112 protein-coding genes, 1 other RNA gene, 1 CRISPR repeat array, 1 riboswitch and 1 other annotated feature (1 of these 116 running past the window's edge) are annotated in these 115,343 nt (G+C 33.4%); of the genes, 15 read left to right on the forward strand and 98 right to left on the reverse strand.

Going from position 1 to position 115,343, the window contains the following annotated elements; all coding sequences use genetic code 11:
• Positions 1–152: 152 nt before the first annotated feature.
• The gene (locus RD055328_RS00005) at positions 153–521 is read right to left on the reverse strand and encodes a CvfD/Ygs/GSP13 family RNA-binding post-transcriptional regulator (protein ID WP_244086783.1); all 369 of its coding nucleotides are present in this window, start codon (positions 519–521) and stop codon (positions 153–155) included.
• A gap of 99 nt (positions 522–620) precedes the next feature.
• On the opposite strand from RD055328_RS00005, the gene RD055328_RS00010 reads away from it, so the two are divergent.
• Positions 621–1,604 (forward strand): NAD(P)/FAD-dependent oxidoreductase, encoded by a 984-nt coding sequence (locus RD055328_RS00010; RefSeq protein WP_244086784.1) that lies wholly within the window; start codon positions 621–623, stop codon positions 1,602–1,604.
• Between the two features lie 92 nt (positions 1,605–1,696).
• Positions 1,697–2,335, forward strand: a complete 639-nt coding sequence (locus RD055328_RS00015) for a DedA family protein (RefSeq protein ID WP_244086785.1) — start codon at positions 1,697–1,699, stop codon at positions 2,333–2,335.
• Position 2,336: 1 nt separating this feature from the next.
• Here RD055328_RS00015 and RD055328_RS00020 read toward each other — a convergent pair whose 3' ends face one another.
• From RD055328_RS00020 to RD055328_RS00035, 4 genes are all read right to left on the reverse strand, one after another.
• The gene (locus tag RD055328_RS00020) at positions 2,337–2,948 is read right to left on the reverse strand and encodes a TIGR01906 family membrane protein (protein WP_244086786.1); all 612 of its coding nucleotides are present in this window, start codon (positions 2,946–2,948) and stop codon (positions 2,337–2,339) included.
• Positions 2,948–3,733, reverse strand: coding sequence for a TIGR01457 family HAD-type hydrolase (locus RD055328_RS00025; protein ID WP_279593855.1), 786 nt, complete (start codon positions 3,731–3,733; stop codon positions 2,948–2,950). Before RD055328_RS00025 ends, RD055328_RS00020 begins: the two co-directional genes overlap by 1 nt.
• Before the next feature lie 9 nt (positions 3,734–3,742).
• Entirely contained in the window at positions 3,743–4,345 is a 603-nt protein-coding gene (locus RD055328_RS00030) for a YutD family protein (RefSeq protein ID WP_244086787.1), read from the reverse strand.
• Positions 4,346–4,440: 95 nt separating this feature from the next.
• On the reverse strand, positions 4,441–4,764 hold the full coding sequence (locus RD055328_RS00035) for a hypothetical protein (RefSeq protein ID WP_244086788.1): 324 nt from the start codon (positions 4,762–4,764) through the stop codon (positions 4,441–4,443).
• A 63-nt stretch (positions 4,765–4,827) separates the two neighbouring features.
• Between RD055328_RS00035 and RD055328_RS00040 the strand changes: the two genes are divergently transcribed.
• The 3 genes from RD055328_RS00040 to RD055328_RS00050 all read left to right on the forward strand — a co-directional run bounded on the left by RD055328_RS00040 (position 4,828) and on the right by RD055328_RS00050 (position 10,666).
• A complete protein-coding gene (locus RD055328_RS00040; RefSeq protein WP_244086789.1) occupies positions 4,828–6,198 on the forward strand; it encodes a glycerophosphodiester phosphodiesterase in 1,371 nt (456 codons plus the stop codon).
• 124 nt (positions 6,199–6,322) lie between these two features.
• Complete coding sequence (gene pepV, locus RD055328_RS00045; RefSeq protein WP_244086790.1) at positions 6,323–7,729, forward strand: dipeptidase PepV; 1,407 nt, start codon at positions 6,323–6,325, stop codon at positions 7,727–7,729.
• 123 nt (positions 7,730–7,852) lie between these two features.
• Positions 7,853–10,666 (forward strand): transglycosylase domain-containing protein, encoded by a 2,814-nt coding sequence (locus RD055328_RS00050; protein ID WP_244086791.1) that lies wholly within the window; start codon positions 7,853–7,855, stop codon positions 10,664–10,666.
• Between the two features lie 44 nt (positions 10,667–10,710).
• Here the strand turns inward: RD055328_RS00050 and ccpA are convergent, their stop codons facing one another.
• The gene (gene ccpA / locus RD055328_RS00055) at positions 10,711–11,709 is read right to left on the reverse strand and encodes a catabolite control protein A (RefSeq protein WP_244086792.1); all 999 of its coding nucleotides are present in this window, start codon (positions 11,707–11,709) and stop codon (positions 10,711–10,713) included.
• 165 nt (positions 11,710–11,874) lie between these two features.
• Here ccpA and RD055328_RS00060 point away from each other — a divergent pair, with 165 nt between their 5' ends.
• On the forward strand, positions 11,875–12,975 hold the full coding sequence (locus RD055328_RS00060; protein ID WP_244086793.1) for a Xaa-Pro peptidase family protein: 1,101 nt from the start codon (positions 11,875–11,877) through the stop codon (positions 12,973–12,975).
• Positions 12,976–13,006: 31 nt separating this feature from the next.
• Here the strand turns inward: RD055328_RS00060 and RD055328_RS00065 are convergent, their stop codons facing one another.
• From RD055328_RS00065 to murI, 4 genes are read right to left on the reverse strand one after another with little or no spacing between them, the layout of a single operon-like run.
• On the reverse strand, positions 13,007–13,306 hold the full coding sequence (locus tag RD055328_RS00065) for a hypothetical protein (protein ID WP_244086794.1): 300 nt from the start codon (positions 13,304–13,306) through the stop codon (positions 13,007–13,009).
• The gene (locus tag RD055328_RS00070) at positions 13,299–13,682 is read right to left on the reverse strand and encodes a DUF948 domain-containing protein (protein WP_244086795.1); all 384 of its coding nucleotides are present in this window, start codon (positions 13,680–13,682) and stop codon (positions 13,299–13,301) included. The genes RD055328_RS00065 and RD055328_RS00070 overlap by 8 nt, the downstream gene beginning before the upstream one ends.
• A gap of 44 nt (positions 13,683–13,726) precedes the next feature.
• A complete protein-coding gene (locus tag RD055328_RS00075) occupies positions 13,727–14,326 on the reverse strand; it encodes an XTP/dITP diphosphatase (RefSeq protein WP_244086796.1) in 600 nt (199 codons plus the stop codon).
• A complete protein-coding gene (murI, locus tag RD055328_RS00080; protein WP_244086797.1) occupies positions 14,319–15,107 on the reverse strand; it encodes a glutamate racemase in 789 nt (262 codons plus the stop codon). Before murI ends, RD055328_RS00075 begins: the two co-directional genes overlap by 8 nt.
• Before the next feature lie 124 nt (positions 15,108–15,231).
• Here murI and RD055328_RS00085 point away from each other — a divergent pair, with 124 nt between their 5' ends.
• Positions 15,232–15,636 (forward strand): DUF2507 domain-containing protein, encoded by a 405-nt coding sequence (locus tag RD055328_RS00085; RefSeq protein ID WP_244086798.1) that lies wholly within the window; start codon positions 15,232–15,234, stop codon positions 15,634–15,636.
• Between the two features lie 28 nt (positions 15,637–15,664).
• Here RD055328_RS00085 and trxA read toward each other — a convergent pair whose 3' ends face one another.
• From trxA to RD055328_RS00175, 18 genes are all read right to left on the reverse strand, one after another.
• Positions 15,665–15,973, reverse strand: a complete 309-nt coding sequence (gene trxA / locus RD055328_RS00090) for a thioredoxin (protein ID WP_244086799.1) — start codon at positions 15,971–15,973, stop codon at positions 15,665–15,667.
• Positions 15,974–16,034: 61 nt separating this feature from the next.
• The gene (locus RD055328_RS00095) at positions 16,035–18,398 is read right to left on the reverse strand and encodes an endonuclease MutS2 (protein ID WP_244086800.1); all 2,364 of its coding nucleotides are present in this window, start codon (positions 18,396–18,398) and stop codon (positions 16,035–16,037) included.
• A 40-nt stretch (positions 18,399–18,438) separates the two neighbouring features.
• Positions 18,439–18,981: a CvpA family protein gene (locus RD055328_RS00100; protein WP_244086801.1), complete on the reverse strand. Its 543-nt coding sequence runs from the start codon at positions 18,979–18,981 to the stop codon at positions 18,439–18,441.
• Between the two features lie 48 nt (positions 18,982–19,029).
• A complete protein-coding gene (locus RD055328_RS00105) occupies positions 19,030–19,305 on the reverse strand; it encodes a DUF1292 domain-containing protein (RefSeq protein ID WP_244086802.1) in 276 nt (91 codons plus the stop codon).
• A 9-nt stretch (positions 19,306–19,314) separates the two neighbouring features.
• Positions 19,315–19,746: a Holliday junction resolvase RuvX gene (gene ruvX / locus RD055328_RS00110; protein ID WP_244086803.1), complete on the reverse strand. Its 432-nt coding sequence runs from the start codon at positions 19,744–19,746 to the stop codon at positions 19,315–19,317.
• The gene (locus RD055328_RS00115) at positions 19,746–20,006 is read right to left on the reverse strand and encodes an IreB family regulatory phosphoprotein (RefSeq protein ID WP_244086804.1); all 261 of its coding nucleotides are present in this window, start codon (positions 20,004–20,006) and stop codon (positions 19,746–19,748) included. The genes ruvX and RD055328_RS00115 overlap by 1 nt, the downstream gene beginning before the upstream one ends.
• Positions 20,007–20,067: 61 nt before the next feature.
• Positions 20,068–22,704, reverse strand: a complete 2,637-nt coding sequence (gene alaS / locus RD055328_RS00120) for an alanine--tRNA ligase (RefSeq protein WP_244086805.1) — start codon at positions 22,702–22,704, stop codon at positions 20,068–20,070.
• 275 nt (positions 22,705–22,979) lie between these two features.
• The gene (locus RD055328_RS00125; protein ID WP_244087139.1) at positions 22,980–24,308 is read right to left on the reverse strand and encodes a DEAD/DEAH box helicase; all 1,329 of its coding nucleotides are present in this window, start codon (positions 24,306–24,308) and stop codon (positions 22,980–22,982) included.
• A gap of 46 nt (positions 24,309–24,354) precedes the next feature.
• On the reverse strand, positions 24,355–25,305 hold the full coding sequence (locus tag RD055328_RS00130) for a bifunctional oligoribonuclease/PAP phosphatase NrnA (RefSeq protein ID WP_244086806.1): 951 nt from the start codon (positions 25,303–25,305) through the stop codon (positions 24,355–24,357).
• A gap of 1 nt (position 25,306) precedes the next feature.
• A complete protein-coding gene (dinB, locus tag RD055328_RS00135) occupies positions 25,307–26,422 on the reverse strand; it encodes a DNA polymerase IV (protein ID WP_279593861.1) in 1,116 nt (371 codons plus the stop codon).
• A gap of 20 nt (positions 26,423–26,442) precedes the next feature.
• Positions 26,443–27,909, reverse strand: coding sequence for a glucose-6-phosphate dehydrogenase (gene zwf / locus RD055328_RS00140; protein ID WP_244086807.1), 1,467 nt, complete (start codon positions 27,907–27,909; stop codon positions 26,443–26,445).
• A 108-nt stretch (positions 27,910–28,017) separates the two neighbouring features.
• Positions 28,018–28,383, reverse strand: a complete 366-nt coding sequence (yajC, locus tag RD055328_RS00145) for a preprotein translocase subunit YajC (protein ID WP_244086808.1) — start codon at positions 28,381–28,383, stop codon at positions 28,018–28,020.
• Between the two features lie 56 nt (positions 28,384–28,439).
• The gene (gene tgt, locus RD055328_RS00150) at positions 28,440–29,585 is read right to left on the reverse strand and encodes a tRNA guanosine(34) transglycosylase Tgt (RefSeq protein WP_244086809.1); all 1,146 of its coding nucleotides are present in this window, start codon (positions 29,583–29,585) and stop codon (positions 28,440–28,442) included.
• Between the two features lie 92 nt (positions 29,586–29,677).
• A complete protein-coding gene (locus RD055328_RS00155) occupies positions 29,678–30,646 on the reverse strand; it encodes an ABC transporter ATP-binding protein (RefSeq protein WP_244086810.1) in 969 nt (322 codons plus the stop codon).
• Complete coding sequence (locus RD055328_RS00160) at positions 30,646–32,181, reverse strand: ABC transporter permease/substrate-binding protein (protein WP_244086811.1); 1,536 nt, start codon at positions 32,179–32,181, stop codon at positions 30,646–30,648. Before RD055328_RS00160 ends, RD055328_RS00155 begins: the two co-directional genes overlap by 1 nt.
• A gap of 147 nt (positions 32,182–32,328) precedes the next feature.
• Positions 32,329–32,907, reverse strand: coding sequence for a hypothetical protein (locus RD055328_RS00165; RefSeq protein WP_244086812.1), 579 nt, complete (start codon positions 32,905–32,907; stop codon positions 32,329–32,331).
• 43 nt (positions 32,908–32,950) lie between these two features.
• A complete protein-coding gene (locus tag RD055328_RS00170; RefSeq protein ID WP_244086813.1) occupies positions 32,951–33,406 on the reverse strand; it encodes a hypothetical protein in 456 nt (151 codons plus the stop codon).
• A 12-nt stretch (positions 33,407–33,418) separates the two neighbouring features.
• Positions 33,419–34,192, reverse strand: a complete 774-nt coding sequence (locus RD055328_RS00175) for a hypothetical protein (protein ID WP_244086814.1) — start codon at positions 34,190–34,192, stop codon at positions 33,419–33,421.
• Positions 34,193–34,406: 214 nt separating this feature from the next.
• Here RD055328_RS00175 and RD055328_RS00180 point away from each other — a divergent pair, with 214 nt between their 5' ends.
• Entirely contained in the window at positions 34,407–34,727 is a 321-nt protein-coding gene (locus tag RD055328_RS00180) for a helix-turn-helix domain-containing protein (RefSeq protein WP_244086815.1), read from the forward strand.
• A 52-nt stretch (positions 34,728–34,779) separates the two neighbouring features.
• Here the strand turns inward: RD055328_RS00180 and RD055328_RS00185 are convergent, their stop codons facing one another.
• The 14 genes from RD055328_RS00185 to RD055328_RS00250 all read right to left on the reverse strand — a co-directional run bounded on the left by RD055328_RS00185 (position 34,780) and on the right by RD055328_RS00250 (position 52,331).
• Positions 34,780–35,463, reverse strand: coding sequence for a Crp/Fnr family transcriptional regulator (locus tag RD055328_RS00185; RefSeq protein ID WP_244086816.1), 684 nt, complete (start codon positions 35,461–35,463; stop codon positions 34,780–34,782).
• Positions 35,464–35,497: 34 nt separating this feature from the next.
• Positions 35,498–36,931: an arginine-ornithine antiporter gene (gene arcD, locus RD055328_RS00190; RefSeq protein WP_244086817.1), complete on the reverse strand. Its 1,434-nt coding sequence runs from the start codon at positions 36,929–36,931 to the stop codon at positions 35,498–35,500.
• A gap of 20 nt (positions 36,932–36,951) precedes the next feature.
• Positions 36,952–37,899 carry a carbamate kinase gene (gene arcC, locus RD055328_RS00195; protein ID WP_244086818.1) on the reverse strand — a complete coding sequence of 316 codons (948 nt, stop codon included), beginning with the start codon at positions 37,897–37,899 and terminating at the stop codon, positions 36,952–36,954.
• 90 nt (positions 37,900–37,989) lie between these two features.
• Positions 37,990–39,003, reverse strand: a complete 1,014-nt coding sequence (argF, locus tag RD055328_RS00200) for an ornithine carbamoyltransferase (RefSeq protein ID WP_244086819.1) — start codon at positions 39,001–39,003, stop codon at positions 37,990–37,992.
• A gap of 15 nt (positions 39,004–39,018) precedes the next feature.
• Positions 39,019–40,254: an arginine deiminase gene (gene arcA / locus RD055328_RS00205; RefSeq protein WP_244086820.1), complete on the reverse strand. Its 1,236-nt coding sequence runs from the start codon at positions 40,252–40,254 to the stop codon at positions 39,019–39,021.
• Positions 40,255–40,526: 272 nt separating this feature from the next.
• Complete coding sequence (gene queA / locus RD055328_RS00210; RefSeq protein ID WP_244086821.1) at positions 40,527–41,558, reverse strand: tRNA preQ1(34) S-adenosylmethionine ribosyltransferase-isomerase QueA; 1,032 nt, start codon at positions 41,556–41,558, stop codon at positions 40,527–40,529.
• An 8-nt stretch (positions 41,559–41,566) separates the two neighbouring features.
• Positions 41,567–42,583: a Holliday junction branch migration DNA helicase RuvB gene (gene ruvB / locus RD055328_RS00215; RefSeq protein ID WP_244086822.1), complete on the reverse strand. Its 1,017-nt coding sequence runs from the start codon at positions 42,581–42,583 to the stop codon at positions 41,567–41,569.
• A 15-nt stretch (positions 42,584–42,598) separates the two neighbouring features.
• The gene (ruvA, locus tag RD055328_RS00220; protein ID WP_244086823.1) at positions 42,599–43,192 is read right to left on the reverse strand and encodes a Holliday junction branch migration protein RuvA; all 594 of its coding nucleotides are present in this window, start codon (positions 43,190–43,192) and stop codon (positions 42,599–42,601) included.
• On the reverse strand, positions 43,192–45,054 hold the full coding sequence (gene mutL, locus RD055328_RS00225) for a DNA mismatch repair endonuclease MutL (RefSeq protein WP_244086824.1): 1,863 nt from the start codon (positions 45,052–45,054) through the stop codon (positions 43,192–43,194). Before mutL ends, ruvA begins: the two co-directional genes overlap by 1 nt.
• A gap of 19 nt (positions 45,055–45,073) precedes the next feature.
• Entirely contained in the window at positions 45,074–47,641 is a 2,568-nt protein-coding gene (gene mutS / locus RD055328_RS00230) for a DNA mismatch repair protein MutS (protein WP_244086825.1), read from the reverse strand.
• Between the two features lie 9 nt (positions 47,642–47,650).
• Positions 47,651–48,415 (reverse strand): TIGR00282 family metallophosphoesterase, encoded by a 765-nt coding sequence (locus tag RD055328_RS00235; RefSeq protein ID WP_244086826.1) that lies wholly within the window; start codon positions 48,413–48,415, stop codon positions 47,651–47,653.
• A 188-nt stretch (positions 48,416–48,603) separates the two neighbouring features.
• On the reverse strand, positions 48,604–50,232 hold the full coding sequence (gene groL / locus RD055328_RS00240) for a chaperonin GroEL (protein ID WP_244086827.1): 1,629 nt from the start codon (positions 50,230–50,232) through the stop codon (positions 48,604–48,606).
• Between the two features lie 197 nt (positions 50,233–50,429).
• Complete coding sequence (gene groES, locus RD055328_RS00245; protein ID WP_244086828.1) at positions 50,430–50,714, reverse strand: co-chaperone GroES; 285 nt, start codon at positions 50,712–50,714, stop codon at positions 50,430–50,432.
• Positions 50,715–50,858: 144 nt separating this feature from the next.
• Positions 50,859–52,331 (reverse strand): MutH/Sau3AI family endonuclease, encoded by a 1,473-nt coding sequence (locus RD055328_RS00250; protein WP_244086829.1) that lies wholly within the window; start codon positions 52,329–52,331, stop codon positions 50,859–50,861.
• A 134-nt stretch (positions 52,332–52,465) separates the two neighbouring features.
• Here RD055328_RS00250 and dcm point away from each other — a divergent pair, with 134 nt between their 5' ends.
• Positions 52,466–53,725: a DNA (cytosine-5-)-methyltransferase gene (gene dcm / locus RD055328_RS00255; RefSeq protein ID WP_244087141.1), complete on the forward strand. Its 1,260-nt coding sequence runs from the start codon at positions 52,466–52,468 to the stop codon at positions 53,723–53,725.
• A gap of 53 nt (positions 53,726–53,778) precedes the next feature.
• On the opposite strand, the gene RD055328_RS00260 is transcribed toward dcm, so the two are convergent.
• From RD055328_RS00260 to RD055328_RS00280, 5 genes are read right to left on the reverse strand one after another with little or no spacing between them, the layout of a single operon-like run.
• Positions 53,779–54,972, reverse strand: a complete 1,194-nt coding sequence (locus tag RD055328_RS00260) for a NupC/NupG family nucleoside CNT transporter (RefSeq protein WP_244086830.1) — start codon at positions 54,970–54,972, stop codon at positions 53,779–53,781.
• A gap of 11 nt (positions 54,973–54,983) precedes the next feature.
• Positions 54,984–56,135: an iron-containing alcohol dehydrogenase gene (locus RD055328_RS00265; protein WP_244086831.1), complete on the reverse strand. Its 1,152-nt coding sequence runs from the start codon at positions 56,133–56,135 to the stop codon at positions 54,984–54,986.
• Positions 56,136–56,147: 12 nt separating this feature from the next.
• The gene (locus RD055328_RS00270) at positions 56,148–56,783 is read right to left on the reverse strand and encodes a YitT family protein (protein WP_244086832.1); all 636 of its coding nucleotides are present in this window, start codon (positions 56,781–56,783) and stop codon (positions 56,148–56,150) included.
• 1 nt (position 56,784) lies between these two features.
• Positions 56,785–57,480, reverse strand: coding sequence for a phosphoribosylanthranilate isomerase (locus RD055328_RS00275; RefSeq protein WP_244086833.1), 696 nt, complete (start codon positions 57,478–57,480; stop codon positions 56,785–56,787).
• Between the two features lie 4 nt (positions 57,481–57,484).
• A complete protein-coding gene (locus tag RD055328_RS00280) occupies positions 57,485–58,426 on the reverse strand; it encodes a PfkB family carbohydrate kinase (RefSeq protein ID WP_244086834.1) in 942 nt (313 codons plus the stop codon).
• A gap of 175 nt (positions 58,427–58,601) precedes the next feature.
• Between RD055328_RS00280 and RD055328_RS00285 the strand changes: the two genes are divergently transcribed.
• On the forward strand, positions 58,602–59,690 hold the full coding sequence (locus RD055328_RS00285; RefSeq protein ID WP_244086835.1) for a PfkB family carbohydrate kinase: 1,089 nt from the start codon (positions 58,602–58,604) through the stop codon (positions 59,688–59,690).
• Between the two features lie 29 nt (positions 59,691–59,719).
• Here the strand turns inward: RD055328_RS00285 and ubiE are convergent, their stop codons facing one another.
• The 10 genes from ubiE to RD055328_RS00335 all read right to left on the reverse strand — a co-directional run bounded on the left by ubiE (position 59,720) and on the right by RD055328_RS00335 (position 77,368).
• Complete coding sequence (gene ubiE, locus RD055328_RS00290) at positions 59,720–60,433, reverse strand: bifunctional demethylmenaquinone methyltransferase/2-methoxy-6-polyprenyl-1,4-benzoquinol methylase UbiE (RefSeq protein ID WP_244086836.1); 714 nt, start codon at positions 60,431–60,433, stop codon at positions 59,720–59,722.
• 664 nt (positions 60,434–61,097) lie between these two features.
• A CRISPR array of direct repeats spans positions 61,098–65,225; the repeat unit is 36 nt; unit sequence GTTTTGGAAGTATTCAAAACAACATAGTACTAAAAC.
• A 69-nt stretch (positions 65,226–65,294) separates the two neighbouring features.
• Positions 65,295–65,951 carry a type II-A CRISPR-associated protein Csn2 gene (csn2, locus tag RD055328_RS00295; protein WP_244086837.1) on the reverse strand — a complete coding sequence of 219 codons (657 nt, stop codon included), beginning with the start codon at positions 65,949–65,951 and terminating at the stop codon, positions 65,295–65,297.
• The gene (gene cas2 / locus RD055328_RS00300; RefSeq protein ID WP_244086838.1) at positions 65,938–66,279 is read right to left on the reverse strand and encodes a CRISPR-associated endonuclease Cas2; all 342 of its coding nucleotides are present in this window, start codon (positions 66,277–66,279) and stop codon (positions 65,938–65,940) included. The genes csn2 and cas2 overlap by 14 nt, the downstream gene beginning before the upstream one ends.
• Positions 66,276–67,145: a type II CRISPR-associated endonuclease Cas1 gene (gene cas1 / locus RD055328_RS00305; RefSeq protein ID WP_244087142.1), complete on the reverse strand. Its 870-nt coding sequence runs from the start codon at positions 67,143–67,145 to the stop codon at positions 66,276–66,278. The genes cas2 and cas1 overlap by 4 nt, the downstream gene beginning before the upstream one ends.
• Positions 67,145–71,245, reverse strand: a complete 4,101-nt coding sequence (gene cas9, locus RD055328_RS00310; protein ID WP_244086839.1) for a type II CRISPR RNA-guided endonuclease Cas9 — start codon at positions 71,243–71,245, stop codon at positions 67,145–67,147. Before cas9 ends, cas1 begins: the two co-directional genes overlap by 1 nt.
• Positions 71,246–71,691: 446 nt before the next feature.
• Positions 71,692–72,663 carry a mannose-6-phosphate isomerase, class I gene (gene manA, locus RD055328_RS00315; RefSeq protein WP_244086840.1) on the reverse strand — a complete coding sequence of 324 codons (972 nt, stop codon included), beginning with the start codon at positions 72,661–72,663 and terminating at the stop codon, positions 71,692–71,694.
• A 117-nt stretch (positions 72,664–72,780) separates the two neighbouring features.
• A complete protein-coding gene (locus RD055328_RS00320; protein ID WP_244086841.1) occupies positions 72,781–74,208 on the reverse strand; it encodes a PTS fructose transporter subunit IIC in 1,428 nt (475 codons plus the stop codon).
• A gap of 11 nt (positions 74,209–74,219) precedes the next feature.
• Entirely contained in the window at positions 74,220–74,684 is a 465-nt protein-coding gene (locus RD055328_RS00325) for a PTS sugar transporter subunit IIA (RefSeq protein WP_244086842.1), read from the reverse strand.
• Positions 74,684–76,570: a transcription antiterminator gene (locus RD055328_RS00330; RefSeq protein WP_244086843.1), complete on the reverse strand. Its 1,887-nt coding sequence runs from the start codon at positions 76,568–76,570 to the stop codon at positions 74,684–74,686. Before RD055328_RS00330 ends, RD055328_RS00325 begins: the two co-directional genes overlap by 1 nt.
• 168 nt (positions 76,571–76,738) lie before the next feature.
• A complete protein-coding gene (locus RD055328_RS00335) occupies positions 76,739–77,368 on the reverse strand; it encodes a redox-sensing transcriptional repressor Rex (protein WP_244086844.1) in 630 nt (209 codons plus the stop codon).
• Between the two features lie 138 nt (positions 77,369–77,506).
• Between RD055328_RS00335 and RD055328_RS00340 the strand changes: the two genes are divergently transcribed.
• Positions 77,507–79,423: an ABC-F family ATP-binding cassette domain-containing protein gene (locus RD055328_RS00340; protein WP_244086845.1), complete on the forward strand. Its 1,917-nt coding sequence runs from the start codon at positions 77,507–77,509 to the stop codon at positions 79,421–79,423.
• Between the two features lie 29 nt (positions 79,424–79,452).
• On the opposite strand, the gene tsaD is transcribed toward RD055328_RS00340, so the two are convergent.
• The 34 genes from tsaD to RD055328_RS00510 form a co-directional block, all read right to left on the reverse strand.
• On the reverse strand, positions 79,453–80,466 hold the full coding sequence (gene tsaD, locus RD055328_RS00345) for a tRNA (adenosine(37)-N6)-threonylcarbamoyltransferase complex transferase subunit TsaD (RefSeq protein WP_244086846.1): 1,014 nt from the start codon (positions 80,464–80,466) through the stop codon (positions 79,453–79,455).
• A 9-nt stretch (positions 80,467–80,475) separates the two neighbouring features.
• On the reverse strand, positions 80,476–81,000 hold the full coding sequence (rimI, locus tag RD055328_RS00350; RefSeq protein ID WP_244086847.1) for a ribosomal protein S18-alanine N-acetyltransferase: 525 nt from the start codon (positions 80,998–81,000) through the stop codon (positions 80,476–80,478).
• Positions 80,984–81,691: a tRNA (adenosine(37)-N6)-threonylcarbamoyltransferase complex dimerization subunit type 1 TsaB gene (tsaB, locus tag RD055328_RS00355; protein ID WP_244086848.1), complete on the reverse strand. Its 708-nt coding sequence runs from the start codon at positions 81,689–81,691 to the stop codon at positions 80,984–80,986. The genes rimI and tsaB overlap by 17 nt, the downstream gene beginning before the upstream one ends.
• 62 nt (positions 81,692–81,753) lie before the next feature.
• Positions 81,754–82,749 (reverse strand): YhdH/YhfP family quinone oxidoreductase, encoded by a 996-nt coding sequence (locus RD055328_RS00360; protein ID WP_244086849.1) that lies wholly within the window; start codon positions 82,747–82,749, stop codon positions 81,754–81,756.
• 110 nt (positions 82,750–82,859) lie between these two features.
• Positions 82,860–83,387: a folate family ECF transporter S component gene (locus tag RD055328_RS00365; protein WP_244086850.1), complete on the reverse strand. Its 528-nt coding sequence runs from the start codon at positions 83,385–83,387 to the stop codon at positions 82,860–82,862.
• Between the two features lie 35 nt (positions 83,388–83,422).
• A riboswitch (THF riboswitch) is annotated at positions 83,423–83,517 on the reverse strand.
• Between the two features lie 99 nt (positions 83,518–83,616).
• The gene (locus RD055328_RS00370; protein ID WP_244086851.1) at positions 83,617–84,342 is read right to left on the reverse strand and encodes an acyl-[acyl-carrier-protein] thioesterase; all 726 of its coding nucleotides are present in this window, start codon (positions 84,340–84,342) and stop codon (positions 83,617–83,619) included.
• A 15-nt stretch (positions 84,343–84,357) separates the two neighbouring features.
• Complete coding sequence (gene rsmI, locus RD055328_RS00375) at positions 84,358–85,218, reverse strand: 16S rRNA (cytidine(1402)-2'-O)-methyltransferase (RefSeq protein WP_244086852.1); 861 nt, start codon at positions 85,216–85,218, stop codon at positions 84,358–84,360.
• 10 nt (positions 85,219–85,228) lie between these two features.
• Complete coding sequence (locus tag RD055328_RS00380) at positions 85,229–85,570, reverse strand: DNA replication initiation control protein YabA (protein WP_244086853.1); 342 nt, start codon at positions 85,568–85,570, stop codon at positions 85,229–85,231.
• Positions 85,571–85,573: 3 nt separating this feature from the next.
• Positions 85,574–86,530 carry an AAA family ATPase gene (locus RD055328_RS00385; RefSeq protein WP_244086854.1) on the reverse strand — a complete coding sequence of 319 codons (957 nt, stop codon included), beginning with the start codon at positions 86,528–86,530 and terminating at the stop codon, positions 85,574–85,576.
• 14 nt (positions 86,531–86,544) lie between these two features.
• Positions 86,545–86,868, reverse strand: coding sequence for a cyclic-di-AMP receptor (locus RD055328_RS00390; RefSeq protein ID WP_244086855.1), 324 nt, complete (start codon positions 86,866–86,868; stop codon positions 86,545–86,547).
• A 13-nt stretch (positions 86,869–86,881) separates the two neighbouring features.
• Complete coding sequence (gene tmk / locus RD055328_RS00395) at positions 86,882–87,529, reverse strand: dTMP kinase (RefSeq protein WP_244086856.1); 648 nt, start codon at positions 87,527–87,529, stop codon at positions 86,882–86,884.
• Between the two features lie 72 nt (positions 87,530–87,601).
• On the reverse strand, positions 87,602–87,814 hold the full coding sequence (locus RD055328_RS00400) for a YaaL family protein (RefSeq protein ID WP_244086857.1): 213 nt from the start codon (positions 87,812–87,814) through the stop codon (positions 87,602–87,604).
• Between the two features lie 2 nt (positions 87,815–87,816).
• Complete coding sequence (gene recR / locus RD055328_RS00405; RefSeq protein WP_244086858.1) at positions 87,817–88,416, reverse strand: recombination mediator RecR; 600 nt, start codon at positions 88,414–88,416, stop codon at positions 87,817–87,819.
• Position 88,417: 1 nt separating this feature from the next.
• Positions 88,418–88,723 (reverse strand): YbaB/EbfC family nucleoid-associated protein, encoded by a 306-nt coding sequence (locus RD055328_RS00410; protein WP_244087143.1) that lies wholly within the window; start codon positions 88,721–88,723, stop codon positions 88,418–88,420.
• A gap of 18 nt (positions 88,724–88,741) precedes the next feature.
• Complete coding sequence (dnaX, locus tag RD055328_RS00415) at positions 88,742–90,457, reverse strand: DNA polymerase III subunit gamma/tau (protein WP_244086859.1); 1,716 nt, start codon at positions 90,455–90,457, stop codon at positions 88,742–88,744.
• Between the two features lie 91 nt (positions 90,458–90,548).
• An RNA gene (gene ffs / locus RD055328_RS00420) (signal recognition particle sRNA small type) lies at positions 90,549–90,636 on the reverse strand.
• Between the two features lie 45 nt (positions 90,637–90,681).
• A complete protein-coding gene (locus RD055328_RS00425; RefSeq protein WP_244086860.1) occupies positions 90,682–91,176 on the reverse strand; it encodes a nucleoside deaminase in 495 nt (164 codons plus the stop codon).
• Positions 91,166–91,771 carry a class I SAM-dependent methyltransferase gene (locus RD055328_RS00430; RefSeq protein ID WP_244086861.1) on the reverse strand — a complete coding sequence of 202 codons (606 nt, stop codon included), beginning with the start codon at positions 91,769–91,771 and terminating at the stop codon, positions 91,166–91,168. Before RD055328_RS00430 ends, RD055328_RS00425 begins: the two co-directional genes overlap by 11 nt.
• An 87-nt stretch (positions 91,772–91,858) precedes the next feature.
• Positions 91,859–92,227, reverse strand: a complete 369-nt coding sequence (gene rplL / locus RD055328_RS00435; protein WP_244086862.1) for a 50S ribosomal protein L7/L12 — start codon at positions 92,225–92,227, stop codon at positions 91,859–91,861.
• Positions 92,228–92,279: 52 nt separating this feature from the next.
• Entirely contained in the window at positions 92,280–92,783 is a 504-nt protein-coding gene (gene rplJ, locus RD055328_RS00440) for a 50S ribosomal protein L10 (RefSeq protein WP_244086863.1), read from the reverse strand.
• Positions 92,784–92,868: 85 nt separating this feature from the next.
• Positions 92,869–92,987: a sequence feature (ribosomal protein L10 leader region), on the reverse strand.
• A 38-nt stretch (positions 92,988–93,025) separates the two neighbouring features.
• Complete coding sequence (gene rplA, locus RD055328_RS00445; RefSeq protein ID WP_244086864.1) at positions 93,026–93,715, reverse strand: 50S ribosomal protein L1; 690 nt, start codon at positions 93,713–93,715, stop codon at positions 93,026–93,028.
• Between the two features lie 103 nt (positions 93,716–93,818).
• The gene (gene rplK, locus RD055328_RS00450; protein WP_244086865.1) at positions 93,819–94,244 is read right to left on the reverse strand and encodes a 50S ribosomal protein L11; all 426 of its coding nucleotides are present in this window, start codon (positions 94,242–94,244) and stop codon (positions 93,819–93,821) included.
• A 123-nt stretch (positions 94,245–94,367) separates the two neighbouring features.
• On the reverse strand, positions 94,368–94,910 hold the full coding sequence (gene nusG / locus RD055328_RS00455; protein WP_244086866.1) for a transcription termination/antitermination protein NusG: 543 nt from the start codon (positions 94,908–94,910) through the stop codon (positions 94,368–94,370).
• Positions 94,911–95,005: 95 nt separating this feature from the next.
• Entirely contained in the window at positions 95,006–95,188 is a 183-nt protein-coding gene (secE, locus tag RD055328_RS00460; protein ID WP_244086867.1) for a preprotein translocase subunit SecE, read from the reverse strand.
• A 10-nt stretch (positions 95,189–95,198) separates the two neighbouring features.
• Positions 95,199–95,348 (reverse strand): 50S ribosomal protein L33, encoded by a 150-nt coding sequence (rpmG, locus tag RD055328_RS00465; RefSeq protein ID WP_244086868.1) that lies wholly within the window; start codon positions 95,346–95,348, stop codon positions 95,199–95,201.
• A gap of 77 nt (positions 95,349–95,425) precedes the next feature.
• Positions 95,426–96,019 (reverse strand): sigma-70 family RNA polymerase sigma factor, encoded by a 594-nt coding sequence (locus RD055328_RS00470; protein WP_244086869.1) that lies wholly within the window; start codon positions 96,017–96,019, stop codon positions 95,426–95,428.
• Positions 96,020–96,123: 104 nt separating this feature from the next.
• Positions 96,124–96,651 (reverse strand): NYN domain-containing protein, encoded by a 528-nt coding sequence (locus RD055328_RS00475; RefSeq protein WP_244086870.1) that lies wholly within the window; start codon positions 96,649–96,651, stop codon positions 96,124–96,126.
• Between the two features lie 2 nt (positions 96,652–96,653).
• Positions 96,654–97,424, reverse strand: coding sequence for a 23S rRNA (guanosine(2251)-2'-O)-methyltransferase RlmB (gene rlmB, locus RD055328_RS00480; RefSeq protein ID WP_244086871.1), 771 nt, complete (start codon positions 97,422–97,424; stop codon positions 96,654–96,656).
• A complete protein-coding gene (locus RD055328_RS00485; RefSeq protein WP_244086872.1) occupies positions 97,405–97,818 on the reverse strand; it encodes a Mini-ribonuclease 3 in 414 nt (137 codons plus the stop codon). The genes rlmB and RD055328_RS00485 overlap by 20 nt, the downstream gene beginning before the upstream one ends.
• A complete protein-coding gene (gene cysS / locus RD055328_RS00490) occupies positions 97,818–99,215 on the reverse strand; it encodes a cysteine--tRNA ligase (protein WP_244087144.1) in 1,398 nt (465 codons plus the stop codon). The genes RD055328_RS00485 and cysS overlap by 1 nt, the downstream gene beginning before the upstream one ends.
• A gap of 99 nt (positions 99,216–99,314) precedes the next feature.
• A complete protein-coding gene (gene gltX / locus RD055328_RS00495) occupies positions 99,315–100,796 on the reverse strand; it encodes a glutamate--tRNA ligase (RefSeq protein ID WP_244086873.1) in 1,482 nt (493 codons plus the stop codon).
• Positions 100,797–100,808: 12 nt separating this feature from the next.
• Complete coding sequence (locus tag RD055328_RS00500) at positions 100,809–101,954, reverse strand: PIN/TRAM domain-containing protein (RefSeq protein ID WP_244086874.1); 1,146 nt, start codon at positions 101,952–101,954, stop codon at positions 100,809–100,811.
• A 21-nt stretch (positions 101,955–101,975) separates the two neighbouring features.
• Complete coding sequence (gene radA, locus RD055328_RS00505; RefSeq protein ID WP_244086875.1) at positions 101,976–103,352, reverse strand: DNA repair protein RadA; 1,377 nt, start codon at positions 103,350–103,352, stop codon at positions 101,976–101,978.
• 10 nt (positions 103,353–103,362) lie between these two features.
• A complete protein-coding gene (locus RD055328_RS00510; protein ID WP_244086876.1) occupies positions 103,363–103,902 on the reverse strand; it encodes a dUTP diphosphatase in 540 nt (179 codons plus the stop codon).
• A 138-nt stretch (positions 103,903–104,040) separates the two neighbouring features.
• Here RD055328_RS00510 and RD055328_RS00515 point away from each other — a divergent pair, with 138 nt between their 5' ends.
• The 4 genes from RD055328_RS00515 to RD055328_RS00530 all read left to right on the forward strand — a co-directional run bounded on the left by RD055328_RS00515 (position 104,041) and on the right by RD055328_RS00530 (position 108,634).
• Positions 104,041–104,364, forward strand: a complete 324-nt coding sequence (locus tag RD055328_RS00515) for a GNAT family N-acetyltransferase (RefSeq protein WP_244086877.1) — start codon at positions 104,041–104,043, stop codon at positions 104,362–104,364.
• Complete coding sequence (gene rpiA, locus RD055328_RS00520; RefSeq protein WP_244086878.1) at positions 104,351–105,037, forward strand: ribose-5-phosphate isomerase RpiA; 687 nt, start codon at positions 104,351–104,353, stop codon at positions 105,035–105,037. Before RD055328_RS00515 ends, rpiA begins: the two co-directional genes overlap by 14 nt.
• Before the next feature lie 52 nt (positions 105,038–105,089).
• Entirely contained in the window at positions 105,090–106,430 is a 1,341-nt protein-coding gene (locus RD055328_RS00525) for a C1 family peptidase (RefSeq protein WP_244086879.1), read from the forward strand.
• Between the two features lie 137 nt (positions 106,431–106,567).
• Entirely contained in the window at positions 106,568–108,634 is a 2,067-nt protein-coding gene (locus RD055328_RS00530) for a KUP/HAK/KT family potassium transporter (protein WP_244087145.1), read from the forward strand.
• Between the two features lie 18 nt (positions 108,635–108,652).
• On the opposite strand, the gene RD055328_RS00535 is transcribed toward RD055328_RS00530, so the two are convergent.
• The 7 genes from RD055328_RS00535 to RD055328_RS00565 all read right to left on the reverse strand — a co-directional run.
• Positions 108,653–109,327 carry a 2,3-diphosphoglycerate-dependent phosphoglycerate mutase gene (locus tag RD055328_RS00535; protein WP_244086880.1) on the reverse strand — a complete coding sequence of 225 codons (675 nt, stop codon included), beginning with the start codon at positions 109,325–109,327 and terminating at the stop codon, positions 108,653–108,655.
• A gap of 98 nt (positions 109,328–109,425) precedes the next feature.
• Complete coding sequence (locus RD055328_RS00540) at positions 109,426–110,307, reverse strand: cation diffusion facilitator family transporter (protein ID WP_244086881.1); 882 nt, start codon at positions 110,305–110,307, stop codon at positions 109,426–109,428.
• Positions 110,308–110,377: 70 nt separating this feature from the next.
• On the reverse strand, positions 110,378–110,584 hold the full coding sequence (locus tag RD055328_RS00545) for a hypothetical protein (protein WP_244086882.1): 207 nt from the start codon (positions 110,582–110,584) through the stop codon (positions 110,378–110,380).
• Positions 110,585–110,703: 119 nt separating this feature from the next.
• Complete coding sequence (locus RD055328_RS00550; protein WP_244086883.1) at positions 110,704–111,081, reverse strand: DUF956 family protein; 378 nt, start codon at positions 111,079–111,081, stop codon at positions 110,704–110,706.
• A gap of 84 nt (positions 111,082–111,165) precedes the next feature.
• Positions 111,166–112,596, reverse strand: coding sequence for a 6-phospho-beta-glucosidase (locus tag RD055328_RS00555; RefSeq protein ID WP_244086884.1), 1,431 nt, complete (start codon positions 112,594–112,596; stop codon positions 111,166–111,168).
• 21 nt (positions 112,597–112,617) lie between these two features.
• The gene (locus RD055328_RS00560) at positions 112,618–114,573 is read right to left on the reverse strand and encodes a beta-glucoside-specific PTS transporter subunit IIABC (protein ID WP_244086885.1); all 1,956 of its coding nucleotides are present in this window, start codon (positions 114,571–114,573) and stop codon (positions 112,618–112,620) included.
• A gap of 100 nt (positions 114,574–114,673) precedes the next feature.
• Positions 114,674–115,343, reverse strand: the 3' portion of a protein-coding gene (locus RD055328_RS00565; RefSeq protein WP_244086886.1) for a PRD domain-containing protein. The gene runs 170 nt beyond the window's last position; 670 of the gene's 840 nt are visible here — the last part of the coding sequence; its start codon lies beyond the right edge, outside the window; its stop codon occupies positions 114,674–114,676.

The raw sequence follows: 115,343 nt of genomic DNA on the forward strand, positions 1-115,343 counted from the left end.
TGAAATAATTCATTACTTCTTTTTGGTGTTTTTTAACTCGTTTTTTTAACAACTGTCTTAACGACAAGAACTATATTACCAAGCCCTACGCCTACCGTCAAGTCTTTTTCTTCTCTTTTACGTATTTTTTTTTAACGAGTGAAAATGAGCAATTATTCCAACCCTTCTAAGGCTTCTTTTACCCATCCTGGTTTTGCATCAGCAATCGACTTATATCCTATTTTATTACCTTTATTAGTCCAGAAACGTTTGCGATGTGTTTTGTTATTAGCGTTAACTGCTTGCGACTGTAATGCTCTTATTGATAAAGATATCTTCTTACTATATTCATCAATGTCTAAAACTTTAACCGTTACTTCTTCACCTACATTCAATATGTCTTTTACTGAAGTTACATAACCATTAGTACATTCTGAAATATGGATTAATCCTTGAGTTTGATCGTCTAGTTTTACAAACGCTCCATATGGCTGTACTCCGGCAACTTTACCTGTAATGATGTCACCTATTCTATATTCCATGTATTTGCCTCCTTTCTATTATTCTTTGGATGCTTTATCCTATACTTATATTATGCACTATAAATCGAAAAATATTAAACAAAAAGTTAGGAAGTTATTATGACTACTATTTACGACATTGCAATTATCGGAGGGGGACCGGCAGGTCTATTTGCTGGATACTACGCTAAGCTTCGCAACTTAAACACATGTATTATAGAAAGTTTACCAACATTAGGTGGCCAACCCAATACATTATATGCACAGAAGAAAATCTATGATGTTGCTGGTTTGATTGGTGTTTCTGGAGAAGATTTATCTAGCAAATTAATTGAACAATTGAACATGTTTGATTGTGATATTTTTACAAAAACTACTATTAATAGTATTAATTCAAATCCCAATTATATATCTCTTGATAGTACTAATGGAGAAATAAAAACAAAAGCAGTCATCATTGCTGTTGGTAATGGTGCATTCAACCCCAGAAAGCTAGCGGTAGAATTTGATTCTAAACTTAACAATCATGTCGACTATTTTGTAAATGATATTAATAAGTATAAAGATAAAGATGTTTTAGTAGCCGGTGGTGGAGATTCTGCTGTCGATTGGGCTTTCGAAATTAATAAGGTTGCTAAATCTACCAGCATTGTTCATCGTCGTGATACTTTCCGTGCATTGGAATCTAGTGTTATTCGTATGAATAATTCTTCAATCAAACAAGTAACTCCATACTTAATAGAAGATTTGCAATCTATTGATAATAAATTAAAAGTTATTCTAAGTAAGGCTCGCGATAAAAATACAAAAGAAGAATTAGTGGTTGATAATTTACTTGTAAACTACGGTTATACTTCAGATTCGAAATTACTACGTAGCTGGGGCTTAGATTTAACGGGACCTTACATTAAGGTGAATCAAAAAATGGAAACAAACCTTAATAATATATACGCAATTGGTGACGTTGCCGAATACGATGGTAAATTAAAATTAATTGCAAACGCATTTTCTGAAGGTACTATTGCAATCGCCCAAGCTCAATCAAAAATCTATCCTGACAAAAGTTACTTCGAACATAGCACCAATCTATTCGATAATAAATAAAAATTTATTAATTTAATCTAAAATATCTTTGTCATCTGAGAATATATCCGTATAATCGTTACTAATATATTAAAAAAATAGAGGTAGAAAACTTGCAATTAATTGATTTTATTCTTCACGTAGATGAACACCTAGCATCAATGGTCGGAGATTTTGGGGTTTGGACTTACGTTATCCTATTCGCAATTGTCTTCGTTGAGACAGGTTTAGTTATATTCCCGTTTCTTCCAGGTGATTCTTTAATCTTTGCTGCTGCTGCTTTAGCGGCAAATGAACACGCTAAATTGAATGTCTGGCTATTGTTATTGACTTTCTTTACAGCAGCCGTAATTGGAGACTCTGTAAACTATGAAATTGGTGAACACTTGAGTGAATATGCAACTAAGCAATCCTTCTTGAAAAAGTTCATTAATCAAGAACATTTAGACGCTGCCCATAAGTTCTTTGAAAAACACGGTGGTAAAACAATCGCTATTGGTCGTTTCATCCCATTCATTCGTACTTTTGTTCCTTTCGTTGCTGGAAGTGGTTCAATGCATTATCGTCGTTTCCTTATATATAATGTCTTTGGTGCAACACTTTGGGTAGGAATCTTCACAGTGTGTGGATATTGGTTCGGTAATATCCCAACTGTGCAAGAACATTTCTCTTTAATCGTAATCGGTATTATCATAGTTTCAGTACTTCCTGCTGCTATTGCTGCTTTAAACAGCCGTAAAAAAAAGAGCTAAATCAATCATGATTTAGCTCTTTTTTATTTAGATATCCAATAAAAATCAATATTTCAAAGACTATTAAAAACATAATAATTAGCTGTTCAAAGAAAAAATCCGGCAATACATTAATAATTGGATCAGTTACTGGATTGAATAACCAATTGTTGTTATTAAAAAGAATCTGATGGAAAATTACAAAAAAATCATTAAAATCCATCGAAACTATTAATCCTATTATTATTGGAATAGAACTTATTATCATAGCATCATTTTTATAAAACTGTAGTTTTATTCTATAAATCAGTTTTAACGCAAAACTTACCATTAATAGACTGATGTCTAGTAGAACTAATAATTTCACATCAGCAAAATGCTGCAGTCCCGATGGTGATGCAGCAAAATACGTTAGTCGTAAACTTCCACTAAATGGATTAATTAAGTAACTTATTAAATTTAAATACTCATGTCCCAAGCTAGACTTAGAAAAACCTACATTAAATTGATCAAACATTAAATTCAAATTAATCTGATAAACAAAAATACTAATGATTAGTACAGCAAAAACAGCCGCCGTTAAACTGAAAAGCACATTAACAAAATTGTTTCTAACTCTAATCCAATCCGTCATTAGAATTCCCATTCAGATAAGTCATCAATTTCAAAAGTTGGTTTATGCGTTTGATTAAGTATATCTTCTTTTGTAGATACACCTGTATAAACTAAGAGTGAGTCTACTCCGTTATCTAATCCACAACGGATATCAGTATTGTAATTATCACCCACCATGATTGTTTCAGATTTATTTAACCCAAATTTTGATATCGCAAAGTCTAAAATTGGTTGATCTGGTTTCCCAATATACATTGCTTTTTGTTGAGTAGAAGTTTCTACTAATGAAATAACAGACCCAGCACCAGGAACCATACCTCGTTCATTAGGTAAATTAGTATCAGCATTAGTTCCAATAAACTTAGCCCCTCTTTTAATTGCCAGAGTTGCCAGTTCAAATTTATGATACGTTACATCTGTATCAAGTCCCACAATGACAAAATCAGGATCGAATTCATTCAGTTGAATTCCTGTAGCAAAAACAGCTTTTTTAAGACCGACTTCACCGATAACATAAGCTGATTTTTGTGATAAATCATCACTTTGTTGTCTTAAATAAAAAGCAGTCGCCAATGAAGGAGTAATAATTTGGTCCACCGAAGCCGGTATATCGTGATTATTAGTTAAGTTATCAGCCACTTGTTGTGGAGTTTTAGTTGTATTGTTAGTTAAAAAGAAGTAGTTAACTTCTGAATCGTCAATAGCACGCTTTATAAAATCGTGTGCCTCAGTTATTTTCTCAGTTCCTCTATACATTGTTCCATCTAAATCAATCAAATAATTCTTATATTTCTTCGTTGCCAAAATAAAATCCTACTTTTCTTCATTAATCTTGCGAATATTAAACTTACGTTTTTGATTACTTTTTGGTTTTGCTTCTGTTTTTTCAGAAGCGGGCTTATTATTTTTAGCCGGACGTTTCTTATTGTTATTTTTCTTGGTAGTGTTTTTTTGATTGTTCTCATTTTTAACACTATTCTTGTTGTTTTGTTTAGGAGTATTTTTTTGTTTTGGTTGTCCTTTTTTATTACTATTATTTACTTTTTTAAGTTTAGACTTAGGCATTTTCTTTAGATTCTCAAGAACAAAGTATGCACAGCCAAAGTTACAGTACTCTAATAAGTAATCCTCAACATTCTCAATTCGTTGATCCATCTTTGCTTGCGAATAATTTTTATTGAAAAAACCTTTCAAGCGAAGTTGATCATAACCCCAGTCTCCAACTATATAGTCATATTTTTTCAGAACATCACTATATCTTTCAGCTAGCTTCTCACGATCAAATCCATCACGATAGTTCTCGATCAATTTATACGGATGTTTACTAATTCGAATATTTTCTTCATCAAGTTGAACAACATCAACTTGAACTCGTGGTTCTTTCACTTCTTCATCTATTTTTATATTTTTTTTCATATACTATAAAACCCTACCTAAATACTTTTCTCTTCTATACTATCAATTAACTGAATCTAAGCCAATTTGTGTAATTAAAAAAACTAATTTTGAATTTATTCATCAATTTTTATATTATTAGCTTTAAGTGTATCAGTAATTACTTGTTGAACCTTTGGATCAGAATGATCAAACACTGTCCATTCTGTCATATCTAAACTAGGCATTTCATAGTTATTGTTGATATAGTCTTCATAAAAAGACACCGCAGTTGAATGTGGAATATTCATTTTTAAGATTCTAACTTCTTTGATTAATTTTTTTTCGGCAGCTAATTCCGCACGCCCATTTAAAAAAATATTACCTATTTCATAATATTTAGTTCCATCGTTTAATGTTATTTGTTCAATCAAATTAAGTTCTTGCTTCTCTGCGTTCAAAATAGACACTCCTTATATGTATATTTTTTATTTTACCAGTATTCTTCTATCGAAAGGCACAATATGTTTAAAAAAATTCTCTTTATGACATTTATTAGTTTTATATTCTTAACAAGTAGTGGTTTCACTGTAATTGGGCATCGTGGTGATCCTATTAAAGCTCCGGAAGAAACTTTTCAAAGTTTTGATGTAGCATTTGCTGAAGGTGCAGAATACGTTGAGTTAGATGTTCATCTTTCTAAAGATAATGTATTAGTAGTATCACACGATAGCGATTTAAGTCGCGTTACTGGTCAATCATTAGTTATATCAGAAAATGATTTCTCTGCATTATCAAGTTTAAAGGTAGCTAATGGTGAAAATATCCATAGTTTAGACCAAGTATTTGAACACTATCAAAATAATCCTCAAACTAAATTTTTAATTGAAACAAAAAGAGATAAAAATGATAAGTCAAAGACTATGGAGGAACAACTAGCAAAGGTTATCTCTAAATACCATATGGAAGATCGCGTTATATTTCATAGTTTCTCAACTAGAAGTATTAGTAATCTAAAAGAGCTATTCCCGGACATCCCCAGAATTTTCATTTCAGGTTCTCTTAAACGTATTAATTTTTCTGTCTTAGAAAATAGTACTGCCGTTAACGTTTCTTCAAAGATAATAACTCCACAACTTGTAAGTCAATTACATGATTTAGGTCAAAAAGTTTATGTATGGGATGAAATGAATGAAGATCCAAAAAAATGGAATTGGCTTATAAATATTCCTATTGATGGTGTTGTTACTAATTATCCCGAAACGGCTGTTAAGTATAATGACTTAAAGTCTGAAGCTTCTAGCAAGTCTGTTAATAAAACAATGACTTATTTAAATAATGAACCTACACCCATTTATGAAAATCCTTATACAAAAAACAAGATTAAAGGTTATGTATATAATCTTCAAGAATATAACGTAAATAAGACTATAAAAATCGATAATGAAACTTATTATCAAATAGGAACTAATAAATTTGCCAACAGCGATTCATTTTCAGACAGCAAAGTTGCTGATCGACTAACTCCTTATCTGCATTCATCAATTAGATCCATTCAAAACACTAAGAATATTTTATACACTTCTCCTAAATTAGACTCTATTACAAAAAAGACAATTTCTAATGAATTTTCATATGATGTTGAAGGAATCAAAAAAGATGGCTCTAAAAATTGGATTAAAATAAATCAAGGCTGGCTTTTGGCTGACAATTTATTATTTAGCTTGCACGGTAAAGATGAATTGCAAAAGTATTTTAACCTACCTATTAACTATCGCCTTACAAATATTGATCTCTCATTTATTCCAGTTAAATCTGCAAAAAAAGATAGTTCGTTACCTGATTTCGATTTTAAATCTGTCATATCCCCTAAAGATTCAACCAACCAAATATAAAAATAACTTCTTAAAAAATCGCTTAAAGGCGATTTTTTTTTTACTATCTGCTAATATTATTTTATATATTTATATTGAGGAATATTACTTCAAGCTTTTATTCCTACACTCGGAGGATTTATCTATGGAAATTGATTTCAAAAAAGAAGCCGAAAAACTTGGTGATGATTTAATAAAAGATTTAACCACTTTAATTAATATTGATAGTGTGCGTGATGATGAACACAAAACAACTGACTTTCCGTTAGGACCTGGACCTGCAAAAGCACTTAATCAAGTACTTGCATTTGGTGCCCGCGACGGTTTTATCACTAAAAACGTGGAAAATATGGCTGGTCATATTGAATATGGATCTGGTGATGAAATTCTTGGTATCCTTGGACACGTTGATGTCGTTCCTGCCGGAGAAGGATGGAATACTGATCCATTTAACGCCACAATCAAAGACGGTAAGATATATGGTCGTGGATCTTCTGATGACAAAGGCCCTTCTTTAGCTGCTTATTATGGCTTAAAACTAATCAAAGACTTGAAATTGCCAGTTTCTAAAAAAGTTCGTTTTATATTTGGTACTGATGAAGAAAGTAACTGGGAAGGAATCAACAAGTATTTAGAAGTTGAACAAACTCCCGATTACGGATTCTCACCTGATGCCGAATTCCCATTAATTAATGGTGAAAAAGGAATCGTTACTTTTAAAATAACTTTTAATCAATCTAATGAGCAAAAAGTAATTATTAAATCATTCAAGAGCGGTATTAGAGTTAACATGGTTCCTCAAACTGCTAGTGTAATATTAGATGTTAACAATATTGATGCAAATAAAGTTCGCGAAGAATTTTCAACTTTCGTGTCAAAGAACCAATTGTCTGGTGATATTATTGCTAAAAATGATGATTTAACTCTTGTTCTAAATGGTAAAGGTTCTCATGCTATGGATCCTTCAAAAGGTATTAATGCCGCTACTTATTTAGCCTCATTTATTAATACACTTGAATTAAACGAAAAAGAATCAAACTATTTCTCATTTATTAATAACAAGCTTCACTTAGACTTCATCGGAGAAAAACTAGGCATTAATTTCTCACATGATATTATGGGACCTTTATCTTCTAGTCCTGATATCTATGACTATGATGCAAATAAAGATGCATCAACTATATTAGTTAACGTACGTTATCCAGAAGGCAAATCTGATCAAGACCTAGTTAGTCTTATTCAAAATACTCTTCCATCAATGGCTACTGTTCAAGTTGATGGTCACGCGCAACCACCTCATTTCGTAAGTGCTGATGACAAGTTGGTTAAAACTTTAGTTGAAACTTATCGTGACTATTATGATGATAATTCTGAACCAATTACCATTGGTGGTGGAACTTATGGTCGTATCTTAGATCGTGGTGTTGCTTTTGGGGGAATGTTCCCTGGACGTGAAAACGTCATGCATCAACCAAATGAATATATTATTATCGAAGATTTACTCTTATTGATTGCCATTTATGCTGATGCAATCTATCGTTTAATTAAATAATTAAAAACAATCACTTCTAAATTATTAAGAAGTGATTGTTTTTTTATTAAATAAGTATGTATACAAAGTATTTATTATATAATATTAATATCTATTACCTATTTATAAAGGACGGACTAAGTCTTGAATCGTATTAAAACACTAATAATCAATCTGTATCATAAATTAAAAGCCAAAGCTATTACTGCTTTTAACACTTTTAAAGAAAAAAACATTGAAGAGCCTAGTACTCCACATAAGGGCTTTATTGAAAGTATCAAACAACGTGATCGTCATGATATTATTTTTAATATTAATGTATTTATTACCGCTATACGTGGTGTATTTGGTTACTTAGTTGCAACTTTAATTGTTCTTATTGGTCTTGGTCTTGGAATTGGAATTGGGTATGTCGTTTCTGTTACAAATCAACAAGAAATACCAACTTACGAACAAATGCGTAAGCAATTATATGATAGTGGATCTACTTCACTTTACTTTGATAACGACGTTAAACTCGGCAATGTTCAAAGTAATCTTATTAGAAAGCGTGTCACTTCTGATGAGATGTCTCCTTATCTAAAAGAAGCCATTGTTGCAACTGAAGATTCATACTTCTATAAACATAATGGAGTGGTCCCTAAGTCTATACTTAGAGCTATTTTCTCTGACGTTGGTGGACTAGGCTCAACTAGTGGTGGTTCTACCTTGACTCAACAAACCGTCAAAATGCAACTACTATCTTCTGAAACAACTTGGCGTCGTAAAGCTACAGAAATCCTACTTTCTCTTCGCGTTGATAAATATTTCTCCAAAAAAGTTATCTTAGAATCGTATCTAAATTCAGCTACATTCGGTCATAATAATAAAGGCGAAAACATTGGTGGTGTCGAAATGGCAGCACAAGGATTATTTGGTGTATCTGCTAAAGACTTATCCTTAGCTCAGGCTGCTTATATTGCTGGACTTCCTCAAAGCCCTTCCATTTATACACCATATGATGAAAAAGGAAAATTAAAAAAAGATAGTTATCTTGTTTCTGGAATGAAACGAAAAGATACCGTTTTATTCAGAATGTATCGAACTAATAAAATCACTAAATCTCAATACAATGCTGCTAAAAAAGAAGATTTAAAATCTCAATTCATATCTACAGAAAAAAGAAAAACTAAAGATATTCCTTATGGCTATATCTACAATTTGTTATCAGACAAAGTCCGCACTGCCATAATTAAAGAACAGGCAAAAAAAGATGGTCTTAAGTATAAAGATATTATAAAAAATTCTGATACTTACAGTAGATACTATCAACAAGCCGATACAGAAATGAAACAAAAGAATTATCGCGTTGACAGTACAATCAATAAAGATATGTATGACAATATTCAAGAGGCAACCAAGTATGCAAATGATAATTTAGGTACGAAGCATGTAACTTATACTGCAGATCCAAACACTGGAAAGACCATTAAAGTTAATGAACCAGTGCAAAACGGATCAATTGTTCTTGATAATAAAACAGGCGCTATCCTGGCATTTGTTGGTGGTGTTGATTTTGATGAATCTCAATTAAACCATGCATTTAGTACGAAACGTTCACCTGGTTCATCTATCAAACCATTGTTAGTATATGGACCAGCAATTGAAACTGGTTTGATTGGGTCTAAGAGTATGCTTGCAGATTTCCCTACAAGTTTTGGCAGTTATAAACCAACTGATTATGATAATACTATTCAAAATCGTTTTATTTCTGCCGAAGAATCTTTAAAAAATTCCTATAATATTCCTGTCATACATCTATTTGATACGATGATGGACAAAAAAATCAATGCCAATAGTTATATGAAAAAAATGGGGGTTGGTTTGAACAAAAAAGAAACACAACAATTAGGAACATCTCTTGGTGGTTTGGATACTGGCTTTACAGTCCAACAACAAGCTAGTGCCTTTTCTACTTTTGCAAATAAAGGGAATCATGTTGACTCATATGTGATTAATAAAATTACTGACCCTTCTGGTAAAACCATTTATCAACATCATAAAAAGAAAACAAAAGTATTTTCTAAAGCGACTTCATATATCATGCAAGATATGATGAAAGGTGTTGTACAAAAAGGAACCGCATCTACATTAGGTTATCAACTAGACTTTTCTGATAAGAACTTATTTGGTAAGACCGGTACTTCAAACGACCATCGTGATAGCTGGTTTGTTGGTTCGACTGCGGGTATTACAATTTCTTCTTGGATTGGTTATGATAATTTTTACGGTAATAACTACACTCTGAATTCGAATTCAACAAGTACTAATCTTAACTACTGGGCTAAGATTGCTAATGCTGTTAATGAAACCGATCCATCTATTTTAGATAGTGATGTTAAATTCAAGAAACCAGACTCAGTTAAGTCGTATAAGGTAAACAAATCTACAGGTACAAAAGCTGGCACTATAAATTATTCTGGATCTTATGATTCAAAAGTTTCAAGTAATACAACTAGTCTTTATAACAAAAAAGGACCTAAGAAACTTACTAAAAATAACTTTGCTATTGGCGGTACTAAGAAAAACTATAATCTATTCTGGGATCATTACTTTGGTCGCTATAATAGCTATGGCAATGTTACAGGTGATGAAACAGAAGATGATGATAATTACTCATCTAATAGTTATCGTTCATATCAAGCGCCAAGTAATTCTACAAGCACATCAAACAGTGTAACTACAAATAATAACACCAATAATAACAACAACACCAATGGTAACAATATCGCTGACGATACAGAAACTGGCTCAGGGACCGGTTCAGGTTCCGGTGGTACTCCTGGCGGCGGTGACAACACTGGTGATAATGGAGGCGACACTGGCTCTGGATCTAATGGTGGAAATAACGCAGGTAATGGTAGTGATCCTGGAACAGGTACCGGAAATGGTGGTACTCCTAGCACTCCTAATACTTAAGCCAAATAAAAAAGACGCAAATTGCGTCTTTTTTATTTGGCTTTTTATTTTGTTGTCTCTCTTCTTACAATGCTGTAAGGAAGTGTTACTCGATTATCATCGATCATTTCTTGATTCATTAGCTTAGTCAATAATCTCATTGATACAGCTCCAATATCATATAGCGGTTGAGAAATTGAACTCATCTTTGGTCGAGTTACCTGACATAACATGGTGTTATTACTTGTAATTAACTCAAAGTCTTCAGGAATCTTAACTCCTGAATCTTGCGCAGCATTTAAAATACCAACAGCTAATACATCATCGTTAACAACAGCCGCAGTAGCTCCTGTCGCTGAGATTGTATCCCAAATAGCTGCTCCAGCAGTCAATGTATATTCAGCTTCAAAAACTAAACTTGAAGAATAGCTTATTCCAGCTTTTTCTAAAGCTTGTTTATAACCTTCTAGCTTGAACATTCCATCCATTGGCGTTTGTAAATCACCACCAACAAACGCGATCTGTTCATGTCCATTTTGAATAAGACGAGTTGTAACTTCCTTCATTGAATCAGTATAGTCAATATTAACACTTGCAATTTCATTGCTATCATCCAAAATACCAGCAAATGCAACTGGTGTTTTAGAATTAATCAATAATCTCTTAAGCTTCTTATCAATAGAATGTCCCATATATATTAATCCATCAACTTGTTTTGATAACAGATTATCAATGACTTGTTCTTCATCAGTTGCTGGATCAATTGTTGAACTGATAATGTGATATTTATACATTGCCGCCACGTCATTAATACCTTTAGCAAGTGATGCAAAGTATAGATTTGTCATATCAGGAATAATTAAACCGATAGTTGTACTCTTCTTACTTGCTAGTCCACGAGCTACGGCATTAGGACGGTAGTTCAATCGATCTATAACTTCCATAACTTTTTTACGTGTATCTTCTTTTACATTTGGGTTACCATTAACAACACGAGAAACAGTTGCCATGGAAACTTTTGCTTCATTAGCAACATCGTATATAGTAATTACTTGTTTTTCCATATTTATCCTCATTTATAATTTTTTATAAAAATCGCTTACAATTTAATTTAACAAAGCTAAAACGCTTTTACAAGACTTATAGACTAAGTTTTCATTCCGTTTTCAGTTTTTCTTTCATTTTTTTTGAATTTGAAGGTGATATACTATTAAAAAAGGAGATTGCATATGAATAAAATTGAACGTATACAACAATGGTTACAAGACAATAATTATGATATTGCTTACCTCAACGATCCAATAAGTGTTAATTATTTCACTGGATATCAAACTGACCCTATCGAAAGAGTTCTGGGACTCTTTGTATTTCCAAATGCCGATCCATTCTTATTTGTCCCTCAATTAGAAGTTGAAGCTTCAAAAAAAGCAGGATGGAATAAAGAGGTCTATGGTTACTTAGATCATGAAGATCCTTTTAAGATTATTTCTAAGCACATCATGGAAAGACTTGATCTTGCTCCTAAAAACTGGGCAATTGAAAAATTCAGTTTACCAGTTTCACGAATGGAATCTATCTTAGTACATTTCCCCGACTCACAATTCGTTGGTGATGTTTCTAAATACATGGAAAAAACTAAACTTATTAAAACTCCTGAAGAAATTGCTTTACTTCAAGCAGCTGGTAAAGAAGCTGACTATGCTTTTTCACTTGGTTTTCAAGCTATTAAAGAAGGAAAAACCGAACAGGAAGTTGTAGCCGAAATTGAGTATGGTCTTATGAAAAAAGGAGTTATGCATACTTCATTTGATACTATTGTTCAAGGTGGTGCCAATGCAGCAAATCCTCACGGAGGACCAGAAAAAACACCTCTTAAACGTGATGAACTTATTCTTTTTGACTTAGGGACAGTTCATCAAGGTTATATGAGTGATGCCAGTCGAACTGTAGCCTTTGGTAAACCTTCTGCTAAGTCACTTGAAATTTACAAGGTTTGTCTAGAAGCCCAATTAACTGCACAAGCTGCCGTGAAACCTGGCATTACAGCTGCAGAAATCGATAAAATCGCTCGTGATATCATTAAAAAAGCTGGTTATGGTGAATACTTCATTCATAGAACTGGTCATGGTATTGGAACATCAGATCACGAATTCCCATCAATTATGGAAGGAAATGATTTAGTACTTCAACCAGGTATGTGCTTCTCAATTGAGCCTGGTATTTATATCCCAGGTGTTGCTGGTGTTAGAATTGAAGATTGTGTTGCTGTTACTGAAACAAGCAGCTTATCTTTCACTTCTACTTCAAAAGAATTAACGTATATAGATTAAATAAAAAAGCCCTCAATGAGGGCTTTTTTATTTAATCTTCTTCAAGTATTTCTTCATCAATCACAATATTTTCAAAATTGTTTGAAGATGCGAGATGCTTATTAACTTGACTATCAATATTTGTCTTTAAATCAGCTGTTTTTTCATTGAAATTACTAATCATCTGTTCTTTATCAAAATTTTCAACAGATCCTGTAACTTGATCTTTAACTTCGTTAAGCTTTTCGATAATATCTTCTTTTGAAGACATTGGCATAACGTATTTAGTTATCCCATAAGCACTTGCAGTACCTAATACTAAGCCGAAAAGAAATCCACTCTTCTTACTCATTATCATTCACCTTGCTTTTTTTGTGTCCGGGCATAAATGACTTCACTGTTTGAAATGCAGTGGCCGCCTTTATAGCATTCCCCATTATTGCAGAAGTCTTAGATGATTTCTCATTCGAAGTTGCTTGTTCAGCCTTCACTCCAAGATTTTCAACAGTCATGAATAATGGATTTAATGTTTCCATTTTAAAAGACACATCATCAACTAAAACATTAGTTTTTTCGAGCAGTTGATCTGCTTCTTGCGTAACCACTTCCACTGTTTTTACAAGCTCTTTCATAACTTTTGTTGCTTGTATTAAAAGTACAATTAAATATATAACTAATGCCGCAAAGGCTAGTGCTGCAATAAGAGCAGCTATTTGTCCTAAATTCATAAGAATTCCCTCCTACTTAACAGGTAAATATTATCATAAACAAATTAATTTAACCAATCGGGCATGTTTTTTTCTAAATTATCAAGTGCTCTAGCACGATGGCTTAACTGATTTTTATCTTCCATACTCAATTGCGCCATAGTTTTTTCTAATTCAGGAACATAAAATAACGGATCATATCCAAATCCATTATCTCCCTCCGGATGAAGTGCAATAAGTCCTTTTACAGTGCCCTTAACAATCACATCTTTAGTTTCGTCTTCAGGGTGAGCAAGAACTAAGGTACTAACAAACTGTGCTGTACGATCTTCTAGCTTGATACCACCCAATTCCGATAATAGTTTTGCATTATTAGCTGCATCATTATGGTCTTGGGCATAACGAGCCGAAAATATCCCTGGTTGTCCATGTAACGCATCTACTTGTAATCCTGAATCATCAGCTAGAACTGGCACTTTAAGCTCTCTAGCGACCGTATGTGCTTTAATTTTCGCATTTTCTTCAAATGTGCTTCCTGTTTCTGGAATATCATGAAACTCTGGATAATTTTTTAATGTTTCAATTTCAATATTGAACTTATTAAACATATCCGCAAATTCTTGAGCTTTGTTTTGATTATTTGTAGCAATAATAATTTTAGTCACTTAAATTAACCTCCAGTGATTGAGGATTATTAATCCCTAGAATTCTTGTAATTGCTTGATCAAAGCTATTACTGTCTGCAGTAGTATAAAAATCTACACTTTGTCGCTGATTACCTAACATATTATTCTCAGTGAGCACTTCAATTAATTTCTCGGCAGTATTATAGCTAGGATCTATGATTTTAACTTTATCGTCAAAAAAACCTGAAATTTCTTCACGAATTATCGGATAATGCGTACATCCTAATACAATCGATTCAATATTCTTATCTTTAAAATATTGCAATTCTCGACTAATAATTGATTCATCAATAATTCCGGATTCAATCATCGGTACTAAAGTAGGTGTAGCCTTATCATAAATAACCATATCCGAATTCAATTTCCAAATTTCTTGTTTGTAGCTTTGTGATTTAATAGTACCCTCAGTCGCAATAATTCCCAATCTTTTTTTTGTATTAGCAACTGCCGCACTGCTTCCTGGCTTAATTACACCTAACAATGGAATTTGAACTTCACGTTGTATCTCTTCCATTGCTTCAGCTGTTGCTGTATTACAAGCAAAAACAATAGCTTTCACATTCTTAGATATCAAAAATTGAACTAACTTACGAGTTAAGTTAGTCACATCTTCTTTTGTTCTTGGTCCATAAGGCATGTTTTCTTGATCACCTATAAAAACGAATTTTTCGTTAGGCATTTGGGATAACGTCTGTTTAAGCACAGTTAAACCACCAATACCTGAATCAAGAACCCCAATTGCTTGATTTTTATTCAACATTATTTACCTCGATTCATCGAGCCTTATTGAGAACATATTTTAACACATAGATTTGATTGTTTTCTTATTTCTAAAACATTTTTAATGATATAATTATCATTAACTACTATAGGGTTGGTAAATTATGAACGAAGATAACTTTAGCTATTATTTATTAAGAAATATTGTACTTCCAAATATTTTAGAAGAAGATACTTCTGAAATTCTATATTGGAGTGGAAAAAAACTATTCACTGATTTTAAAGATCAAATTACTTCTGAAGAAGATTTAATTCACTTTTTTGAAAAAGCTCAATTTGGAAACTTAAACATAAAAAAATCTTCCAAAACTAAGTATGAATTTGTTTTATCCGGTGATTGGATTATTCAACGAATAAAAACAAAGAACAATGAGTTTTCATTAGAAACTGGATTTTTATGCGAATATGTTCAATCTTTGACTAATAGTTATTGTTTATCAAATGAAACTATTAAGTCAAAAGAAGTAATCATCACTATTAATATCGATTATAAATCAGAAGTAAATTAAGAAAGACTGGATAATATATCCAGTCTTTTTATCTATGTTTATTTAAAATTTCAGCTAATTGTTCTTTACTGTGATAACCCACAATTGTTTCAACAATTTCACCGTCTTTTTTCAAAGTCATTGTTGGAATAGCTTTAATTCCTAATCCATTTGGAGTTTCAGGATTTTCATCCACATCCATCTTGTAGAATTTGATATCATCATTGTCTTCAGCTAATGCTTCAACTGCTGGAGATTGCATTCTACATGGTCCACACCAAGTTGCCCAGAAATCAGTAAATACTAATCCTTCACTTGTTAACTTATCGTAGTCTTTATCAATTATTTCTTCTACCATAATCTCACCCCTTTCCTAACAATATTATCAATTTATTTATTAAACACAATTAATTTGCTTACTACTTAAATTCAACAATTGTTGCTCCAGTTCCACCAGCTGAGTCAGGGGCAAACTCAAAATGTTTCACCTGTCTATGTGTTTTGAGATACTCAGTTACACCGTTTCTAATTGCTCCAGTTCCACGTCCATGAACAATTGTAACCTGTCCGTATCCTTGAAGTAATGCTTGATCAAGATATTTTCCCATCTTATCCATTGCCTCATCGTAACGTAAGCCACGCAAATCGACTTGACCAGATACAGCTTTTGTTGTGCGCTTAACAGTCGAGCGAATTTTTTTAGGTTGAGTAACATCTTTAGTTTGAATTTTTTCTAAATCATCTAGTGCTACTTTCATTTTTAAAATTCCTAATTGAACTTCATACTCACCATCTTTACGCTTGTTTAAAACAGTTCCGATTTGTCCATAAGTTAAAACTTTCACTTCATCGCCAACACGGATTTCTTGTTTACTCTTAGCACGTTTTAAAACTTTATTTTTTAATAGTGCAGGATCAGGTCTTAATTTATTCAATCCTGTTTTTGCCGAGATTAATTGATCTTCTTTAACTGTTGAACCATTCAATTGCAACTGACGTAATTCACTAATAATTTTATCAGCTTGTTTAACTGCTTTAGCAATCAATTCATCAGCTTTGCGATTAGCTTTTATTAGCGTATCTTCTTTTAATTTATCAATTCCTAATAATTGCTTATCAAGAGATTCTTGCTTACTATCATTTTCTTTGATTTTTTGAGCTAGTTTTTCATTGCCTTCGACAAATTGTTTTCTTTCGTCTTCTAAAGACTTAATCATATTGTTCAATTCTTGGCTTTGATCACCTATTAACATCTTGGCATCATCAATTATGTTTTTTGACAATCCTAAGCGTTCAGCAATTTCAATCGCATTACTAGATCCAGGAACTCCGATTAAGAACTTATATGTAGGTCTTAGTGTGTCTATATTAAATTCCATACTTGCATTAATTGTTTGTGAATTCTCATAAGCAAATAGCTTTAATTCCGGATAATGTGATGTAGCAACTGTATAAACATGCTTATCAATTAATTGCTCAATGATTGATATTGCTAGTGCTGCACCTTCTTGCGGATCTGTACCTGCACCTAATTCATCAAATAAAACTAACGAACGGTCATTTACGTTATTAAAGATATCAACAATATTTGTAATATGAGATGAGAAGGTACTTAAGTTTTGTTCAATAGATTGTTCATCACCAATATCTGCAAAAATCTCATCAAATACGGCAATTTGGCTATTTTCATTAGCAGGTATAAATAATCCCGCTTGTCCCATCATTTGCAATAAACCTAATGTTTTTAACGTAATTGTCTTACCACCGGTATTAGGTCCTGTAATAACAATAGTTGAATAATCTTCACCCAACTTAATATCATTAGCTACCACATCTTTAATGTTTAATAATGGATGACGAGCTTGTCTTAATTCGATAATACGATCAGCGTTAATATTAGGCTCTGTGGCTTTAATTTCTGCAGCATATTTTGCTTTTGCATTAATTAAATCTAACTTAGAAAGAATCCAATGGTTTTGACGAAGGTCATCAGAATACGGACGAATTAAATCTGATAATTCGCGTAAAATATTTTGGATTTCATTTTTCTCATCTAATTTTTTTTGACTTATATCGTTATTTAATTCAACAACATTAGCCGGTTCGATATATAGCGTTTGTCCGGACGCACTTTGATCATGAATAATTCCACCAAATTTCGCCTTATATTCGGCTTTTACAGGTAGAACAAAACGCTCGTCACGAATAGTTATTAGTGATTCGCTTAAATATTTTGCATTATTACCATGTGTGCTTTTTTCTAATAATTGACGGACTTTATCGTTTAATATCTTAATACTTGCTCGAATATTACCAAGTCTAATAGAAGCACTATCTAAAATAGCGCCTGTATCTGTTATTGAAGTTTTTAACCGATCATTTAATTCCGGAATTATTACCAGTTTATTAAAAATATCTGGCAGCTTACGAAATTCAATTGTTTTTTCTTCTTCAATTAATTGTTCAAAGAATCGTTTCAATTCTTCTACATTTTTTAACTGTAAAGCGATTAAAGATAATTCAGTTCCGCTTAAAACAGCATCCATTTTCAATCGTTTAAGTTGTTCATCAATATTAGACAATTTTCTAATTGGTATTGTCTTATTCAATCGAACTATAGTTGCTCCATCAAAAGTTTCGTCGATTAGTTTTTGTATCTTTTCAATCGAAACTTCTGGTTCAATCTTCATTGCTGAATTATGACCCAGTTCAGTAGCAGTATAGTTAGCTATTTTTTCTTTTATTTTTTTAAATTCAAGTATTTCTATTACTTTTTCGTTCATCTTTTTTCCTTTAATAAAAAAGTCAGCCTAATGGCTGACCTTATACAATATTAATCCACATTGCTGTAAATAAGTTAGTCAAAAGTGGTGTATATCTAACAATCAAAGTGGTCATAAATGAGTGAGATAAACTATCCTGAAGTGCAGGTACCGGTACCATAGCCATTAAATAAAGAATCATAAACAGCCCAACATAGTTAGTAAAAAAAGCTAATAATCCTCCGCCAATTTTACTCATTTTCTCATCCATTGGATAGTACGTTAATTTCTTCATATACAATCCACCAAAACGGACAATTATCCATCCTATAAAGCAGATAAATACAAATGCAAATGCATAATAAAATGCCTTATCAAAAGATAATCCCAATTCAGTGCTAAAGAATGCAAACTTGCTATCTAACGAAGCAGATGGATATGGAACTATCAATTCAAATTGTGGCTCTAATACACGATATAATAATGCGGCTAAAGCGAAAAATATTAAATAGCCAGCAGAATAAAAAATCTGCATTGCTAAACCACGCCTAACTCCAATATATACACCATAACTTAAAATCAAAATAATGATAAAACTTAACATATTGTCTCCTCTGACATTAAATAAATGAAAAAAGCAGGAACATCCCTGCTATTCATCAATGTCGTCAATAGCGTCTACTACACCATCAATCATTGCTAATTCTTCTTCTGTTTCAACTGGAGTTAAATTACCATCATCTTCATTTTCAGCTTCGAATGAATATGGATAGTATCCAACAACACCATCTTCATTAGCTTCCATATCTTCTAAGATAATGTACTCTTTGTTGAATTCTTCCGATTTTGGAATAATTGTCAAAATTTTTAATGTTTGTACTGTACCATCATCATTTGTAACTTCTACAAAACGATCTTCTTCAGCCATACTTTTCACCTACTTAGTTAGTTTTCCCTTAGCATCCAAATAATTCTGAAGAATCATTACTGCCGCTAATTTGTCGATAACTTTTTTTCTTTTTTTGCGTGAAATATTAGCTTCATCAACTAACATTCTTTCAGCTTGAACAGTTGTCAATCTTTCATCAATAAAATCAACAGGTAAGCCGAAATTGTCTTCAATCATTTTTCCATATGCTTGAGATTTTTCCGCTCTTTCACCTAATGAATTATTCATGTTTTTAGGAAGTCCCAGCACAATTCCGGTAACTTCATATTGATCTATTAATTCTTTTAGTCTATCAAGACCAAATAACTCTTTATTCTCGTTGATTGGAATTATTTCCACACCTTGAGCTGTCCAACCTAATAAATCACTTACAGATACTCCAACAGTCTTTGAGCCTACATCTAATCCTAGTAGCCGCATTACTTGTTGTCCTTATCTAAGTAATTCTTAACTAGTTCTTCAATAATTTCATCTCGTTCGTGTTTCAAAATCATATTGCGAGCATCATCATTACGTGGTATGTAAGCTGGGTCACCCGAAATAAGATACCCTACAATTTGATTAATTGGGTTGTAACCCTTATCTTGGAGAGCCTTATACACGTTTTCTAGTGTTGTATGAACATCATTACCGTTCTTATCGTTAAAATTAAAACTCATTGTTTTGTCTAATGAACTCAACTGACACACCTCCTAGTATACATACCTGAATTTTACATGATTTTTGACTTAATAACAAACATCATTTTGTAAGTATATTTTTCACACCGATAAATGCTTGTTCAAATCCTTCAGGATTCTTACCACCAGCTTGTGCCATGTCAGGTCGTCCACCACCACCACCATTGATAGCGGGTGAAATTTCCTTAATAATATTGCCAGCTTTTAATCCGCGTTCCATTGCATCCGGACTAACCGCTACAATCAAGTTAGCTTTGTCATCTGACTTAGCACCAAGTACTAATACATCTGAAGCGTGCTTATTCTTCCAATCATCTGCCAACTTACGCAATCCATTCATATCATCAACTGGTGCTAATTTGGCAATCAACGTATAACCATTAATTTCTTCTACTTCATCAAAAATTCCGGCTGCTTGTTGACTTGCAAACTTAGCTTTTAAGTTAGTAACGTTACGTTTTTCTTCTTTCAAATCTGCCATCACTTGAGAAGCTTTTGTGGGTGTTTCTTTAATTTGTGTAACCTTCATTGCATCAGCTGTTTGTAGAAGCAATGACATTTGTTCATTTAAAAATTCAAATGCTTCTTTTGAAGTTACAGCTTCAATACGTCGAGTTCCCGCAGCAACTCCTGATTCAGACTTAATCTTGAATAATCCTAATTCAGCAGTATTTTCAGCATGCGTTCCACCACATAATTCCATTGAATAGTCGCCAACTTGTACAACGCGGACCATGTCACCATATTTATCACCGAATAAAGCAATAGCACCCATCTTTTTAGCCGAATCAATATCAGTTTCTGTTGTTACAACAGGAAGTTCTTCCCAAATTTTTTCATTTACGATTTGTTCAAGCTCTGCCAATTGTTCTTTAGTCACTGCATCTAGACTAGTGAAATCAAATCTTAAGTAGTCAGGTTCTACTAATGAACCAGCTTGATGAGTATGTTCACCAACTACTTCTCGTAAAGCTTGATCTAGTAAATGTGTTGCCGTATGGTTACGACGAACTTTTCTTCTAAAATTGATATCAATTTTTAATTGATAAATACTGTCCTTTTTCAATTCGCCCATAACTTCGACAGTATGTAAGTTTTGACCATTAGGTGCATGTTGAACGTCTGTTACCTTAGCTACAATTTCATCACCGTTATAGATGAATCCTTGATCGGCAACTTGACCACCCATCTCAGCATAAAAAGGAGTACGGTCAAAAATTATCTGAGCTATACCTTCACTAATTGAGTCCACAATTGCATCATTAACTATAATATCTTTTAAATTAGCGTCTTTAACTTCATAATTATCGTGATATCCAACAAATTCACTTTCGGTCTTAATATCCATTAGGACTTCATCTTGTGAACCCATTGATTGTAAATTACCACGCGCCGAACGAGCTCGTGTTTTTTGAGCTTCCATTTCTTCGTCAAAGCCACTACGGTCAACTGTGAATCCTTCATCGTTAGCTGATTCTTCAGTCATTTCATATGGGAAGCCATAAGTATCAAATAACTTAAATGCGTCTTTACCACTAATCTCAGTTTTGTTATTAGCTCTTAAATCTGTTAATAATCCATTTAAAAGATCTAATCCATCACTTAAGGTATTAGAAAATCTTTCTTCTTCAGACTTAATAACCTTAGCTATGAAATCTTTTTGGTTAGTAATTTCAGGATAATAGCTCTTCATGATTTCACCAACTATAGGTACTAGTTGATACATGAATGAACCATCAATTCCTAATTTTTTGCCATTAAGTACGGCACGACGTATCAATCGGCGGATAACATAGCCACGTCCTTCATTAGATGGCAATGCCCCATCACCAATTGCAAAGGATACAGTACGTGCATGGTCAGCAATAATCTTGAATGAGATATCATCTTTATTATCAGCACCATATTTCTTACCGTCACTTAATTCTTCAGCTTTAGTAATTAAAGGCATCATCAAGTCAGTTTCAAAATTAGTTTTTGTTTCTTGAACAACTGAGACCAATCTTTCTAATCCCATACCCGTATCAATGTTTTTATGAGGTTGTTCAACATACGTTCCATCGGGCATATGATTGAATTCAGAAAATACCACATTCCAGACTTCTAGATAACGTTCATTCTCACCACCAGGATAATTCTCTTCATCATCTTCAGCTACGTTATTGAACTCTTGTCCACGGTCGTAAAAGAGTTCTGTATCGGGTCCACATGGTCCTTCTCCAATATCCCAAAAATTATCTTCAACTTGGAAAATATGATCTTCTGGAATAATTTCTTTCCAAATACGTTGTGCTTCAGTATCTTTGGGATAAACCGTGACGTACATTTTGTCTTTATCTAAACCAATCCATTGATCGCTAGTCAAAAATTCCCAAGCCCAAGCTATTGCATCTTCTTTAAAATAATCGCCAACAGAAAAATTACCTAGCATTTCAAAGAAAGTTTGGTGACGAGCTGTTTTACCAACATTTTCGATATCGTTGGTACGGATACATTTTTGAGCATTAGTAATTCTAGGGTTTTTAGGAACTACTGACCCATCAAAATATTTCTTTAAAGTAGCTACTCCTGAGTTAATCCAAAGTAAAGTTGGATCGTTGACTGGTACTAATGATGCGCTAGGTTCAATAGTATGCCCTTTACTCTCAAAAAAATCTAAAAACAATTGGCGAATTTGTGCACCTGTTAATTTTTTCATTTGTTATTCTCTCTTTTCTAAGCAAGATATTAAAAAAATCGATCAAGATCTTAATAAAAAAAGAAACCACTGCATTACAAGGACGCCCATGCGCGGTACCACCTTGATTGCAACGATTTCTCGTTTGCCTCTTTAGACATTATTTATATTAATTTTTAGTTGGTAGCGTTATTCAAGATAATTTAAGTACTTGCACCAAACGTACTCTCTCTTTAAAAACATTTTGAATAACATATCCAAGTAAATAATAAGTGTGACTTCATCAAAAGTCAATATTAATATGCGTTATCACTCTTACGCTTCTTACGTAATTCACGCTGTTCTTGACGAGCTTCAATCTTCTTATTCTTACGCTTTTCATCTTTAATAGCGCTTTGAATCTTCTTCTTATATCCGGGTTTACGTTTTTTCTTTTCTTTCTTAACTAAACCACGCATACTTGTTGAAAGTTTTTCTTTAGAAGCATTACGATTCTGACGACGATTTCTTTCATAAGTATCAACAACTTCATCATGATGTTTAATTTCTTTGGGATTAAACTTAATTCCCATATGTTCTAATTGACCAATCTTCTCTTCATCACGAGGATCAAATAATGTAATTGCAATACCTGACAGCTTATTACGTCCTGTACGACCAGAACGATGAATGAAGAATTCAAGATCATCAGGGATTTCAGCATTGATAACATGAGAAACTCCCGTAATATCGATACCACGCGAAGCTAAATCAGTAGCAACGACAAATTGGAATTCCATATTCTCAATTCGTTTCATTGTACGTTTACGCTCACGAGGAGTTAATCCTCCATGAATACGTGTAACTTTTAGGCCTTTTTGAAGTAAGAACTCATAGATAGCATCAACTTCAGTTCTTGAGTTAGCAAATATCAATGATAAAAACGGTTGGCCAATTGTTAATAAATCATAAATCATTTCATGTTTATTTTGGCCACGACTAGAAATCAACCAATTCTCAACGTTTTCACTAACAACATTAGGATTATCAATCACAACAAACTTAGGTTGTGTTAAATACTTCTTCAAGAATGGTTGTAGTTTTTCTGGAATAGTAGCTGAGAAAACTAGAATTTGTAAATCATCACCCATTGAACTAGCAATTTCATTCACATCATCTAAGAATCCCATGTCTAAAGTCATGTCAGCTTCATCAATTACTAATACTTTTGTATCAGAAACTTTTAAATGATTAGTTTTAATTAAATCAAGTAAGCGTCCTGGAGTTCCCACTGCAATCTCTGGTTGAGAATTATCTAGTTTGTTTTCTTGACGTTTCTTATCTGTACCACCAACAAAATTACTAACAGTGATGTTATCATTCTTAGCTATTTCTTCAGTGTCGTCATATATTTGATATGCCAACTCACGACTTGGTGATGTTATGACAACTTGGTTGCTGTCACTATGTTCAAGTCGATCCATAATTGGCAATAAATAAGCATGTGTTTTACCACTACCTGTTTGTGATTGGACAATTAAATCATGTCCTTTTCTGACTAGCGGAATAACTTTTTCTTGAACTGGTGTTGCTTCACTAAAGTTAATCTCTGTCAGGGATTTATTGATAAACTCTTTAAATCCCATTGATTTGAAAGTTGTTCCCACACTAATTCTCCTTGGTTTTTTAATTTTAGGCTTCTTGTTTCACTCTTAAAATTAGTTCATCTATTATTTCTTGTACTTCTTTTTCATCACTTGCATTAGCTCCACTAGCTAGCGGATGTCCTCCACCATCATGTTTCATTGCTAAGGTATTAATAATTGGTCCCTTAGAACGATAATGGATTCGATAACCTGTTTCTGGTGTTGGTTTTTGAACAGCAATAATCCAAGAAACAACATTTTTTAAACGTCCTGGCGTTGAAACGGTCGCATGTGCCTGTTCCATTGTAACACCTAATTTGTTTAAGTCATCTTGTGTGATGATAGCCCAAGCTGCACCACTTTCATCAATTTTTAAGTAATCATATACACTACTTTGTAATTTTGCTTGCTCTAAAGTGACTTCACTAAGTTTTTGATTCACGGCTGGTAAATTAACTTGATGTTTTAAAAGCTCACTAGCAACCTCAAAAGTATGTGAAGAAGTAGCATCATACATAAAACGACCCGTATCTCCTACAATTCCAGTATAGATTGCTGTAGCTACATCTTGACCAATCACAAAATTCCATGTAGTTAATAAATCAAAAATAATTTCTGAACATGATGAGGCCTCATCATTAACAAACATCAAATCACCATATTGGTCATTATTAGGATGATGATCAATCTTAATTAAGAAATCGCCTTTGTCATAATTTTCGCCACTAATTCTAGGTGTATTGGCAGTATCTGTAACAATTACTAAAGCATTAGAATAATCACTTAATGAAACATCGTCCATTGTTGAAATCCAAGCTAAATCACCAACACCTTCACCAGCTAGTAGAACTTTCTTATTAGGGAAAGTTCTACTAATAGATGTTGCTAAAGATTTTTGTGATCCCAACGCATCAGGATCTGGATGTCCGTGACGATGGATAATAATATTATCGTATTCTGTTATTTTAGTTTTGATTTGTTCGATTATCTTGTCCATATTAATCCTCAAATAGTTTTAGTGGTAATTCTTCAAAGCCGAATTCATCTAATGTGGTAACAGTTACACCTACTAGGCGTAGTTCTAATTCAATATCTAATTCATCAAATAGCTCTTGAGCAGTATTATAAATCTCAAGTTGTGAAGATAAATAGTTATTCAAAGTTTTTCTCTTAGATACTGTTTGAAAATCTGTTGTTCTAGCTTTTATAACAACAGTTTTACCTTGTAAATTATTATTACTCAAAATTTCAAATACTTGTTGGCTAAGAAGATTCAATTGTTTATAAACTTCTTCTTTTGTCATTAGTGGCTTATTGTAAGTCTGTTCTTTACCTACAGACTTACGAATCTGATTAGCTTCAACTTCACTATTATCAATACCTCGACAGCGTTGAAACATAATGAATCCCCACTTACCAAAGTCATTAATCATTATATCTTGATCAATAGCTTGTAAATCTCGGCCAGTATAAATACCTAAGTCATGGAGTTTTGATTGCATATTTTTGCCAATTCCATTGAACTTTTCAATCGGAATATCAGCCAAAAACTCCACCGAAAATTCCGGAAGTATTAATGATCTTCCAAATGGCTTAGCGTGTTCTGAACCCATCTTAGCTAAAAATTTATTATAAGAAACACCTATTGAACAAGTTAAATTAGTTTCTTTAAAAATACGAGTTTGAATATACTGCATCACTTTTAATGCACTAGGTTCATGCAATTTATTCTCAGTAATATCTAAGTATGCTTCATCAAGCGCGACTGTTTGATATTTATCAGTAACATCTTTAAAGATATCATGAATTTGATCTGATACCTGTCGATATAAAGTGAAATTAGGATCCGTAAATAGTAGTTCTTCTTTTGGAATTAATTCCAGAGCTTTTTGAGAAGGCATCGCTGAATTAACTCCGTATTTGCGAGCATTATAGTTGGCAGTTGTAACAACTCCATGATTATTGTGCTTTCTAGGATCATGAGCGATAACTAGTGCTTTTTTCTTATATTCAGGATGTTCACGTTCTTCCACAGAAGCATAAAAAGCATCCATATCCACATGTAGAATTTTGCGACTAGCATCAACAACTAGCGGGATTTCAATCAGTGCCACTTATTTCTCCTATAAAAAGACTAACCCTTCCAAATCCATTCATTTCCATCTTTTGCTAATAATTCATCAGCTTTACTAGGTCCCATTGAACCAGAACGATAATTAGGAAAATCAGCTTCTTGATTATCCCATCTCTCACGAATTACATCTATATATTTCCAAGCATTAGCTAATTCATCAAAACGAGTAAAGTTAGTCTGATCTCCATTTAGAACACTAACTATTAAACGTTCGTAAGCTTCTGGGACTTTTTCTAATTGTTGTTTAGTGTGCCCATGGTCTAATTCAAATGTATTGTGTCCTGATTCCATACCAATCTTATTGCCGTTCATTAATAAACGGTATCCTTGATCAGGCTCAATAATAATTGAGAATACATTTTCTTTAATATCATCATTACTATCTAAAAAGATATTAGTTTCATTCTTTTTAAATACAATATCGATTCTAGTACTCTTATCACTAAGACGTTTACCTGTTCTAACATAAAAAGGCACCCCAGTGAAATCACCTTTTTCAAACATGATTTTACCAGCTACATAAGTCTCAGTCTGTGAGTCTTTAGCAATATTCAAACCTTCACGATAAGAAATCTCGCTTTGGTTCTGATTTGTACCATATTGTCCACGTACAAAATTGTCATCAACTTCATTACTAGTTAACACTTTTAGACTCGCAAATAAGTCATGTTTAGCTGCATGGACATTTTCAGAATTGAACACAGTTGGTTTTTTCATCGTAAGCTGAGCAATAATTTGCATCACATGGTTTTGTACCATATCACGTAAAGCTCCCGCTCCATCATAATATCCACCACGTTCTTCAACACCAAGCGATTCAGCTAGGGTGATTTGAACATTTGAAATATAATCCTTATTCCAAACTGTTTCAAGAATTGGATTACTAAACCTAAGTGTAGGAATATTTTGAACCATCTCTTTACCTAGATAATGGTCAATTCGATAAATTTGGTCTTCATCAAAAGTTAATGATAATTCATCGTTTAATTTTTGGGCTGTTTCATAGTCGCGACCAAAAGGTTTCTCAATTACCAAACGATTGAATCCATTAGCAGTGATTAAGCTTTCAGACTTAATATGCCCCGCAACTGTACCAAACAATGCTGGAGCTATAGACATGTAATAAATACGATTGTCTTCTAGTTCATATTTGTCATTTAATTGTTCTGCAAGTTTTTTTAATGTGATGTAATGTTTAGAGTCATTCACATCATGAGATTGATAATAGAAATGACTGACAAATTCATCAACAATCTTATCGTCTTCACAGAATTTTTTTAGTGATTCTTTCACAGTATTTCTAAAGAAATCATCAGTCCAGTCTCTTCTAGCTGTACCAATAACTGCAAAATGTTTATCTAAATATTCATTTCGGTAGAGATTAAACAAGGCCGGGTATAATTTTCTATGTGCTAGATCTCCCGATCCACCAAAAATAATAAATAGTGCTGGTTTTTGTTGAGCCATATAATGCGATACCTCGTACTTAGATTTATGTATTCATTTTACACTAATTAATTAATAGTATTAACTTATTCGACTTTTAACCATAAAAAAAACGTTCAAATGAACGTTTTATTTTTTATCTTCTGGTTTTTGATCTTCAACAATCTTTTTAGTTGAAGTACTTGTTGTTTTTGCTGTATTTGTTGGAGTTACAGTTTTAATAGCTCCCATATCAAATGTTAAGAATACACCATCAACATCAATAACTACTTCTTTAGTTTCGTTATCTACTTCGTCAATCTTACCCTTCATACCACCAATAGTTACGACAGGGTCACCTTTTTTCATTTGTTGCATCATTTCGGCACGTTTAGCTTGTTGTTTTTTTTGTGGACGGATTGATAGGAAATACATTCCACCAAACATCAAAATCATCAAAATAATAAACATATAATTTTGACCACCAGCAGCAGCGGCTAATACAGATAAACTCATTTAATACACCTCTATTTTCTTTTAATTATTATTGTACTATTTTTAGTCAGAAAAATCTAAAATTTCTTTGCGTTTTCGGCATTGAATCCATACTCTTCAAAGAATGCTTCTCTAAATTCTAATAGGTTATCATCTTTAATTGCTTGACGTACTTTTTTCATAACATCTAATAAGAAATACAAATTATGATAGCTTGTTAAATGCATACCGAATAATTCATCAGCCTTCAATAAATGACGAATATAAGCACGCGTATAATTGCGGCAAGCATAACAGTTACACTTCTCATCGATTGGGCGGAAATCATGGGCATACTCAGCATTTTTTACAACTAATCTTCCCTTAGATGTCATACAAGTACCGTTTCTTGCAATACGAGTTGGCAAGACACAGTCAAACATATCAACACCGCGGATAACACCATCAATTAAAGAGTCAGCAGTTCCTACTCCCATTAAGTAACGAGGTTTGTTTTCTGGAAGCATTGGTGTTGTGAAATCAAGTACGCGATTCATTTCATCTTTTGACTCACCTACTGATAATCCACCAATAGAATAACCAGGGAAATCAAGACTTACTAAATCTTTAGCCGATTGTTTACGTAAGTCTTCAAAACCAGCTCCTTGAACAATCCCAAATAATCCTTGTCGATCAGGATTTTGATGAGCTTTCAATCCACGCTCAGCCCAACGAGTAGTACGAGCAATTGAGTTCTTCACATAATCATAACTTTCATAATAAGGAGGACACTCGTCTAAACTCATCATAATATCAGGTCCAAGGTCATTTTGAACTTGAATTGCCTTTTCTGGAGAAAGGAAAAGTTTACGTCCGTCAAGATGACTCTTGAAATGAACTCCTTCTTCAACAATATTGCGAGTTTCTGCAAGTGAGAAAACTTGAAAGCCACCTGAATCAGTAAGAATTCCCTTGTCCCAATTCATGAACTTATGAAGCCCACCAGCTTCTTTAACTATTTGTTCACCAGGTCTTAACCATAAGTGATAAGTATTAGACAAAATAATACCTGCGCCCATTTCATCTAGTTCTTCAGGAGCCATTGTTTTAACCGATGCTAGAGTTCCTACCGGCATAAACATTGGCGTTTCAAAAGTTCCATGTGGCGTTTCAATTAATCCTAAACGTGCACCTGTATGTTTTTCTTTTTTTAATAAAGTATATTTTATTGGTGAATCAGCCATTATTTACTTCACTTTCATTGTCTTTTAATATCGTTTAATTCTAACAGAAATATACAGAAGAATAAACGATTAGAAGTAAGCCTTGTATTCAATTAGTCTTTTTCATGTTGGCTTAAATATGAAATTATCTGTTGTCGATTTAAATATCCAAGAACTTTGGTATCTTCAACTACTGAAATATATTCAAAATCTTTTAATACAGCAAAAACATCCCTTAAAGTTAACTGACTATCGAGTTGTTTAATCATATCTTCTGTGACATTTGGCCGATCTTTCAAATACCCTTGTATTAAGCCTACTCTACTTATATAGACGTCATAGATATCCTTGGCCAAACTGGCATTGAAAAAGTCACGAACAAATTTATCTTTAGGATTTTGAGCTATTTCAAGTGGAGTATCGACTTGTAAAAGTTCCCCTTTCTTCATTACGCCAATTCGATCTCCTAGTTTAATTGCTTCGTTCATATCATGGGTAACAAACACGATTGTATTGTGATACTTAGCGTGTATCTTCAATACTAGTTTCTGTAATTGTTGTCTTGATAATGGATCTAGCGCACTGAACGGCTCATCCATTAATATCATTTGTGGCTGAGCTGCCATAGCTCTCAAGATACCTACTCGCTGCTGTTCACCACCAGATAGTTCTTGGGGAAATCTATCTCGATAGTCTGTTGGTTCTAATCCTGCTTCATTTAATAATTCATCAGTTATTTCATCGATTTGTTTTTTTGCCATTCCTTTCATTTCAGGAATTACCGCGATATTTTCAGCTACTGTCATTGTTGGAAATAACGCAATCTGTTGTAAAACATAACCGATATTTTGTCTCAATTCACGTTTAGATACATTAGAAATATCAACATCTTTGATAAATATCTTCCCGCTCGTTAGTTCTTCAAGTCGATTAATCATCTTTAAGGTAGTTGTCTTACCACTACCAGAAGCTCCGACCAGTACAAATAATTCACCCTCATCAACTGTTAAATTCAAATCATTAATTACCGTCTGGTTTTGATAATCTTTTTTGACATTTTGAAATTCAATTAACTTCCCCATTAATGATTCTCCTTTATTAAGTCATGTTCAACTAAGTAGTTATGAGCTACTTTTGCTGCTGATTCTTTTTTGACATTGACTTCATAATTCATTTCTTGCATTTCTTTATTTGAAATTTTTCCAGATAATTTATTCAATGCTTTCACAACTTCTGGATGATTTTTGGCAAACTTATTTGTCATTAATGGTGCTCCTTGGTAAACAGGAAAGAAGTTCTTATCATCATTTAATAATTCTAAATTATATTGTTTCAATTCACTATCAGTCGCATACGCATCTACTAAATTAATCTTCCCATTCGTAATAGCTTCGTATCTCAAAGCGGGTTCCATCGATTTAGCAGTCATTGATAAGCCATAATATTTCATTAGTCCTTTTAATCCGTCACCTCGATCAATAAACTCTAACGTCATTCCAGGATTAAGCTTGTTTTCAACCTTTTTTATTTTTAAATCACTAATATTTGTAAGATTATTTTCTTCTTTGAATTCATCAGTAACTGCCAAAGCATATGTGTTGTTATATTTCATTGGGTTTAAATACGTCATTTGTTTTTGGTTACTCAAATCTTTTTTTGCTAACTTATAAATCTGACTAGCTGTAGCGTTTTTTTGAGATTCATCTTTTACTAATGTTTCTAATACTGAGCCACTGAATTCAGGATAGATATCAATTTGATTATGTTCTAACGCACTAAATAAAAATGTTGTTTTTCCAAAATTTGGTTTCAGCTTAACCTTAATATTATTATTTTTGTCCTCGATTAGTTCTTTATACATATTAATTAATATCTCGGGTTCTGATCCTAATTTCCCTGCAATCGTAATTGTTTCTACTCTACTATCGTTATATGCCTTATAGGCACTTCCAGCTCCCATGATTAGTAAAATACTGGCAAAAGAGATTAATACATATTTTGGTTTAACGAACTGTAACCAACGTACAATTGCACTCAAGATAATAGCTAACAAAGCCGAAGAAACTGCACCAATTATAAGAAGGGATGTATCATTTCGATCAATCCCTAACATTATAAATGTCCCTAATCCGCCTGCTCCAATTAAAGCAGCCAATGTGGCCGTTCCAACTATAAGCACTAAAGACGTTCTAATACCTGAAATTATTTGCGGTAAGGCAATCGGTAATTCTACTTTGAATAGTTTACGCATTCTTGACATTCCAAAAGCATCAGCTGCTTCTTCAACAGAGCTATCAATTTCAGAAATCCCTAAGTAAGTATTTTGAAAGATTGGTAGTAACGCATATATTACTAGAGCAATTATTGCTGGAACTGTTCCGATTCCTACAAAAGGAATTAGTAATCCTAATAAAGCTAATGAAGGTATTGTTTGTAAGACACTAGTCACTTGTAATAACCCTTCAGCCAATTTCGGTTTTCTCGTTACCCAAATAGCCAAAGGAATCGCTATTGCTATCGCAATTAGTAACGCAACAATTGTAATCTGTAAGTGTTGCCATAATGCTACTAGTAGGTCGTCTTTTCGCTCCATAAATACTTGTGTTAAATTATGCATCTTTGTCTCCCTAAAACTGAATCTTATGGAATTACTATACAATATAATTGCAAATTAACATTTTAATAAGCATTTGATTTCAAAATAAAAAAGCAACTCATCATCATGAGTTGCTTTTTAGAAGTTTTCTTAAGAACAACGTATATTTTATGTTCTACTAACTACATCGTATTGAGGGTCTTGTATTTGAGTAAATCCCCCGCCTTGTCGAGAACCACTATCCCATTCTATCTGTACCTGATTTCCTTTAGGAACTAATGTAAAAGAATCAATCCCCCACGTACCAGAATAACCATACACTATAGTTTTTTCAGAACTTGGTTGTCCTTTTAAATACATATATGTTCCACCATCATTAGAATAGTTATCAGCTTCAACTATTTGACTGAACTTACTTCTATATAGAATCGAAATTGCTTCATCTAGACCTATAGGAGTTTCTGCTGGCGTTGTTTCTCGAGTGCTAACTTCAGTTTTTTGATTTTCATTACTGGTAGTAGCTGCACCAGATTGCGCAACATCTTGGGGTTCTGTATTTTTCTTTTCTTTTGTAGATTTTTCTTTTTCGTCTTTATTTTTCTTCTTTTTATTATTATGCTTTTTACTTTTAGCTACTTTAGAGCTTTTATCTGTATTATCACTCTTGTCCGTATCGTTATTAAAAAATGAGCATCCAGAAGTAACCGTCATAGTTAAAAGCATCACTGAAATAAACATTTTTTTCATTTATTCATTCTCCTAATTCTTATAGGCTAACTAGTTACTAAAATTATCTGTCTAATGATTTCAATTCTTCTTCATCCAGTATTCTATTTAGCAAATTCAGATATGCAAATAGTGCATAAATAAATAATATTGGAGAAAAGAAATACTTAATAAAAACAGCAATTCCTTTAATAATAAAATAAAATTTGTTCATCTTAGCTTTTGTTGTTGGCGTTCCATATAAAACATGATTAAATAACGAATCTTCAAGCTTACTTCCGGACGCACGATCTGCTCCAATTATCATCAAGATATTTGTTCCAAAAAAATACATAATAGACAACAAAATAAATGTCACCTTTGCTTGTGTATCTCCACTAGAAAATCCAATAATAGGAAATATAATTGCTATAATCAATGAAAAAAAGACTAAGAAGGGAACACTCTTCACTGCATTAAATAAATCTTCCATTAAACTTTTCCAAAAAAATGCCGAAAATATAGATATTTTTTTTACCATAATATATTACTCCTAGTTTTTCCTTTTATGTCTTGGTACAAATGTTTCTTCAATACCAGCCATTCTTGCATCGGTACTTTTTGCACTCTCACGTATCTGTTGTGCTTCAAGGTGCAAGTCTTGTAATTGGCCAAGTTGTTGATTTTGTAAGTCACTTTGTAATTTCATTTCGTTCAATTGATTTTGAGCTAGTTGATTACTGCGACTAACAGCTTTAGCATTGGCACGTAAAACTCCCATTTCTTCTTCATGTCGATAACGCGCTTCTAAAATACTGTACGCTTCTTTTAAGTTGTCAGCTTGTCCTGTTTGAATTATTGAATATAATTCCGCAATTGATTGTTGATCTCGAAAAATTTCTGGTATTTTTGAAGTGTAGACTTCATTTTCATTCAAAATCTGCGTTAGTTTTTGACTGATTTTATTTTTACTAACTTGGTACTCATTAACTGCAGAAGTTATTGTTGCTATTTTTTCTTCATAAACTTCTTTTTTCTTTTTACGCCAAACTAATAATCCGCCAAGAATTGCCAAAGACATAAAGAAACCTATTAAACCAAAATTCGCAAATAAAACAAAGAATACAACAAACCAAATAACTAGTTGAAAAAATAGTCCTTTTTGGCCTCTTCTTTCTATTCTTACTCGCTTTTCATCGGATAATAGCTTTTCTATTTCATTTTCTATTAACTGATATTCATCATATACATGATCTTCTGCCGATATTAATTGATAAATAAACGGCAACTGTTGTTCATTTATCTTCAGACTTTCTTCATCTACCATGTTTCTCTCCCGTGTTTTTTTCTTAATGGTTTCTAAAATTATTAAATATAATTCACCCCCTGGTAATTCAATGCTTATAAAACAATAATATTTTACCACGAACATATCTTTTGTGCCATGTAAAAAAGGTATTTCAAAGTCTTTTGTGCTCTTTAACAAATCTTATTATCTCGCTATTGTTATTGATATGAATAAGAGAGAAGTAGGTGGTGAAATGGAAGATATTGCTAAAAAAATACGAAAACAAAGAATTTTTTTAAAACTTACAATCTCTGAAACGGCTGAAAAAGCAAATCTGAGTGAAAGCCTTATTTCTAGGTTCGAGCGGGGAGTAATAACAAACATAAGCTTAGAAAAATTTTCAGCTCTTTGTAATGCGTTAGATATTGATATGGGTGAATTATTCAGTTCAAAAAGTAAATTATCTATTACAGATGTTAATACAAATAAATTAATAACTCGACTAACTGATATGCCACATAGTAAAAGAGAAAAGATATCAAAAAATTTATTAGAGCTTTGGGATAATCATTAGATTTAAAACAAAAAAGAGACAATTGCATTAACGCAATTGTCTCTTTTTTGTTTTAAAAATTTTTATTAAATACAAATTTTTTATGTTCATATGAAATATAATTTTCTTTAACCAATTTTTTCAATATATGTCCAGCTGTCTCACGAGTTGTCCCACTGACAGTAGCTAACTCTTGAATAGTTATTGGATAAGGAATACTAATTTCACCGTTTGCCGATTGATTCCCCAAAGTTTTGCCAAATATTTTCAGAGCTTGAATTACTCGTTGACTAGCACTTGGATTAACCATTTGTTGAATATTATCTTCTGTCTCACTAATAATAGTCGCCATTTCTTGAATGACTTTGACCATCATATCAGTATTCTTCAACAAAAGATTCTCAAAAGTTGCCATTGGAAAATGAACAATTTCAATATTAGTCATAGCCTGTGCTGTATATGGATAATATTGATCTTTAAACATCCCCCGATATGGAAAAGCTAAATTTTCTTTTATATATGTGTAGAAAATAAAGTCTCCAGTTTCGTCAACTCTTTCTGCACGTACTAAACCTTTAGCAACAAAATAGAATCTATTTCTGTCATCTGCTTGATCAAATAACACTTGTCCTTTTTTGAACTGTTTGACTTTCATATTGTTCATCAAGATATGCATTTCTTCTTGAGAAAACTCTGAAAACTCAGGTCTAGTCTTTAGAAACTCAATATACTTTGGGTAAACTTCTGAACTAATCATTTGAACTCCTATATAATAACAATTCGCCTACGAATTAAACGGAGATTTTTCCAGTCGCAATTAAGATAATACCGATGACTGCTCCGATAGTTATTATACCAGTTATTAACCATTCATTTTTAGTTAAAAAGTCTTTTTCACCTTTTTCTTTACGTGCTTTTCCATAGAAGTAGATTCCTGGAATATATGCAATAAGGCATAGTAATAAGTAGCTCAGTCCAGCCATGATTAGTCCAAATAGTTGGAAAGCTAAAGCTAAGATACCAATTAGTAATTGTCCTTTACTACCTTTTTCATTAATGTGTTGGTATGAGTAACTAATTTGATATAGTGCAATAAAGATATAACAAATTAAGATAACCGCCGTACATAATGAAAGTGCAAAATTATAAGCACTTGAAGTAAATAGTAATGTGAATAAGAAGATTTGAATAAGAATAGCTGTCAAAATAAGTGAGAATGTTGGAGCTTTGAACTTATTCAATTTACCAAATGATTTTGGTAATAATTGTTGTTTAGACATTAATAATGTTGTTTCTGCTGGAAGCATTGTCCATGATAACCATGAACCAAGAATCGATATAACCATTCCGATACCGATTAACCAGCCACCCCATTTACCAACCATCTCTACAAAGATGTAAAGCATAGCTGGTTGTTTGATGTTTGCCAATTCAGCTTGTGTTAGATAACCGTATGGTAGAACTGATGCCAAGATATAAACAATAAGTAAACTGATCAATCCAAGGATAGTAGCTTTACCAGCATCTGATTTTTTTTCAGCTCTTGAAGATAGCATAGAAGCTCCTTCAACACCAACGAATACCCACATCATAACCATTAGACAACCTTTGATCTGGTTCATAACATTTCCGTTAGTATTAGCCATTACGTTAGTACTTAAGTTACCCCAGAAATCTTGGGTAAACACGTGACCTTTAAATAGAATAATTCCGATAACCATGAAGACGAACAATGGTACTAACTTAGCTACTGTAACAATCGCATTAATTGCAGCAGCTCCTTCAACACCACGGTTAACGAAGTAGGTTAAGCCCCAAGAAAAAATACTTGCTACCAAGATTGATGGTAGATTTTGCCCCGTTTTGAATATTGGGAAGAAGTAACCAATAGCACTCATTAGAATTGTTGCAAAAGCAACGTTTCCTAACCATGCTGAAAGCCAATAACCCCAACCACTAATAAATCCAGCGAAAGGTCCAAATTGTTTCTCAGGATAAGAGAAGATCCCTTCCATTTCTGGTTCTTTATTGATTAGATTATTTAATGATAAGGCTAACATCATGATTCCTAGCCCAACTACGACCCAGGCTATTAACACCGGACCAGGAGCACTAGCAGCAGCCAAATCAGAAGTTAATCCAAAAACTCCACTACCGATAGATGAACTAACAACAAGAGCAATAAGTGCGAATAGCCCTATTTTTTTTACAGGTTGTTCTGACATGATTGTCACTCCAATCTTACTTAGTTTTTGGTAATAATTGTTCCTGCATCATTTGCTAACAAGTTTTTAACGTTATCAAGTGATGTAATGATAGCTTTGCTATCTGGACGATTGTTAACATATTCAATAGCTGCTTGAATCTTAGGTAACATACTTCCTTTAGCAAATTGTTCTTCTTTAATGTACCCTTCAAGTTCAGAAACACTAACTTTTTCTAGTTTCTTTTGATCAGGTTTATTGTAGTTAACATATACATTATCAACAGCAGTTAAGATGATTAACATATCTGCTTCAACAAGTTCTGCAACTTTTTCTGAAGCAAAATCTTTATCAATTACGGCTTCAACACCTGTTAGTTTACCATCTTCTTTAACAACTGGAACCCCACCACCACCAGCAGAAATAGTAATAACGTTATTTTCAACTAATTGTTTAATTACGTTAGCTTCTTTTATTCCTACAGGAATTGGTGAAGGAACAACACGACGCCATCCACGACCAGAATCTTCTACGAAATGTGCAGATGGATTTTCAGTTTGTTGTTTCTTAGCTTCTTCTTCTGTATAGAAAGGTCCAATTGGTTTTGTTGGATTCTCAAAAGCTGCATCATTCTTATCAACAATTGTTTGAGTAACTATTGTTGCAACATCCAAATCAATACCTTCTTGTGCTAATACTTCGTTAAAAGCATTTTGCATCCAATAACCAATTTGTCCTTGTGACATTGCTCCTGCAGTATCTAAAGGCATTGCTGGTGTTTGTTTAGAATCTGAATTAGCTTGTTGAATTAGTAAGTTCCCAACTTGAGGTCCGTTACCGTGTGAAATAATTAATTGATCTCCATTTTTTACGAATTCAATTAATTGTTTAACTGTATCTTTAACTGCTTTCATTTGTGCTTGTGCTGATGCATCTTTTGAAAGAATTGCATTTCCACCCAAAGCGACAACAATTTTTCTTTGTGTCATAATAATTAACTCCTCTATCTTTTGTTAAAAAATAAAGGGCTGGGACAAAACAATGTTTTGCTGCCAGCCCCTTTATTTTTTACTTATCTATTAAACACGTGGAATGAATAGGTTACCCAATGTTGCTGCCATAATAGCTTTGATTGAGTGCATTCTGTTTTCTGCTTCTTCGAATTGACGAGCATTCTTGCTTCTAAATGCTTCATCAGTGATTTCCATTTCTTTGATACCGAATTCTTTTTCAAACTCTTTAGCATTTTCAGTTTCTGTATCATGGAATGCTGGAAGACAGTGCATGATGATTGTGTCTGGATTACCAGTTTTCTTAAGCATATCCATATTAATTTGATATGGTTTTAGTAATTTAACACGTTCTGCAACGTCAACTTCTTCACCCATTGATACCCAAACATCTGTATAAAGAACATCGGAACCTTTAACACCAGCATCAACATCTGAAGTAATCATGTTCTTGCTACCAGTTTCTTTAGCATATTTTGCTGCTAAATCTTGAACTTCTTGTGATGGTTGTAATGAATCTGGGGCAACGATATGTACGTTAACACCTAACATTGAACCAGTAACAAGAAGACTGTTAGCCATATTGTTACGTCCATCACCAAGGTATGTAAGAGTGATTCCTTCTAGTTTGCCGAAGTTTTCTTTAACAGTCATGAAGTCAGCAATCATTTGTGTTGGATGCCATTCATCAGTTAGACCGTTCCAAACAGGCACGCCTGAATATTTAGCTAGATCTTCAACAACTTGTTGACTGAATCCACGGAATTCAATTCCGTCAAACATGCTACCTAGAACTTTAGCAGTGTCTTCAACAGATTCTTTTTTACCTAGTTGAATATCATTTTTTCCAAGGAATTCTGGATGAGCTCCAAGATCAATCGAGGCTGTTGTGAAAGCTGAACGTGTTCTTGTTGAATTCTTTTCAAACAATAGAGCAATGTTCTTACCTTCTAGGTAACGGTGCGGAATACCACGTTTTTTCAAATCTTTAAGATGTAATGAAAAATCGATAAGATATTCTAATTCTTCTTTTGTAAAATATTTTTCAGCTAATAAGCTTCTTCCTTGAAATACACTTGTCATATTTAGGACTCCTAATTATTTATTTAAATCTTCTCTTACTAAAGGCATGCTCATACAACGTGGGCCACCACGACCGCGTGATAATTCACTTGAAAGAACTTCAATAACTTTAATGCCTTCGCTTCTTAGTAATTCGTTTGATACATAGTTACGATCGTATGTAACAACAACACCAGGAGCAATTGCCAAAGTATTTGATCCGTCATTCCATTGTTCACGAGGAGCAACAATAGCGTCACCGCCACCACAAGGAATTAGTTTTAGTTCTGGTTCATCTAATGCTTCTTTCAAAACATTTTGTAAATCAGTACGGTGTGAAATCTTAACGCCGTCTTTACCATCATTTTCAAGGATGTAAACATCAACGTTTCCACCTTCACCTTGGATACCTGGATGGATTGTGAACTTGTCATAATCAATCATTGTAAATACAGTATCTAAGTGCATCATGGCATGGTTATGAGGAATCTTGATTGCCAAGATTTTTTCGAAGTTAGCTTTGTTCTTAAATAATGAAACAGCTAGTTCTTCGATTGATTGAGCTGAAGTACGTTGAGAAATACCAATTGCCAATACTTTGTCATTAAGAACTAATTCGTCTCCACCTTCCATACGGTCATCGTGGTTACGATCACGCCATACAGTTGCTTCGCCGTTACCAAAACGTGGATGGTGAGCCATAATAACTTCCATGAACATTGATTCTCTTTGACGAGCAGCATATGTCATTTTGTTAATTGTTAATCCATCACCCATTGATGCTGCAGGATCTCTTGTGAAGTATAGGTTAGGCATTGGATCCATAAAGAATGGATATTCATCATCAGCACTTACATCAATAAGAGCTTTTGATTTAACATCAATCTCATTTGTACGAACACCGGCCATGATTTTTTCAACCATGTCTTGTGTTTCCATAGCAAACAGATATTTTTTCAATGCTTCTCTGATTGAATCAGATTTAATATTTGATTCTTGAAGCATCTTGTCGAGGAATTCTTCTTTGACATTACCAGCATCAATAGCTTCTGCTGATAAGTCTTCCAAATACACAACTTCTACACCATTATCTTGTAATGTCTTAGCAAAATAATCATGTTCCTTTTGGATAGTTGGTAAATATGGAATATCATCAAATAATAGACGATACATGATATCAGGAGTAATATTTTCGACTTCCTTACCTGGTCGTTTCAACATTACTGTCTTCAATTTACCAATCTCAGAATTTACATGAATAGGACTTGTCATTGTAGTACCTCCCTTTAATTTTGTTTACGAATATAAGATAACGCTTACAATATATGCTCACAGTGCGCATTTTGCATTACTTTTGTGATGGATTTCACATTTCTAAATTTTAAATTAATGAAAACCCTTACAAATCAATAACTATAAGGTTTTTGGCATTTAAAAATTTATTGAATTTTTTTTTGAAAAATATTCATTTTATTTATCTAGCGTTTCTATCGCTACTTAGTCAAAATAAAAAAGCAGAGAAATCTAATGATTTCCTGCTTTTTTTATTTAATAAACATTGCATCACCAAAACTAAAGAAACGATATTTCTCTTCAATAGCATGTTGATAGGCATTCAATATATTTTCTCTTCCTGTAAATGAAGCTACTAACATTACTAATGTTGACTTAGGTAAATGGAAGTTAGTAATGAAGTGATCAACTACTTTCCAATCATATCCTGGTTTGATAAAGATATCTGTCCAACCATTATCAGCTTTTATTTCACCATTAAACTTAGTTCCAATTGTTTCGAGTGTTCTAATTGATGTTGTTCCGGTAGCAACAATCTTGCCACCATTAGCACGAACTTCATTTAATGTAGCAGCTGATTCTTCATCTAAGCGATAGAACTCTGAGTGCATGACATGTTTGTCGACATCAGTTTCTGTCATTGGACGAAATGTTCCTAATCCAACATGAAGTGTAAGATAGACCAGCTTAATACCCTTATCTTCTGCTTTTTGTAATAATTCTTTAGTCCAATGGAACCCAGCAGTTGGTGCGGCAGCTGATCCGATTTCTTTAGCATAGACAGTTTGATAACGGTCAGGATCATCTAGTCGTTCTTTAATATATGGAGGTAAAGGCATTTCACCTAGTTCTTCCAATATTTCCATAAATATTCCATCATATTGGAATTCAATTATTTTTCCACCGTGCTCTAATTCTTCAAGAACTTGAGCTTTTAATTTACCTTCCCCAAAACTAACAACAGTTCCCACTGGTGCTTTTTTAGCAGGTTTCATTAATACTTCCCACTTGTCGCCTTCAATATTATTTAATAATAAGACTTCCATATGAGCGTTAGTATCAACTTTTGTTCCATATAATCTAGCAGGCAAAACCTTACTATTATTCATAACTACGGCATCACCAGGATTCAAATAATCCAATACTTCATAAAAATGATGGTCTTCATATTCTCCAGTTTCGTGATCCAAAACTAACATACGTGAATGGTCACGATCCTTAATAGGTGTTTGCGCAATTAATTCTTCAGGTAAATTGTAATCAAAATCTTCTGTACTTAACATAGTTGCTCCTAATCTTCAGTGAAAGGAATTCCTAAATGGTCGTACCCTTGTTTAGTAACCATTCTTCCTCGTGGTGTGCGTTTCAAAAATCCTAATTGCATTAAATATGGCTCATATACTGATTCAATTGTTTCTTGTTCTTCACCAATGTTAGCAGCAATCGTTTTAAGACCTAGTGGTCCGCCTTTATATAATTCAATCATCATTGTCAAAATCTTACGATCAACTTGATCAAGACCATTATTATCAACTTGTAATTGGTCAAGTGAAGTCTTAGCTATTTCTTCATCGATAGCATTCTTATCCGATACTTCAGCAAAATCACGTACCCGTTTTAACAAACGGTTAGCAATTCTTGGCGTTCCACGAGATCTTCTAGCAATCTCATAGGCACCTTCTTGAATAATATCCATCTTCAAAACTTCAGATGAACGCTTCACAATTCTAGTCAATTCTTCAACTGTATAATATTCCATATGTTGAACAATTCCAAAACGATCACGCAATGGTGCTGACAATTGTCCCGCCATTGTTGTTGCTCCAATTAATGTAAATGGTGGCAATGTGAAGTGAATTGGATGAGCTTCTGGCCCTTGTCCCACTACAATATCAATATAAAAATCTTCCATAGCTGAATAAAGAACTTCTTCAACATTTTTAGGGAGACGATGAATTTCATCAATGAACAAAACATCCCCGGGCTGTAACTCAGATAGCATTGCTAACAAGTCACCGGACTTTTCAATAGAAGGACCAGTCGTAGTATGGATATCAACATCTAATTCATTAGCGATAATCATTGCAAGAGTTGTTTTACCTAGACCTGGAGGACCATAAAGTAAGACATGATCTAAAGCTTCGCCACGGTTTTTAGTAGCTTGAATATAAACGGACATTTCTTTTTTGATTTTTTCTTGGCCGATATATTGTTCTAACTTTTTAGGTCTAAGTGTAATCTCTTCTTGTCTTTCAACTTCATTATTTGTTTTTATATCGGTTAACTTATCATCAAGTTCTTCACTCATCTTCAGTCCTCCTTTCTAATTCATTAATAACTTCAATCCTTCACGAACATATTCGTCAGCTGTTTTAGCATCAGAAGCTTTGAGTTTATCAGTTATCTTCTTCACATCTTTAGTTGAATATCCAAGTGAAATCAAGGCTTCTAGTCCATCGTTTAATTCCATATTAGCTGACAAATCTAATCCAGTACTTGAAAGACTACTTGTATTTTTATCGGCTGTTTGAATCTTACCTTGTAAATCTAAAAGAATTTGTTGAGCAGTTTTCTTCCCAACTCCAGGGAACTTAGTTAGATATGTAATATCGCCAGCTTCAATAGCATTGAAGACACCATTAGTATCTTCACCCGCAAGTATTGCCAAGGCACTCTTTGGCCCAATACCAGAAACACTTGTTAGTTTCTCAAATAGTTGTTTCTCAGCCAAATCATAGAAGCCATATAATGATTGTTCATTCTCACGCACAATCTGTTCTACATAAATAGTTGACTGATTATTTACTTCATAGCGATAGGGATTAGCTACTAACAACTTGTATCCTACCCCATTGACGTCAATTACCACATAGCTAGGATGTAATGCTACTACTTCACCTTTTAAATATTCAAACATTATAGATTTCTACTTTCATGTGAGTCTTGAATTCTCTTAAACATTTTTTCTAAATCTTTTTGAGTGAATTGCACCAAAACTGGTCGTCCATGCGGACAATTAAATGGGTTTTTCACTTCAGCTAATCTCTTTAATAATTCTCGTCCTTGTTGCTCATCAAGATGATGATTAGCTTTGATAGCTCGCTTACAGCTCATCATAATAGCAGCTTGTTCACGGAATTTAGCAATAGAGATATTTTTATCATTTAAAACATAATCAATTAATTCTCTTGTTGTATCTTCTTCTTGACCTTTTTTAAACCAAGTTGGATGACTTTGAATCATATAACTATTTTGACCAAAGTTTTGTAAATATAACCCTAATTCTTCGAATAACTCAATTTTATCATTAATTAACAAACTATCAGAGTTAGGATAATCTAAGACAATCGGCACTAACAATTTTTGTTGGTCGCGTTTGACTTCGCCAATTTCTTTGCGATATTTTTCATAATTAACTCGTTCTTGTGCAGCATGTTGATCGATCAGATAGATGCCATCATCACTTTCAGCAATCAGATACGTTCCATGCGCTTGTCCTATATACAGTAATTGTGGGAATTTACGATACTCATTTTCAGAATCATTATTCATTTCTTCTTTTAAACGTTCATCCCACTTCTTTAATCGTTCAGGATTATCAAAAATCGGCTTGGTATCCACTGCCTCAGTTACTGGGATTTCAACATCAGAAGTTATTTTAGCTTCAGTTTCTTGTACTTCATTAATTTCTGGTGCTGATTCTTTTTGATAACTAAGATCAATCGGCATTGCTTCAGCTTTAGGAGTTGTATTACGTGTTTTTTGTAAATTCTCCATTGCATCAGGAATCAAATTCAATGAGCTTATTGCTTTATCAATCGCGCCACTAACTAAATTGGCTAATTCATTTTCTTTACTTAAACGGACTTCTTGTTTAGTTGGATGAACGTTCACATCAACCAAAATAGGATCCATCTTAATACTCAAAACAGTAACTGGGAAACGTCCAATCATTAATTTTGAGCCATATCCACTAATAATGGCACGAGTTAAATTATAGTTCTTGATAAATCTTCCGTTTAAAATCACCGAAATATAATTACGGTTAGCACGTGTTAACTCAGGTAAAGATGTATAACCAGTTACTTGGTAATCAAGATTCTCAGCTTCGAACTTCACTAACTTAGTAGCAATTGTTCTACCATAAATACCAGCAATTGCTTGTTCAAAATTATCATTACCAGAAGTACGTACCAGATTCTTACCATTATTCTTAAGCGTAAATGCAATCTCCGGATGACCTAATGACAAGCGATTAATAATATCCACAATCTTATTGAGCTCAGTGTTTTGACTCTTCATATATTTCAAACGTGCAGGTGTATTGAAGAACAAATTCTCAACTACGATTGTCGTTCCTTTAGGGCGAGCAGAAGTTTGACGACTGATTAAGTTATTGCCTTCATAATTAACTTTTGTTGCTGTAGCGCCATCTGTACTAGTTAATAATTCAACTTTGGCAACTGAAACAATACTGGCTAACGCTTCACCACGAAATCCTAAGGTACTAATGTTAAATAAGTCTTTAGTAGATTGGATTTTACTAGTGGCATTACGATGAAAAGCTAATTCAACATCATCTTCAGCAATTCCATCACCATTATCAATGATTGAGATACTCTTCATACCAGCATCTTCAACCGCCACTTCAATTTGTGTAGCGTGTGCATCGATTGAATTTTCAACTAACTCTTTGACTACTGAAGCTGGTCTTTCAATAACTTCTCCGGCAGCAATTTTATTAGCTAGTTCTTCAGATAATTCATAAATTGTACTCAAAGCAATCTCCTTTCATTGACTATTCTTTCAATTCTTTTTGCCATTTATAAAGTAAATTCATGGCATCCATTGGTGTGATATCCATTAGATTTGTTTCTTTGATTTCATTAGTTATTTCATTGTCTTCACTAAATAGCGACATCTGTACTTCAGGTTCGGCAACTGTTTGACTTTCTGCAGTCTTCTCACCGGCAGTTATATAATTTCCACTATCAGCTTCTAACTTATTCAAAACTTCTTCCGCACGAATCAATACTTGAGGAGGTAATCCTGCAAGCTTAGCAACATGAATCCCATAAGACTGATCAGATGGGCCTGGCAAGACTTTGTGTAAGAATACCAAAGTACCATTTTCTTCAGTGGCATTAACATGAACATTATTCACGCCAGTGAATTTATCATCTAACTGTGTCAATTCATGATAATGTGTTGAAAACATTGTCTTAGCTTGTACGTTATTTTCAATATATTCAATAATTGATTGAGCAAGTGCCATACCATCGTATGTTGCTGTACCACGACCAATTTCATCAAACACTAATAAACTGTTTTTTGTAGCATTTTTTAGTGCATCATTAGCTTCTTTCATTTCTACCATGAAAGTACTATCACCAGAAATAAGATCATCGGCAGCTCCGATACGGGTGAAAATATGGTCAAAAATTGGCAATATAGCAGAGTCAGCAGGAATGAAACTTCCGACTTGAGCCATAATTGCTGTCAATGCCATCTGACGCATATAAGTACTTTTACCTGACATATTAGGACCAGTAATTAACATTACGTTATCATCAACGCCCATTTTGACATCGTTTGGAATGTACTGGTTTTGACCAAGAACTTTTTCAACGACTGGATGACGACCATTTACAATATCAATCACACGTTCATCAGAAAACTCTGGACGAATTAAATGATAGTTCTCAGCAATAGTTGCTAAGCTTTGCAAAATATCTAATTCAGAGATTTTCAAAGCAAGATTTTGAAGTTTTTTGATATCATTCTTAATCGTTTCGCGTAATTCAGTGAATAGTTCATATTCTAAAGAATTAGACTTCTCTTCGGCCTCAAGAATAATTCGTTCTTTTTCTTTAAGCTCTGGTGTAATATATCGTTCTGCATTTGTTAAAGTCTGCTTACGCTCGTAACGACCCTCAGGTAATGAAGAAACGTTAGCCTTAGTTACTTCAATATAGTAACCAAAAACCTTATTAAATCCGACTTTCAATGTATGAATTCCGGTTACTTCTTGTTCTTTGGCTTGAAGATCAGCAATCCACTGTTTACCATTTCTTGAAGCATCACGGTATTCATCAAGTTGAGCATTGAATCCATCTTTAATAACACCACCATCTTTAATTGAGATAGGTGCATCATCAATAACAGCTTTATCGATTAATTGATATATATCACTGCAACCATCAAGTTGGTCCGCAAATCCAATGAATTCAGGTGTATCTAAATCACGAATAATTTCTTGAATTAATGGTACTTGTCCTAATGAAGTCTTAAGTTGTAATAAATCACGACCATTAACTGTGCCATATGCGATACGTCCAGCTAAACGTTCTAAGTCGTACACTTTTGTAAGATAATCTTGCAAACTAGCACGTTGGAAAAAGCTATCCATCAAGATTTGAATCTTATCTTGACGAGCCAGTAGTTCTTTCTTATCAATAATTGGACGAGCAATCCATTGTTTCAATAAGCGTCCACCCATTGCTGTCTTAGTCTCATCTAATAACCATAATAAAGAACCATATTTCTTACCGGTACGAAGTGATTTGAATAATTCCAAGTTATCTTGAGCTGAATAATCCATCTGTAGATAAGAATTAGTCTCGTAACTTTGTGCAATTTTCAGATGTGAAAGGCTACGTTTTTGAGTTTCAACTAAATATGAAATCAAGTACTCTGCTGATTGTTTTTCAGTGTCATCAGTTAATTCTTGAATTACATAATTAACTTCTGCGGTATCTGTTAATTCATCAACTTGATTAACCAGAATTCCCAGTTTTTTCATTGATTCAACTAATGATAAATCTTCAAAACTTAGGACTGACTCTTTAGTATTAAGCGTTAATAACTCATTTAATACTTCGTTTGTATTTTTGATGTGAGTAGCTTTGACTTCACCAGTTGATAGGTCGGCATATGCAATACCATATTCATCATTAACTTTGGCCACCGAAGTAATGTAATTATTCTCATTAGCGTTGTCAGATTTAACATCCATCATTGTTCCGGGTGTTACTACTTTAATAACTTCACGCTTAACTGTTGTACCTTCGGCTTCTGCTGGTGTTTCAACTTGTTCACAGATTGCGACTTTATAGCCATTTTCGACAAGGACTTGAATATAATTATCTGCTGCATGATATGGAACACCACACATTGGAATTGGCTCATCGGCGTTCTTATTGCGTGCTGTTAGCGTTAATTCTAAAACTTGTGATCCTTTAATTGCATCTTCTTGGAAGAGCTCATAAAAATCACCCACTCGATAAAACAAGAAGGCGTCAGGATATTTATTTTTGATTTGGTAGTACTGTTGCATCATTGGTGTGTCTTCAGTTTTTTGAGGCATCGTCTTCCCCTAAGATCTAATATAATCTGCTTTAATTTTATTATTTTTTTCGTTCAAATCAATTACCGCATAATTAAGTTGCATACGGCCATCTTCTTCAACATCGAATTTTTCAGGACGTTGAGTTAAGAAGCGGTTAATAACTCGCTTACTCTTAGTTCCTAAAATCCCGTCAAGCGCTCCAGTCATACCAACATCAGTTAAGTATGCTAACCCTTTAGGAAAAACTTGAGCATCATTAGTTTGAACATGTGTATGCGTGCCGACCATAACTTGAGCACGCCCATCAATATAGCGGCCAAAAGCGATTTTTTCACTAGTTGTTTCAGCATGAAAATCAACAAAAATCATTTCATCTTGATGGTCATTGTAGAACTCATCAAACGCATAAAATGGATTATCAATTGGTTGCATCAATGCAGTTCCTTGCATGTTTAAGACCGTAACTTTTTGACCATTAATATTGATAGTTTTAAAACCATTTCCAGGAACATTTCCTGGGTAATTAAGAGGACGTAGCATATTATCTTTGTCATTAATAAAATCAATTACTTCTCGTTTATCCCATACATGATTACCTGAGGTAACGATATCGGCTCCACTATTAAGGATACTTTTGAAGTCCGATTCTTTAATTCCCTTACCACCGTTTGAGTTTTCACCATTTACGATTGTAAGTTGTGGTTTCAGTTCGGATTTTAAATCTTTAAGATAAGTGTGAAGTGCCTTAAGACCAATGCTTCCAACTACATCACCAACAAATAATATGCGCATAATTTACCCCTTTTATAATAGTATTATTGTATCAGTATTTAAGAATTTTAAAAAGTGCCTGGGTTTATAAACGCGCTCCAAAAGACAAACATTTCCGCCTAAGCAAAAAGAAGAGCAACTTCTCACGAAGTTACTCTTCTTTTTCTTTAGTGCTCGATGTTTTAACGTCTTTTGTCGCGCTCTTGTTTTTACATCATTCCGCCCATGCCGCCTGTTGGATCTGCTGGCATTGCTGGGGCTTTGTTTTCTTCTGGTTTGTCAGCAACTACTGCTTCTGTTGTTAACAATAGTGCAGCTACACTGGCAGCATTTTGTAGTGCTGAGCGTGTAACTTTAGTTGGATCTATAATTCCGGCTTTGATCATGTTTTCCCATTTTCCAGTTGCGGCATTATATCCCATTTCGTTTTCTTCGTTCTTCATGTGTTCTGCAATTACTGAACCTTCTAATCCAGCATTCATTGCAATTTGGCGTACTGGTTCTTCTAAAGCACGTAACACAATGTTAATACCTGTTTGAACGTCGCCTTCATCTTCTAGGTCACTAACAGCACTGATTACGTTCATCAAGGCTGTACCACCACCGGCAACATATCCTTCTTCAACTGCAGCACGTGTAGCATTCAAAGCATCTTCAATGCGGTATTTACGTTCTTTTAGTTCAGTTTCAGTAGCAGCACCGACTTTGATAACTGCAACTCCACCGGCAAGTTTTGCCAAACGTTCTTGAAGTTTTTCTTTGTCGAAATCTGAAGTTGTTTCGTTGATTTGTTTTTTAATCATGTCAACGCGGTCAGCAATAGCTTTCTTGTCGCCATTACCTTCAACAATTGTTGTGTTGTCTTTAGTTACAGTAATACGACCAGCTTGACCAAGTTGTTCTAATTTAACATCTTTAAGTTCAAGACCAAGGTCACTAGTAATCACAGTAGCACCAGTCAACATAGCAATATCTTCTAGTTGAGCTTTACGACGGTCACCAAATCCAGGTGCCTTAACAGCAACTACATTGAAAGTTCCACGAATCTTGTTCAAGACAAGTGTAGGAAGAGCTTCACCATCAACATCATCAGCAATTATTAATAGTGACTTACCTTGTTGAACGATTTCTTGAAGCATTGGCAAGATATCTTGAATGTTAGAAATCTTCTTGTCAGTTACTAACAAGTAAGGATTCTCAAGGTCAGCTTCCATCTTGTCGTTGTCAGTTACCATGTATTGTGACAAGTAACCACGGTCGAATTGCATACCTTCAACAACATCAAGACTTGTATCGATACCTTTTGATTCTTCAATTGTGATAACACCATCGTTACCAACACGTTCCATAGCGTCAGCAATCAACTTACCAACTTCTTGGTTAGCTGATGAAACTGAAGCAACTTGCGCAATTTCATCTTTATTAGAAACGTTATGTGAAATCTTGTGAAGTTCAGCAACCGCTGCTTCTGTAGCTTTTTCGATCCCAGTTCTGATTCCAACTGGGTTGGCACCAGCAGTAACGTTCTTCATACCTTCACGGATGATTGCTTGAGCTAAAACTGTTGCAGTAGTTGTACCATCACCAGCAACATCATTAGTCTTTGAAGCAACTTCTGATACAAGCTTTGCTCCCATATTTTCAAAATGATCTTCTAGTTCAATTGCTTTAGCAATTGTCACACCATCATTAGTGATTTCTGGGCTACCAAATGATTGTTCTAAGACAACATTACGTCCTTTAGGACCCATAGTTGTCTTAACTGTATCAGCTAATTTATCAACACCTTTAAGCATCTTTGCTCTGGCATCTTCAGAAAATCTTATTTCTTTAACCATTTTAAATTACACTCTCCTATTTAAATATTTTAAACGCGTTCACATAAGCAATAAATTCCGCCTATGTTCTCGCTCTTTATTTTTTGAAACGAGTTCTTAGTAACAGAACTTTTCGCCTAAGTCATAATGAACCAACTCCTAAAGGAGTTAATCCACCATTTCCTTAGTGCTCAAGTTCTCCCGTTACCAATTACTCTCTATTTAACTATCGCAATTATATCTTTTTCATGCATTACCAAGTATTTATTGTCGCCATCTTTAACTTCAGTTCCGGCATATTTGTCGAACATTACAACATCACCTTCTGAAACTGTCATAGGAAGTTTGTTTCCGTCTTGTGAAACTTGACCATCACCAACAGCTACAACTGTACCTGTTTGTGGTTTTTCTTTAGCATTGCTGGCAAGAACAATTCCGCCAACTGTTTCTTCTTCATCTGAGTCAACTGTAAGAATAACTCGATCACCTAATGGTTTTAACACAATCTGTACCTCCAAAATTTAATTAATAATTATTGAGTTAGCACTCTAATGTTCTTTGTGCTAATTACAAAAGTAATTGTAACATTGTGATAGTGAAGTGCAAGTATTTTGAATGAAAAAAGAACAGCAAATTTAATTGCTATTCTATATGTACTTTTGAGAGGATAACATTTTTAGAATTTCAGTGCCACGAATCCATACATATTGCCTATACATATGTATACCATTGATATAAACAGGCTTATCACTTGAGTTTTGCCCCGTTCCTCTAAAGAATATTTTATAATCTGCAGATTTTGGTAAATTCACAGAAGTTTTGATTGTCCCATTTGAATTTATACGTTGATTGCCATTGCTATCTAAATCAACAGTTTCAATAAGTTTATCATTAAAAATAGTATCTCTAACATAATTCCAAACAGGTAAAACTTCTTCAAATATGAATTCGTCACTGAATGTAACTCTTTTAAATCCAACGAATTTATTGCATAACAATTTTTCATTAGAATTTTGTTCTTCAAAAATCACAAACAAGAATTGACGTTCACTAAAATCACTAAAGGCACTCGACTCTTCAAAAGAATTATCTTTATCCAACCATTCTTCAAAATCTACTGGAAATAATTTTGTATCTTCAGTTCTCATTCCTGATTTTGTCTGTGTAATCGTTTTTGCGACTAGTCCTATTTTGTTAAAAATATCAATTTTACTAATTTTTTTGGATTCGGCTCCAAACATTCTTGTGACGATTTGTTCTGTAACAGATTTTGAAACATCACCTTTTTTATTTAAATTAACCTGTATATTTAAAGCTTTTATTAGTGATTCAATAGTTTTTCCTGAGTATTTTTCAGTAAATTCATGTAATCTCTCATCTAACTTATTAAAAGTACCAAAGTTTTTATCTAATTTTTCTAATTCTTTGTTAGTAAAATAATTTTCTACAATGGTAGAGACAGTAGTCCTTTTCAATCTAAATCTTGGAGGATTAGGCCATTTTGGTGCTGTATCAATCAACATCAAATCAGGTCTTAATTTAGAAGAAATTGTAGGATAGTAATCTTTTGGATTATCGTAGTTCTCTTGTAATTCTTTTATATAATTTCTAACAATCAACCAGTCATTCTTTAAAATTTCTTTTTCATCATTACTAAATTCATGAAATTCATAGCCCATTATTGGAAATCTTGCATAATCAGAAGCCTTAACTGTTGTATCAGAATCATACAAATAGTACACAAGAAGAAGTCTTTCTAACTTATGCCAAAAATCTGAAGATTCAAATTTTTGGTTACTAATTTTATCAGGTGAAACAGCGGTTATAGACATCGGTTCTTTAGCTTCCAAAGCACCAAATTTTTTCTTCGATTTTTTTAATCCTGTCGTTTTTAACTCTACTTCTTTATCATCAACAATCAAATCTGGCCTTTGTTTTGAGTCAGCCGGATATCCTATAATAGATTGTTCAACCACATCACCAGCAATTCCCGTTACTTTTGGATTTACAATTGTTTTATCAAAAACATGATTTACATCTACTTCACCTAACGTCTTATTGATTACTTTATTAAAAATATCAGTTAACTCTTTTTTTGTAAATTTATGGTTAATGTCCATAATACCTCCTACTACGGCTAGGAATTTCTTAGCAGTTTTAATTATACCATTAGATAAAGATCTTGATCTTTTTCGTAATTTAATGTATACTAAATAAATAACGAAAGGGTGTTCGTATTATTATGCCAAAAGAAATGAAAATATTAGAATTATTTGCCGGAGTTGGTGGATTTCGTGTTGGTTTAGAACATGCAAATTCAAACTTGTATAAAACTTGTTGGTCAAACCAATGGGAACCTGGTAAAAAAAGTCAGGATGCTTTCGAAGTATATAATTATCATTATCCTGATTCAGAAAATATAAATAAAAATATAGCCGAAATTTCTGACAAAAAATTCAAGAGTATGGATGCCGATATAATAGTTGGAGGCTTTCCATGCCAGGATTATTCAGTTGCCAGAAGTAAAAAGCATGAAATGGGTATAGAAGGAAAAAAAGGTGTCCTTTTTTGGGAAATTATCAGAGCTGTTCAAAACATTAAGCCAAAATATCTTATCTTAGAAAATGTTGATCGACTATTAAAATCGCCATCTTCTCAACGAGGTAGAGACTTCGCTATTATGTTGGCCGCATTTAATGAACTAGATTATTCTGTCGAGTGGCGTGTTATAAATGCCGCTGAATATGGTTTTAGACAGCGAAGACGACGTGTGTATTTTTTTGTATACAGAAATGACACACCTTTTGCCAAACAATCCGATGAAATGTTTGAAATAGATGTTGAAAGCAAAGATTCTTATGATGATTATATCTTTAGTAAAGGTTTATTTGCTCGTCAATTTCCTATTATAAAATCACCCAACAAGAATAGAAAAGCATACTACGAATTATCAGACGATATTGTAAATATCTCTGATAATTTTAGTGGTGTTGTATGGAATACTGGAATCATGAGACATGGTAGATACTTTACAATCGATACAAAACCTACAGGCGATGAAGAACCTATTCCTCTTAAGAATACTCTTCAGTCAGAAAATGAAGTTCCCGAAAGTTTCTATATAACTGATGAAAACAAATTAAAAAAATTTGAGTATCTTCGAGGAGCAAAAAAAATTGAACGTACAAGTATTGATGGACATAAATATACCTACTCAGAAGGTAGTATGTCTGCTTTTGAAGATTTAGAATTACCTAGCAGAACAATGTTAACATCAGAAGGAACTATTAACAGGTCGACTCATTTTATAAAACAAAATAATAAATATAGATTAATCACTCCCATCGAAGCCGAACGTTTACAAGACTTTGATGATAATTGGACTAAAGTTAAAAAACTTTCTGACGGAACAAATGCTCAAGTTTCTGATAGAATGCGAATGTTCTTTATGGGTAACGCATTAGTTACAGGTGTTATTAAGCGAATAGGCCTTGAATTAGAAAAAATAATTTAATAAAAAACACTTTCAATTAAATTAATTGAAAGTGTTTTTTATTACCCTATCTCTTAAAAGAAGAATCCAACCATTGTTGCTGTTAATAGTGATGCCATTGTAGCACCCAACAATAGTTTCAATGAATACTTAGCCACAATCTTACCTTGTTTTGCATCAATAGCTTTGATTGAGCCTGAAATAATTCCTAATGTACCAAAGTTTGCAAAACTAATTAGATAAGTAGAAATCATTGCCAATCCCTTAGGTGTCAACGATTGAGCAATCTTAGCTAATTCACCCATTGCAACGAATTCATTAGTAATTAATTTAGTAGCCATTACTCCACCGATTTCCACGATATCTTGCCCTGGAACACCGATCAAGTATGCTATTGGTGAGAATACATATCCTAGTACATGTGTGAAACTGAATCCGAAGAAGTACATGAATACATTATTCAAGAATGTTACCAAAGCAACAAACCCAATTAACATAGCTGCTACTGTGATTGCTAAATGGAATCCGTCTAAGATATATTCTCCTAGCATTTGGAAGAATGGTTCGCGTTCTTTTTGAACAACGCCATCTTCTTTTGTTTCAAATCCCTCTTCTTTAGGATCATATGGATTAACAACACAAGATATAATAAGTGCTGAAAAAATATTTAGAAATACTGCTACCACTACGAACTTACCATCTACCATTGACATATATGATGCTAACATTGCAGCACTTACGGCTGACATTGATGATGCACATATTGTATATAGTTGTCTTGGTGATAGGCGTGGTATTTGTTCTTTGATTGTTAAGAATACTTCTGGTTGTCCTAATACTGCTGTAGATACTGAGAAGTAACTTTCAAGTTCTCCCATTCCTGTAATTTTATTAATAATAATTCCAATCCACTTAATAATGAATGGCAAGACTTTAATATAATTCAAGATTCCCACAAGTGCAGAAATAAATACAATTGGCATTAGAACATTAAAGAAGAATACCGAACTTCCCTTTGTTATTGCAATTCCCCCGAAGACAAAATTAACTCCACCTTCAGCTTGTGACATTAACCAACTAAAAAAATTAGATATGCCGGCTAACATCGATTCTCCGCCACTTGTATGTAGACATAAGAACGAAATAATCAGCTGTAGTCCTAACATAACTCCCATTTGTTTAAATCGTATTTTTTTACGATTCGAACTTACTAAGAATCCTAGTACAAAGATGAAACTTAAACCTATAAGACCTCTAACTATACTCATAATTCATCTCCCTATCCAAACATCTTCAATAACGTTTTAGATAAATCTTCATCAATTTCCATTGGTGAATTACCAACAAATCTTTCTTTCATTAAACGATCAACATTACTTAGCATTTCTTCTTCATCAATATTAAATGTAGAAAATGCGGGTAATCCTAATTTTGTATCTCTGAATTCTTTGAATTTGGCTGCTGTGATTTCACCAATTTCTAAATCAGTAGCATCTTCTGGGAAACTAGCTCCTAAAATATAACCAATTTCACGAATCTTTTTCATCTTAATTACTGATGTATATTGTAAAGTCCCTGGTAATGCGTACGCACAGGCCATTCCGTGTGGCATCTTGTATTTAGCACCTATTACATGAGCTTGTGAATGTCCAACATGCGTACCTGCATTATTTAAGATCCATCCACCTAATGCCGCAGCTATCATCATTTCTTGACGAGCTTCTAAATCAGCACCATTCTTAACAGCCTTAGGTAAGTATTTAACAACCAAGTACATGATTTTTTCACAGATTGCATCTGTTATTGGTGATGACAATAGTGATGTATATCCTTCAGCTGCATGAGCGAATGTATCTAATCCTGTAGCAATTGTCATGTTTGTAGGTAATGTTGCAACTAACTTAGGATCTAGAATTGCAAATTCACTTACGGCGTTATTTGATAAAACTGCTAATTTTTCTTTTGTTTCACTGTCGGTAACGATTAGTGCATTTGATAGTTCACTACCTGTTCCTGAAGTTGTAGGGACAGCAATTAATCCTTCAACTCGTTCAGGTATATCTTTGCCAGTAGCGTATTCACTAATCTTGCCACCATAAGTTCTAACAATATTAATTCCACGAGCTGAATCTATTGAACTTCCGCCCCCGATACCAATAATACAGTCACATCCTGACTCATTAAATACCTTGGCACCTTTGTCCACCACTTCAGTTGGTGGATCTGGAACAATCTCGTCATAAATGACTGAATCAATTTTATTGTCTTTTAACTCAGACAATAATTTCTTGATTTCTGATGTTTCTAATAAGAACTTGTCAATTACAATCATTGGTTTCTTAAATTCTTTTTCTGAGATTATTTCTAAAATACTTTTTGATAACTCATAAGAAACAACAACTTTTACATTTTGTTCTAATTTATAATCCAATTTCGTCTACCTCTATCTCTCATGCGCATATATTATCTTTTTGAAATTAACACTTAAAAATTGAATGGCTGGGCCGGTGGTTAAGGCTGTGACAATTGTTATCAATCCAAATGTTCCACCTAATAAATAACCTGCAATAGTCAAAACAACATCCATTGTTATTTTTGATCTTCTTACACTCCAGCCTGTGTGATCACGGATAGTTAACATGAATCCATTAAACGGATCCACACCGATATCACTAGCCACAAACAGACTTATACCAATGTAGTACAAGCTACATCCTATTAATCCCGCAATCAATCTAGTACTTAAATCGTTATTAGTAAAAATATGTGGGTATAAATTACTACCAATTGAAATGAACGTTCCATAAGGAATCAGATATAGAAATGTTCCGATATTTAAATATTTACGACCAAAGAAATACAAAAATATCATTAACACTATATTTACAAAATTAGAAACAAATCCTAATTGTATTCGACTAAGGCCAAAGAACGCTCTAATTCCGTCATAGATAATCCCAACCGGATCATTTCCTAACAGAGTATTGTTGTTAAATGCTAATCCCACACACACTGTGAAAATACCTATCATCGAAACCACTATTGATTTAACAGATATTTTTTTACTAACCTGTTTCATATTACTTATTCAATTCTCTATCTGCTTCATCAGCATTTTTACAGAATTCGATTACCTTAGGTATATCTTTTTCCATTACGCCATCACTATATTTGTAGCTAGTCTTAGTAAGTGTATCAACACCATAAGGCTTAACTTCTTTAATACATTGAGCAACATTATCAGGTCCTAAGCCACCTGCCATAATAACTGGAATATCAATTGCCTTCACGATTTCAGCATCAATGTTCCAATCATGTGTTTCTCCACTTGCACCGATTCCTGTATCAGCAGCTAATCCTGAGTCAGTTAAAATGTAGTCAACATATTCTGCATATTTCTTAGCACGATCAACAGCATCTGGACCATCTACTAGAACAGCTTGCATTAATTCAACACCAGGACATTCTTTATGTAATCTATCAGCGAATTCCTTATCAGCTGTATAATCCATTCCGGCAACGTGTAGAATATCAGGCTTAACTCTCTTAGTAATGAAGATCATTTCATCAACGTCTTTGTTAAGCATAATAGCTACAAACTTAACACCACGTCGTTTTGTTTCGGCAGCAATTCTATCAACTACGTCAAATGGTACTCTATGTGCTGGAACCCCACCACTTTGCATTGGTACTAAACCAATATGATCTGCTCCCGCATCCATTGAAGCTACCGCTTCGTTATAATTTACGATTGAATATATTTGTTTTTTTATCATTTATTTACACCACTTCCATGAATTTTTTTGCTCTTGTTATAACATTTCTAATACTTAAATCAGGAGAAACAGCTTTTTCTGATTCTAACGTTATGCTTGCAGCTGCTTGAGTCAACTGCCCGACTTCTTTCAATGCTAATGCATTCTTATAATAAAAAGATGCCCATGTAATTGTTGCAATACTACAATCCCCCGCACCATTAGCGCTTATAATTTTTTCAGCAATTGTAGGAACAATATCTACTTCACCATCACGAGAACATAATATTCCTTCTGCTCCCATTGAGATGAATACATTCTTCACACCACAATCATTTAAAGCTTGTGCAGCTTGTATGGCACTATCTTCATCTACAACTTCAATACCCGTTAACAATCCAGCTTCTAATTCATTAGGTTTGAAAGTATCTAGTTTGTCCAAAACGTTTCTAAACTTACCAACTTTGGCTATTGAAACTGGATCAGCGAAGATAGGTGCTGTACAGTTCTGAGCTAACCATTCAATTGATTCTTGAGAAATATTCCCATCAATTACGCAAATTGAAGCGTTATTAATGAAATCAATTCGCTTACTCAAGAACTCTGGTGTTATTTGTTCAACAATCTTCATATCATTGATTGCTGTAACCATATCGCCTTTTTCATTAGTAACATATAAGTATGTTGAACTAACTCCGCCTTTAATCTGTTCAGCATAATCTAAATTGATATTCTCGTTTTGACATTCCGTTTTCAAAATATCGCCAAAGTAGTCATCACCGTAAACTGTAACTAAATATGAAGGCACTTCTAATTTTGTTAAGTTTTGTGCGATATTTTGACCAACACCACCGACATTAATCTTGATGTCGCCAATGTTAGAATCTCTTTCACGATAGATATTTCCACATAGACCAGCTAAATCCAAATTAAGGCCACCAACTATTACTACATAATCGTTATCCATGATTCTCCTCCTTACAAGTATTAACAAAACCAATTTTAGAATGCACTTACATTATTATCAAACAAACGTTTATTTTCTAAACACTTGTTGGTAAAATGTCATTATTTACGTTATAATTAGTGAAAATAATCACAAAAATTAAACATTGGTTCACTTTAACTAAATGAGGTAATTTATGACAACTAGAGAAGATGAAATACTAAAACTAATCAAACTTGACCCCTTAATATCCCAGAATGAATTATCCCAAAAACTGGGAATTACAAGATCGGGAGTTGCAACTCATATCCATAACCTTACAAAAAAAGGCCTCATCAAAGGACGAGGCTATCTATTAACCAACGAAAAAGTGGCTTCAGTTATTGGCGGTATTAATATTGATACTTTAGGAATATCGAGTGAAAATTTAATCACCTATAATTCAAACCCTGGAGATATTATTCAAACAATTGGTGGTGCCGGAAGAAATATGGCGCTCGCATTAACGAAATTTTCAGTTCCTAATAATTTCATTTCTGTATATGGTGATGATATTAACGGTGATAAGTTCGTGAATAACAGCCATGAAAACAATATGAATATTGAATGTTGTGAACGCATTAATGGTCAACGAACATCATCATTCTTATACGTCATCAATACCGATGGAGAGCGTTTTGTAGCCGTCGATGATATGAAAATATATGATGAACTATCGCCTGCATTTCTAGAGAAATATATTAATCAAATTAATCAGTCTAAATACTGCATTATTGATACCAATATATCTGAAGATTCAATAAATTATTTGTCATACAACGTTACAGTGCCGATTATTGTTAAGACTGTTTCATTAAATAAGAACCATCGAATACTTAACAGCATGCCTAATATTGATACTTTGGTCACCACAAAAAAAGAACTTGTCCAATTAATTGTTGATAATGACTTTACATACTTAAACATCAAACAATCAGCTAAGTTGTTATTGAAGATGGGAGTTAAAAATCTAATCGTCTTTGATATTAAAGAAGGACTTTGCTTCTATAGTAAGAAGCAAGAATATCATATAAAAAATCCATCAGTTGATGTATCAAATTCGAATGGTTCAAATGCCGTTTTGACGGCAGCTATAGTATGGGGATTATCACAAGGTCTCACTTGGAAGGAAGTATTAAAACTTTCATATACCGCCGCCGTGATCAGTTCTGAAGCAGAAAAACCTGTAGCTAAACAACTATCACTTGAAGTTGTCAAAAATAGAGCAAATGAACTATTCAAATAAAAAAGACTTGAGAGTAATCTCAAGTCTTTTTACTTCTTTCCAACATGCATAGCGGCAGAACCGAAAATATATTTTTTAATTCGAACTTCTTTGAATCCAGTTGCTTCAAACATTTTCTTTAATTCTAAAATCGAAACAAAATGATTTACTGATGAGTTTAAATACTCATATTCATCTTTAGCATTATGATTAAATACTCGTCCTATCAATGGCATGATTTTGCCAAAGTAAAACTTCCATCCAGTTTTAATGATTGGAGTTTCGACTTTAAACGCATCTAAGCTAATCAACACTCCACCTGGTTTAGTCACACGATAAATTTCAGACAAAACCGTATTTACATCTGGTACATTTCGCAATCCAAAACCAATTGTAACTGCATCAAATGTATTATCTTCAAAAGGTAACTTCATGGCATCACCTTGAATAAAATCTACTCGATCTTGGTAATTATTCTTTTGTAACTTTTGTTTGGCAATATCAAGCATACCCTCACTAAAATCTAAAGCTGTTACTTTAGTGTTTGTCGAAACTTGCTTCAGAATTTCTAAAGTCCAATCTCCTGTACCACAGCACAAATCAAGAATGCTATCTATATTAGGGTTAATCTCTTTAGTAGCTTGTGCGCGCCATTTTCTGTGTGTTCCCATGCTAATTAATGAATTAACCTTATCGTAGTCACCCGCGATATGATTAAAAATCTCTTGTACTTTGGCTTCTGAAACGTCATTTGTCTTTGACATAATTACATCCTGTCTGAAATTGATATACATCTCACCCTGTATTATCCATGAAATATTTATTAAAAGATAGCTAAAAAAGAATCCAATTCATTCCCGACCCAATAAAAATCGTTATGGCCAGAATGGAAGGACTCCTTATTGATGAATAATAAACTACCTTTATTAAATCTACAACCAGATAACTATTTTTAATCTCAACGGATTAAAGACTACAAACGTGATCTGTTTGAATAAATTTTCAAGAGATATTGCTATTCACAAAAAGAAATAAATTAGAATTACTATTAAAAATAATTCAATCTATTTGCTTTTTTTAAAATATAAATTACATTTCTTTTAGGAGATTCTCATCACCTTCCGCATGTTGGCTTCGGCCTGTGGAAGGATGAATGAGAATCTCTTTTTATTTAAGCATTAAAATTACAAGTCCCTTTTAATCTATCTATTTGATACCTACAGTTTAATGGCATACTAAAGTCAAAGTTAATTGCTTTTTTTCGATGTATATAATATCCTTAACTTATAAGAAGGTTATTCGTCCTTCGCCCGTGATGCTTTTGCTAGGTGGAGGTGTGAATAACCTTTTTTATTTGTATTTAGATATATCAATTAATTTATTGTCATCAAAAATCCAATAATTTTCATTAAATACTCCAATCGATTTATTTTGGAAGTATTCAAAACAACATAGTACTAAAACTTCATTACCTTTATGCTTTTGGTGTCCCGTGTTTTGGAAGTATTCAAAACAACATAGTACTAAAACAGAAATCCGCCGAATACAAATTCAAATAAAGTTTTGGAAGTATTCAAAACAACATAGTACTAAAACGGAATTGCTGGCGCTATAGGAATTGCAATTGTTTTGGAAGTATTCAAAACAACATAGTACTAAAACATTGAGTAGGATGCTGATTACCAAGTCTCAGTTTTGGAAGTATTCAAAACAACACAGTACTAAAACATGACACTTGTCGCTACTAAGCCTGGATTTGTTTTGGAAGTATTCAAAACAACATAGTACTAAAACGATGTTGCAGTTATGTTCAGAACACTTATGGTTTTGGAAGTATTCAAAACAACATAGTACTAAAACAAGCATTTCAGCTTGTTCTAACTTGTCATTGTTTTGGAAGTATTCAAAACAACATAGTACTAAAACATTACACTTTGAATATGTAAAACTTTAGATGTTTTGGAAGTATTCAAAACAACATAGTACTAAAACGCCCCTGCTGACAGAATTTCAAAAAGCAAAGTTTTGGAAGTATTCAAAACAACATAGTACTAAAACTCTAATTGATACTTTTCATTAGCTTTAATTGTTTTGGAAGTATTCAAAACAACATAGTACTAAAACGTATACCGCACCTTCTCCAGTAACCCATAAGTTTTGGAAGTATTCAAAACAACATAGTACTAAAACTCTGGCATTAGTCCTTCAAGAACAGGATTAGTTTTGGAAGTATTCAAAACAACATAGTACTAAAACTGATTTACTGACAGATGAAATGCTCAACGCGTTTTGGAAGTATTCAAAACAACATAGTACTAAAACCTAAGCTTGAGTAATCAAATTTAATTGTTGGTTTTGGAAGTATTCAAAACAACATAGTACTAAAACATATTACTAAAAGTGTTGGGTTCATGGGCTGTTTTGGAAGTATTCAAAACAACATAGTACTAAAACACCATCTACCTCTACCTCCTAAAATCTTTGGTTTTGGAAGTATTCAAAACAACATAGTACTAAAACGATGATATTCAAAAATGGGAACGTCTTGAAGTTTTGGAAGTATTCAAAACAACATAGTACTAAAACACGTAGAACAATACCGATTTTAGCGGTGATGTTTTGGAAGTATTCAAAACAACATAGTACTAAAACTAACAATTAGCGATTAAAAAATATTTTATAGTTTTGGAAGTATTCAAAACAACATAGTACTAAAACTTCAGCAACAACCGATTTAACTTGTGCAACGTTTTGGAAGTATTCAAAACAACATAGTACTAAAACAATACAGTACACTTTTCAAATTTTTTAATCGTTTTGGAAGTATTCAAAACAACATAGTACTAAAACAGAATATAATTCTAAAGTTGCATATTCGGAGTTTTGGAAGTATTCAAAACAACATAGTACTAAAACTTCATATCTGCCCATAGCGGATATTGTTCTGTTTTGGAAGTATTCAAAACAACATAGTACTAAAACAAGCCATTAAACCAACTCGATTTCTAAGTGGTTTTGGAAGTATTCAAAACAACATAGTACTAAAACTTGAATACATAGAATTTATTTTCAACGTAAGTTTTGGAAGTATTCAAAACAACATAGTACTAAAACAACGAATTGAAATCTAAGGATAGAAATATTGTTTTGGAAGTATTCAAAACAACATAGTACTAAAACCATTTTGGACATACTGCAGTAATTACATTAGTTTTGGAAGTATTCAAAACAACATAGTACTAAAACGCAAGAATGACACTTGACGATTTTGATACAGTTTTGGAAGTATTCAAAACAACATAGTACTAAAACGGCGGTGTTAATATGGATAAACTTATAAGAGTTTTGGAAGTATTCAAAACAACATAGTACTAAAACTACCACGAGCCAATTTCTTAGCATAGCCATGTTTTGGAAGTATTCAAAACAACATAGTACTAAAACAACATATTTCATTGAAAAGCTTAAAGCCAAGTTTTGGAAGTATTCAAAACAACATAGTACTAAAACATTGTTTTGAGTTATTGCGTCAGAACTAAAGTTTTGGAAGTATTCAAAACAACATAGTACTAAAACAATATCATACGGTATGCGTCATTTGATACGGTTTTGGAAGTATTCAAAACAACATAGTACTAAAACTGAATTCTTACTAGACCAAGTTTCTAATGCGTTTTGGAAGTATTCAAAACAACATAGTACTAAAACGACTTTTAGCGTTACAACTATGTTTGAAGTGTTTTGGAAGTATTCAAAACAACATAGTACTAAAACTTGAATCTAGTTGGTTTAGATATTGGATAAGTTTTGGAAGTATTCAAAACAACATAGTACTAAAACGAAGCCGCACTTCCATTGACTAAATCTGTTGTTTTGGAAGTATTCAAAACAACATAGTACTAAAACATTTTTATGTAAATTGTTTCACGGTTTTTTGTTTTGGAAGTATTCAAAACAACATAGTACTAAAACTGCTACTTGCTAAATATTCTCCAGAATAGAGTTTTGGAAGTATTCAAAACAACATAGTACTAAAACAACCATTCGTACATATCAGCATAATCGTTTGTTTTGGAAGTATTCAAAACAACATAGTACTAAAACATTGGACTGCTAATGATTTAGATAATGTTAGTTTTGGAAGTATTCAAAACAACATAGTACTAAAACCTTGATTTTATTATAAATAATATCAGGGTCGTTTTGGAAGTATTCAAAACAACATAGTACTAAAACTCATGATAGTCAGGATTAGTTTTACGAGCTGTTTTGGAAGTATTCAAAACAACATAGTACTAAAACCTAGAGCTTCTAAGTTGCTTATTGTCATTTGTTTTGGAAGTATTCAAAACAACATAGTACTAAAACTCAGCAGTCTTAAATAACGTTCCTTCTTTGGTTTTGGAAGTATTCAAAACAACATAGTACTAAAACATATGCTGAAAAGCTATATAAAAATAAAGTGTTTTGGAAGTATTCAAAACAACATAGTACTAAAACCGTAGATCGAACAATCTTTTTTTCACTTTTGTTTTGGAAGTATTCAAAACAACATAGTACTAAAACGAAAATGCTGGTTGGGCAGAATGGGGTGTTGTTTTGGAAGTATTCAAAACAACATAGTACTAAAACTATGGACGGATAGAGGTGTTCATTTCTATTGTTTTGGAAGTATTCAAAACAACATAGTACTAAAACTCAGGACTGGTATGCACCTCTATTTTACATGTTTTGGAAGTATTCAAAACAACATAGTACTAAAACAGCGTTAACGACGAATTAAATATAAAATACGTTTTGGAAGTATTCAAAACAACATAGTACTAAAACACCATGTGTAACCATTCGAGTATGAAACAGGTTTTGGAAGTATTCAAAACAACATAGTACTAAAACGACATAAGCTACCCAAAAAGGAAATATTCAGTTTTGGAAGTATTCAAAACAACATAGTACTAAAACTTCAGAGTTGCTTCAATCATTAAAAGAAGCGTTTTGGAAGTATTCAAAACAACATAGTACTAAAACTCACTCCTAAGCCGGCGGCAGCTATACCTAGTTTTGGAAGTATTCAAAACAACATAGTACTAAAACAAACCTCCGTCTCGATAATCAAAAGTCTTAGTTTTGGAAGTATTCAAAACAACATAGTACTAAAACGACATGCCAAAAAGAACAATCAAAGAAGTAGTTTTGGAAGTATTCAAAACAACATAGTACTAAAACCTCGAGCTATTCTAGTAAGTAGTTGCATAGGTTTTGGAAGTATTCAAAACAACATAGTACTAAAACCCTTGATATTCACCGTCTAAAACTTCGTAGGTTTTGGAAGTATTCAAAACAACATAGTACTAAAACTCTTCTGTCGTAACAGTAATATCAGTTTCTGTTTTGGAAGTATTCAAAACAACATAGTACTAAAACCAATCTAGATAACTATTTCAGTATTGCCGAGTTTTGGAAGTATTCAAAACAACATAGTACTAAAACCTTAGTAAGTGCATACAATCAGGAATTGGCGTTTTGGAAGTATTCAAAACAACATAGTACTAAAACCTCGGACAGAGATTTATCGTCATACTATTTAATCTAGTAAATCTTCAGTTTTGATACTTCCAAGATTAATTATTCATGTTTCAATTGGAAATCATTATCTAATATATAACCATTATGGCATTGATTTGTCGAACGCTCAAGGAAGAGCACATCAATATTACTTAGCGAAATATACTCTATTACTGATTCCAATTCTTCTTTTGTTAAGAAACTACACAAATTTGTAAAAATAAGAATTTTTTTCTTCGATAAATATTGAAATGATTTAATAATACTAATTATTTTGTCATAAAAAGTATCATTTTTTTCGTCAATTTTTACTCCTAGAACACTTAAAAGTTCAGATATTGTAATTTCATCATAAATTAAATTCAGCTCATGATCCAACAGCTTCCCACTAATAATATCAGTAATTTGTGATGAGTATCGTTCAATTTCTGACTTAGATTCAAGATCTAAGTTAAATTGTTCTTCAATATCATTGTATATTGTTTTTAGAGTATTGGACGTGTTAACACTATATCCCAACACGTCTGTAACTATTAAGAATTCCGAATTTCTAATGGTATTCATTTTCTCATCATAGAAGACAACTTCATCACTATCGTCATATCTATATACATATGTCAAAAAATTAGTGAATGTTTTAGTGTCTTTTATTGTCAAAAAAGTGGCCGAGTGTATCGGAATTTCAGTATCTATTTGCCAAAATTTAAGATTTATCATTATTATCTCCTAAAAATACAATTCTCGAGTCAGTATTTCCAGGAGAATCATTTATTTTTCCATTCAGATAAATCATTCGTGAAAATTGTTTTTCAGTTACCGTTAAAATTGTGATATTCCCGGATTTAGGATTATTATCTTGTAATCTATTCACCATTGTATTTTTAGCTGTACCATTAAGCAATATTTTACTGTATATCGAATATTGATGCATAATAAAACCTTCGTTGATTAGGAACTTTCGAAATTTTCGATAAGCACGTTGCTCTGAGACTGTGTCAATTGGCATATCAAACATTACTATCATTCTCATAAATCGATAACTCATATCAAAAACTCAGGAATGCTCTGAGTTTCATTATTAAGCACACTCACCATATTCTTGGTGTAGTCACTTATAATATTGTTCAAAAACATGTCCTTGCCATTATATTTATATTGAGTATCAAAAATTTGTAACAACGAAAGTTTAACGTTTTTAAAATCTGTATCACTATTTTCATAAACAATTGCATCAATCAATGGTCTAAAGGGTTCCATAAAATCACTAGCTAGATTAAATTCATTGTATTGATTACTATGTTTCAATCCAAATTGGGTCATACAGCCGGAAGCTACAATTTCACGAGCAAACATACTCATTAATAATGTATATCCATAATCTAGTCCGGCATTAATATCATTATTATCTTGTCGACTAAAATCATTACCAAATAAACTATTAAAATAGATTCTTGCAGCATGGGCTTCAATATTATGTTCATCCCATTCAGACAAGGTTTCATTAAGTTCAATTAATCTATCAAATTTATCTTTTTTGTCCTGAATAAGAAGATGTGTTGCTTGATTAAGAATCTTTTGATGAATAATATTTAACCAAACAGCTAGCTTTTTATTCCCTTCCCAATTAACTTGTTTTCCTAATTGAAGAGAACTATCATGCCTAGAATAATAAGGCATTAGTTTTGCCGTTGGTAATCGTTTATCATCACAAAAAATAACGACAATTTTTTCATCAATCAATCTTTTAATTAACATAGTCGTTATAGCAATATCTGTAGTCTCCAAAATAACCATATCAATTTCTGAAAGATGAATTCTTTCAGTAGTATAAGCATCTCGAAAGATTAAATGATTATTTTGATACGATAATTTCGAGTGCGTATTTATAATCACTACACGCCATCCCATAATTAATCATCAACCCTTGTTCTTGTTTCATGAAGTCCAGTTATGGATTGATCAATGAACGTAATGCCGTCAAGATCTGACTTCCATCCTTTATACCTTTTTCGTTCAATCTTTTTACCAAAGAACTTAAATTCTGCAGGGGCTCCATAAGCATTGAACTTCATTAGTTGAACAAACGAATCACAAACGTCTTTCATATCAGAAAAATCTTGTTGCTCATATGCTTCAACGATTTTTTCTACATTCTTATCTGCCTTAGTATATTCTTTAGCAAATGAAACTACACGATCAAATAATTTATCAAAATCTTTTTTATGTTTATTTACATAGTCATAACTTTCTTTGTGATCAATTTCATCATATAGTTTTGCATGATAAAGCAAGTTATTTAGTGAAGGTTCAAGATACATTTGATTACCTTTTTGTGCCTCATTATCACTAGATACCAGTCTTCTATATCCTTCTTTTGATTCGTACAATTTGAACTTAGGTAAAGTAGTTACAATCTCAAAATCGTTATAACCTAAATCACTTATGAATTTAGATTTATCACTTTCAAATCTTTCAACATTTGGAACAGAAATACCAATCAATGACTTCTTGATCTTGTTTTTCACTACATGTTTAACTACTACTGAATAAGCAATTAAAGGTGAATTATATCCACCATACTTGGCTGTATCTAAGTTGTTTTTTCTTGGTATTAGATTATTAGAATTGCTTCTTGGATAGACTGTTTCATTAGCAAATGCACCTTTTTGAATTTCGACTTTTTTAGTGATATTCATCTGTTTGTTATCTAGAACTTTACGAATTTTATCGAATTCTTGTTCCCTATTCCAAATAACTTCACCAGTTTCATAATCAATTTTCTTATCTCTATTCAACAAGAAGCCCATGATACTGTCCCATTTTTCTTTTTCTGCAGTAGCCTTGTCAGTTCGCGTGTTATCCTTTATGACATCACGATTTAGTTGATAGTAACTCTTTTTAGAATAATCTCCATAAACCAGTTGGGATTTTAGATTAGGAAATACTTTAAGTAACATTAAAGCAATTGCACCATTAAGATAAGCATCGTGAGCATGGTGATAGTCATTGCTTTCTCTTACCTTGTACAAGCCAATTCCACGTCTTAATTGATTAGCAAATGCAGATTTCAACGTAATAACATCAGTTGTTCTTTCTTCTTCAGTGTTGAATCTTTCATCCAAAATTTTAGCGACATGTTTCGTTATTTGTCTAGTTTCTACTAATTGACGGTTCATGAATCCAGCTTTTACGGCATCAGTTAGACCACCTTTTTCAATTAACGTTAAGTTTTTGAGTTTATACCCACTGATTAATCCATGTTTTTGAAGTTGAAGCCAATAAGCACGCATCTTTGTTACAACTTCTTGACTAGGGACATTCTTGCCTTTTTTTCGATTCATTTTAGATGTTGTTAACACACGATTATCCAGTGAATTATCCTGATTAAAACTATATGGAATAATGTGATCTATATCGTAATCAGATAACTGGTTGCAATTTAGAGGTTCACCAGTGTAGATGTCCTTACCATCTTGTAAATAATAAAGAAATAATCGATCAGATTCCAATTTTGAATCTTCAATTGGATTTTCTTTAAGAATATTACTACCTAAGTCTTTAATAGCTTTCTTTAATTTTGAAGCACGTGTTTCTGCTTTATTTTTACCTTGTTGTGTTGTCTGATTTTCGCGAGCCATTTCAATCACAATGTTTGTAGGGTTGTAACCCATTATTCCCACGATTTCATCGACAATCTTCAGACTTTGAAGAATTCCTTTTTTGATTGCAGGACTTCCTGGTAATTCAGATACAATCTCTTCATCACTTTGATTAATGTTGTCTTCTTGCGACTCTTTAATAATTTCTTTGAATGATAATTTGTCATCATTAATCAGTTGCATCAGATTACGATTAATATTGTTTCCGTCACAATCATCATCAACTAAGTAATCTAATATTGTTTTTCCAGTATTTTTATCTCTAATTCCATTAATTAATTTCTCCGAAACTCTACCCCAGCCATTATATTTTTTCATAGCTAGTTTTTTAATTGTTTCTTTATTTAAATTAATGGGTAATTGTTCAAGCTGTTGAACTATCATTTTACGGTCTTCAAAAATAGTCAAAATCTTGACAATTTTTTCAACAAGCATAGATTGTTCTGCATCATCTAATAGTTCTTTCATTTCTTCAATTTTTGCTAAGTCAATATATGTACTGAAACTAGCATTGAAGTTATCTTCAATACCTGCAACATTAGAAATTTCCATTGAATAATAATTTTTGTAAAACTCAATCAATTTTTTCTTGCTGATTTTTTTGTTGGTTTTGAAAAGATGCTCAAAAATAGCCTTCTTTTCTTCTGAGTTAACTCTTTGTACTTGAGAGTTTTCACCTTCATAAGTTACTTTAGTTAATTCATTAAAAATAAGATATTTTTGATATAGCAAACTGTTTTTTGGTAAGACTTTTTCCTTTGGTAAATACAAATCATTATTTGTCATTCTCTCAATGAACTTAGTTGCGGTCTCTTGGGTGTTAACAACTTCTTCAATATTGAATGGAGTTATGGCAGTGTTTTCTTCTCCTTTGTTTCTCACTATCCATGAAAATTCACTTTGTGTATCATTTTTAGCAAGAGGCCCAATATAATATTTCACACGAAAATTAAAAACTTTTTCGATTTCATCTAAATGATTTTTTATCGTTGGATAATAAGCCGCTTGATTGTGTAAAATTTGGTTTAATTCTTCACTATGAATTTGATGTGGTATAACTCCATTATCATAGGTTCTTTGTTTCCTCAAAAAATTCTCTGCTTCAATTTTTCCTAAGAAGTTTTCAATGTTTTTTTGATCTTCACCATTAGTTTCAATATTTTTTAGTACTTTTTTAATATACTTATAAAATTCGGCTTCTTTGTTCTTGAAATTCCCATCAATATATCCTGCATATCCATGGAGTTTTTTGTCTCTAAAAATCTCCTTATAAGTCTTTGGATCTACATTGCTCTTTAGTACTCTTTTTAGCTCTTTTAAGTCAGCTTGATGTTCTTCATATCTTTTAATCATTGATTGTGACAATAGAGCCTTTGTCTTACCTACTTGACTAAAGTCAATAATAGAAGCTAGTACAATTGTATCATGCAACATCTTAGCAGATTCAAAAACATCTAAATAATCATCACCAATAATTGATAATGTTGTATCTAAGTCAGTTTCATATTCATCTTTTGAGAACTTCATTTTAGGTAAATCTGTTGAATCAAAATTCGTATTGAAATTACCCTCATTACCGACAATCATTTTGATTAGTTCACCAAAATTTCCGGTTGATTTTTCATCTTTAAAAAGAGACATAATGTCTTTTGACTTTTGTTGATTTGAGCTAATTTGTTGTGAGATATTTTCAATTTCATTTAATTTTTCTTCAGTTAATTGGATACTAATCGGATTCACGACTGTTCCATCGTCTTCAATGTTGAAGGCATTATCAAAATCACTAACAAACTTAATAAATAATTCTTTAATAGATGTATCGGCTGTTTTAAGCTCTCCTTCTATTAAAAAGTTACCACGATATTTCATAATATGGGCTAAAGCTAAATAAACCAATCTGATATCGGCTTTTTCTTTACTATCTACAAGTTTTTTTCTTAAATGATAAATTGTTGGATAAACGTTATGATATTGTTGATCTTCTTGGTAATTTCCAAATATAGGATGGCGCTCATTACTTTTATCATCAACAACTAAAAAGCTTTCACCTAATCGACTTAAAAAGTTAGGATCAATTGTATTAAGATCTTCGCTCAAATATCTTTGTAATAAATTCAGGCGAAATTTCCTTTTTTCAAGTCTACGTCTATTGGTTCGTTTCTTTCTTCGCTCTTGAGCAGTCTCTGCCGAATCAAAGAGGCGTACACCCCAAAAATTCTTCTTTACTTTTTTTAATGGTGTATTTCCTTGTATTAACATTTTCTTAGAGACTAACGAATAGTCGTTATAAAGAACTCCATAACCAATACTATTAGTACCTTGATCAAGTGTAATTGTATAATGTTTATTCATAAATAATTCTCCTTTTGTAACCCTAGACTAACTAATATAAAGTTAAATGTAAACGCTAAATTTAACTTCGTAAAACAAATACAATCTTTACTATTTTATATTTTTGTAGTATTATTACTTTGTTGGAAGTATTCAAAACAACATAGTAAGTTAAAACAAGGCATAGTCCGTTATCAACCATTATGGTGAACACCGTCTCGGTGTTTTTTTATTTGCAAAAAAAGGCCCTCTCATTAATGAGAAGGCCTTTTAATTTAGCCTGATTTTGGAAGTATTCAAAACAACACAGTACTAAAACTAGACTAACAAACAAAAATACTATAACTGCAATATTAACAGATTTTTTTATTTATCATCTATCCGGATTTAAGAAACACTAAATTCTTATATCTATAAGAGATTACAAAGCACTAATCATCAATCTCAACTTCCATAAAAATAATATTTTATTTCTCTTCACTTTCACTTGCAATAAGTTGTAAGTCACCTTTAATTGTCCATTCCTTGATTTGTGCAGGAATTAGGAAATGATCCCCTTTGTTCAATTCGTAATCAACTCCATCCACAACTAACTTACCAGAACCTGTAATAACTGATGCCAGTGTATATTGTCCTACTCTATGGGACAAACTCAATTCATCTTTTACTAGCCATTCGTATACAGCAAAGAATTTTGACATTGGTGATTGTACAAATGTTGTAATTGTATTTTTACCAATTTCCTCTTTTTTGATATCCAACTTAGGAGCAGTAAAAGGAACTGTTATTGTGTCTTCTGATTGCTTAATATGCAATTCACGCTTTTCACCAGTTGCCTTATCTACACGGTCATAATCGTACATTCTATATGTTGTATCACTACTTTGTTGTGTTTCAAGAACCAAAATTCCTTTGTTCAAAGCATGTACTGTTCCTGATGGAACATAGAAGAAATCACCTTTTTTAACAGGTACATATTTCAATAAGTGATCCCAGTCACCAGACTCCATCATTTCGTTCAACTCTTCATGAGTCTTAGCATTGTGTCCATAAATAAGCTCTGCGCCTTCTTCGGCATCAATGATGTACCAGCATTCTGTCTTTCCTAATTCACCTTTTCCTTCATGTTCAGCGGCGTAGGCATTATCAGGATGCACTTGTACAGATAAACTATCTTCTGCATCCAAAATTTTAGATAATAATGGAAAAACATCCCCTTTAGCATTACCAAATACTTCGCGGTGTTCATTCCAAAGATCCCCTAATTGTGTTCCGGCAAATTCACCATTAATGACAGTACTTTGCCCATGTCTGTGACCAGAAATAGCCCAACATTCACCGATGTCGCCATCTGGTAAATCATAATCAAAAATTTCTTCTAGCTTACGTCCGCCCCAGATCTTAGGTTGAAAATATGGTTTCAAGAATAATGGTTCCACAGTAATTACCTCTTATCGATTAGTATAACTAATATTTTATCATTGTATGCGGATACAACAACTGTTTTCAATCAAAAAAAGATGCCATTTGGCATCTTTTTTATTTAATCTCAATTTTTATTTTGCTTTTTTCACTGCTCTTGATTGCAAGATAATTAATAGAGTTGCACCAACAGCAACACCAATTGCAATTGATAATAAGAATAGTCCAAGATTATTTGTAGCTCCTAGTACACCAACGATTGGTCCACCATGAGGCACAACATCTGTAATTTTGAAGATAGCTCCCATAATTCCGGCAACGGCACTACCAATCATGATACTTGGAAATACACGTTTTGGATTAGCAGCAGCAAATGGAATTGCTCCTTCAGTAATACCAATTAATCCCATTAAGATAGCTGGAATTGATGCTGAAGATTCTTCTTCACTAAACAATTTACCACGTACAGATGCAGCCACACCAACAGTCAATGGTGGTACAGCAACACAACATGCAACGATTCCCATGATTTGTGGTGCATTGGCAGTGATTGAAGCAACACCGAATAGGAAGGCAATTTTATTAATTGGGCCACCCATATCTGAAGCAACCATGACACCAATAATAGCTCCAAGAATAATACTTGTTGATGGGTTCTTAGCAAGTGCTGTAAGCATGTCTTGTAGAGCTGTCATCAGCCATGAAATTGGACCACCTAGTAAGAAGACAAACAATCCTGAAAGAATTGCTGTTCCTAGTAGTGGAATAACAAAGATAGGCATAACTGGACGCAAGTCCTTTGGTACTTTCCAACTATTCATCCATTTAACTAAATATCCACCAGCAAAACCGATAAGAATAGCACCTAAGAAACCAGTACCAGCTTTTGTTCCCAAAATATCTGGTGAGTTAGCTACCATAGCTGAAATCATAACTGGAGCTAAAGCAGCACGTCCGGCAATAGCGTCACCAATGTAACCAGCCAAAATAGGAATCATTAATGTGAATCCGAAGACACCAATAGCATTCATCTTAGACCAGATTGTTCCATCTGGAATTACCATACCTTGAGCTGTAGCGTGTCCGCCAATAGCAATTGATAAAGCAATGAATAGTCCACCAACAACAACGAATGGAATCATATGTGATACACCATTCAATAATTGTTTAACTGCTGGTTTTTGACCACCTGATTTTTGTGCAGGATCTTTACTTTCGTTAGCAACTTGTTTGCCATCACCTTGATAAACAGGTGTGTCCTTAATGCGATTAATTAGTTCTTCAGAGTCTTTAATAGCTGAAGGTGTGTCACCAAAAATAACCTTCTTACCAACAAAACGTTCCATACCTTCTACGGCAACGTCAGCAGCAAAGACAACAAATTCAGCATTTTTAATATCTTCAGCTGTCAATTCATCTTCTGTTCCTGAAGCACCTTGTGTTTCAATTTTCACTTTGTCATAACCCATTTTTTTAGCAGCTTGCTCAAGTTTTTCAGCAGCCATATATGTATGAGCAATACCAACGGGGCATTTTGTTACTCCGACAATACTTTTTGTCATAATATTTCTCCTTATTTGTTTACAATCTCAGCAATCATGTTAAAGAGTGCATTTTGGTCGTGTTTGTTTTCATGTAGTTCACTTACAAATTCTTCATTCATTAATTTTCTTGATAGCATTGACAATAATTTAAGATGATCTTGATTACCATTACCATTAGGTGTTAATAACACTGTAGCAATCTCGATATCTTTACCGTCTAATGATTCCCAAGCAACTGGATTAGCAAAAGTAACTACTCCAATTCGTGCATCATCTAAGTCAGGAACTTGAGTATGAGGAATAGCTATTCCATCTGTAAATCCTGTTGTTCCTTCTTCTTCACGAGCTAATAATCCTGACTCAATTTGACCAGCATCAACATTTAGAACACTTCCTAATTGTTTTGCTATTTGAGCTAGAGCAACGTCTTTTTTTGCTGGATTGACATCCATGTCAATCAAAACACAATCTTTTAATAAAACTTCATTTGCCATTACTTTTCTCCAGTTATTATGTTTAAAATTTCAGTGGTACTTTGGGCATTTTCAAGTTCATATATTTTTTCTTTGTCATCAATTATTTCATTCAGATAATGATATATTTTTCGAATATATGGACTTACTTGATCATTCATCCCCATAAAGAATACAATTTTTACATTTTCCGTCATCCAAGAAATACCATTCTTTGCTACCATTACAGCTATGAATGGTTTTTTTATGAATTTCGTATCTGCATGTGGCAAAGCAATTTTTTCAACTGCTGTACTAGAAACCTGCTCTCGATTCATCGCAGATTCTTCAATTCCAATATTCGCATAACTATTGTTTATGGATTCCCTAGTTAATTTGCTTATTGCTTGAGCATAACCAAGCTTTTCTTCTTCAATAATAATTAAGTTTGTATCAAATAATTCCGTGAAATAATCAAATGATTCATTTTGAGAATTGATGTTTTGAATCACTTTTTTTATTTTTTCTTTGTCTTTATCCGTTAGAAATGGAGAAACAATTACACAGGGCTTTTCAATATTTGTTAATGGAATAGTTGAAATAATTAAATCTTCATTGATATTCGAATTATTAACTTCATGACTTCTTAGAACACGTTCAACATTAATTGCATTTCTCATGTTTTGATTAATTTTTTCTTCTAGCAATCTAGAAGTACCAATTCCCGTGTTACAAACAATTACTGCACTAACTGGAGCATCAGGTGTACGTCGTCGTTCAAAATATGATTCAAAATGTAGCGCTGTAAAAGCCACTTCATCTTCGTTTAACTTAATTTGTAATCTTTGTTCTAACTTAGTAATCAAATTCAATGCTTCTTCAAATGATAACGGAAATTTTATTTTTATTTGTTCTGTATATGGATTATTAATATTCATCCCAAATTTAGCTCTGCGCAATGAACCTGACAAGTGCTGATACAATCCTTCAATTAGCTGTTCATCGAAATCATTAGATAATATTTTTTTGATATCATCTTTCAAATTCAAGAAATCATCATCATGATTGATTTCTTTATGATTTTCCAACTTAATTAATATAATAAAATTATTTAAATAAATAAGTTGTTCAACATTTAATTGATAATTAAATGCCTTGTTAAAATCATGACTTAATTCAATAGTCTCATTTTCTAGTGGTGTTGGCGACTTATCGTAACTGCTCTTACTAGATAATGAAAGTTGTAAAATAAGATAAATTATAAGGGTTTCATATTCATAATCAGTCAGATTATACGAATGTTGTGAAATAAACACATCAACAATTTTGAAGACTTTTTTGGTTTCACTTTGCTTAAAATAACTGTCCAAAATTGGTGGAAACAACACGTTTTCATGACTACTAGTCATAAGCTTATTACCCCAGAATTGATGTATTACATCAATTAAAAATGGATATTTAATTTTATCTGGCAAAACAACACTCAACGAACCATTATTGGTTACCAGCTGTCCTCCATTTTCGGCAATAAAACTTCGTACTTTTGTTAGATCAGATTCAATAGTTCGCCGACTGACATATAGTTGCTCACTCAATTGCGATATTGATACTCTACTCTTATTAAAAATCAGTGTAGCAATGATAAACATTTGTCGATCTTCTGGAGTATCCGGCACAACATTATCTGCATTTTCATTAAAGACAGTATTCAACTTATCTAAATCACCTTCAAAGCGAATGCCTATTGAGCGATCACGTTTCAACTGAATATTAATATCGTAGTTGTCTATTCTTTCAGTTAGCTGATTGAGATATTTGGTCACAGTTGGTCTTGATATTTTGAATTCTTTAACTAAATCAGAGTAATGAACACATTCATTTTCCAGAATATATTGTGCCATTTTCAACTCAGTTTTCGGCAATGTCATTTTCAACCCCCTTTCTATGAAATCCCTTACATTAAAATCATAACATTCATTTTTATTTGTGCATGCAGACAAGTTTAGTACTTAATAGTAAAAAAATTGCGGAGAAAATCTTAATTCAAATCAAAAAGCTAGTGGATAATTCATATCCTACTAGCTTTTTAAATATTTTTATTCTTCAAAATTATCCAAGAAATATATTAATGTTTGTAATTCATTAGCTAAATCAACATTGTGTACCCGTACATCGTCTTCAACAGTCAATCTAACTGGAGTAAAGTTAAGAATTCCTTTCACTCCTGCAGCAGTTAATTCATTAGCTGTTTTTTGGGCTACTGAAGCTGGAACCGACAAAATAATGACATCAATTTGTTGTAATTGTAATTGTTTTACCACTTCACTCATTTTATATACAGGAACGCCACTTTGAACTGTATCCACAATCTGGGGATCAATATCAAAAGCTGCCGCAATTCTCACATTATTAGTTTGTGAAAAATTATAATTTAACAATGCATGACCCAAGTTACCAACACCAATCAAAGCTACATTAGTACGTCGATCTTGATTAAGTAGCTTCTTGAAGAATGCCAATAATTCTACAACATCATATCCATATCCTCGTTTACCCAAGGTCCCAAAATATGAAAAATCTCGTCTAATTGTTGCACTATCAATCTTCGTAGCATCCGCCAATTCAGATGAAGATACCTTATTAGTCTCAGAATCCCTCAAAAATTGGAAATATCGATAGTATAATGGCAATCTTCTAATTGTAGCCTTTGGTATTTTTTTATCCATAACTTCCCCCTGCTTGTTAAACTCTTCACTATTATCCCTCTCTATCTTATATAACCAACCCTAAAAATACAATATAGATTACTAACTTTGTGAATTGATGTTAAAATATATTTACTTACATTACTCAGGAGAAAAAATTTGATTCTATTACAAGCCACTAAAGTCGCCCGTTTCTTCGGTGTCGATAAACTATTTTCTAATATAACTTTTTCTATTCAAGAAAATTCACGAATTGGCTTGGTCGGACGAAACGGTGCAGGTAAATCTACCTTACTAAAAATCATTAACGGGCAAAATCCACCTGATGAAGGTGAAATAAGTACGCGTAAAAACCTATCAATCGGTTATCAAGAACAATCTTCTGGCTTAAATTCTGACAATACAATTTATGCTGAAATGCTTACAGTCTTTAAAGACTTGCAAGATCAAGAAAAAGAACTTCGAAATATGGAAGCTCAAATGGCTTCTGCTGATCCTGATTTATTAAAACGTTATGACCAACTACAAAATGACTTTAAGAACAACAATGGTTATGGTTACGAAGCAGAAATTCGTTCCGTTCTAGCTGGTTTCTCGTTTCCTGAAGAGACACACAACAAACAAATTTCTACACTTTCAGGTGGCGAGAAATCTCGTTTAGTTTTAGCCAAATTACTATTAGAACATCATGATTTATTGTTACTCGATGAACCTACTAACCATTTAGATATTCAAACGCTTGAATGGCTTGAAGGTTACCTACGTGGTTATGATGGTGCTCTTCTAATTGTTTCTCATGATCAATATTTCTTAGATCAGGTAGTTAATGAAATCGTTGAAATCGATCATCACAGTTCTACTCATTATTCAGGTAATTATACTTTTTATTTAAAAGAAAAGAAGAAAAACCAAGAACTAGCTTGGAAAAATTATACTAAACAACAAGAAGAAATAAAAAAACTCCAAGAATTCGTTGATAAGAACATTGCTCGTGCTTCTACTACTAAACAAGCACAAAGCCGTCGCAAACAATTAGAAAAGATGGATGTCCTCGAGAAACCTTTAGGTGAAGCTGGTAGTGCAAGGTTCCGCTTCACTGCCGATAAGCAAAGTGGTAAAGAAGTTCTGCAAGTTAAAGATTTATCAATCGGTTACGATGAAGCAAATGTCATGGCTGATCCAATCAACTTTGAAGTCATGAAAGATGAACGTATCGGTATTATTGGTCAAAATGGTGTTGGTAAATCAACTCTACTTAAGACTATTCTAGAGATAATTCCAGCACTTAGAGGTGAAGTTCATTTCGGTACTAATGTCCAAACTGGTTATTACGATCAAAACATTCAAAATCTTGATAACAAGAAAACAGTTTTTTCACAAATTCATGATGAACATCCCTTAATGACTGAAGGAGAAGTGAGAAGCATTCTAGGCTCATTCTTATTCAGAGGTGATGATGTAACTAAGTCTGTTACTTCATTGTCAGGTGGCGAACGTGCTCGTCTATTATTAACCAAATTAAATATGGAGCACGATAATTTCTTGATTATGGATGAGCCCACTAACCACTTAGATATTGATAGTAAAGAAGTCTTAGAAGATGCTCTAATTGAGTTCAATGGGACTGTCTTATTTGTTTCTCATGACCGTTACTTACTTAATACAGTAGCAACAAAAATCATTGAAATCACACCTGAAGGTAGCATTGCATATCTTGGTGATTATGATTACTACATTGATAAGAAACGTGAAAATCAATTAATACAAGATGAAGAAAATTCAGATGAACCAGTTATTAAAAATATCAGTGAGAAAAAATTATCATACGAACAGAGTAAAGAACAACAAAAAGAAATCCGTAAAGTCCAACGTGTAGTTGATGAATTAGAAGCAATTATTGATGAAAAAGAAACCAGAATTAGTGAAATCAATAAATTAATGTTTGATGAATACCTCGTTAATGATTACGAAAAAATGTCAAACTTACAAAAAGAACTTGATCAATTACAAGCAGAACTTCCAGACATTGAATTACAATGGACTGAAAAAAGTGAAGAACTTGAAGAATTACAATAAAAAAGACAGCCAACGGCTGTCTTTTTGTTTTATTCAAAATCTAAACTTGGATCGGCATTTAAGTCTAATCCAGCAAAATTACCTTGATCGTATTCAATCTGAGCAGCAGCACCTATCATCGCTGCATTATCTCCACATAATCGTAAAGGTGGCACGATTAATTCAAGATCTAATTTACGTTTAATAATTTCTTCTTCAAAGCGTTTCTTTAATCCTGAATTAGCAGCGACTCCACCTGCTACAACAAGTTGTTTAACCTTATGATTCTCTAATGCTCTAAAAGTTTTTTCGGTTAAAATATCAACTACACATTCCTGAAAACTTGTAGCTAAATCATTCTTATCTAACTCTTCACCAATTTGATCAGCATGATGCATTGTATTGATGAATGCACTCTTTAATCCACTAAAACTAAAATCAAGATTATCTTCTTTTAACATTGCACGTGGGAAATCAAATGTATCGTTACCTAATTGTGCCATTTCATCAATTTGCTTACCTGCTGGATAAGGCAATCCGATTACTCGTCCGACCTTGTCAAAAGCTTCTCCGACAGCATCATCTCTTGTATCACCTAATCGTTCAAATTCTCCAGGATTATTCACCATAACAATCTCAGTATGGCCTCCTGAAACAATTAACGCCATGAATGGATATTCTAATTCCGCCACTAAGTTGGCAGCATAGATATGACCTGACAAATGGTTAACTTTAATAAGTGGTAAATTATGCGCAAAAGCTACACTCTTAGCAGCCATAATTCCAATTAACAATGACCCGACTAATCCTGGGCCATATGTAACTGCCACTGCATCTAAGTCATCATAGCTAACTTTAGCTTCATCTAGCGCTAATTGAATACAAGCAGTTACCTGTTCAACATGATGACGGCTAGCTACTTCTGGCACCACTCCACCAAAACGTTGATGACTCTTGATTTGCGTAGCAATAATATTCGATAAGATTTCTTTACCATTTTTGATAACTGCAACACTTGTTTCATCACAGCTAGATTCAAAAGCTAAAATTATTGTATCTTTCAAATTTCTCTCCTACTTATTAATATGTTTACACAACTCTAAACCGTCATGGCCATTATCATAATAATTCTTGATAGATTTTGTCTCGTAAAATCCTAATGATTTGTAAAGCTTAATTGCTCGTGTATTTTGCGCATCTACTTCCAAAGTTAACTTAGAAAAATCAGCTTCACGAACTAGTTTAAAACAAATATCTAATAACAAATGTCCTAATCCCTTATTTTGAAAACTAGGTAATACACTAATATTTGTTATGTGTGCTTCTTGAATATTCTTAGTTGAAATACCCAGAATTGCAATAATTTGGTCGTTTGTTTTAACCAGTAAATATATATGACTTCTTCTTGTTAATTCGTACATATACGTTTGACGTGTCCACGGTTGATAATCCAAATACACCGCAGATTGCAATGTCATCACTTCATCCAAATCATGAATTGAAGCTGTTGTTATATCTAAACTTAAACCATCATGTATTAGATGCATATCTGTAAAAAGAAATGGTCGCAAGAATAGTTTTTTAAACTCTTTGAACATAATCTTTTCCTGAAGTTTCACCAGTCTTTAGCCAATCATACTCTGCTTTTGTATATCTAAGATATTTAGGAATGAACGCATCAATATCAGTCACCGGATTAATTGATTTTGCTAGTTTAACTAAATTATGAGCATTTGGAATATATTCTGATGAGAATTGAGCATCTAAATTATCACTTTTTGTCGTTAATTCTTCTATTGGAGTTCCTACAAACATTACCGGACGTTTTAGACTCTCAAGTTGTGTAATTAAATCGTCAATTACATAATGTCCATCAGGTAAAACCTCAATTAACTCTTCTGATTTAAGCTCATAAGCACCCGCAAATACATTGCTTCTTCTCGCATCGAAATACGGAACAATAAGACCTTCAAATTCAGTAATATTGGCAGCAATTAGTTGTAAGCTTGAAACACCTTTAAGTTGTTTATTAAGGGTATATGCTAGAGTCTTTGCTGTAGTGACCGCAATTCTCACACCAGTAAATGATCCCGGTCCTTGAGCAACAACAATTTCATCAATATCTGTTATTGATAAATTGGCATCTTGCAATGTCTTTTCAATTGCAGGTAACAAAGTTACGCTATGTGTCTTTTTCTCATCACTAAAAAAAGACGCCAATTGTTGGCCATCTTGATCTACTGATACCGATAATGATGTATTTGAAGTGTCAAAAGCTAATGTTTTCATATATGTGAGTCCTATATTTTTTCTATATATTATTTTATCATTTTTTCAAATCTAAAGTAGTATTACACTTCATTAATTCTCACGATACTTCGGCCTAAATGCTTACCTTCTTTTAGTGAATTTAATGTATCTGACAATTCATTGAAACTTACTTCATTAAATAATAGTGAATCTGCTACATCCCAATCATCTGATAATTTATTCCAAACTGATAATCTTATTTCATTTGAAACATTTACCGAATCAATTCCTAATAAATTAATTCCACGAAGAATAAATGGCAACACAGTTGTATCTAGCTTATTACCACCAGCGTTCCCACACAAAGAAACACTTCCTTGATATGAAACATAAGGTAATAGCTTAGAAATCAATTCTCCACCAACCGTATCCAAAATATAATCAAATTTTTCTTCAGCTAATAACTTCTTTGAGAAGTCAAAATCTTCCAATAAAATAACATTATTGGCGCCTAATTTTTTGGCTACTTCTATTTGTTTTGTCTTTCTAACAATGGCAGTAATATTTGTATAACCTATCTTGGATAATATTTGTAAAGAAATGCTGCCAACTCCACCCGTGGCACCAGTAACAAGTATTCTGGAATTCAAATTATCTTTCATGCCATTTTTTTCTAATTCATTAATTGATAACGCAGCTGTGAATCCAGCAGTTCCATATACCATTGCGTTTTTTAATGTTAACTTATCCGGTAATGGAATCACCCAAGATGAAGGAACTTTGGCATATTCAGAGAATCCGCCAGTTTTTGTCATTCCCATTTTATATCCAGTTACTAATACTTTTTGACCAACACTGAATTTTGGATCTTCAGACTTAACGATTTCTCCGCTCAGATCAATTCCTGGTATCATTGGATAATTTCTAACAACTCCACCTTTAGCTTGAACGGCAAGCATATCTTTATAATTGACTGAAGAATACATGACTTTGATTAAGACATTCCCTTCAGACAACATATCCTCATTAATTTGTTCTATTTGATGTGTTATTTTTGATTCGTTTTCTCTTACTACTAAAGCTTTAAATTCATTCATTTTGATATCTCTTTTCATCAATCACGTGTTCATTCTAAAATAACATATCTCAATTAAATTCTAACTAATAATTACTTATTTTTTTGCAATAAAAAAAGAGCCGAAGCTCTTTACTTAATTCTTCTAAACTTGGAACGGTCAACCCAACCAAGGACTAACCATATTACAATTGATTGAAAGATGACTGTTAATACTTCCTTGATCAACCGTGGAGCAAGTAACTTCCAGAAAGAGAAGTTCATCATCATGCTTATCCACAAGGTATTCATCAATGTATTAACTATTACAACAACAATCACTGTGACTAATAAAGCACGCCAATAAGTAATTTTTTTCTCATGTAATACTAGTCCATAAATCAACCCAGCGACTAGCGCTGATAATGTGAATCCCCAAAAGAATCCACTTGGATCTGGAAAAATTACATGAGTAACAATATCACTTACTACACCAACAATTGCTCCTGTAATCGGTCCATAATAATAACCGATTAACGCCGTGGCGATAAATCCAAAACCAAACTTCACAAAGTTTGGCCCTACTTCTAAACGACCCAATATCATCTGCAATGCAATTAATGCACTAAGCCATGTCAATTCTCGTACGAGAAGGGCATTTCCTTTTGCTTCATTGTTCATCACCGACACCTCCTGTTAAGAGCTGCCACAAATAACGTGGCGAATGCGGAACTAAGGTCGCGAGTCATCTCTTCGTCCGGTGTTCACATTCCGTTCCACCAGCACTTGACGCCTTAATTCCTACTCCATTATTTTGAAACAAACTCATCATACCACAACCAAATACGAACGATATTATTTGTGCTTAATTTAAATAAAAAAAGCAAATCAATTGATTTGCTTTTTAATACTATTGCCATTTAATCATAGCTTCCATATTATTCTTATCACCATTTTGAATACGGTGATATGAAATATCATCCTCTAATTTCATGTATGAAGAAGGATTATCTCCATAAGTGAGTTCTTGTTCATATTTAATATCTAAAGTTTTTACTTGATGCGTCTTCAAAAAGTCCATTTCCATATTATCTAAAATCCAATCGAAATAATATGAATTATTAACATGTTGATTAATATCAATATTGTAGTATCCAATATGAATTTTTTGTTCATTATCTTTGAAATCAGTCTTTTTTAATCTCGGGAATTTTTCTGGACGAGCAACTTTTTCAGATCCCAACTTATTCATATATTCATCTTTTACTTTTGCAATTGAACGATCTTTAATATCGATTAAAACAAAGATGCTTTCAATTTTCACCAAGACATTATCATCCATATCTTTAATCCAAAAATCACGATAACAAAAGAACTTATTGTAACTCTTAGCTTGCGTCGAAATCTTGATTTGCTCATTAATCTTAGGCATCTTAGTTATATCGATGTGATATTGTGTGACGACCCAACCAAACCCATTAGTAAGCATACTTTCACCATCAAGGTTTAGTTTTACTAATTGATTTTCTGATACTAAAAGTACTGAATTAAGTAACGCTGATAGACTCATTTCGCCATTACTATTTGTAAAAAAGAAAGGAACGTTATGGACTTCTTCATAGATATCCGCTGTCATCTTCTTACCTTCATTCTATAATTCATGATAAATATCATAAATTTCATTTTTGGGACGTTGTATTAGTAATGCTACTTCTTTAATTGCTTCTTTAGGTTTTTGCCCATCATCAATTAATTGCTGTACACGTAGCTTAATCTGCTCGTCTGTTAGTTCCATTATTGATGTATCATCCTTGCCTGAAATCATTATAACAAACTCACCTTTAGGCTCATGCTCCATAAACCAGGACTCAACTTCTTCAATACTACCACGGACAAATGCTTCATGTATCTTAGTCAATTCACGTGCGGTAACGATTTGTCGATTTGAACCCATGATTTCTTTAAGGTCGACTAATGTCTTCAATACTCGAAACGGTGATTCATAAATAATTGAAGTTTCACTTCGATTAGATAAATCAGTTATTTCTTCAGTTCTTTGTTTACCTTTTCGTGCTAAGAATCCATAAAAATAAAAAGGTTGAGGAACAAGTCCAGAAGCAATTAAGGCAGTTGTTGAGGCTGTTGCTCCAGGTAATGGTACTACAGCAATACCAGCCTCAATTGCTGCTTGCACAAGTTCTTTACCTGGGTCACTAATACTAGGTGTACCCGCATCTGATACTTGGGCAATCTTCATACCCGCTTGCATTTTATTAATTAACTCAGGAATTTTTTCAGCTTTATTATGTTCATGAAAACTTGTCTGCTTAGTTGATACTTCAAAATGACTGAGAAGAATTCCCGTATTCCTTGTATCTTCAGCGGCAATTAAATCTACTTCTTTGAGTGTATTAATTGCTCGAATTGTCATATCTTCAAGATTACCGATAGGTGTCGGCACTAAAAAAAGAGAACCTAATGAATTATCTTGAAAACTTTTTTGTTCATTCATTTATTGATCCTCAATTCGCTTTTGATTTATTATCAGTATCATTTAGAATTCCAAGACAAAATGCACATCCCTCGGCTTCATTTCTGTGTGCGCCATACATTGGGCGACAAATATGATACCCCTTATTATAAAGTTTCACCAAATTTTGATGAGCATTAGTTACATTAGTCTTTTTACTATTAGTCGTATCCGCATCTAATCTATTACGGAGATTTTCGTTTTCAATTTTTAATTCCGCGTTTTCAATCAATAATGCAGAAATACTATCTTTCATTTCTTGCAGTTTCTTACTCAAGTCTTGTGATTGCTGAACTAATTGATCAAATTTTTGGAACTCATCTTTTTGTGCCATAAACTATACTCCAACTTCCCTATTAATTAAGTTCAAAGTTAGTAATTCTAAACACGCCTGAAAAGAGACGTTGCTTTTCCATTTAGTAATTGTATCTAAATATAAGTCTACTTGATTAGTTAATTTTGTGGTTGTAATGGCGGTATTTACATCGCTATCTAGAAGCTTTTCACGATTTAAGTCATATTTAAGTGATATTTCGTCACTAAATAATTGTTCAACTAAATCCCAAAACAACTCTTGTTGTTTTCTATTATCTGCCATTTTTTTGATATTTGTTTGTACTTTTATAAATGCTGATAGATCACCATTTAGAGATTTAACAAACCAGTCTTTTGTCTCCGTTAAGAACTTAGTGAAGTCTTCATCCGTCATATCTTCAACCGTTTTTAATTCGGTTGTTTCAATAATAATTTGAATATTTCTGTCTGTGAAATCACGTTTTTTTAGTTCTTCTATATAGCTATCACTATCAGACTCACTAATCTTGAATGTTTGAACACGTGATAAGATTGTTGGCAAAATTTGATTCTTCGAATTAGCTAGCATCACAATCAAAACATTACCATCAGGTTCTTCAATAAACTTCAATAAATTATTAGCAGCTTGTGGCGTCATCTTTTGTGCATCATTAATAACTAAGACTTTCGTCTTGCCTTGAGTTGCACGTGTTGCCATTGATTCTTTATAAATCTTTACTTCATCTACACCAATACTACGTTTTTCGGTATCAATCTCCAAAACATCCGGATTATCACTCAAATCAATAGTATTACAAGCATTACATTCCATACATGGCAGATTATCTTTCAAGTTTTCACAAAATTGAGTCTTTGCTAAAAACAACGCCATTTCATGCCGTTGTTTTTTGTTTCCACCTTCAAATAAATAAGCATGTGCAAGGCGGTTACTATTTAGAATTTTTTGAAACTCTTGAATTATTCGATTATCTGCTCGCATAGATTAAATTAGCCTTAGAATCTTTGAAATTGATCAACTGGCAATACAAAAACTGTTGCCCCACCGACTTGAACTTCGACTGGTGTTTGAATTGTAGCATCAGCTGTCATGCTTACTGGTGGTGTCATAAATTCTTGACGAGTGTGTGATGTTTTCTTAATGATATCTAAAATATCATCAATCTTATCATCATCAGCACCAATTAAGAATGTTGTATTTCCGGCTCTTAAGAAGCCACCTGTTGAAGATAGTTTAGTTGTTCTTACATTGGCATCCATAAGTGCATCACTTAATTCAGCGCTATCTTTGTCTTGTACAATTGCAATAATCATTTTCATAAGTAAAATCCTCCTATTTACTAAAAGCTTGTGGAAATTTAGTTAATATTAATTCTAATACATCTTCGACGACTTGTGTTGGATCTTGATTCGCATTAATGACTTTAATACGTTTTGGATCTTGAGCTTGTAAATCTAAATATGTATGACGAACTCGTTGATGAAATTCCAACTTTTCTTTTTCCAAGCGATCTTGTTGTCCATCACGATCTTTTTTAATGCGTTGTAATCCAACTTCTGAAGGGATATCAAAATAGACTGTTAGTTCTGGCATAGTATCCTCAATAGCAAAGTCGTTAATACTTTTCACTTCGGCTTCACCGATTTGACGTCCACCGCCTTGATAGGCAATTGAACTATCGACAAATCGATCACTAAGTACTATTTTGTCCGCTTCTAATGCTGGTAAAATACGATCCACTAGATGTTGACGACGTTGAGCAGCATATAATAACGCTTCTGTTCGATCGTCCATCTCTAAGTTTTTTACATCCAAAATTAAGTCTCGAATTTTTTCAGCAATTGGACTACCACCTGGTTCTCGAGTAGTGATAATTTCTTTAGTTGTCTTAGCTTCTAACATTGGTAATAACGTATTCAAAGCTGTGGTTTTACCGGCTCCATCTGGCCCTTCAAATGAAATAAATATACCGTTAGTCATATTAATATCCTCTTTCATATAACTATCATTTTACTTTAATCAGCGCATAAAAAAAAGAGACATAAGTCTCTTTTATTTTGCACTCACATTTCTAATTCGTGCTTGCTTGTATAAAAAGCTGTGTTTAGCATTTTCAATCTTAATTCTTTGTAATGTTTCGTCTGAAATATCAATTGCGTGTTCTTTAATAGCATATAAGTTAGTCACCTTAGTATGAACATTATTTATATCATTTAATAATCTTTCATCTTCAGCTTCTTTATAGAACTTCTTTTTACCAAACATTTTTATATCTCCCTGCGTCCTGATACAGCTCGTTGCAATGTCATTTCATCAGCATATTCAATGTCGCCACCAACCGATAATCCATGAGCTAGGCGTGTAACTTTGATTCCCGACGGCTTAATTAATTGTGATAAGTACATAGCTGTAGATTCGCCATCAGGAGTAGCATTTGTTGCTACAATTACTTCTTTAACGTTAGGATTTTCTTTCAATCGATTAATTAGTAATTTAATGTTTAAATCGTCAGGTCCAATTCCATCAATTGGTGAAAGTACACCACCTAAAACATGATATAGACCATCAAATGTATTCATCTCATCAAATACCATGATATCGCGAACCTGTTCAACAACTAAAATTGTCGATTGGTCACGTGTCTTGTCTTTGCAAATTTCACAAATATCTTCTTCAGTTATATTGCCACAAATTGAACAAAAACGTAATTTGTCCTTCGTTGAGATCAAAGCTTCCGAAAAATCTTCGATGTCATCTTTATCCATGTTCAATGTATAAAAAGCTAATCTAGTCGCAGTTTTTCTACCAATTCCTGGCAGCTTCATAAAACTCTCAATTAATTTAGCAATTGGTTTTGGATATTGCATATTATAATCCTTTAGCGTATTTGCCTAATTTTTGTTCTGTAACTTTAGCAATTTGTTCTTCACCATCATTAATTGCCATGATTAATAGATCTTGTAGCATATCAGGATCTTCTGGATCAATAACTTTAGGATCTACTTTGATATCAGTTACAACATGTTTACCAGTAAAAGTAACTTCAACCAGACCATCAGATGCTTTACCAACAAAAGTTGATTCATCAAGTTCTTTTTGTGAAGCTTCCATTTCTTTTTGCATTTTTTGTACTTGTTTCATCATTCCCGCCATGTTACCGGGCATTCCGGGCATTTTTGCCATATTAATCACCTAATCCTCTTTTATATTTATATTATCTGCACCAAAGATTGCTTGTGCTTCTTTGACCGCAGTTGTTTGTTCGGATGCAAATTCTGATTCCGATGGTTCTTCAGAATTATCAGATGTTAATTCATCACTATGTAACTCAATAAATTCTTGACGAAGACCTGACCATTGACTTTGAGCAATCAAAACAATGTTCATTTCTTTATTAACTAATCTTACCAGATTAGATTTTAGAGTAGCCTGTAACTCTTCATCTTGAGTAACTTTGTTATACCAAATTTCAAAATCAAAAGCCACTACTACTCCATTACTACAAGCAGCAACTGGAGAAGATACATTCATCATCGCCTTTTGCGTAGATGATAACATCTGCATCATATCGGGCCATATTTCTCTAACTTGATTTAGATCATCTTTAGTTGCTGCTTTAAGGACATCAAAAATCGCTGTCTTGTCAGTAGCGATCGTAGTCTTGGGAACTTTTTTTTGCGTAACGGGTTTTTGGGTATCAACAACTACTGTTGGTTGATCATTGTTATTAATACTATCTTCTAATTGCTTAACTTGTTGTTCAAGTTTTTGAACCTTATCAAGTAATTCAGGAGATTCAACCGCTTGAACTGATGTTGTATCAACACTCTTATTATCGGTACAAGATTTAACAGTCATGATTTCTAAATAAATATCAATTTGATTAGAATTCTTCAAATTGCGTTGAGTATCGCTGACAATATTAACTATGTTAAATAATCGCTCTTGGCTAAATTGATCTTTCATTTCATTCAAGTCATTCAATATAGCAGGTTGTGATATTTGTTCATCATTACCTGACTTCAATAAAATCAAATCTCGACAAATAGTAATAATACTTTCAGATAATCTTTGTGGTGATCGGCCATCAGCTAATATTTCGTTAAGTTTCTGCAAGGCATTAGCAGTACTACAATTAGCGATATCTTTAATATATCCAATTAATTGATCATTTCGTAATGCACCAGTTACTTGTAATGTATTGTCTATAGTTAGCTCGTTATCACCAAAAGAAATTGCCTGATCCATAATACTCAACGCATCACGCATTCCACCTTCAGCAGCAGTCGCAATAACATTAACTGCTTCAGCGTCAAACTTAGTTTCTTGATTATTAAGAACATACTCTAAGCGAACCATAATTTCTTTTTTACTAATTCGGCGAAAATCAAAACGTTGCGTTCTAGAAATAATAGTTGCCGGAATTTTTTGCGGTTCGGTTGTTGCTAAAATAAATACAACTTTTGCGGGTGGTTCTTCTAAAGTCTTTAGTAGCGCATTAAATGCACCTTGGGAAAGCATATGTACCTCATCAATGATGTAGACTTTGTACTCAGCTTGCGTAGGAGCATATTTAGCCTTATCTCTTATATCACGAATCTCTTCAACCCCATTATTAGAAGCCGCATCGATTTCGATAATATCATTTAAGCGATTTTCATTAGCATCAAGACATATTTCACACGCATTACAAGGTTCACCATCTTTAGGATTTAGACAGTTAATAGCCTTAGCCAAAATCTTAGCCATTGACGTTTTACCTGTTCCACGTGGTCCACAGAATAAATACGCATGACTAGTTTTCTTGTTTGCTACGGCATTTTTTAATGTCTTAGTAATAACCTCTTGTCCCACAACACTACTGAAATCTTGTGGTCTAAAAACTCGATATAACGCTTGATATGCCATCTAATGACCCCTTAATAAATCTAATATAATAATTATACGTTAAATGAAGTAAATAAAAAACTCCCAACTAATTAAAGTTGAGAGGTTAATTTACAAACATAAGGCACATGACGCAACCTACTTAGTGCTGCTTTCTTCCGAATCTGACACGATTCATAAGAGCACCATTGCCTATGGCCTTGCGGCAAATACTATATTAACAAATTTTGACAACAAATACTAGATTAAGACTTATTTTTTCGACGAATTTCTTTAAAAAAATCAGTTAGAATTGTTGCACATTCATTTTCCATAATTCCTGATTCCACATCTGCTTGATGGTTATATCGTTCATCAGACAACAATTGATTCAAGGAATCAACTGAACCCGCTTTAGGATCTTTAGCACCGTAGACAACATTAGGAATGCGACTATTGATGATTGCTCCTGCACACATTGGGCATGGCTCTAATGTAACGAATAGCGTTGTGTTTTCTAAACGCCAGCTACCTTTTTTCTTACATGCTTCTTGAATAGCTTCAATTTCCGCATGAAAAATTGAATCTTGTAGGTGTTCTCGCTTGTTAAAACCCGCTGAAAGTATTTCTTTGGTCTCATTATCAACAATTAACGCACCTATAGGAACTTCATCCATTGCTAGAGCATTCTTCGCCTCTAATAACGTGAGTTTCATATATTGATCTAACTCTTCTACTGTAAAAATATCTTTAGTCTTCATTAATTGCCTTTAGTATGTAATACCCTTTATCTTTTTTAATAATTTCAGCATTGCCAAAAGTCTCTTCCATTAACTTCTTCGCTGATGGTGCACCTTGTTTTTTTTGAATTACCACCCATAGTGAACCACCACTAATCAGATGAGTTTTAGCTTTCGATATCATTTCTGAAACAATATTTTTACCAGCACGAATTGGTGGATTTGTAAGAATAGCCGCGAATTTATCATTTATCTTCTCATATACTGAAGATTCTAGACACGTCACATTATTAATATCATTTAGCTTGGCATTTTTTTGTGCAAGTTCAAGAGCTCGATTATTTACATCTGACATTGTGATTTGGCGATTGCTATAGACTTTAGCCAATGATAGCCCTATTGGACCATAACCACAGCCAAGATCCAAAATATCACCTTCAGGTGCGTCTGATTCATTAAATGTATCAATCAAAACTCGAGATCCATAATCGACTGTTGTTTTAGAAAAAACACCATTATCAGTTTGAAATATTAATTCATTACCTAATAAAGTAAATTTCCAATCTTGTAAGTTATGTTCAGAATTTGGATTACTTTCAAAATATTGTTCTGGCAATAGTTTTCTCCTAAGTTTTAATATCTAAATTCTACTAGATATAGACAAACAAAAAAAGCCTCAATACTGAGACTTTTTATTAATTGCTTATTTAAGTGTAGCTGTTGCGCCAACTTCTTTAAGTTTAGCAGCCATTTCTTCAGCAGCATCTTTAGCAACGTCTGTCTTAAGAACTGAAGGAGCGTTATCAACAAGATCTTTAGCATCTTTCAAGCCAAGTTCTGTGATTTCACGAACTGCTTTGATAACTTTAACTTTTTCTCCACCAACTTCTGTTAGTTCAACGTCGAATTCGTCTTTTTCTGCACCAGCGTCTGCGCCAGCTGCACCAGCAGCTGCTACTGGAGCAGCTGCTGTAACATCAAATTCTTCTTCGATTGCTTTTACTAATTCGCTCAATTCCATGATTGAAGCGTCTTTTAATTGATCAATAATTTTGCTTGTATCTAAAGCCATTTTATTTTCCTCCATAAGAAAAAAGTATTTTTAATTTAAAATTTGTTTGTAACTATGCTGCAGGTTCGTCTTTACTATCAGCAACTGCCTTAACCGCATAAGCGACATTGCGGACAGGAGCTTGAAGTACAGATACCAACATTGACAATAGTCCTTCACGGTTAGGTAATTTAGCAAGTGCATGAATTTCTTCAAGTTCTGCAACTTTACCTTCGATCATTCCACCTTTGATTTCCATTGCTTCTACACTAGTAGCAAACTTGTCAGCTACTTTAGCAGGTGCAACAGGATCTTCGTTAGAATAAACAATAGCAGTAGGACCTACGAACTTGTCATCCAATCCTTCGAATCCAGCTTTATCAGCTGCACGTTTCAAGATTGAATTCTTGATAACTGACATTGAAGCGTCATTATCACGAAGTTCAGCACGCATTTCAGTCACTTGAGCAACTGTTAAACCAAGGTAATCAACGATTACTAATGATTTTGCGTTTTTAAGAATTTCAGCAGTTTCGTCAACTGCGGCTTCTTTTTTAGCAATAATATTTTTGTTCAAACCATTTACCTCCTATTAGATTCATTTCAAGTAGTAGAGAAGTCCACTACTTAAAATGCTTTTTTAATTTCTACTTGAGAGAGTCCCGAGTAATAAAAAAACTCTGTGCCCAAGAGCACAGAGTTATCATCATCGATAAACTGGCCTCGGCAGGATATTAAGACATAAAGTCACCTGAGTCTTCGGTAGAATTAATATTAATAATCTATCATTTATTTGACATCAAGTCAATATGAATCAACTTATTTTGAAGCTGGTGTAATTGTAAGACCAGGTCCAAATGTTGATGTCATATTGATACTCTTGATGTATGTTCCCTTAAGTGATGCAGGACGTGCTTTGACGATTACATCTTTAAGAGCATTGAAGTTTTCTTCTAGCTTAGCAGCGTCAAATGAAATCTTACCAATTGGTGCATGGATCAAACCATTAGCATCAACACGGTAAGCTACTTGTCCAGCTTTAATGTCGTTAACAGCTTTTGTAACGTCCATTGTAACTGTACCAGTCTTAGGATTAGGCATAAGACCCTTAGGTCCAAGTACACGTCCTAATTGACCAACTTTAGCCATCATAGGTGGTGTAGCTACGATAATATCGAAGTCAAACCATCCACCTTGAATTTTTTCAACCAAGTCATCTGAACCAACAAAATCTGCACCAGCAGCTTCTGCTTGTTTAGCTTGGTCTCCTTCAGCAAATACAGCAACACGTTGAGTTTTACCTGTACCGTTAGGTAACACGATAGCTCCACGTAATTGTTGATCAGCTTGTTTAACATCTAAGTTTAAATTAAATGCAGCTTCAACAGTTGCATCAAATTTTGCGTAGTCTAATTCTTTAAGTAATTCTGCTGCTTCTTTTGGTGAGTAAGTTTTGTTACCATCAAGATTTTTTACAGCCTCTGTATATTTTTTACCATGCTTAGGCATGCTAAGTTCCTCCTTGCTTTGTGGTCTAATGGAGTTTTTCTCCTCCCACTTGTTAGAAGTGCTTTTGCACTTCTTGTAAAACTACAACTATCAGTAATAGAGATTAGCCTTCGACAGCTATACCCATACTACGTGCAGTACCTTCAACCATACGCATAGCAGATTCAACGTCTGAAGCGTTTAGGTCTTTCATTTTTGTTTCGGCAATTCCGCGAACTTGTTCTGATGTAACTGTAGCAACTTTTTCGTCTTTAGGGTTACCTGAACCTTTTTTAACGCCAGCAGCTTTCAATAATAATATTGCAGCTGGAGGAGTCTTTGTAACGAAGTCGAATGAACGATCTTCATAAACAGTGATAACAACAGGAATAATCATTCCATTTTGATCAGCTGTTCTTGCATTGAAATCCTTTGTAAAAGCAACGATATTGATACCGGCTTGACCTAGAGCAGGCCCAACTGGTGGAGCTGGAGTTGCTTGTCCAGCAGGAATTTGCAATTTAACAATGTTTGCAACTTTTTTAGCCACGGTACATACCTCCGATTCCGTGATGTGGTTTTAATGAGGATCACTATTTCCTCTCCCACAGTGTAATAAAACACACTAGATTAGTTTATCACGCATCTAGTGTGTTTTCAACAGATTATTTAATTATTGTTTATCAACAAAATCATAGTCTACTTCAGTGTCTGTCAAACGACCAAACATATCGATTTCAACTTTTAATTTCATTTGTGATTCATCTACTTCAGTAATCTTACCAGAACGTCCCGAAAAGGCACCTTCTACAATTGTTACTACTTCACCAACTGAGAAATCAGTATTATGAGCACGTTTTGTCATACCTGCGCTATGCAAGATATGATCAACTTCTTCTGGCAATAATGGAGCTGGCTTACTTCCGGCACCGTGACTACCAACAAAACCTGTAACACCAGGTGTATTTCTCACAACAAACCAAGCTTCATCAGACATGATCATTTCCACCAAAACATATCCAGGGAAAGTTTTCTTCATTTCTGTTTTTGTCTTACCATTTTTTGTTTCTGTTTCTTCTTCTTCAGGAACAATTGCACGAAAGACATTTTCTTCCATACCCATTGAACTTGCACGTGATTCAATATTTTCTTTAACTTTGTTTTCATATCCTGAATATGTATGTAAAACAAACCATTGTTTTGCTGTATCTGCCATAGTGGCCTCCTATTTTCAAACAAAATAAAAAAGCCCCGTTACCAAGACTTTTTGCTAGTAAGTAAATATTATCAAAAAAAAACGAATATCTCAAATTATTTTGAAACAAATGTATTTAATAAGAATAAGATTAAAGCATCAATTGCCGCAAAGAATAGACCATACATAACTGATGTCATGATAACAGTCCATGAGTCACGACGGTTTTCCTTAGCTGTAGGCCAAGTAACAACCTTCATTTCATTTTTAACTTCACCAAAAAATTTAAATAATCTCATTTAAATACCTCTATCTTGTTTCCTTATGAGTAGTATGTTTTCCACAATGTTTACAAAACTTCTTAATTTCTAAGCGCTCAGTTCGTGCAGGGTTTTCAGTCAATGTATAATTTCTTGACCCGCAAACACTACAAGCCAAGGCGATTTTTCTTAATCCCATAAAAGCTCCTCTGCTTCTTTAACAATTAGTAAGTATATCTTCTAAGCACTCGTATGTCAATTTTGATAGAAAAAGAATTAATTAATGTATTCCAGTAACTTTTGGCGACAACGATTTTTCGCATAAAAAATCTGATCTTTAGTTGCATGAGTTTTTTGACAAACTTCTTCAACATTTATTTCACCTAACAACATTAGAAATACCTTGAATTCTAAATAACTAAGGGTTTCACAAAATCCAATTAAATCAATCGTTGAATCAATTGTTATTGAAGATTGTCTTGTCCCAGCATGTTTAACATACTGATCGTAATAAGTTACATGGTCAAAAGAACAAGCTTCACGATCGGCCTTTCTTTTTATTGCTAGTTCATGGCGTACCAAACTAAGATAGTGATTTTTTAATCGTAATTTAAAGAAACTACCAAATTGCGATCCTTGGGAACTATGAAATCGAAAGCACGTTTCATGACAAACTATAAAAGCTTCTTGCAACCAATCAGCTTGATTAAAATTCCGAATATAATAAAGGTTTGCCAGTTTTTTAACCATGGGAGTATATAGCATCATTAATTCTTTAATTGCTTGTGAACTATTATCGCTCACTACTCTTTTTACTAATTCAATATCTTTTGTTCTGTGATCTCGTTGCATTTCGTCCCTGCCTTTCATCTATTACTTTTTACGGTAGCATACAGGTATTCAAAGCCTTAAGAGAACAAACGTTTATTAGACACATTAAATTTTTGTCCAAGTTAAAAATAAAAAAGACCGTCTTACGACTGGTCTTTCTTATTCATCATTTCTTTTAATTGTAATAATTGTTCGTCACTCCAAGGACTGTTTCGAGTAATCTGGCGATCATAATGTTTTTTTACATCAACATCAATTTCTTTTTTCACATTATCAATTCTTGTTTTAAATTCTGATGAAGGTATTCGATATGCACCACGCGAAAAAATAGTCCATTGCTCAGCTTGATCACTCGTTACAACCGTAACCGTATTGAGTGGTGAGTTTAGCTCACCACTTAACGCCTCAATATAAGAATCAGCGGTCTGATCTTCAGGTGTAAATACCACTTCTAAATCAAAAACATTAAAAGTCTCTTTGACTCCAGGCACATACATCGCATCAAAAACCACAATCATTCTTACATCTTCGATTTTTCGATATTCGGCGAGTACATGCAATAACTCATCCCGCGCTTGAGATAGATGGTTTTGATTTTTTAGTTTACTTAAATTAGGCCAACTACCAATAACATTATATCCATCAACAATAATTATTTGCTTCTTTGCCATTTTTATCCCTTACGTGAACTGAACGCTTGATACATCAATACTCCGGCAGCTACAGAAGCGTTCAAGCTTTGAACATGTCCGACCATAGGAATTGTTAACATTTGGTCCATTTGTTTTTTAACAACTGGTGCGATTCCTTTACCTTCATTACCAATAACTAAACCAATATTCCCCTTGGCATTCCAGTTAGTGAATTCTTCACCATCCATATCAGTCCCAAAAAACCACATGTTTTTTTCTTCTTTTAATTTTTTAATCGTATTAACTAGATTAGTTGCTCTAACAACTGGTACATGTTCAATTGCACCTGTAGAAGTTTTAGCAACAACTGATGTAAGTCCCGTAGCTCGATGTTTTGGAATTACAACTCCGTGAACACCAACCGCATCTGCAGTACGTAAAATTGAACCTAAGTTATGTGGATCTTCGATACTATCCAAAATCAAAATAAATAAGTCTTCATTTTTAGATTCAGCTAATGCGTAAATATCATCAAGTTCTGCATATTGATATGCAGAAATACTTGCCATTACTCCTTGATGATTTCCATTATCTGATAGTGTATCCAGCTTTGTCTTAGGCACTTCTTGAATTACTAAGCCATTTTTCTTAGCTGAATTAAATACTCTTGAAAGTTGCTCACTACGAAGATCTTTTTGAATGAATATTTTATTAACTCGTTCACTTGCATCAGGTGCTTTTAATATTTCTTGTACTGCGTGAATTCCAAAAATAAATTCACTTTGAATCTCATCATTGGATTCTTTTTTCATGTGTTTGCCCCGCTTCTACTTTTTCAATACACCACTTAGCTAATTCATCTAGCCGTTGATTCTCTTCCATCAGTGAAAGGTAACCAAACACCGCTTCAAATCCAGTCGACATGTGATATGTTGCGATACTAGTATTCTTAGCTTTCGTATAAACCTTAGCATTACGGCCACGTTTATAAACAGACATTTCGTTATCTGTTAGAACCGATTCTTCTTCCATAATCATAATTAATGCCGCTTGTGCTTTTGCTGAAACATAACTAGTGGCGTTTTTTTGTAAGGCATTAACCTTAGTAATCCCCTTACTTAAAAGGTATTTGCGAATATAAACTTCATAAACCGCATCACCTAGATATGCTAATGTCACACCATTTAATTGTTCATAAATATTCATTAATTTTCTTCCTTATGCCAACGAACACCGTTAGCGGTATCTTCTAAAATAATTCCTTGTTCTTTAAGAACATCGCGAATACGATCACTTTCGGCAAAATCCTTATTGATTCTAGCTTGATTTCTTGCTTCAATCATTTGTTCGACTTGCTCATCTAAAGTATCAACTGACTCTTCTAAAACAATGCCAAAAACATTCATTAATTCCATCATAGTGTTTTTTAGCATCGCTAAGTCTTCTTTTGAAACCTCAGATTGTTCTAAATAATTATTAGCCAACTTCACCAAATCATAAACAGCCGTTATTCCGTTTTGAACGTTAAAGTCGTCGTCCATATTTTCAACAAAATAATTCTTAATATCATCAATTTTAGACTTTATCGAAACTGTGTCCGTAATTTTTTCTTCAGTCAATAGTCTATGACTTATATTGTTGAAACTGTTTTTGATTCTATTCAAATTATTCTTAGCATCTTCAATGTTATCTTGTGTGTATTGTAATGTACGGCGGTAATGAACTGTCGACATAAAGAAACGGAGAACTTGCGGATCCATTGTCTTGATTAAATCATGGACAGTCACAAAATTACCAAGTGACTTACTCATTTTTTCTTGATCCTTACCTATTGTCACAAAACCATTATGCATCCAGTAATTAGCAAAACGTTCACCAGTTGCTGCTTCACTTTGTGCTATTTCATTTTCGTGATGTGGAAATTCTAAATCTTGTCCACCACCATGAATATCAAAATTATTTCCTAAAATGTCAGTTGCCATTACTGAACATTCAATGTGCCAGCCAGGTCGACCTGCACCCCATGGTGAATCCCATGATATTTCTTCAGGCTTTGCTGATTTCCAAAGAGCGAAGTCAATTGGATCTTCTTTAACTTTCATCTCGTCAGTTGTGACGTGATTACTAGCACCTTCTTCAAGGTCATTGATATTTTGCCCTGATAGTTCACCATAATTAGCAAACTTGCGAGCACGGTAGTAAACATCCCCGTTAACTTCATAGGCATATTCGTTTTTTATTAATTCTTCAATGAATGTAATGATTTTAGAAATATATTCAGTAGCTCTTGGATTCACTGTAGCTGACTGAACATTCAAAGCTTTCGTATCTTCCATGAAAGCAGTAATATACTTATCCGCTAATTCAGGAACAGTTATTCCGTCAGTTTTTGCTTGTTTAATCATCTTGTCATCAACATCAGTGAAGTTCGATACATACTTCACTTGATATCCCCGATATTTAAAATAACGACGGATGGTATCAAAAGCTACCACGGAACGAGCATTCCCAATATGGATATAATTATAAACGGTAGGGCCACAGACATACATTGATACCTGATTTTCTACTTTAGGTACAAAACGTTCGACACTATTAGTCATGGTATTGTAAATCTTCACTTTGAAAACCCTCCGCAACTCTTTTATTCAGTGAGTCTATTCTAACAAAAAAGTCCGTTCTATAACAGAACGGACTTTCTTTTATATTTGTTCTAATGTGTGGTCAAGATGAGCAATTGCTTTTTTCTTTCCTAATAATTCGATTGCTTCTGCAATTCCAGGTCCATGCATAGATTGTGTAGTAGCAATTCTTACAGGCATAAATAATTTTCTACCTTTGACACCTGTCTCATTTTTAGTAGCAGTAATAGCGTTCATAATTTCAGGCGCTGTGAATCTTTCTAGTTCACTAAGTTTCACCTTGAACACTTCAAGCATCGGCTTAGCTTCATCTTCTTTAAGTTCAGTTAGAGCCTCTTGACTAAGTGGTTCTGGATCTTTCAAGAAGATTGATCCGAATTCTGACATTTGAGCAGTGTAACTCATTTGTTCAGTGAATAGACTAACCATTTGACGAATCCATTGGATTGTCTTAGCATCTGGATTTTTTTCTACCAATCCTTTACTAATTAATTCACCTAATGACAAGTCAGTTAGCATACTTAAATCACTTTTTCTTACATATTGGTTATTAACCCATTCAAGTTTCTTTTGATCAAACTTAGCTGGTGATTTACTCAAACGATTTTCATCAAACATCTTGATTAATTCTTTGCGATTGAAGATTTCGTCTTCACCAACTGGTGACCATCCTAGTAAAGCAATGAAGTTAAACATAGCATCAGGTAAGTAACCTAACTCTTTATATTGTTCAATAAATTGCAAGATCGATTCATCACGTTTACTTAATTTCTTACCAGTTTCTGTATTAATAATTAATGTCATATGTCCAAAACGAGGTTGATCCCAACCAAATGCATCGTAAATCATCATTTGTTTTGGTGTGTTAGCAATATGGTCATCACCACGTAGAACGTGAGAAATTTTCATCAAATGATCATCAACGACTACGGCAAAATTATAAGTAGGCATTCCATCACGTTTTTGGATAACCCAATCACCACCAATAGTATCTGATTCAAAACTGATTGGTCCTTTGACGATATCATCGAATTCATAAACAGTATCCTTAGGAATTCTGAAACGAACAACTGGTGTAACTCCAGCAGCACGTCTTTCTTCTTGAACGGCCTTAATTTCTTCGTCGTTCATACCTTCATATTCATATTCGTAATGAGGCATTTCACCGTTAGCTTTTTGGCGGTCACGCATTTCTTCCAGTTCTTCTTCAGTTAGAAATGATTCGTAAGCCAAGTCCTTATCCAAAAGTTCTTGAATACGTTCTGTATATAATTCACGACGTTCAGATTGACGATAAGGTCCGAAATCTCCACCTACATCTGGTCCTTCATCCCAATCCATACCTAGCCATTTAAGGTTATCAAGTTGTGAACGTTCACCATCTTCAATATTACGTTTTGTATCTGTATCTTCAATACGGATGATGAATTTACCTTTATTATGACGGGCAAATAAATAATTAAATAATGCTGTTCTAGCATTACCTATGTGTAAATGTCCCGTTGGACTTGGTGCATATCTAACTCTTATATCGTTTGCCAATGTTATTACTTCCTATTTCTTTTTATTTTCGTTTTTAGACTTATTATCTTCAGATTGTATTCCCTTAGTGGAGTGTGCTGGCTTTGTAAAAATCATTCGACCGGCATCTGTCTGCAAGGCGCTAGTTACGACAACTTTTAACTCTTCATTAATAAAGAACTTACCATCTTCTACAACCACCATCGTACCGTCTTCAAGATATGCCACACCTTGTTGACGTTCTGTTCCTGCCTTAATAACGGTAACAGTCATTTCTTCACCTGGAATTACAGTTGGTTTTAACGTACGTGCTAATTCATTAACATTTAACACTGGAACTTTTTGGAACTCGCTAACTTTGTTCAAATTGTAATCGTTAGTAACTACAATTCCGTCAATAGTCTTAGCTAGTTTCAACAATTTCATATCAACTTCAGGAATAGTATCATAGTCACCTTCATAACTTTCCATATTGATATTCTTATCAGTACGCATGGTATTTAAAATATCTAAACCACGACGTCCTCGTTCACGCTTTAAGGCATCCGAAGAATCGGAGATTAATTGTAATTCATGCACAACAAAAGTTGGAACCAAAATAGTTCCTTCTAAAAATCCGGTTTTTGCAATAGCATATATTCTTCCATCAATAATTACTGACGTATCTAGAATCTTATATTGATAGAAATCTTTTTTCTCGACTGGTTTAATAATCTCGTTATCGCTTTTAGCTTCGTCTTTTTTATTACGACTTTGGAAAATATGAGACCATTCACCAATTCTTCTAGTCCCTACTCGAAAACCTAAGTATCCGAAGAATACCATAAGTATAACGGGAATTAGAATACTAAAGATTGGATGATTCATACTGTATAGCGGTATTGAAATAATGTTGGCTAATACTAAGCCGATAATTAATCCGAGACTACCAAAAGCAATATATCCTGTACTTAAATCATTCAATCGTCTTTCTGCACGATCAACCAATCTAAGAATATAATTCGTTGATATTAATGAAAGAATATAAAAAATTACCGCACCAATCAAAGCATTAACTATGCTTAATCTTAACCATACTTGATTAAACAATCCGAGTTGCATCCAAATGAGTGGTAAAACACCTACACCTACACCAATACCTATCAAAACAGTCAATATTTGAATAACTCTTTTTTTCATGTGTATGCATCCTCCTTTCTATCAAAATATTTTTTTAATTGCTTCTGCAATAGTACTAACACCAATAATTTCAATTTTAGTATTAGATTGCCATTTATTCAAATTATTCTTTGGTACAAAAATCCTACTAAATCCTAATTTTTCTGCTTCTGCAACTCTTTGAGCTATACGATCAACGCTTCTAATTTCACCTGTCAGCCCAACTTCACCAACAAAGCAATCAGTAGAAGAAATCCCTTGATTCTTATAGCTTGAAACAATCGACATCGCAATAGCTAAATCTACAGCAGGTTCATCAATTCTAACACCACCTGTTGCTTTCAAATAAGCATCTTGATTCTGTAAGAGAATATTAGCACGTTTTTCTAAAACCGCCATAATTAAGGCAACTTTGTTATTATCTAGCCCTGATGCCGTTCTTTTGGCATTTCCAAAAACAGTCGGACTTATCAAAGCTTGTACTTCAACCAAGATTGGTCGTGTTCCTTCCATAGAGACTACAACCGCAGAGCCATTAGCATCTACTAAACGTTCTTCTAAGAACATTTCAGAAGGATTGTCTACTTCACGTAAACCCTCTTCTTGCATTTCAAAAACACCAATTTCATTTGTTGAACCAAAACGATTCTTTACTGAACGTAAAATACGATATGACTGGTGACTATCACCTTCAAAGTACAAAACAGTATCTACCATATGTTCCAAAACTTTAGGTCCAGCAATCGCTCCACCCTTTGTTACGTGTCCCACAACAAACACTGTTATTCCTTGTTGTTTAGCAATATTCATCAATTCAGCTGTTACTTCTCGAATTTGTGCCACGCTACCAACAGCAGATGCTAATTCGGGTTCATCCATTGTTTGAATTGAATCAATGATTAAATAATTAGGCTTAATATCGTTAATAGCATTACGGATTTCTGACATATCTGTCTGTGGGAATACATATAAATTATCACCACTGACTTCTAATCGATCTGCACGCATTTTGATTTGAGAAGCACTCTCTTCACCGGAAACATAAAGCACTGTTCCTCCAGTTTGTTGAAGTTGCCCAGATACTTGTAATAACAATGTTGACTTACCGATACCGGGGTCTCCACCTATTAACACCAACGACCCAGAGACTACACCACCACCTAAAACTCGGTTTAATTCTGACATTCCTGTTTTTGTGCGGTCTTCTTCATGAAAAGTAACTTCAGTAATCTTTTCTAGTTGGATTGTTTTTGAACTATCTCGGCGACTAGGTGTAGCTTTAGAACTAATACTAGATTCATCTTGAATACGTTCTTCTACTAGTTGATTCCACGCACCACAATTAGGACATCTTCCTAAATACTTGGGTGAGACATAACCACAATTCTGACATACATATTGAGTTTTTACTTTTGGCAAAAGTTGCCTCCTATTTACCTGATGATCCGAAGCCACCATCTCTAGTAGTTACGCCACCATCATCGTCATCTGTCTTTAAGTAAGTCATGAACATCCCTTGTGCAATACGTTCACCTTTTTTTAAGTGAACATCAAAAGGAAAATAATTAGTTAATTGAACGAAGATTTCGCCTTCGTTTTTTTCATTATCATAATAATCAGCATCAATTATCCCCATAGAGTTAGGCAATACTAATCCTCTTTTTAATGGGCCACTTGAACGATTAACAAGCATCAATACTTCATCTTCTTGCATATAAGCTTTCAGTCCTGTTGGTACTAATACTGGCTTCAATTCTTTTTGAGCTTCTCCTTTTAAGTCGTCTTTTTGAATAAGTGATTGTTGAGCCAAATGAATAAATTGTGCGACTTTTGATTTCCAAATTGAAGGAACCACGAAATCTTGAGCACATTCAATATCATATCCTGCCGCAGCTTTTGTTTGACGTTTTGGCAAATTAATATTTTCATTTTTAAACTTTGTTACGACTTCAAATCCTCGTTTTTTCATAAACTAATCACTCCTAAGATATATTGAGTAAATCATACCATTTTTCTTATAGTTTTCACTATTTTCAAATGACTTTTTGTACTAATTTGGTTACTATTGATAGTATGTTATTAATAATTTAGAAAGTAGATTATAAAAATGGAATTTGATTCAAAAAATCATCGCTTTTATATAGAAGATAATAGTGAACTAATTGGCGAAATTAAATTCACTCCAATCAATGATTCAAAAATTATTAGTATCGATCATACTTTCGTTAAAGAGACTCATCGCAATCAAGGTCTGGCTAGAATTATGCTTAATCAAATGATTAAGTACGCTACAGATAATGATTTAAAAATCATCCCCATCTGTCCTTACGCTAAAAGTCAATTTGCAAAAGATACAAGTATTCGTGGTGTCTTAGACACCAACTACTTAAATAACTTAATCTCAAAGGAGAATGATAATGGATCAAAATGAACTAAAGAAAGCAGCTGGTATTAGATCAGTTGATTTTATCAAAGATGGTATGACTGTGGGTCTAGGAACAGGTTCAACTGTTTATTTCATGGTTGAAGAACTTGGACGCCGTGTTAAAGAAGAAGGATTAAACGTTCAATGTGTTACTACTTCTGATAGAACATGGGATCAAGCTGTTGGTCTTGGTATCAAAATGTTAGACGTTAATGCCGTTAACGATATCGATTTAACAATCGATGGTGCTGATGAAATTGATGACAACTACCAAGGAATTAAAGGTGGTGGTGCAGCTCACTTGAAAGAAAAAATCGTTGCACTAAACTCTAAACAAGTTATTTGGATTGTTGATCAAAGTAAGATTGTTAATACATTAGGTAAGTTCCCACTACCTACTGAAGTTATTCCTTTTGGTAGCCAAAAAACATTCGACGTTCTTGAACGCGAAGGATTAAATCCTAAATTCAGAAAAGATGATAATGGTGAATTAGTTCGCACAGATTCAAATAACTTCGTTATTGATTTGTATCTAGAAAAAGTTGAACATCCCCACCTACTTGCTAACTACCTTGATAGTATTACTGGTGTAGTTGAACATGGTCTATTCTTAGATATGGTAAATACTGTAATTATTGGTAACGAAGACGCACCAAAAGTTATTGAAAACGTTCGTTAATTTATTGCTTCAATAATATGAACTAATTTTAATAAGGAGGAAACAAGTTATTATGACATTTGAAATTACTAAAGATATTTTAAACAAATTCGATCAAGACCTTAAAAATACACCTGCATCTGATGTAATTAAAAACACAGTTGCAAATAATGGTATCTACAAATCAAGTGAGTCTATTGCATCAAAAGTCGCAATGGATCCAACATTCTCAATTGATTTGGATACTGGTGCTGTTTCAGACCAGAAACAATCTGGATTATGTTGGGTATTTGCAGCCTTGAATACATTACGTCATCCATTACAAGAAGAGTTCAAAATCAAAGGTTTTGAACTATCACAAGGCTACATGTTGTTTTGGGATAAACTAGAAAAATCTAACTTCTTCTACGAAAATGTATTAACTACTGCTGGCCTACCAATTGGAGATCGTAAAGTTGATTTCTTGATGACAACTCCTCAACAAGATGGTGGTCAATGGGACATGGTCTGTGCTTTGATTGAAAAATATGGACTTGTACCAAAGTCTGCAATGCCAGATACCTTCAGTCGTACTAACTCATCTGAACTAAACGCTATTTTAAACAAAAAACTTAGAAAAGATGCGGTTACATTAAGACAATTAGTTGCTGATGGTGTTTCTGAAACTGAAATTAATGACATTAAAGAATCGATGTTGAGTGAAGTTTATCGTATCTTGGTTTATACAGTTGGAACTCCTCCAACAGAATTTGATTGGTCATATCGTGATGATGACAAGAACTTCCATCAAGATAAGAACATCACTCCACAAGACTTCTTTAAAAAATACATTAATTGGGACTTGTCAGAATATGTATCAATCATTAACTCACCTACTGACGACAAGCCATACAACCATTTATATACAGTTGAAATGCTTGGTAATGTTGTTGGTGGACGTGAAGTTCGTCATTTAAACCTTGATATTGATACTTTTAAATCACTTGCAGTAAAACAACTAGAAGCTGGCGAATCTGTTTGGTTTGGTAGTGATGTTGGTCAAAGCTCAGACCGTAAAATCGGTATTATGGATACTGATATTTATGATATCGAAGGATTACTAAATACTGATTTATCAATGACCAAAGCCCAACGTTTAGATTATGCTGAAAGCCTTATGACTCATGCCATGGTTCTTACCGGTGTGAATATAGAAGACGGCAAGTCAACTAAATGGAAAGTAGAAAATTCTTGGGGTGAAAAAGTCGGTACCAAAGGTTACTTTGTAATGAGTGATAGTTGGTTAGACGAATTCACTTATCAAATTGTAATCAACAAGAAGTATCTTCCTGAAAATTTAAAATCTATTATTGAAAAAGAAAATGATAATCCAACAATATTAGCTCCTTGGGATCCAATGGGGGCATTAGCCTAAAAAGACCTATTAAAAGGTCTTTTTTCATATGTTAAACAATTTTAAAATGTTATAATCATTTATAATTTCAAAGAATTAAGGAAAAGGAAATGTCATTAGAAGAAAAAAGAAATTTAACTTTAGATGAAAAAATGAAGATGAAAAAGAAGCTTAGAAATAAACTAAGCTTCGCCGGAGTATTAATTGCTCTTGGTGTCGTGTATGGAGATATTGGTACTTCCCCACTTTATGTTATGAAGACAATCATTGAACAAAATGGTGGACTAAATACTATATCAACTGATTTTATTTTAGGAATTGTTTCATTAATTTTTTGGACGTTAACAATTGTTACATCTGTTAAATATGTAATAATTGCTCTTCGAGCAGATAATAATGGCGAAGGTGGTATTTTCGCCCTTTACACTTTGGTTCGTAAACGTGGTAAATGGTTGATTATCCCTGCCATGATTGGTGGTGCAACGTTCTTAGCTGATGGAATGATGACTCCTGCTGTTACTGTTACTACAGCGATTGAAGAGTTAAAAGGAATGGAAATATTCCATAGAGTTCCGATTACTAGTCAAAATCAAGTTATTATCATTACAGTATTAATCTTATCGTTCTTATTCTTTATTCAAAAATTCGGAACTGAATTAATCGGTAAAGCTTTTGGACCAATCATGATGTTTTGGTTCGGGTTCTTAGGATTAATGGGACTTTATAACTTATCATTCGACTGGACATTCCTTCGTGCCTTAAATCCCTACTACGCTATCAAACTATTAATGAGTCCACAAAACATTCATGGACTATTCATTCTTGGTAGTATCTTCTTGGCAACAACTGGTGCCGAAGCTCTATATTCAGATATGGGACATGTCGGTCGTGGTAACATTTATGGTAGTTGGCCATTTGTTAAGGTTATGCTTTTACTTAACTACTTAGGACAAGCAGTTTGGATTGAAAGATTTAGAAATGATGCAAGTTTTCAAGCTATGTCAGGTATGAATCCTTTCTTCCAATCAATACCTGAACCTTTAAGAATTGCAGCTGTCTTATTAGCTACCGCAGCAGCTATCATTGCTTCTCAAGCCTTGATTTCCGGATCATATACTTTGGTTTCCGAAGCTACTAAACTTAAAATCTTCCCTCGTTTGAAGACTTTTTATCCTACAAACTTCAAAGGACAACTATATATACCAACTGTTAACAATATCCTTTGGATTGCTTGTATTTTTATTGTTTTCTTCTTCAAAACATCAGCTCGTATGTCTGGCGTTTATGGTTTAGAAATTACAATTACAATGTTAATGACAACCATTCTTTTATACCAATGGTTACTTTCAAGAAAGAGTTTGAGCAAGATTATTTCAACTCTTATAGTTTCGTTCTTCTTCTTTATTGAAATCATATTCTTCATTACTAATAGTACTAAGTTTATGAATGGTGCTTATATCACAATGTCAATTGCCTTTGTCTTGATTTGTATCATGTTCATTTGGCTATATGGTGATTACTTAAAAGATAACAATTCATTTAGACGTCATTATGTATCATTACTTGCTTTTAAAAAGCAACTTCATGACTTACAAGAAGATGATACTATGCCACTTTATACGGAAAATCTTGTTTACTTAACTAAGGTTCGTGATGGTTACAAAGTTCGCAAGAATATTATCTATTCGATTCTTGATAAGAGACCTAAGCGTGCTCGTATCTATTGGTTTGTTACTGTAAATGTTACCGATGAACCTTATACATCCGCTTACAGTGTAGAAACCTTTGGCACTGATTATATGGTTAATGTTCAACTATACCTTGGATTTAGAATCGATCAAAAAGTTAATGTCTTCTTAAGACAAATTGTTAACGATATGATGATCAATGGTGAGTTGAAACCTCAACCACAAAGGTATACTACAATTCCTGATCGTCAGGTTGGTGACTTCTCATTCGTACTTATTAAAGAAGTATTATCTCCTGAAACTCAAGAGAACTGGTTCAACAAGTTTGTTGTTGGTACTAGATTGAAACTTCAAAAATTCATCTCACCAGCTAACTGGTTTGGACTTTCATACAGTGATGTTGTCGAAGAACGTGTGCCATTAACAATCGGTCGTCTCCCTGTTGAACGCTTCAAATTAACACGTGTTGATAAGACAGAAGCTGATGATTTAGAAATTGAAAAAGAAATAGACATCAATGATGATGACAACGAATAAAAAAGACTAGCCGAATGGCTAGCCTTTTTTATTGCACAAATTTAAATGTTCATCGAATTTATAAATTACTGGAGCTGCATTATCTATCTCAACTCCGTCAATATCAGTATCAGAAATCTCTTCTATATATTTAACTAAAGCACGAATAGTACTACCATGTGCCACAATCATTTGATTCTTTCCTTCTAATAACCTTGGTACTACTTTATCCAAATAGTAAGGAATTACTCGATTGGTTGCATCTTTTAGACTTTCACTCGTTGGCATAGAACGTGGATTTAAATATTTATAACGACCTGTTGTCAAATCGGCTTGTTTCAATTCTGGTGGACGAGCATCATAACTACGTCTCCAAATAGCCACTTGTTTCTTACCATAGGTTATTCGCGTATCATCTTTATTCAATCCTCGTAATGCCCCATAATGACGTTCATTTAATCGCCAATTTTTTGCTAATGGCTTATATAAATCATCTAATTGTTCTTGAATTAAATATGTAGTCTTAATTGCCCTTGAGAGCACTGATGTGTGATAACCATCTATTGAGTCATGGTATTCATCTTTCAACTTTAAACCGGCTTGTATTGCCTGATTTTCACCTTCAACAGTTAAAGGGCTATCAGTCCATCCAGTATAAATATTTTCTTCATTTGCCTTACTTTGACCATGTCGTACTAAAATTAACGAAACCATATCATCACATACCTAATTAAATTATTTTAAGTAATTTTACCATTTTTAACGTATTAAAAAGACCAATTGGAATAAATTCCTCATGGCCTTTTTTATATCTATTTAATCATTGGTTCTTCTATACCCAACTTACACTCACATTGTAATGTTACATGGCTGATATTGAATCTCTCTTTTAAAAGTTTTCCAACTTCATCATAAAGATCTTCAGTATCAATAACCTTACGCGTGCCAGCTACGTTAATATGCGCATCAAAGATAATTGTATTCTCATCAATCATCCATAAATGTCCATGATGCACATTAATGATTCCTGGAACTTCCATGATAGTTTGTTTAACATCTTCAAGGTCAATATCAGGTCCAGCTTCCATCAAAATATTAACCGTTTCTTTCACCACTCCATATGACTCACGCATAATCCACAAAGCGACAATAATTGTAATAAGAGGATCAACCCAATACCAATTAAATACTTGCACAAAGATTGCAGCTAATACAACTCCAACAGAAGAAACTGTATCTGACAACATGTGTAACATCGTTGCTTTAATGTTCAAATTATTTTTAGAATCTTTTAGTAAAATCCACATTGATACACCATTAGCAACTAATCCGATTATAGCTACAATCATCATCAAAGAACCATTAATCTCACTTGGTTGACTAATTCTCTTAACACTTTCAATCACAAGAAGAATCGTGATAGCAATTAGCACACTTGAGTTAATAAATGCGGCTAAAATTTCTGCACGCTTGTACCCAAAAGTCTTATTAGAATTACTTTTTTTATTACCAATAACATGCGCTATATAAGAAATCACTATTGAAATGGTATCTTGAAGATTATGTACTGCATCTGATAACAAACTTAAAGAACCTGAAACAAGTCCACCTACAAATTCCATAATTGTAATTAAGGCATTCAAAATTGTTACAAAGAAAAACTTCTTACCTGTAGCATCATTATGATGGTCCACTTTTTTATCCTCCTTTTTTCATTATTGTAACAAATAAAAAGCAGATAGACTATTGTCTATCTGCTTTTGGTTAATGTGTTGCTTTGGTTTCTATTTTTAATGACTGACGAACGTCCATAGAATTTGAGTATGAGCGGAAAATATAGTGTTTCATACCTTCCTTAGCTTCACGACGCGAAACATTGTGACAAACTCTCTTCTTAGTAATCTTCTGACCAGAATTATCCTTAAACACACAAGTCACTTCATAATCCTTCGCACGATCAAACAAGAACATACCCAAATCCTCCTAAAGTTTTGCATAACTAATTATGCGACTAGATAGTTATACCACGATGAATTATAGATATCAATAGCTTTGCTTAAACTTTTTTTGCAAAGAAAAAAAGAGCCTGATTAACGGCTCTTCTTAGTAAATATTCCTTTAAATCCACGTTTAATAGTGTCCCAAAAAGATAGAGATTTCACAATATTTTCAGGTCCAACGTAGACCCTAATTGCTCGTAAAGTCTTTTTCGAATCTTTTGATGAGAAAGTAAACATCCCATTCTTTTTTGTTTTAATTGCAAATCGGGGAATAAATTTATTAAATACAACTGACACAATTACTTGGTCAACTTCATTCCAAGGTATTTGAATAAAATCATTAATGTTACGATCACTAAAATACTCAAATCCCTTATCACCAATCATGATTTTGCCATAACTGGTCATTCCTAAAAATGAAGTAGCCTTAATCGTTAGATCAGCCTTGGTATTAATTGAACTAATCATTTACTTTACCTACTAACTAAATTAATTTCTTACTTAAATTTTACCATAAAAAAAGCCTCTAAAAAGGCTTTTCATATCTCTTATTTAAGCTAAATCTTCTCCGTTAGAAGCAATAACTTTTTTGTACCAATCAAATGAATCTTTTTTCATTCGTTTAAGGCTACCATTGCCTTCATTATCACGATCGACATAGATATATCCGTAACGCTTTGCCATTTCACCAGTTCCTGCACTGATTAAATCAATACATCCCCAGCTAGTATAACCTAAACACTCAACACCATCTTCAATTGCATTACCCATTTCTTCAATGTTATCCCTTAAATATTCAATTCGATAATCATCATGAATTTTGCCATCTTCAGTGATAGTGTCTTTAGCCCCTAGCCCATTTTCTACAATAAACAATGGTTTTTGGTAACGATCATAGAGATCATTCATTGTCACACGCATTCCTAAGGCATCTGTTTGCCATCCCCATTCACTAGTTTTTAGATATGGATTCTTCAATGATGGGAAAACATTTCCTTCAGTTTCTGCCATCTTTTCAGGATCTGCACTGGTCATTTTTGAGGCATAGTAACTGAATGAAATGAAGTCGACTGTATACTTACGAAGAATCTCTTCGTCAGTATCTTCTATCTTCAAATTGATATTTTCTTTTTTGAACATACTTTTAGCATAATTAGGATAGTATCCACGTGATTGGACATCAACAAAGAAATATCCTTCACGATCAATCTTCATTGCTTCAAAAACATCCTTTGGATTTGGTGTGGCTGGATATGTTTTTCCAGCTGCTAACATACACCCAATTTGGAAATCTGGATTAATTTCATGAGCTAGTTTAGTAGCTAATGCTGAAGCAACTAATTGATGATGAGCTGCTTGATATTGTAATTGTTTTGGATTACTTGCTTGAGTAACATCCATTCCGCCTCCCAAGAAAGGCAAATGCAAAATCATATTGATTTCATTGAATGTTAGCCAATATTTCACAACATCCTTATAACGTTTAAATAAGGCCTCACAGAAGTTAAGATAGTAATCAATCAAAACACGATCAGTCCAACCATTACATTTATCAAGTAATGCTAATGGTGTGTCGAAATGATTAATTGTTACTAGAGGTTCAATATTGTATTTTTTACATTCAGCAAAAACTTTGTCATAGAATTCTAAGCCAGCTTCATTAGGTATTTTTTCATCACCGTTTGGAAAAATTCTAGGCCAACTAATTGAAAGCCGATAAACTTTGAATCCCATTTCTGCAAATAATTTGATGTCTTCTTGATAATGATGGAAATGATCAATTGACTTATGACTAGGATAGAATCCATAATCCGTTTCAACTGCTTTATTAGGATTCAGCAATGCTTCCATACGTCCATTAGGTCCAGTGGGTAGAACATCAACCAATGACATTCCTTTGCCACCCTCTTGATAAGCACCTTCACATTGATTGGCAGCAGTAGCACCACCCCATAAGAAATTTTCAGGAAATTTTGATGTCATAATATAATATTCTCCTTAGTTTTATTTTAGTTCTAGAATTTCTTCACCAACTTTAATTGCACCACTTCTTTTCAACGGTTCAACAACTTGATAATCATTGGTGTTAGTTACTACGATTGGCGTTTCCATATCGTAACCAGCTTTTTTAATTTCATCTAAGTCAAAGTCAATCAATAATTGACCCTTTTTTACTTCATCATATTTTTTTACATGTGTTTCAAAGAATTTACCATCAAGTTGTACAGTATCCATTCCTAGGTGAACCATAATTTGTGCTCCGTTGTTAGTAGAAATACCAATAGCGTGACCGGTTGGAAAAATCATTTCAACTTTACCATCAGCAGGTGCGTATAGCTTACCGTCAGTTGGTTGAATAGCTATTCCTGATCCCATTGCTTTTGAGGCAAATACTTCGTCTTTTACTTTTTCTATTGGAATTATTTCACCATTTAACGGACTACTAATATCTTCAATAACTGAAAGATCATTTGTATTTACTTCATTTATATCAACGGCCATATTTCCAGCTGGTGTAGCAACTACTGTTTTTTCTTCAACTAAATCTTCTTTAGAAATACCAAACATTAATGTAAGAACTAAGGCAACAATGAAGCCAACTGCTGCACCAATAATAGTTCCCCAGAATGGCATTCCGATGCCACCTTGTGGACTGATATATGAAGGAAGTGCAAAGACCCCCATTCCACCCATTTGATAACCCTTGGAACCAAACATTCCAATAATTGCCCCACCGATAGCTCCACCAATACAACTGATAATAAAAGGTTTTCTACGTGGGAGTGTGATACCATAAATTGCTGGCTCAGTAATTCCAAAGATTCCTGTGATAAATGCTGAAATTCCAAGTCCTTTAAGTTTCTCGTTCTTTGTTCTCATTGTGATGGCTAGAACTGAAGCAATTTGTGCCCATGAGCAAGCGAATGTTAAAACTAACATTGGATCTGCTCCACCTTGCGACATATTAAGGATTGCAATTGGAATAAGTCCCCAATGTAATCCAAACATAACCAATACTTGCCATAATCCACCTAGCACTAGACCTGCAACAATTGGACTGAAGTCAATCAAAGTAATACTTGCAGCCCCAACTGCATTACTTGCCCAAGTAGAGATAGGTCCAATTACTAATAATGTTACTGGAATTGAAATTAATAAATTCACAAAAGGTACAAGGAATATTTTCGTAGATTCTGGAATATATTTCTCAGTTAATTTATTAACTTTAGAAGCAAACCAAACCGCTAAAATTATTGGAATAACCGATGAAGTATAGTTCATCATAATTACTGGTATTCCAAGGAATGTATCGTAAACAGGAGATGCGAAAATTGTTCCAGTAAATAGTGTAAATAGTGGTTTAGTTCCAGCCGCAGCTAATGTTGCTGGGGCGATCGCTACAATTGATGGATATACTAAAGTTGCACCTAGAACCATTCCCATAATAGGACTAACTTTGAATTTTAAACTAGCTGTATATCCTAACAAGATTGGTAAGAAGTAGAAGAACGAATCACCTAAGGCGTTTAAGATGACATAAGTTCCACTCTTATCTGACAACCAACCTAGACTTAAGCACAATGCAGCCAATCCTTTAATCATACCGGTTGCCGCCATGTATCCAAGTGCAGGTGCAAATATTCCAGAAATTAAATCAACAAACCTATCTAGCAAATTACCTGAACTAACATCAGAATTAGCTTCTTGCTCATCCATTCCTAATTCACTTAAAACTGTTTTATAGACATCAGCAACTTTATTACCAATAACAACTTGATATTGCCCACCGGATTCAACCACAGTTACAATACCATCAGTATTTTTCAAAACATCCGTTTTGGCTTTTTTTTCGTCATCCAACTTAAATCTCAATCTCGTCGTACAATGGATGACACTCTTAACATTTTTGCGTCCACCAACGCCGTCGACAATTATTTTTGCAATTTCTTCATATGCCATATTCTTCCTCTTTCCAAAATAAAAACCCAAACACAAAGAGATTACAAATCTCTTCATATTTGGGTTAATGCCCGCTTTTGCGGTAACACACCTATTTTGTTTATTTTTTATGTGTAACTCTAAAAATATGTAACGAGAGATAAACTTTTTCATCAGATGTTAACTGCCAATGTTCAGTTTTCTCTAAAAAATCAGTAATGATTCCCACCGTTTCATATGCATTAGGATATTTCATTCGCATCAACGATGTAAAACTTGGATCTAGCTCATCTGCTGCTACTTCTTCACTATTCAAGTGATGCAAGATAAACATACGTAAGTGAGCAATAAATCGGCTGTAATTAAATGATTTATTGTCAATTAGCTCACCATATTGATACTGAGTTATTTCAACTATGTGATTGATTAACTCAGCAATATAAATTGTATCTTGCATTTCTTCATTCTCAGAAGCAGCATTTAAAAAATGATAAGTGAAGAATATTGCTTCACCTTTATCTAATTTTATCACTAGATTTTTTTCCACTACTTCCAATGAATCTAGAGCAACTTGATATTCCTTAGGGTACATATTACTGATACTCCAATTAATTGCACCCTCTATCACTTCAACCTTTTGCTGAGCGCGCTTTACAGCAAAATCTACATGATCAGCAAGTGTTAAATATTGATAATCATCAAAAGTGATTTTAAGAACTTCTTCAGCATGTTTAATGATTTCATCGACTGTCTGTAACACTTCTGAAGAAATTTCTATTAAGGTTTTTAAT

Source organism: Companilactobacillus sp. RD055328 (assembly GCF_022835675.1).
In the GTDB taxonomy this organism is placed as follows: domain Bacteria; phylum Bacillota; class Bacilli; order Lactobacillales; family Lactobacillaceae; genus BQUT01.

Bases quoted from the DNA above. Each gene is read 5' to 3' on its own strand.
- RD055328_RS00130 (WP_244086806.1), bottom strand. From the start codon at position 25,305: ATGGACAAGATAATCGAACAAATCAAAACTAAAATAACAGAATACGAT.
- nusG (WP_244086866.1), bottom strand. From the start codon at position 94,910: ATGGCAGATACAGCAAAACAATGGTTTGTTTTACATACATATTCAGGA.
- RD055328_RS00380 (WP_244086853.1), bottom strand. From the start codon at position 85,570: ATGGCACAAAAAGATGAGTTCCAAAAATTTGATCAATTAGTTCAGCAA.
- RD055328_RS00400 (WP_244086857.1), bottom strand. From the start codon at position 87,814: ATGTTTGGTAAAAAGAAGTTCTATAAAGAAGCTGAAGATGAAAGATTA.
- RD055328_RS00385 (WP_244086854.1), bottom strand. From the start codon at position 86,530: ATGCGAGCAGATAATCGAATAATTCAAGAGTTTCAAAAAATTCTAAAT.
- ubiE (WP_244086836.1), bottom strand. From the start codon at position 60,433: ATGTCAAAGACAAATGACGTTTCAGAAGCCAAAGTACAAGAGATTTTT.
- zwf (WP_244086807.1), bottom strand. From the start codon at position 27,909: ATGGCTCAACAAAAACCAGCACTATTTATTATTTTTGGTGGATCGGGA.
- RD055328_RS00335 (WP_244086844.1), bottom strand. From the start codon at position 77,368: ATGGATAAAAAAATACCAAAGGCTACAATTAGAAGATTGCCATTATAC.
- murI (WP_244086797.1), bottom strand. From the start codon at position 15,107: ATGTTGAATAAAAATCAAGCAATTGGGGTTCTTGATTCAGGTATTGGT.
- RD055328_RS00485 (WP_244086872.1), bottom strand. From the start codon at position 97,818: ATGAATATTTATGAACAATTAAATGGTGTGACATTAGCATATCTAGGT.
- RD055328_RS00560 (WP_244086885.1), bottom strand. From the start codon at position 114,573: ATGGCATATGAAGAAATTGCAAAAATAATTGTCGACGGCGTTGGTGGA.
- RD055328_RS00550 (WP_244086883.1), bottom strand. From the start codon at position 111,081: ATGATTAGTTCAATTAATACCAAGGCTGATCTAACGATTAAGGCTACT.
- RD055328_RS00555 (WP_244086884.1), bottom strand. From the start codon at position 112,596: ATGACATCAAAATTTCCTGAAAATTTCTTATGGGGTGGTGCTACTGCT.
- tsaB (WP_244086848.1), bottom strand. From the start codon at position 81,691: ATGAAAACATTAGCTTTTGACACTTCAAATACATCATTATCGGTATCA.
- dcm (WP_244087141.1), top strand. From the start codon at position 52,466: ATGAAAATATTAGAATTATTTGCCGGAGTTGGTGGATTTCGTGTTGGT.
- RD055328_RS00545 (WP_244086882.1), bottom strand. From the start codon at position 110,584: ATGTTCTTGTTTGATCGTGCGAAGGATTATGAAGTGACTTGTGTGTTT.
- rpiA (WP_244086878.1), top strand. From the start codon at position 104,351: ATGGATCAAAATGAACTAAAGAAAGCAGCTGGTATTAGATCAGTTGAT.
- RD055328_RS00010 (WP_244086784.1), top strand. From the start codon at position 621: ATGACTACTATTTACGACATTGCAATTATCGGAGGGGGACCGGCAGGT.
- arcC (WP_244086818.1), bottom strand. From the start codon at position 37,899: ATGACACAAAGAAAAATTGTTGTCGCTTTGGGTGGAAATGCAATTCTT.
- alaS (WP_244086805.1), bottom strand. From the start codon at position 22,704: ATGAAAAAATTAACAGGTGCACAAATTCGCCAATTGTTTTTAGATTTT.
- tgt (WP_244086809.1), bottom strand. From the start codon at position 29,585: ATGGCTGATTCACCAATAAAATATACTTTATTAAAAAAAGAAAAACAT.
- RD055328_RS00040 (WP_244086789.1), top strand. From the start codon at position 4,828: ATGTTTAAAAAAATTCTCTTTATGACATTTATTAGTTTTATATTCTTA.
- RD055328_RS00425 (WP_244086860.1), bottom strand. From the start codon at position 91,176: ATGAAGACTAAAGATATTTTTACAGTAGAAGAGTTAGATCAATATATG.
- argF (WP_244086819.1), bottom strand. From the start codon at position 39,003: ATGACAAGTGTATTTCAAGGAAGAAGCTTATTAGCTGAAAAATATTTT.
- RD055328_RS00260 (WP_244086830.1), bottom strand. From the start codon at position 54,972: ATGAGTATAGTTAGAGGTCTTATAGGTTTAAGTTTCATCTTTGTACTA.
- RD055328_RS00390 (WP_244086855.1), bottom strand. From the start codon at position 86,868: ATGAAAATGATTATTGCAATTGTACAAGACAAAGATAGCGCTGAATTA.
- RD055328_RS00330 (WP_244086843.1), bottom strand. From the start codon at position 76,570: ATGACATTGCCGAAAACTGAGTTGAAAATGGCACAATATATTCTGGAA.
- RD055328_RS00360 (WP_244086849.1), bottom strand. From the start codon at position 82,749: ATGAATGAATTTAAAGCTTTAGTAGTAAGAGAAAACGAATCAAAAATA.
- RD055328_RS00125 (WP_244087139.1), bottom strand. From the start codon at position 24,308: ATGGGATTTAAAGAGTTTATCAATAAATCCCTGACAGAGATTAACTTT.
- RD055328_RS00530 (WP_244087145.1), top strand. From the start codon at position 106,568: ATGAAAAAGAAGCTTAGAAATAAACTAAGCTTCGCCGGAGTATTAATT.
- RD055328_RS00365 (WP_244086850.1), bottom strand. From the start codon at position 83,387: ATGAACAATGAAGCAAAAGGAAATGCCCTTCTCGTACGAGAATTGACA.
- rsmI (WP_244086852.1), bottom strand. From the start codon at position 85,218: ATGAATGAACAAAAAAGTTTTCAAGATAATTCATTAGGTTCTCTTTTT.
- RD055328_RS00235 (WP_244086826.1), bottom strand. From the start codon at position 48,415: ATGCGCATATTATTTGTTGGTGATGTAGTTGGAAGCATTGGTCTTAAG.
- RD055328_RS00280 (WP_244086834.1), bottom strand. From the start codon at position 58,426: ATGGATAACGATTATGTAGTAATAGTTGGTGGCCTTAATTTGGATTTA.
- RD055328_RS00175 (WP_244086814.1), bottom strand. From the start codon at position 34,192: ATGGTAGATGAAGAAAGTCTGAAGATAAATGAACAACAGTTGCCGTTT.
- cas9 (WP_244086839.1), bottom strand. From the start codon at position 71,245: ATGAATAAACATTATACAATTACACTTGATCAAGGTACTAATAGTATT.
- recR (WP_244086858.1), bottom strand. From the start codon at position 88,416: ATGCAATATCCAAAACCAATTGCTAAATTAATTGAGAGTTTTATGAAG.
- RD055328_RS00100 (WP_244086801.1), bottom strand. From the start codon at position 18,981: ATGTTAAGTTTTATCATTATTTTGATTTTAAGTTATGGTGTATATATT.
- mutS (WP_244086825.1), bottom strand. From the start codon at position 47,641: ATGCCTCAAAAAACTGAAGACACACCAATGATGCAACAGTACTACCAA.
- cysS (WP_244087144.1), bottom strand. From the start codon at position 99,215: ATGACTAATAGTGTCGAACGTTTTGTACCTAAAGTAGAAAATCAGGTA.
- dnaX (WP_244086859.1), bottom strand. From the start codon at position 90,457: ATGGCATATCAAGCGTTATATCGAGTTTTTAGACCACAAGATTTCAGT.
- ruvA (WP_244086823.1), bottom strand. From the start codon at position 43,192: ATGTTTGAATATTTAAAAGGTGAAGTAGTAGCATTACATCCTAGCTAT.
- rplA (WP_244086864.1), bottom strand. From the start codon at position 93,715: ATGCCTAAGCATGGTAAAAAATATACAGAGGCTGTAAAAAATCTTGAT.
- rlmB (WP_244086871.1), bottom strand. From the start codon at position 97,424: ATGAAAAAAGAATCCAATGATGAGATTCAAAGTGAATTTATTTTTGGA.
- groL (WP_244086827.1), bottom strand. From the start codon at position 50,232: ATGGTTAAAGAAATAAGATTTTCTGAAGATGCCAGAGCAAAGATGCTT.
- queA (WP_244086821.1), bottom strand. From the start codon at position 41,558: ATGTTAAGTACAGAAGATTTTGATTACAATTTACCTGAAGAATTAATT.
- RD055328_RS00275 (WP_244086833.1), bottom strand. From the start codon at position 57,480: ATGATAAAAAAACAAATATATTCAATCGTAAATTATAACGAAGCGGTA.
- RD055328_RS00475 (WP_244086870.1), bottom strand. From the start codon at position 96,651: ATGGCAAAGAAGCAAATAATTATTGTTGATGGATATAATGTTATTGGT.
- secE (WP_244086867.1), bottom strand. From the start codon at position 95,188: ATGAGATTATTTAAATTTTTTGGTGAAGTTAAAAATGAAATGAAGGTT.
- RD055328_RS00095 (WP_244086800.1), bottom strand. From the start codon at position 18,398: ATGAACGAAAAAGTAATAGAAATACTTGAATTTAAAAAAATAAAAGAA.
- RD055328_RS00500 (WP_244086874.1), bottom strand. From the start codon at position 101,954: ATGAAAAAAAGAGTTATTCAAATATTGACTGTTTTGATAGGTATTGGT.
- RD055328_RS00030 (WP_244086787.1), bottom strand. From the start codon at position 4,345: ATGAAAAAAAATATAAAAATAGATGAAGAAGTGAAAGAACCACGAGTT.
- RD055328_RS00470 (WP_244086869.1), bottom strand. From the start codon at position 96,019: ATGAAAGGCAGGGACGAAATGCAACGAGATCACAGAACAAAAGATATT.
- RD055328_RS00320 (WP_244086841.1), bottom strand. From the start codon at position 74,208: ATGACAAAAAGTATTGTCGGAGTAACAAAATGCCCCGTTGGTATTGCT.
- pepV (WP_244086790.1), top strand. From the start codon at position 6,323: ATGGAAATTGATTTCAAAAAAGAAGCCGAAAAACTTGGTGATGATTTA.
- tmk (WP_244086856.1), bottom strand. From the start codon at position 87,529: ATGACTAACGGTATATTTATTTCATTTGAAGGGCCAGATGGAGCCGGT.
- RD055328_RS00185 (WP_244086816.1), bottom strand. From the start codon at position 35,463: ATGATTAGTTCAGAAGTTTACCCAAAGTATATTGAGTTTCTAAAGACT.
- RD055328_RS00270 (WP_244086832.1), bottom strand. From the start codon at position 56,783: ATGAAACAGGTTAGTAAAAAAATATCTGTTAAATCAATAGTGGTTTCG.
- RD055328_RS00085 (WP_244086798.1), top strand. From the start codon at position 15,232: ATGAACGAAGATAACTTTAGCTATTATTTATTAAGAAATATTGTACTT.
- csn2 (WP_244086837.1), bottom strand. From the start codon at position 65,951: ATGATAAATCTTAAATTTTGGCAAATAGATACTGAAATTCCGATACAC.
- trxA (WP_244086799.1), bottom strand. From the start codon at position 15,973: ATGGTAGAAGAAATAATTGATAAAGACTACGATAAGTTAACAAGTGAA.
- RD055328_RS00070 (WP_244086795.1), bottom strand. From the start codon at position 13,682: ATGAATTTAGGACAAATAGCTGCTCTTATTGCAGCACTAGCCTTTGCG.
- RD055328_RS00180 (WP_244086815.1), top strand. From the start codon at position 34,407: ATGGAAGATATTGCTAAAAAAATACGAAAACAAAGAATTTTTTTAAAA.
- RD055328_RS00160 (WP_244086811.1), bottom strand. From the start codon at position 32,181: ATGCATAATTTAACACAAGTATTTATGGAGCGAAAAGACGACCTACTA.
- RD055328_RS00515 (WP_244086877.1), top strand. From the start codon at position 104,041: ATGGAATTTGATTCAAAAAATCATCGCTTTTATATAGAAGATAATAGT.
- RD055328_RS00170 (WP_244086813.1), bottom strand. From the start codon at position 33,406: ATGGTAAAAAAAATATCTATATTTTCGGCATTTTTTTGGAAAAGTTTA.
- RD055328_RS00510 (WP_244086876.1), bottom strand. From the start codon at position 103,902: ATGAAAAAACGAGGATTTGAAGTCGTAACAAAGTTTAAAAATGAAAAT.
- RD055328_RS00370 (WP_244086851.1), bottom strand. From the start codon at position 84,342: ATGACAGCGGATATCTATGAAGAAGTCCATAACGTTCCTTTCTTTTTT.
- rpmG (WP_244086868.1), bottom strand. From the start codon at position 95,348: ATGGGATTAAGAAAAATCGCCTTGGCTTGTAGTGTTTGCGGGTCAAGA.
- RD055328_RS00060 (WP_244086793.1), top strand. From the start codon at position 11,875: ATGAATAAAATTGAACGTATACAACAATGGTTACAAGACAATAATTAT.
- RD055328_RS00065 (WP_244086794.1), bottom strand. From the start codon at position 13,306: ATGAGTAAGAAGAGTGGATTTCTTTTCGGCTTAGTATTAGGTACTGCA.
- RD055328_RS00155 (WP_244086810.1), bottom strand. From the start codon at position 30,646: ATGGGGAAGTTAATTGAATTTCAAAATGTCAAAAAAGATTATCAAAAC.
- arcD (WP_244086817.1), bottom strand. From the start codon at position 36,931: ATGTCAGAACAACCTGTAAAAAAAATAGGGCTATTCGCACTTATTGCT.
- RD055328_RS00005 (WP_244086783.1), bottom strand. From the start codon at position 521: ATGGAATATAGAATAGGTGACATCATTACAGGTAAAGTTGCCGGAGTA.
- ruvX (WP_244086803.1), bottom strand. From the start codon at position 19,746: ATGCGGCTACTAGGATTAGATGTAGGCTCAAAGACTGTTGGAGTATCT.
- RD055328_RS00165 (WP_244086812.1), bottom strand. From the start codon at position 32,907: ATGAAAAAAATGTTTATTTCAGTGATGCTTTTAACTATGACGGTTACT.
- ccpA (WP_244086792.1), bottom strand. From the start codon at position 11,709: ATGGAAAAACAAGTAATTACTATATACGATGTTGCTAATGAAGCAAAA.
- RD055328_RS00020 (WP_244086786.1), bottom strand. From the start codon at position 2,948: ATGACGGATTGGATTAGAGTTAGAAACAATTTTGTTAATGTGCTTTTC.
- rplL (WP_244086862.1), bottom strand. From the start codon at position 92,227: ATGGCTTTAGATACAAGCAAAATTATTGATCAATTAAAAGACGCTTCA.
- RD055328_RS00285 (WP_244086835.1), top strand. From the start codon at position 58,602: ATGACAACTAGAGAAGATGAAATACTAAAACTAATCAAACTTGACCCC.
- cas2 (WP_244086838.1), bottom strand. From the start codon at position 66,279: ATGAGTTATCGATTTATGAGAATGATAGTAATGTTTGATATGCCAATT.
- arcA (WP_244086820.1), bottom strand. From the start codon at position 40,254: ATGACAAGTCCTATTCATGTAAATTCTGAGATTGGTAAATTGAAGACA.
- RD055328_RS00410 (WP_244087143.1), bottom strand. From the start codon at position 88,723: ATGCCCGGAATGCCCGGTAACATGGCGGGAATGATGAAACAAGTACAA.
- RD055328_RS00535 (WP_244086880.1), bottom strand. From the start codon at position 109,327: ATGGTTTCGTTAATTTTAGTACGACATGGTCAAAGTAAGGCAAATGAA.
- RD055328_RS00525 (WP_244086879.1), top strand. From the start codon at position 105,090: ATGACATTTGAAATTACTAAAGATATTTTAAACAAATTCGATCAAGAC.
- RD055328_RS00325 (WP_244086842.1), bottom strand. From the start codon at position 74,684: ATGGCAAATGAAGTTTTATTAAAAGATTGTGTTTTGATTGACATGGAT.
- yajC (WP_244086808.1), bottom strand. From the start codon at position 28,383: ATGAGTTTATCTGTATTAGCCGCTGCTGCTGGTGGTCAAAATTATATG.
- rimI (WP_244086847.1), bottom strand. From the start codon at position 81,000: ATGTTCAAAGAGTTTAAAAAACTATTCTTGCGACCATTTCTTTTTACA.
- RD055328_RS00250 (WP_244086829.1), bottom strand. From the start codon at position 52,331: ATGGACATTAACCATAAATTTACAAAAAAAGAGTTAACTGATATTTTT.
- ruvB (WP_244086822.1), bottom strand. From the start codon at position 42,583: ATGAGTGAAGAACTTGATGATAAGTTAACCGATATAAAAACAAATAAT.
- RD055328_RS00105 (WP_244086802.1), bottom strand. From the start codon at position 19,305: ATGGCTGAAGAAGATCGTTTTGTAGAAGTTACAAATGATGATGGTACA.